Genomic DNA, 113962 nt, shown 5'->3' with positions numbered 1-113962 from the left:
TGACAGGACATTTCATGAAAATCGGCATCATCGGCGCTGGAAATAGCGCACGCCTCCCGGCCCGTCAGCTTCCGCATGATGAAGATCCGGGTCGCAACGACATAATTCTCGACTACGCCACAACCAGACATTGGCGCCTTGCCGGAAAGCGGACGTGAGCCACGGAGTCAACCGGACTATCCTCGGGCTGAAAAACGTCTGCTGCTTTATGAAGAGCTTCAAGGTCGCACCTCGCTGGCCGACGCAGAAACATCGAATAGCCTGGTCGCCTATTATCTCAGCATGGGTCATCGCGCCTTGCGGGGTGACGGCTGTCCAATCGTGGCGCTTGGCTCTGATGCGGCACGCCAGAACGGCGACGTGAAGGCGGCGTTCCAAGCTGGAATCGAGAAATACCTCGAGTTGCTTGGCGGCTGGATTGACGACGCCGGCAATGCGCAGTCCAGCGGCAAGGCCATGGCCATCCTCTCGACGATGATCGGCGCGATGGTCCTTTCGCGCGCCGTCAATGACGAGCAGATGTCGCGACGGTTCCTGGAGGCGGCCGCCGAGAGCCGTGCGCTACTCAACCGAACCTGTGCAGCAGCCTGGACGGCGCCAATGACGTTGTCGTCAGCCGAAGCGCGCAGCCCGAAATAGTCAGAGCCAGCGGCGAACCTCGGCCTTGTAGCGGCGGTAGTCGTCGCCGAACTTCGCTTCGAGATAGCGCTCCTCGCGGGCAATCACCTGCGTCCGGATCGCGATCAGCACCAACGGGAGCAAAGCGAAGGCGATCGGCCCGTCGAAGCCGATCGCGAGGCCCGCATAGATGAGCGCCATGCCGAGATACATGGGATTGCGGGTCCACCGATAAGGACCGGTCGTTGCGATGAGGGTCGTTGGCTGCGACGGCCGAACGTTGGTGCCCAGCCGCCGGAACAGCCCCGCCGCCGCAAGCATCACCCCCGCGCCGGCAATGAACAGCAGCGCGCCTGCTGCGGCCAGCAACCGCCAGTCGATGCCGAAAGAGCGCAGGGTGACGAACCGCTCAGCCGCCAGCCCCAACAGCAGCGCTCCCAGATAGATCAAGGGCGGTGGGAAGCGCACACCCGCGCTGTCCGGTTCGACGGCCATGTTCATCCTCGATGCTGCGCTCTCAAAACAGCATCGACTGCTGCGCGGAGATCCCTGCGGTCGCGCCAATGCCCGGTCACTTGTACGGACATTAAAGCGGCCAAACTAAGCCTCTTATTCTCATGGAAATGTTTCTATCAATATGATATTATAGGGTTCTTTCATATAGGAAACCGGCCGCCAAAGCGGCCAAAGAAGCGGTAGCATGGCAATTAGAGATGGTGAAGAACGGATTGGGCTCTTTGAGCCCTTGATGATTGGTGATGGAAGCCCGATCCGGCGCGAGCTGAACGATCTTGCGCTCACGCTTGCGGAGCGTTCGGCCGGTTTTCGCAGCAGCTTGCCGGCCTCCATCGCGAGCGCATTGTCCGATCTCGTGCGCTCGATGAATTGCTACTACAGCAACCTGATCGAGGGTCATAACACCCATCCCGTCGATATCGAGCGCGCGCTTGCGGGCGACTACAGCGACAATCCCAACAAGCGCGATCTCCAGCTTGAAGCCAAAGCCCACATCACCGTCCAGCAGTGGATCGACAAGGGCGGTATCGCGGGCAGTCCGACCGAACCGGCCATTATCCGCGAGATCCACCGGCGCTTTTGCGAACTGCTGCCAAAAGAGCTTCTTCAGGTCGAGGAGCCTGCTACGCACGAGATGGTGCCGGTAATTCCGGGCGAGCTGCGCAAGCGGGACGTTCAGGTCGGCAGCCATCTCGCGATAAGCCCGGGCGCCGTTCCGCGCTTTCTCGAACGCATGCACGAGGCCTACGGGCGGCTCGGAAAGACCGAGAGCATTCTCGCAGCCGCCTGCGCGCACCATCGGTTGCTCTGGGTGCACCCCTTCATCGACGGCAACGGCCGCGTCGCGCGATTGATGTCTTATGCCATGCTTTTAAAGGCGCTCGATACGCGTGGCCTGTGGTCGATCGCGCGCGGACTGGCGAGGAAGGAAAATGCCTACAAGGCCCATCTTGCCGCATGCGACCTGACGCGCCGCAACGACCTCGATGGCCGCGGCAATCTCAGCGAGGAAGAGCTCGCCAAATTTACGCGCTTCTTCCTCGAATGCTGCATCGACCAGGTCGACTTCATGGAAGGGCTGATGAAGCCCGACCGACTGCGCGACCGGATCATGATCTGGACGGAAGAGCAGATGCGCGCCGACCTCCTTCCCCCAAAATCGGACACCGTGCTGAAGGCGCTGCTTTATCAGGGCTCCCTTGAGCGCGGGGAAGTCGCTGCGATGCTGGGAGCGAGCGATCGCACGGCACGGCGCGTTACCTCTGCCCTGCTCGATGCCGGCGTGATCAGTTCGGAGACGACACGTAGCCCGTTGTTTCTGGCATTCCCTGCCAAATACGCTGATCGCTGGATGCCGGGGCTGTTTCCGCCGGAAGATTGAGGAAGCGGGTCGTCGGCACGGTGAGTTAGGTCTCTAAGGAGAATTTGCGCGAGCGCCGCGGACGCCGCGCATACAAATCGTGCTCGGGTGACAATAAATGTTCAGCGCGGTGGTGGGGCTGCTCCTGTAGAGAGATCAGCTCGGTTTCCAGCCGCCGCTCATGCTCCTTTATCTGCCGGTGCAAGGCACGGCGCTCGGCTAGCTGCCTTTCGACAAGAGCCTGGCGCTCGGCGGCATCTCTGACCAGCGAAGCCGCTAACTCTTCCTCGTTCTGCCGGCGGATCGCCGCATGCTTACCCGTAATGCGATCCCACAGGCTTCGCAGAAGACCTTTGCTGAAGCGCTCGTAATGCACCCTCGCTTCTTCCTCGCGCGGCAAGTTGACGAGCGAGCGGAATGCTCGCCGCAGCGTCGGCTTCCACCTGCTCTTCGCTGGAGGCGATGGCCGCACCTGTCAGGCCGGCCTTATGTACAATCTGCTGACTGCTGCTGACTGCTCATGCACGGCGCCCCATCGGTATGACGCGCCTGCCGATGACCAGTTCCCCGTCAGCGAAGACGACGGGCAGATGGCCGTAGAACGAGAACGTCGGGAGAGTGACGGGCTTCACGGCGAAGGAGCGCGACGGCTTGCCCCGGCCGCGGCTGCGGTTGATGCGGATCGGGCTCATGCGCTGCCCCCGACACAGCCTGATCTCCTCATAGCGCTCGATCGACGCCCGCAGCGCGGCAACGGCGGCCTCTCCCCGCACGCCCTTAATCCCGCGCACATCGCCCGTCCTGCCGGGCACGCCGTCGAGGAAATTGTTGCGCTTGTCCGGTCCATGAGGCTACCTCGCTCAGGTTGTACGGCAGCGTGCGATGCGGAACGGCTTCGCGGCGATGGGGGGAGGATGGGCAAGCTGGGGCGGCGGATTGCGTGCATCGCTTTCGCTCTCGATGCGGGTCTCATGGCCTGCCTGTCAGTGTCCGGATCGGCGCAGGCCGCGGGCACCGATGCGACCTGGCTTTATAACCCTCCGGGCGCCAATACCAACGAAGGTCAGAACTGGTCCACTGGAACCGTCCCGACCGGAACGGGCTATTTCGGTACGAGCGCTCGCACCGAATACTATATGTCCTCGACCCATGGCGGCTTCACCTTCAACGCGGATGCGCCAGCCTATCGTTTCAGCGGAAGCATTACCTTCGACGGAGCTGGGATCGTCAACAATTCCAGCAATACGCAGACATTTGAAGTTTTCAGATTCAATGCGATGCAGTTCCTCAATTCCGCGAGCGCCGGAAACGCCTCCATCGTGAGCGATGGGAGTATTATATTTTCCGGCACCAGCACCGCCGCCGATTCGAACATCACCTCGCGGTATTTCAGATTTCAGGATGACAGCACGGCAGGCAACGCAACCGTCCGACCTTATGCGTTAGGCATATTCGAGGGACGTTCGACGGCCGGCGATGCAACGATCATCGTTGGCTTCAGCACTGCCGTATCCTTTTCGGAATACAGCACGGGAGGCAATGCCCGGTTCGTCGTGTCCGGCGAGCTCGTCATACTCAGTTTAACGACGGCAGGCATGACTGCAGGCTCGATCGAGGGGGCCGGCACGGTCGAGCTCGGCTCCAAGCAGCTGACTGTCGGCAGCAACAATCTTTCGACGACGTTCAGCGGTGCGATCATCGACAGTGAGGGGAGTTTTTATAGAGGCGGCTCGCTCGTGAAGGTCGGGAGCGGGACGCTGACCCTGACGGGGGCAAACAGCTACACCGGGGGGACGACCGTCTCCGGCGGCACGCTGGCCGGGACCACGACGAGCCTGCAGGGCGCGATCCAGGTCGATGCAGCCCTGGTGTTCGACCAGAGCAATACGGGCACTTACGCCGGTGTCCTGTCTGGCGCCGGCTCCGTCACCAAGCGCGGCAGCGGCGTCGTCACCTTCACGGGGTCGAGCAGCTTCACCGGCCAGACCTCGGTCGAAGCGGGCACGCTGTCCGTCAACGGGTCGCTGGCGGGCTCGACCGTGGTCGTCAATGGCGGCACGCTGGGCGGCGCCGGAACGGTCGGCGGCATTGCCGCCGTTTCCGGAACGGTCGCTCCGGGCAATTCGATCGGCACGCTGACGGTCGCCGGAAATGTCTCCCTCGGCTCGGCCTCGACCTATCGGGTCGAGGTCGATGCCTCGGGCCAGAGCGACAGGATCGTCGCGTCCGGGATGGCAACGCTGTCTGGCGGTACGGTTCAGGTCGTCGCCGCCAATGGCGACTACAACCAGGTCACGCGCTACACTATCCTGACGGCGCAGGGCGGTGTCAGCGGCCAGTTCTCGGCTGTGACCTCCGATCTCGCCTTCCTCACGCCCTCGCTGAGCTACGGCGCGACCGATGTGACCCTCACGATGGCCCGAAACGACCGGCGTTTCGGCGGCACGGGATATACGGTGGCGACGACGGCCAACCAGAGCGCAGTCGGTGTCGTGGCCGAGACGCTGGGCAATGGCAATCGCGTCTACGAGGCGTTGATCGGCTCGACCGTCGCGGAAGCGCGCACCGGCCTGAGCCTGCTGGCGGGCGAGGCACATGCGGCCAACGCATTGAACATGGTGGCCGACGGCAATGCGATGCGCGACGCGTTGCTGTCGCATACGCGGCTGCCCCCTGGTGCTGCCGGCCCGGGCGTCGCATCCTGGAGCGCCGACGGGCCGGGCGGGGTCTTGGCGGACAATGCTACACGCTCCAATCTGGCGGCGCCGCGCTTCTCGGCCTGGGGAACAGCGATCGGCTATCAGGGCCGGTCAGACGGCACCGCTAACGCGGGCGCGATGAGGCGCAATGGCGGCGGCTTCCTCGTCGGCGGCGAGGTCGCGTTCGATGAGACCTGGCGTCTAGGCGCGGCGGCGGGCTATACGCGCTCGCATTTCGACATCGCCACGCGCGCGACCTCCGGCTCTTCCGACAATGTTCATGCCGCGCTTTACGGTGCAGCCAGATTCGGTGGCCTCAACCTGACGCTCGGCGCCGCCGTCAGCTGGAGCGCCGGCGACATCGATCGCCGCGTCGCATTCCGGAACTTCGGCGAAAGCCTGACGTCCAGCCCGGGCGGCATGCTGGCCCAGGCCTTTCTGGATGTCGGCTATCGCTTCGATGTCGGGCGGTTCGGGCTCGAGCCTTTCGCGCAGGTCGTGCTACTCAATCTGCAGAGTGACAGGGTGACGGAGACCGGCGGCTCCGCCGCCTTGGCGGTGGCGTCCGGCTCGCAATGGTTCGGTCTGTCCACGCTCGGCCTGCGGACGGAGATCAGGCTCGGCGACGGGCCCCTGTTCGCGCGTGGCTCGCTGGGCTGGCGCCATTCCTTCGGCGAGGTCACTCCCACGGCGCTGGCCGCCTTCAGCAGTGGCTCGTTCAGCTTCCGCGTCGCAAGCGCCCAGGCTGATCGCGACGCCGCCATCGTCGAGGCCGGACTGGATTGGCGCGGCCTGTCCAACGTCAATCTCGGTGTGAGCTATGGCGGCGTCTACGGCGCGAACGCCCGCGACCATACGCTCAGGGGCAAGGTCGAGATCAGGTTCTGACCGAGGGTGGGAGCGCGTAACCGGTTGCGCGCAACTTCACCTCGCTCCCGGCCCTGAGACGGACCACTCACCGCCGGTCACGCCTTCGAGCCGGCGCCGCAGCGCCTCGACCTCAGCCTCGCCTCACACCTGCGCCAGATCTTCCGCCAACTCCGGGCCGCGGCCGACGACGGTCTTTTCACACTCGGGCCGGAAGGGCAGCAAGACCCCTCGACCAAATGAGGCTGGACAAGGTGACGAAGCGGCTCGCCCGCCTCACTGCGAGGCTTCGTGCCGTTCAGGACGACACCGAGTGAGCCTAGATCGGCAAAGGTGCGCGATGATTCCCGACGTAGCATCGTCGTGCGGCTAATCGGGCGAGGATAGCCCAACTTTTACCTCAACAGGAGTCAGTCATTGTGTGGCACGGCGAATCAGAACAAAGAAAGAACGTGACAGGACATAAACTGAACCTGTGTACAGAAGGCATGTTTTGGTACCCCTGTCAGCTCAGTGTGGTGGCCCTCAGCTCCACCAGGCCTAACGACTGATCGTTGATCTCCCAACATCATGCCGCTGAAGCAGCTTGAGCGATGGCCTCGCCTTGGCTGCCGGCGCTTGCACTGCCTAGTATCGGGCGCCCCGCCTCGAACCGCCCGGCAGCGCGACGATGACCCGCTATCCCATGTTCAACCCGCAGCTGCTGCAGAGCTTCGTCGCGGTCTGCGAGAGCATGAGCTTCACCCGCGCCGCCGAGCGGGTCTCGCTGTCGCAATCGACCGTCAGCCAGCAGGTCCGGCGGCTGGAGGAGATGCTGGGCAAGCCTCTGTTCGAGCGCAACCCGCATCAGGTCCAGCTCACCGAGGAGGGCAGCCGGCTGCTGAGCTATGCAAGGCGCATCCTCGCTCTGCACGAAGAGGCCCATGACGCGCTGACCGGCTTCTGGCGCGACGGCGTGCTCAGGCTCGGCATGCCCGAGGACTTCACCGTTCCGACCGCAGGCTTGCTGGCGCAGTTCAGCCTGGCGGAGCCGCATCTGCGGCTCGACGTCACCAGCGGCCTCAGCGCCGACCTCTACAGCGCCTATGAGCGTGAGGAGCTGGACCTGATCCTGGTCAAGCAGCGCCGCCGCCAGCCACCGCGCGCCGCGCGGCCCGAGCCATTACTCTGGCTCGACAGCCTGGCCCACCCCGCCATCGAGCGTGCGCCGGTGCCGCTGGCGGTCTTCCCGCTCAACGGGCTCTACCGCGAGGAACTGTGCGAGGCGCTGGACGGTCTCGGCATACGCTGGCGCGTCAGCTACGCCAGCACGAGCCTGGCTGCGCTCATCGCCGCCTCCGCCGCCGGTCTCGGCCTGACCTTGCTTCCGGCGAGTTGCCGACAGCAGGGCCACCGTGTGCTTGGGACGGCAGAAGGCCTGCCGGACGTGACCGGCTTCGAACTGGCGCTCTACTACCGCGACAACGCTCCGGACGCGACCATAGCTCTCGCCGGACAACTCTGCGCCTTCTGCGGGCTGGAGCCATAGGCAGGTTTTTTAAGGCCCGCTTCCGGCTATCGGCTTGGACATATTGATCATTACCGAATCGAATGATCATCATGGGCAAACATCGCTGCCACCGCGGACGGCCCTCTCGTAGAGGGGGAGCACCAACATCCAGTCCGGGGAAACGACATGGGCAGCGTGCAGCACCAGAGCCGCAGGGGTTTTCTCATGCAGACGGGTCAGCTCACCACGGCCGCCACGGTCATCGGCCTCGCCGGTGGCAGCGCCGAGGCGGCTCCGAGCAAGACCGAGAAAGACGCCGGCAAGACCGGTGTCACGACACTGACGGCCCCCCACTACTATCTCGGCGGCGTCCGGCTCGAAGACGGCTTCGACTATGACGGCGACATCGTGGTCGGAACCCGCACCGGGCTCTACACGCTGGAGATCAAGGACGGAAAGATCGCCGCCCTGCATCCGGCCGGCGCCACCCTCTCCGCCACCCTGCCGCGCTACGACGCCGGGGGACAGCTGGCGCTGCCGGCGATGCGCGACATGCACATCCATCTCGACAAGACCTTCTATGGCGGCCCCTGGCAGGCGCCGCGCCCGCGTCAGGGCAAGACGATCTTGGACATGATCGCGCTGGAAGAGAAGCTGATCCCGACGCTGCTGCCGACCTCGCAGGAGCGCGCCGAAGGCCTGATCGCTCTCTTGCAGTCGAAGGGCACGACGACCGCCCGCAGCCATTGCAACATCGATCCGGTCAGCGGGCTGAAGAGCCTGGAGCACCTGCTGCTCGCGCTCGAGAAGCATCGCGACGACTTCTCCTGCGAAATCGTCGCCTTCCCGCAGCACGGCCTGCTGCACTCCAAGGTCGATGGGCTGATGCGCGAAGCCATGAAGATGGGCGTGCAGTATGTCGGCGGGCTCGACCCGACGAATGTCGACAAGGCGATGGAGAAATCGCTCGATGCTATGTTCCAGATCGCGCTCGACACCGGCCGGGGCGTCGACATCCATCTGCATGAGACCGGCCCGTCGGGGGCTGCCGCGGTCGCCTACATGATCGACACGGTCGAGAAGAACCCGGCGCTGCGCGGCAAGGTGACGATCAGCCACGGCTTTGCCCTGGCGACGATGGCGCCCGGCCTGCAGGCGGAGACGATCCAGCGCCTTTCGGCCCAGAAGATGACGATCGCCTCGACCGTGCCGCTCGGCGCCCTGACGATGCCGCTGCCGCAATTGCAGGACAAGGGCGTCTTCGTGATGACCGGCACCGACAGCGTGATCGACCATTGGTCGCCCTTCGGCAGCGGCGACATGCTGGAGCGGTCCTATTTCTACGCACAGGTCTATCGGAACTCGGACGAGTTCCGCCTGTCGCGCTCGCTCGCCATCGCCACCGGCGGCGTCCTGCCGCTCGACGACGAGGGCAAGCGCGCCTGGCCAAAGGTCGGCGACACCGCCGGCTTCACGCTGGTCGGCGCCAGCTGCTCCGCCGAGGCGGTCGCACGCGTTCCGGCGCGCAGCGCCACCTTCCACAAGGGGCGGATGGTCTACGGCAGCGTCGGCAAGGCCTGACGCTCATCAAGTCCAGACGATATTGCCGGCGCGCCCGAGGCCCGGGCGCGCCGCGCCTATTCCTGCTCAGCCCTTGAGCTTGGTGTTGCACTGGCTCCAGTAGCCGCCGCCCTTCTCGATCCACTTCAGCTCGCCATTGGCGTTGGCAGCCTTGTTGGCGTTGTACTGGTCAACGCAGGTCTTGAGGCGCGCCTTGCCGGCGGTTTCATCCGAATATTTCGGCGACACGACCCGCGGGAAAACCGCAGCCTTGGCCTTGCCCGCCGGCTTTGCCGGGGCCGCCGCCGCCGGCTTGCCTGCCGTGGTCGCAGCCGGCGTCGCCGCCGGAGCCGGAGCGTCGGTCACCGCCGCAGCCGCATCGTTCTCCGAGGCGTCGTCATCGGCGCAGTTGGCCTTGCGGAAATCGTTCCACTTCTGGCCCTTCAGCGTGTTCGCCTTCTTGGCGTCCTGATACTTGGTGCTGCACTCCTTCATGGTCAGGGCCGAGGCCGGCGCGCCGGCGAGACCCATGGTCATCAGAGCAAGGGCGGTGGAGAACAGAAGCGTCTTCATGTGCAGTCTCCCTGGATCACGATGATTTTGGATGGTATCGATCCAAAATCACAAAACGTGATCGATTCTAGAGGCTTAGAGCAGGATTCATGCGAAAAACCGGTTCCCGCTTTTCGCATCCTGCTCCAGGCGATGAGTCGAGCTCGCCGCGGCGAGCTTAACCAACGATGGAAATCTCTGCCATCGCCCTGCGGCAACTTCTGGGCTAGTTGCTCGTTCCATCCCAGCAACAACTCAAGGACGTCCCGATGAAGTTCGCAATCACCCTCGCTATCCTCGCTCTCGGCCTCACTGCCTGCACGACGCTGGAACAGCGCGTCAGCGGCGCTGCGGTCGGCGCCGGGACGGGAGCGGTCATAGCTGGACCGGTCGGGGCCGTGGTCGGCGGCGCAGCTGGCGCCGTCAGCGCCCCCAGTGTCGTCCGCACCACGCGTCGCGCCACGCGCTAATACCGCACGGCGGCGGAACCCTGCCGGCATTCCCTCGTTTCGACCATGAAGCCTTCGAGTCATGGAGTCGAATGATGGACAACGACAAGCGCCTGCCGCCGGACGTGCCCTCCAGCGAGGATGAGATCGACCGTGCGACCGGCAGCGTCGCGGCCCGAGCCGCCGACCTCGCCAACCGCACGGCCGAGACTGTCAAGGACGGCTACGGCCGGGCCCGCGAGAAATTGGCCGAAATCGATCCCCGCGACACGCTGCGCGATGCCGGCCGCTATGCCCAGGAAACCGGCGAGGCGGCGGTCGAGACGGTCAACCGCCATCCGCTCGCGGCCTTTGCCGTCGGCGCGGTCAGCGTCGGCCTGCTCGCCTGGGCGATGACGCCGCGCCGGTCGAGCTGGCAGCCCGACACATCAGGCTGGACGCGGGTGCTGCGGGATTATGGCGATCAGGCGCTGCGCGCCGGGCGCGATCTCGTCGGCAATGGCCGCGAACAGCTCGATCGCAGCCGCGATTATGCCAATCGTGGGCAGGACTATCTCGACATGGGCCGCGACTATGCCCGCGAGGGCGGGCAGATGCTGATGAAGCGCGGCGAACGCGAGCCCCTCGCCGCGGTGGTTGGCGTCGGCCTGGCACTCTATGTGATCGGCTCGCTTCTGAGCAGCGGCGGCCAGGAGCAGCCCGCTACCCGCCGCCGGGCCAAGCGGTAACCGATCGGCTAGGCGGCTCAGCCCCGGCGCGAGGCCTTCTCCGCCTGACGAGCCGCCTGCTTCTCGGCATCGCCTGCCCGCACCACACTCCGGATCGTAAGCGGCGGCTTGCCCGACCTCTCGGCGATCACGCGGTCCTGCTCCTGAATTGCCTCCAGCGCGGGATCGTCGCCATCGATCCCGCCAAGCAATTCGGTAGGAACGCGGCGATTGGAGCTGCGTGAGCCATCCTCGTAGAACACGTCGAACAGCACGTAGGCGGCGTCGAGCGGCTTTGATTTCTTGCGGGCCATGGTCGATCCTTGTCGGTTGGGCGATCCGTCCGGCAGCGGCGCCCAAGGCGGGCCGAAAGGATCGCGGGGCCGCAGAGCGGCGACTGAAAGCGGTGAGCGCGACGTAGACCCGTCGCGCCGCCAAGGCAAGCCGGAACGGCGCCTTGCCGGTTGCCGGCCTATGTCAGGCTCAGAGTCTCGACGATTTCGGAATCGAGTACGAGGTCGTCCCCGGCTCCCATGAGCCAGAGCGCATCCGCGCTGAAGCGTCGGATCGGCCTGTCCCACCAGCGCTCGACCAAGGCGGCAAGCGCTGCCGCTTCGGCAACGTCGAGGTCGTCCTTCAGGTTCCAGATGCCGACGACATAGAGATCGCTGGTCGGCCGCCCGAGCGCCCGCTGGAGGAGGTGGAGCGCGTTCTGCCCGTCGCGGCGTTCCGGGTAGAGTCGCAGATAGAGCCGGCCGCGATTGACATTGCCCGAGAACAGGCCGCGCAACTCCATGGCGACCGGCCGGATGCGTGACAGCGCCTCTCGCGCCGCAGGATCGATTAGCGGCGGCGCGCCGATCGACAGCGAGCCGCACACCGTTGCATGCAGCTTCGCCTGCCGCCTGGCGACGATGTCCCAGGCGATCTTGCTCGCGAATGGCGCCTCGCGCAGCTCTTGTTCGAGCTCCCGATACGCCGGGGCGTCCGTCAGTCCCAGCGTCGGCACCACCAGCGAATAGATCGGCGGGTGCCGACCGTTCTCGTAATGCGTGCCGTCCTTGCGCGCGATCGCCTTGGGATGCCCTGGATTGATCAGCGGCAGATGCGCCAGGCGATAGCCGTCGTCGAGCGTCATCCCCGCGCCGGTGGCGAAGGCGGTGCGGCTGCGGAGATAGGCGAGGCTCTCGTCCCCGATGAGGTCGATCCCGGCTGCCTCGCTCACGCCTTCAGCATCCACTCATGCGCGGGGTCGTTGTGGAACTTCCAGACCCGCTTCGGCCCGGCCATGACGTTGAGGTAATAGAGCTCGTAGCCATGCGGCGCGCCGACCGGGTGATAGCCCTTCGGCACGAGAACGACGTCGCCATCCGAAAAAGCCATGGTCTCGTCGAGCGAGCGGTCGTCGGTATAGACGCGCTGGAAGCCGAAACCCTGCGGCGGGTCGAGTCGGTGGTAATAGGTCTCTTCCAGCAGCGATTCCGCCGGCAGACTATCCTGGTCGTGCTTGTGCGGCGGATAGCTCGACCAGCAGCCCGAGGGCGTGATCACCTCGACGACGAGGAGGCCGTCTGCGGCCTCCGTCTCGGGCAGGATGTTGCGGACATGGCGGGTATTGCTGCCCTCCCCGCGCGTCAGCGAGCCGACATCGGCCGGGCCGATGACGCGGGCCGGCCGCGCGCCCGGCTTGCCCGGTGCCGAGCAGATCGCGACTTCGCACGACCCTTGCGCCGTGACGTTCCAGTTGGAGCCAGCCGGCACATAGAGCGACCAGGGGTCGGGCTCGAAGGGCGAGGAGCGCCCGCCGATCACGCCGAACTCCTGACCGCCGGCGCTGGCCGAAACCTTGCCCGAGAGCAGGACGAGGCAATGCTCCCTGTCACCGGTCTCGCGCGACAGGCTCTGCCCGTCGGCCAGCTTGTGCACGGCGAAGCCGACATGCTCCCAGCCTGCCGTTTCAGGCGTGACCTCGTGGATGCGCCCCTCGGCATCGGGCGCCTGCGGCTTGACCAGCAGCTTCGACATGATCGTCCCCGGGCTCAGACGAGCCCGGCCTCCTTCAGGCTCTGCTTGAGATGGGCGACACCCTTCTTGGCATAGGTCAGCGGATGCGCCTTCTCGGGATCCTGCTCGGCCTCGACCACGACCCAGCCGGAATAGCCGGGCAGCGCCTTGAACACGGCGGGGTAGTCGACCATGCCGTCGCCTGGCACGGTGTAGACGCCGAGCTCCTTGCCCTTGCCGAGGATCGCGTCGAGGAAGCTCCAATCCTCGCGGCGCGCCTGCTCCATCACGCCCTTGCGTACATCCTTGGCATGAAAGTGGCTGATGCGGGTGCGATAGCGCTCGGCGAGCTTGACCGGATCGGCCCCGCCCCAGGTGGCATGGCCAGTGTCGAGCAGGAGATGCGCCGCCTCGCCCGTCGCCGCCATGAAGGCGTCGATATCGGCCTCGCTCTCGACGATCGTGCCCATATGGTGGTGGTAGACCAGCCTGACGCCCTCGGCGAGCGTGCGCTCGGCGACCTCGGTGATCCGTCGGCCGAACTCCGCCCAATCGCCAGCGGCCATCACCGGACGCTGCGACAAAGGCTTTGAACGATCGCCATGGATCGCGTTCGAGGTCTCGGCGAAGACCAGAACGGTCGAGCCCATCGCTTTCAGCAGGTCGAGATGGGCACGCAGATGCTTCATCTCCTCCTCGGCATCGCGCTTCAGCAACTCGGCCGAATACCAGCCGGAGATGCAGGCCATGCCGAACGGATCGAGCGCCGCCTTCAGCGCTTTCGGCTCGCGCGGGAACTTGTGACCGAGCTCCATGCCGACGAAGCCGGCTTCGCGGGCCTCGGCCAGGCAGGTTTCGAGCGGCGTCGCGCCGCCGATATCCTGGAGATCGTCATTCGACCAGCCGATGGGGTTGGCGCCGATACGGATAGGCATGTCGTCCTCTTTAAGTCAGTTGTCGCGCGCGGCGAGCGCGCCGTCATAGCGCTTGCGCGCCGCCTTGACCTCATCGCGCACCGAAACCTCGGGCACCGCGACCTCCCACCAATGCCCGCCAGCGTCGGTCGAGATCAACGGGTCGGTGTCGATGACGATGACGCTGGTGCGGTCGTGGCCGCGCGCCTCGGCGAGCGCCGTCTCAAGCTCCGCCAGACCGGCAACCTTGCGCGAGATCGCACCCATCGAGCCGGCATGCGCGGCGAAGTCGATCTCCGGCAGAACCTCGTGGCGGGTATCGCGCAGGAGGTTGTTGAAGGAGGCACCGCCGGTCGCGTTCTGCAGGCGGTTGATGCAGCCGAAGCCGCGGTTGTCGAGCACGACGATGGTGAGCTTGATGCCGAGCATCACCGAGGTCGCGATCTCCGAGTTCATCATCAGATAGGAGCCGTCACCGACCATGACGAAGACCTCGCGGGCCGGATCGGCGAGCTTCGCACCGAGGCCGCCGGCAATCTCGTAGCCCATGCAGGAATAGCCGTATTCCATATGGTAGCCGCCGGGTGCGCCCGCCTGCCAGAGCTTGTGCAACTCGCCCGGCAAGCCGCCGGCGGCGCAGAGCACGACATCGCTCGCCCGGCTCTGGCGCTGCACTGCGCCGACAACCTGCGCATCGCTCGGCAGGGCCTGATTGCTCGCCGCGGTATAGTGCGCGGCGGTGGTGAGCCAGGCATCGCGCGATGCCTGCGCCTGAGCCGTCCAGCCGGCCGGCGCTTTCCAGCCCGCCAGTGCGGCTGCCAGTTCGGCGAGGCCCGCCTTGGCATCGGCCACCAGCGGCTGCCCGCCATGCTTGCCGGCATCGAAGGCTTGGGTGTTCAATCCGATGATCCTGCAGCCGGGATCGGCGAAGAGCGCGCGCGAGCCGGTGGTGAAATCCTGCAGGCGCGTGCCGATCGCGAGCACGACATCGGCTGTTTTCGCTGCGTCATTCGCAGCGCCGGTGCCGGTGACGCCGATCGCGCCGAGATTGAGCGGGTGGTCATGCGGCAGGGTGCTCTTGCCTCCTTGCGTCTCGGCACTCGGGACGCCGTGCGCCAGGCAAAAGCGCGCGAGCTCGCCCTCGGCCTCGCTGTAGAGCGTGCCGCCGCCAGCGACGACCAATGGCCGCTTCGCGCTTTTCAGCAGCGCGACCGCCTGCACCAGCTCGTGCTCGTCCGGACGCGTCCGGCGCGGCGTCCAGATCCGCTCCGCGAAGAAGCTCTCAGGATAATCGAAGCCTTCCGTCTGCACGTCCTGGCACAGCGCCAGCGTCACCGGCCCGCATTCCGACGGATCGGTCAGCACCTGCATCGCCCGCTCGAAGGCGGGGATGATCTGCTCCGGCCGGGTGATTCTGTCGAAATAGCGCGAGACGGGCCTGAAGCAGTCATTGGCGGAGACGGTGCCGTCGCAGAAATCTTCGATCTGCTGCAGCACAGGATCGGGACGGCGGCCAGCAAAGACATCGCCCGGCAGCAGGAGCAGTGGCAGGCGATTGACATGCGCGACCGCTGCCGCGGTCACCATATTGGTGGCACCCGGCCCGATCGAGCTCGTCACCGCCATCATCCGGCGCCGGCGCGAGGCCTTGGCGAAGGCAATCGCGGAGTGCGCCATCGCCTGCTCGTTATGGGCGCGCAGCGTCGGCAGGATATCGCGCGCGCCATGCAGCGCCTCGCCGAGGCCTGCGACATTGCCATGGCCGAAGATCGCCCAGACACCGGCGAAAAGCGGCAGTGTCCGGCCGCCGACGACCGTCTTCTGCGCGGCCATCGCTGCCACCAGCGCCTGCGCCATGGTGAGCCGTACCGTGCTCATGATCGCAATCTCCTCAGCGCGCTTGCCAGGCGTCGACCAGCCGGCCGAAGCGCCCGGCCATCATCGCGGTCGCGGCCTCGTCGTCGAGCGCGCCCGCAAGCCAGCCGCGCGCCGCCTCGCCGAAGATGGAGCGCCCGACAGCAAAACCCTTCACCGTCTTCGCGGTCTGCGCCAGCCTGAAGGCCTGCTCCAGTTCCGGCAATGGCGCATCAAGGCCGAGCAACACGACACCGCGGCAATAGGGATCGTTCTCGGCGATCGCGGCATCGACGCCAGCCCAGGCTGCCGCGCTCGGCTGTCCCTCCAGCTTCCACCAGTCCGGCTTGATGCCGATTTCGTAGAGCCGGCGCATGACACTCGCCATGGTGTCGTCGCCGACCACCCCATTTTTCGAGCAGATGATTTCGACCAGCAATTCGCGGCCGACCTGTCGGCAAGCGAGCGCGACGCGCTTCAGTGTCGCTTCCTGCTCGGCCTTCAGCGCCGCATCGTCGTCGGGATGATAGAAGGCCAGCACCTTGACGACATGGTCGACCGGCCATTCGTTCAGCACCGCCCCGAGCGAACCATCCGCATCGGTTTCGAGCCTGAGCGGCCGCGAACCCGGCACTTCCAGCGGCCGTGCCACCCAGAAGCCGTGATCCCCAGCTCGGAACAGCGCCTCGCGGCCATGGCGCCCGTCGAGCAGCATGCCGAAGCCCTCAGCCCCCTTGGCGATCCGCGCCGCGGCATCGACGGCGAGCCGCTTGAAGAGCTGGATGCGCTCGCGCGGCACGCCGGCCTCATCCGCCATCGCCTCGACCTGGGAGCGGTGGTCGATGGCGAGCGCCATCAGCGTCGGCGCCTGTGGCCGGCGCGTCGTCGCCCAATGGACATGGTTGATCGCCACGTCATGGCGCAGCGCCCGGTGCGGCGAGCCATGCTTCAGGAAGAATTGCAGCTCTGCGAAGGTCGGGCTCTCCGGCGAACAGAGCAGGCGCGAGACGGCGAAGGCGCCACAGGCATTGGCCCATGTGCAGCAGGTCTCGATCGGCTGGTCGCTGAGATAACCGCGCAGGAAGCCGGACATGAAGGCATCACCCGCCCCCAGGACATTATAGACCTCGACCGGGAAGCCCGGCCCCTTGATACCGTCCTCGATCGAGGCGGGGATGGCCCCCGGGAACACCACGCAACCCATCGGCCCGCGCTTGCAGACGATCGTCGCCTTGCTCAGCGCGCGGATATGGCGGATCGCGGCGAGCGTGTCCTCCGAGCCGCCGGCGGCGTGCAATTCCTCCTCGGTGCCGACGATCAGGTCGCACTCCGGCAGGATCGCCTGGAGATGCTGGGTGACGCTGTCCGAGCGGATATAGCGCTCCTCGCCCGCGCCGTGCCCGGCCAGCCCCCAGAGATTGGGCCGGTAGTCGACGTCGAACACGACCTTGCGGCCATGCTTGCGAGCGAGCGCGATCGCTTTGCGCTGCGCCTTGGCGGCGTTGGGAATGGCGAAATGCGTGCCGGTGACGACGACTGCCTTGGCCGAGGCGATGAAGGCCTCGTCGATCTCGCTTTCGTCGAGCGCCGCATCGGCGCAATCGGTGCGGTAGAAGATCAGCGGGAAGGTCTTCTCGTCGCGCACGCCGAGGATCACGAGCGAGGTCAGGCGCTTGGGATCGACGACGACGCCTTTGGTCTCGACGCCCTCGCGCTGCAGCTGCTCCAGGATGAAGCGGCCCATCTGCTCGTCGCCGACGCGAGTGATCACCGCCGATTTCAGGCCGAGCCGGGCCGTGCCGATCGCGATATTGGTCGGGCAGCCGCCGACCGCCTTGGAGAACGAGGCCATGTCCTCAAGCCGGCCGCCGATCTGCTGGCCGTAAAGATCGACCGAGGAGCGGCCGATCGAGATCAGGTCGAGCACGGGTTCAGGCATCGGGACGGGCTTTCTCGGCGGTGCCGACGGCGAGCGTCATGGCGAGTGCGAAGGTGGCCGACATCGAGCGGAAGGCGCCGTAATCGGCCTCCTCGACCTCGAGCCACAGGGAACAATGCTGGGCGAGCGGGCTGAGCGCACTGTCGGTGATCGCGATCACCGGGATGCCCTTGGCGTGGGCCTGCGCCGCCATCGCGACCGTCGCCGGCGTATAGGGTGCGCAGCTGACGGCGACGACGACGTCGCCCTGGCGCGCGATCGCCGCCTGCTCGGGCCCGAGCGCAGCGATATTGTCGACCAGCACAGCACGGATGCCGAGCTTGCCGAAGGCGTAGGCGAGATAGGACACCACCGCGAACATCCGGCGCGCGCCGATGAGGATGATCGTCTCCGCCCCGGCGAGCAGGTCGGTCGCCCTGTCGACGTCATGATGTTTCACGGTCGATTGCAGCCGCGTCAGCGAGCTGCGGCTGGCCTCGACGAAACCGTCGAGCAGCACCTGCGCCATATTCGGCCCCGCCGCGCCCTCGTCGCGCAAGGCCGCCACTCGGTCGCGATAGTCCGGGAATTGCTGGCGCAGCCGCGAGCGGAAAAGCTGCTGCAATTCGCTGAAGCCGGAATAGTCGAGCGCCTGGGCGAAGCGCACCAATGTCGAGGCCTGCACGCCGGCTTGCTGCGCCACCTGCGCGGCGGTGCTGAGCGCCATATCGTCGGGATTGGCGAGTGCGTAATCGGCGACCTGCCGCAGCCGTTTCGGCAGGCTCGGCCCGCGCTCGCGCAGCAGGGCGACGAAGCCGTCGAAATCGTCCTTTGGCGTTTCCTGTTGCAGTGGCGATGTCATCGGGAACAGGGGCTCTCGCGGCCTTGACTTGCGCCGCCAGAGAATGGAATGTTTGTTCCATTAGTCAAGCGCAATAAAAATAATGTGCCATTGTGACAGTGGCGCTCCCAGGGAGAGACCGAGTTGTCTGAGCCAACCGACTTTCGCCGCGACCTCGACGGCAAGGTCGCCGTCGTCACCGGCGGCAGCCAGGGCCTGGGCGAGGCGATCGCCCGGGAATTCGCCACGCGCGGCGCCTCAGGCCTCGTGCTCACCGGCCGCAATCGCGAGCGTGGCGAAGCGGTCGCCAACAGCCTGAAGGCCTCCGGCTGCAACGCCCTCTTCCACGCCGCTGACCTTGCCGATCTCGACGCGGTCCGCGGAATCGTCCCGGCCGCGGAGAAAGCTTTCGGCCGGCTCGACATCCTCGTCAATGCGGCCGGCGACACCGACCGCGGCACGATCTTCGACACCAGCCCCGAGCTCTACGCCCGGATCATGGCGGTCAACCTGACCGCTCCCTTCTTCCTGATCCAGGACGCCGCGACCCTGATGCGCAAGCAGGGCATCCAGGGCGCGATCGTCAACATCCAGTCGATGTCGGCCCATGGCGGCCAGCCTTTCCTGTCCGCCTACAGCGTCTCGAAGGGCGCGCTGGCGACGCTGACCAAGAACGCCGCCTATGGGCTCCTGTCGGATCGCATCCGCGTCAACGGCCTCAATATCGGCTGGATGGCGACGCCCGGCGAGGACGCGATCATGCGACTGCGCCATGATGCGCAGGATGGCTGGCTTGAGAAGGCGCAGGCCGGCCGTCCCTTCGGCCGCCTGATCGATCCACGCGAGGTCGCCAAGGCCGTCGCCTATCTGGCGTCATCCGAATCGGGGTTGATGACCGGCGCCAATGTCGACTTCGACCAGACCATTCTCGGCGCGCACGACTGAGGCGCCGGAGCACTCTCGAACTGCAGGACCACGGACGTGATGAGATTTGGATTGCTGGGCGCCGGCCGGATCGGGCGCATTCACGGGCTCAACGTCGCGGCGCGCTCCGATGCGCAGCTGGTCGTGCTCTCCGACGCGTCCGCCGAGGCTGCCGCCTCCCTCGCCCAGGCCTCCGGCGCCAAGGTCGCGACGACCGACGCGATCCTCGCCGACGGCGGCATCGACGCCGTGGTGATCTGCACGCCGACCGACACCCATGCCGACCTGATCGAGGCCGCCGTCTCAGCCGGCAAGGCCGTGTTCTGCGAGAAGCCGGTCGATCTCGACGCCGGCCGCATCCGCCGCTGCCTCGAGGTGGTCTCGAAGTCCGGCAAGCCGCTGATGATCGGCTTCAACCGCCGCTTCGATCCGAACTTCGCCGCTCTCGAAGGCCGCCTGCGCGCCGGGGAAGCCGGCGCGATCGAGATCGTCAGCGTGATCTCGCGTGACCCCGGTCCGCCGCCGGTCGAATACGTCAAGCGCTCGGGCGGGCTCTTCCGGGACATGATGATCCATGATTTCGACATGGCCCGCTTCCTCCTCGCCGAGGAGCCGGTCGAGGTCTTCGCGCTTGGTTCGGCCCTGGTCGACCCGGCGATCGGCCAGGCCGGCGATGTCGACACCGCCGCCGTGCTGATGCGCACCGCGAGCGGGCGCATTGCCCAGATCTCGAATTCGCGCCGTGCCACCTATGGCTACGACCAGCGCATCGAGGTGCACGGCTCCAAGGGCATGCTGCGCGCCGGCAACATCCACGAGACCACAGTGGAGATCGCGACCGGCGCCGGCTTCCGCGCCGATCCCGTGCAGAACTTCTTCCTGGAGCGCTACGCCGCCGCCTATCGCGCCGAGCTCGATGCCTTCATCAGCGCCTGCCGCGACAAGCGCGCGCCCTCGCCCTCCGGGCTCGACGGCTTGAAGGCGCAGATCCTGGCCGATGCCGCGACCGAATCCCGTCGCACCGGCAAGCCGGTTGCCGTCTCGCTCGAGGCGCTGTGATGACGCCTGCTGAACTCGACCTGCGCCAATATGCGGTCCTCGGCCTCGTCGATGAGGCAAGCCGGCTGGCGCTCGGCTATTTCAGCCGCAAGGACAGCCTCGGCGTCAGCATGAAGGGCGCGCAGGACTGGCTCACCGTCGCCGACGGCGCGGTCGAGGTCTTCCTGCGCGAGCGCCTCGCCGTGCTGTTTCCGGATGATGCCGTGATCGGCGAGGAGGGTGGCGGCGAAGCAGCCGATGCGGTCTGGATCATCGATCCGATCGACGGCACCTCGAACTTTGCCCGCGGCGACCGCACCTGGTGCATCTCGATCGGCCTCTTGCTCAACGGCATTCCCGAGATCGGCATCATCTCGGCACCAGCCCTCGGTGAGGTCTATCTCGGCCGCCGCGGCCGCGGCGCGACCATGAATGGCGAGCCGATCAAGGTATCCGGCACGGCCGACATCCACCGTGCCTATCTCGAATTCGGCTGGTCGACCCGCATTCCCAATGAGGATTATCTCGCCACGGTCGGGCGCGGCTTCGCCGCCGGCGCCTCGGTCAAGCGCTCGGGCTCGGGCGCGCTCGGCCTCTGCCATGTCGCGATCGGCCGCACCGAAGCCTATGCCGAACTGCACATCAACGCCTGGGACGTCGCCGCCGGACTGGTGATCGCGACCGAGGCCGGCGCCGACATCAACGACTTCTTCAAAGGCGATGCGATCAAGGCCGGCAACCCGGTGCTATGCTGCACCCCGGAGCTGACGGCCGAGCTGGAACGCATCACCGGGATAGTAAGCCGGCACAGGGATCGTTGATCTTTTCGAACGAACGGTCACTATCGACCCAACAAGAACAAGTCAGAACCAAAAATCGGGAGGAAGATATGCAGAAACACCATTGGCTTCGCGCCGGGCTGTTGGCGGCCGCTGCGAGCGCGGCCTTCGCCGCTGCTCCGGCCCAGGCCCAGGGCTCGCTCGTCATGTATTGCGGCGTGCAGGAGGAGTGGTGCCGCGCCATGAGCGGCGCCTTCGAGAAGGAGAGCGGCATCAAGGTCGCGATGACCCGCAAGTCCGCCGGCGAAATCTACGCCCAGCTCAAGGCGGAATCGTCCAATCCGCGCGGCGACATCTGGTGGGGCGGCACCGGCGACCCACATCTGCAGGCAGCCGAAGAAGGCCTGACGCAGGACTATGAATCGCCCGCCAACAAGGACCTGCACGAATGGGCGCTGGCGCAGTGGGAAGCCGCCAAGAAGCGTTCGGTCGGCATTTATGCCGGCGCGCTCGGCTTCGGCTACAACACCCAGCAGATCAAGGCCAAGGGCCTCGCCGAGCCCAAATGCTGGGCCGACCTGCTCGATCCCAAGCTGAAGGACGACGTCCAGGTCGCCGACCCCAACTCCTCGGGCACCGCCTACAACCTGCTCGCCACGGTCGTGCAGCTGATGGGCGAGGACAAGGGCTTCGACTATCTCAGGGCGCTACACAAGAACATCAGCCAGTACACCAAGTCGGGCGCCGCCCCGGCCAAGGCGGCGAGCCTCGGCGAGACCGCCGTCGGCATCGTCTTCATCCATGACGCCGTCGTCTTCGCCGTGCAGGGCGACCCGATCAAGGCCGTCGCCCCCTGCGAGGGCACCGGCTACGAGATCGGCTCGATGTCGATCGTCAAGGGCGCGCGCAATCTCGACAACGCCAAGAAGTTCTACGACTGGGCGCTGACCCCGGCGGCACAGGCGCTCGCCGCGCCGGCCAAGTCCTATCAGGTGCCGTCGAACAAGAACGCGCCGGTTCCGGCCCAGGCGCCGAAGATGTCGGACATGAAGCTGATCAAGTACGACTTCGTCAAATACGGCTCCTCGGCCGAGCGCGTCCGGCTGCTGACGAAGTGGGACAAGGAGATCAAGGCGCTGCCGAAGTGAGCCGTCCAAGTAAGCGCATCCTGACCGCTGACATCTGAGACGAGAGGCGAGAGACGATGCGTCCCGCGACGAGGCTTGCGCTGCTGGCCGGTTGGCTCGGCTATGCACTCATCCCCTGGTATCTGCCCGAGGGGATGAGCCTTTCCGGCTATCCGTTCGGCAAGGCCGGCACGGCGCTGGCGCTCGTGCTCTCGGGGGCGGCGCCATGGCTCCTGCCGGTCGGCATCGCCCTTCTCCTCGCCAGCCTGCTTAGCCTCCGGCAGGAGAATGCCGGCACCGGCAAGCTCCTGGCCTGGATCGGCGTTGCCGGCCTCGCAGTCTTCTTCGCCCAGGGCTTTGCCGTCACGCTCAAGGACCAGGGCATGCCGGCGCTGGCTGCCCTGCTCGGCGGCAGCGGCGCCGTCCAGCCCGGCATGGGCTTCGGCGCGCTCGTCACCCTCGTCTCATTGCTCCTGCTGCTCTGCCACGGCCTCGCCTATCGCGGCCTGTGCCGTGGCGACCTCTTCACCACGTCCTCGATCGGCATCGTCATCATGCTGATCGTCACCTTCATCTTCCTGCCGGTCGCAGTGATCCTGCGCAGCGCTCTGGTCGATTCCAGCGGCGCCCTCGTCCTCGGCGAGTTCATCGAGCGCCTGTTCTCTTCGACGATCTGGGGGCTGGGCTGCCTCAGCGCCAACACCAATTGCGGCGTCGCCTGGAACACGCTGGTTCTGGCGGTGCTGACCGGCCTGATCACCACTCTGCTCGGCCTCGCCTGCGCGCTGCTGATCCTGCGCACCGGCATGCCCGGCAAGCGGGCCATGCGCCTGCTCACCGTGCTGCCGATCATCACGCCGCCCTTCGTCATCGGCCTCGCGCTGATCTTGCTCTTCGGCCGTTCCGGCCTGTTCTCGACGCTGATGTTCGACTGGTTCGGCATTCCGCGCTCGCGCTGGATCTACGGCCTGCCCGGCGTGCTGCTCGCCCAGGTCCTCGCCTTCGCACCGATCGCCTTCCTGGTGCTGATCGGCGTCGTGCAGGGCATCGCGCCGAGCCTGGAGGAAGCCTCGCAGACGCTCGGCGCCAAGCGCTGGACGACCTTCCGCACAGTGACCTGGCCTCTGTTGCGGCCCGGCCTCGCCAATGCCTTCCTGCTCGGCTTCGTCGAGAGCATGGCCGATTTCGGCAATCCGCTGGTGCTCGGCGGCAATTTCGAGGTGCTCTCGACCAAGATCTTCTTCGCCGTGGTCGGCGCCGCGCATAACCAGGGCCAGGCAGCGGTGCTCGCCATCGTCCTGCTCGGCTTCACGCTCGCCGCCTTCTGGGCGCAGCAATACTGGCTCGGCGGCAAGTCCTACACCACCGTCACCGGCAAGGGCGATTCCGGCCTGCCGACGCCGCTGCCGCGCCGGATCACCTGGATTTCGGCTCTTGTGATCGTGCCCTGGGTGGCGCTGACTGCTGTCATCTACGTCGTCATTCTGATGGGCGGCTTCGTGAAGACGATGGGGCGCGACCACACCCCGACGCTGCAGCACTACATCACCGGCTTCTCGATCGATTTCAGCCGCGGGCTCTATTTCGACGGCTCGGCCTGGCCGTCCTTCTTCACCACGCTGAAGCTCGCGGCGATCTCGGCGCCGCTGACCGCGATCATCGGCCTGCTCACCGCCTATCTCCTGACGCGCCAGCGCTTCGCCGGCCGCGGCATGCTGGAATTTGCGACCATGCTGAGCTTCGCCATCCCCGGCACGGTGCTCGGCGTCGCCTATATCCTCGCCTTCAACGTGCCGCCGGTCGAGATCACCGGCACCGGGTTGATCCTGATCATCGCCTTCGTCTTCCGCAACATGCCGGTCGGGGTGCGCTCCGGCATCGCTGGGCTGTCGCAGATCGACAAGAGCCTGGACGAGGCTTCGGCGACGCTGTCGGCCCGCAGCTTCACCACGCTCTGGCGGGTGGTGCTGCCGCTGCTGCGCCCGGCCCTCGTCGCCGCGCTGATCTACAGCTTCGTGCGCAGCATGACGACGGTCAGCGCCGTGATCTTCCTGGTCTCGGCCGAGTACAATCTCGCCACCGCCTATATCGTCGGCCGCGTCGAGGCCGGCGAGTTCGGCCTCGCCATCGCCTATTCCTCGGTGCTGATCGTGGTGATGGCGATCGGTATCAGCCTGATCCAGCTCGGCGTCGGCGAGCGCAAGCTCGGCCGGCGCAGCACCACGCCCGCCCTCGCCTCCTCCGCCGCCGAGCCGATCAAGTAAGGATACGTTGCAGCCATGCCCAAGGCCGGCCCCGCCTCAGTCGAGTTCCGCAATGTCAGCATGCGCTATGGCGCGGTGACGGCGGTCGACAATGTCAGCTTCTCGATCGAGGCGGGCAAGCTCGTCACGCTGCTCGGCCCCTCCGGCTGCGGCAAGACCACGACGCTGCGCATGATCGCCGGGCTGGAGATCGCCAGCGAGGGCCAGATCCTGATTGGCGACAAGGACGTCACCCGGCTCTCCGCCGCCGATCGCGACGTCAGCATGGTCTTCCAGTCCTATGCGCTCTTCCCGCATATGAACGTGCTGGAGAATGCCGCCTACGGCCCGACCGTGAAGGGCCTGTCCAAGGCCAAGGCGCAGGAAATGGCGCTGGAGAAACTGGCGCTGGTCGGCCTCAAGGGTTTCGAGAAGCGTTTTCCCTCGGAGCTCTCAGGCGGCCAGCAGCAGCGCGTCGCCGTCGCCCGCGCCCTCGTGCTGGAACCGCAGGTCTTGCTCTTCGACGAGCCGCTCTCCAATCTCGACGCCAAGCTGCGCCGCCGCGTACGCGAGGAGATCCGCGAGCTGCAGCAGGCGCTCAACCTCACCGTCGCCTATGTCACGCACGATCAGGAGGAGGCGCTCGCCGTCTCCGACCGCATCATCGTGATGTCGAATGCCCGCATCGCCCAGCAGGGCACGCCGCGCCAGCTCTACGAGGAACCCGCCGACGCCTTCGTCGCCGACTTCATCGGCGATGCCAACATGGTCGACGTCACCGTGAAATCAGTTGCCGACGGGCGTGCAGAAGTGGCGATCGGGCCGGCCAGCGTCTCATTGCCGGCGCGCGGCCTGCAACCGGGACCCGCCAAGGCAGCGATCAGGCCGCAGAGCCTCCTGGTCTCGCGCCATGAAAGCCAGGGCGCGCTGCCGGGCAATGTCCGCAAATGCGCTTATCTCGGCAACCATCTCGACCTGATGATCGAGACCGCCGTGGGCGAGCTCTTCGTCATCAGTCACGATGTCGACGACATGCTGCTGCCAGGCACGCCGGTCTGGCTCTCCTTCGCCAGCTCGGGCGTGATCCTGGTGCCCTGAGCGCCCGCCGGTCGGCCTTCAGCCGCCGATGTTGAAGGAATAGCTCGCGCCGATGCCGACCGAGAACTGGTTACGCTGCCCCAGCTTGTCGACCAGCGGCGAGTTGCCCGCGTCCCCGACCAGCCGGTCGTAGCGGGCGAACAGCGTGGTCGAGAAGCTCGGCGACCACGCATATTCCAGCGACGAGGCCAGGCCGACCGATTTGGCGCCGGCGCCGGGCTTGTAGGCGGAAATCGTGCCGTTGAGCGCAGCCTCTCCCGGCAGGACGCCGAAGTTCCGGCGCATATAGGAGGCGCTGCCGAGCGAGGCGCGCGGGCCGACGGCGAAGGTGAAGGCGCCGAAGCGCTCGACCCAATCGGCCGAGAAATCGGCGACCACGCCATGATGGCCGTTGAAGCCCTGGCGGACCTCGACGCGGGTGCGCAGCCGCTCGGGAATGACCCAGTATTCGGCGAAGACGCCGGCCTCGATCGCCCAGGGCACGTCGCGCATGCCCAGAAGCCGGATGCTCGAACCCGAATAGCGGCCGGAGCGATAGGCGCCGACAACGCCGACATCGAAGCGATCGGTGTCGTAGATGGCGTAGTCCAGGCTGTCGTCGGGCGCACTGAACCCGGCCGGCTCGCCGACGCGGCGCCAGGACAGCGACGGCATGAAGGACGGTCCGGCGGAGTTTGCCCCGTCATATTTCGGGCCGACCTGGAAGGAGCCGCCCAGCGTGATGATCCAGCCCTTGGCCGGCGTCGGATCGGTCAGGACCCGCTTGGTGTCGTCATCGTCGTCATCGTCATTGGCGCGCACTGCCCCGTTCGAGAGGACGAGCAGCGCGGCGATCCCAGCCAGGACGGCGACAGGCCGGCGCCGGCCGCGGGCTGGGCGTTCGTGACGTACGAGAGAAAGCATGGAGGTAGGCATCCCGTGAGTCGTCAGTCCGCAATCGCGCGGCCCAGCCTAATACCGAGTTTCTTAATGCGGTGCCAAAGGCTTCTTTCCGCTATGCCTAGCAATTTCGCAGCCCTGACCTGCACGCCGTCGCTGCGCCTCAGCGCCTCGAGGATGAAATCGCGCTCGATCCGCTCGAGCTCGGCGTCGAGATCGCGCGGCAAGCTGTCGCGATCGCCCCGGCGCGTGGCGTTGAACAGATCCTGCGGCAGGTCGGCAGCATCGATCGTCGGCGCCTTGGCGACGATCACCGCCCTTTCGATGCAGTTGTGCAGCTCGCGGATGTTTCCCGGCCAGTCATAGGTGGTCATCGCGGCCAGGGCGGCCGGCGAGAATCCGCTCGCTCGCTTGCCCATCGCTTCAGCGAGCTCGGCCAGGAAATGCGTGGCCAGCAGCGGGACGTCGTCGGCGCGGTCACGCAGCGGCGGCAGCACGATCGGGAAGACGTTGAGCCTGTAGAACAAGTCCTCGCGGAAGCTGCCCTTGTCGACGGCCTGGCGCATGTCCTTGTGCGTCGCCGCGACCAGCCTGACGTCGACCGTCTGGGTCCGGGTCGCGCCGACCGGCTCGAAGCTGCGCTCCTGGATCACCCGCAGCAGCTTGGCCTGGATCGGCAGCGGCATGTCGCCGATCTCGTCGAGGAAGAGCGTGCCGCCATCGGCCGCGGCGAAGCGCCCGGTGCGGTTGGCGAGCGCCCCGGTGAAGGCCCCCTTCACATGGCCAAAGAGCTCGCTTTCCAGCAGGGCCTCGGGAATCGCCGCGCAGTTGACCGCGATGAAGGGCTTGTCGCGTCGCGGGCTGTTGAAGTGGATCGCCTTGGCGACCAGCTCCTTGCCGGTGCCGCTCTCGCCGTTGAGCAGCACGGTCGCCTTCGTCTCGCAGACCTCGGTGACCTGCTCGATCACGCGACGGAACGAGGCGCTGTTGCCGACCAGCGTGTCGAAGCTGTAGCGGCCTTCGAGCTCGCTGCGCAGCCTTTCATTGTCGCGCACCACATCGGCGAGGCGCAGCGCCCGCCTGATCGTGGCCGAGACGTCGTCGATTTCGAAAGGCTTGGCGATGTAGTCGAACGCGCCCTCCTTGACGAGATCGACCGCGTCGCGCACCGCCGCGAAGGCGGTGATGATGATGACCGGCACCTCCGGCCAGCGGCTGCGGACCTCGCGCAGCAGCGCGCGCCCGTCCATCACCGGCAGTCTGAGATCGGTCAGCACCAGGTCGAAGCGCGCCTGTTCGAGCTCGCCAAGTGCAGCGCGCGCACTGTGGACGGCCGTCGCGCGGAAGCCGAGATCCTCCAGCGCTGCCGCCAGCACGTCGGCGAGCCGCACCTCGTCGTCGACGACCAGGATGGAATGGCTCATGCCGGCGCTCCCGGTTTCGCCCGCGGCAACGCGATGGTGAAGGCCGCGCCGCGCCCCGGCTCGCAGACGCAGGTGGCGCTGCCGCCGTGGGCTTCCGCCACGGTCTGCACCTTGGCGAGCCCAAGCCCGGTGCCCTTCGCCTTGGTGGTGAAGAACGGGTTGAAGATCTCCGGACGGATCGCGTCCGGCACGCCTGCGCCTTCGTCGCTGATCGTCAGCGAGACGCTCTCGCCGGTAGCGCGCACGCTGGCCTGGATCGTCCCCCCATCCGGCATCGCGTCGATCGCGTTGAGGACGAGGTTGAGGCAGGCTTGGTAAAGCTGGTCGGGGTCGCCGAGGACGGTCGCACCGCCACTGGAATCATCGACCGAGAGCTCGATCTTCTGGCGGGAGAACTCGGGCGCCGCGATGGCCGCGACACGATCGATCACCGCGCGCAAGGGGAGCTCGACCTTCGCCGGCGGCTTGGGCTGGGCGAAATCGAGGAAGTCGCGGACCAGCGTCTCGATGCGGCGTACCTCATCGATGACATAGCCGAGCATCTTCTCTTCGGCATTGCCGAGCTTGGCGCGGTTGCGGACGACCTCCGTCGAGGTTTTGATGATCCCGAGCGGGTTGCGCACCTCATGGGCGATCACCATCGCCGCCTGCCCGAGCGCCGAGAGCCGGTCCTTTCGCCTGAGCTCGGCCTCGAGCTCCTGCAGCTTGCCGAGCTGCTCGGCCATGCCGTTGAAGCCGGTGGCGAGCTCGACGATCTCGCGCCCACCGCCCGCCGAGACGCGCTGGCCGAAATCCCCGGCCGCGATCGCACGCACGCCATGGGTCAAAGCGCGCAAGGGGCGCACCAGCAGATCCGAAGTCAGGATACCGACGACGATCGAGATCGCGCTGCCGAGCAGGAAGATGCCGAGGAACAGGCTCTCACGGCCAAGCTGCTCGAAGAATCCCGCCTCGCTGCGCATGCCGATGAAGCTGATCGCCGCGAGCTGGCCGTCGATGCCGCGCAACCCCGCATAGACGGCGCGATAGGCGCCGCCATCGGCATCGGAGTCGAAGATCCCGTCCTCCCCGGCCTCCAATCTTGCCCGTATGGCCGCAGGCACGACGGCCGCGCGGTCGGAATGCGTCTGCATCACCAGTTCGGGCTTGCCGTCGAACAGGGCAAAGAAGCGGATCTCCAGCGCCGTCACCACCTTGATGCCGCCGAAGGAGCTTTCATCGAGCCAGGTCCCGACCAGGAGATTGGCCGGCTGGCCGCCGATCTGCAAGGCCTGGACGGCGCCCGCCATGATCCAGCGCTTGCCGTCGGTCTCGATGCGGAACAGGCCGAGGCTGGTCTCGGTCGGCAGTGGGGTGAGGCTGCTGAAATCGCGTGTCTTGAACAGCACCTCGCCACCCGGGCGATAGATCGCGATCAGGTCGTAGCCGACCGAGTTCAGCACCGCAAACTCGCGCTCGACGGTCTTCTGCATCTTCTGGTCGCTGCTCGACTGCTCGAGCCGATGCCCGATCACGCCGGCGACGCGCTGCGCCTCCTGCGTCGCCTCGGCGATCTCGAGCGCGAAGAAGCGCGAGGTATCGCCGAGCCATTGCTCGACATTGTCCTCGAAGGCATCCGAGATCAGCCTGGCGGCGATGAAGGTGGAGGCCAGCATCGCCGGCACGCTGACCAGCATGAAGCCGATCACCAGCCTGAACCTGAGCGATGCCATCCGCGTCGACATGCCGGATCTCGTTTCCCTCACCTCCGGCCGCCGGCCACCGTCATGGCTGCCGCGACCAGGTGTCGTCGTCGCAGATCAGACCACCGAGCACGCAGCCGCGCATGACGAGGCTTCGGGCGGAAGCCAGTTCGAGCGTCGTGCGATAGGTCTTGCCGTCGGCGGGATTGTAGCCCTCGCCTTCAAGCCCGCCTTTCGCGGCCGGCTTGAAGCCGGAGAGCACCTGGATGCCCATCAGCGAGCGCTTCCGCAGTCCCTCATTGGGATTGTAGATGTCGAAGCGTTCCTCTTTCAGCCAGACGATCTTGCCGCATAATGCCGGGCCGCAGCGGCTGATGGCGATCTCGGACTCGCCGTCCGAATCGCGCCAGCGCCCGACGATGTCGGTCATCGGATCGGCAAGGGCCGGCTGCGCCGCCATCAGGGTAGCGGCCATCAGCGAGGCCAGGCCAAGTCCAAGGCCAACTCCACGTCTCATTCGTCACCCCCGAGCAGGAACACGCCTGCAATGATCAGCGCGATTCCGCCTGCGCGAACCAGATCGATGTGTTCGTCGAAGGTGAACCAGGCGAACAGCGGAACTGTGACATAGACCAGTCCCGTCATCGGGAAGGCACGGCTGAGCGGCATGTCGCGCAGGATTACCATCCAGACGACAAAGACGCCGATATAGCCGAGTATCGCGACCCAAACGCCCGGCAGCGACACCGCCTTCGCCATCATGGCGAGGCCGAACTCCATGTCGCCGATCCCGTCAGCGCCCCATTTGAAGGCGAGCTGCGTGGCGGTGTCGAGCACGATGAAGGCGAGCCAGATCGCCAGCTGGCGACCCCATGCATTGCTAGCCGGTGGCGAGATGCTGCTCATGCGGCCTTCTTTCGGGCGATTGCGGCAAGATCGGGGTCGAAGCGCTCGAAGCCGAGCCAGGGACTCAACGACCGCAGCGCCCATTGCAGCGGCGCGAGCCGGTGCCGGACCTGCAAGGTCGACGGCACCAGCCGGCTGCCAAAGCGCAGCTTCGAGGCATAGGCCGTCTGGCCACTCTGGAGCTTGTGGATGCCGCGCTCCAGGCAGAAGCGGACATTTACCATCCAGCTCACGGCATAGAGATTATGCTCGCGGGCCAGCGGGTAGCGCATGCCCAGGAACTTGTCGATCACCCGGTCGGACTCGACCAGCAGCAGGTTGAAGGCGGCAAGCTCCTCGCCGATCCAGTAGAGCACGAACACTGCCCGCTCGCCGAGCGCGCGCGAGACCGCGCCGAAATAGCCGGGCGGCAGCACTTCGAGATCGCCATAATCGAGCCCGCTCTGGGCCCGCGTCGCCTCGTAGAGCGCGTCGATCGTCGGCTCCAGCCCGGTGATGTCGGTATGGAAGGCGATGCGCACCTCCCCCGCCTTGGCGAGCTTGCGCCTGATGTCCTTGCGCGTCGCCGCCGAGAGCGCGGCGAGATAGCCGGACTCGTCCTTGAAAGGCAGGTCGAGCAGCGCGACCGGCAGGCTGCCGAGCCGGGCGAAGCCGGCCTGCTTCAGGACGCCGCCGAAGCCCTCTTCCTCGGCCGGCGCCAGGTCCTTCCAGACCACGAGATGGACCCTCTCCTCGGCGGCCTGCCGCTCCAGCGCGGCTGAGAGCACCCGGAAGGCGGCGCCACGCCCGGCGGCATCGAGCTTCGGCGAGAAGCCGAGATGGCAGCGCTCGGCATAGGGCGAGCCGACGCAGAGCACCTTCAGGGTGACAAGCCCCGGCACATGGCGGAACAGGGCGTCGCCGAAGCTCCTGAGCTTGCCCTGCAGCGGCGTGTCGAGCCGGTAGTTCAACCGGAAAAACGGTGCCACCACGACGACCTCGCCGTCAGATTCCGCACAGGCGGCCGCCATGCGCAAGCCGACGCCGGTCTGCGCGGCGACCGCGTCGCAGGCGGTGTAATAGGCATGGCATTCGGCCTCGCCGGGCAGGCAGCCGTCCCAGGCGGCAGCGGAGATATCCGCGATGCCGGCCAGGATACGGCCTTCGGGCGTGCTCATTCGGCTGCCACGACACGCAGCGGCGCCACCGGGCGGTGGGCCTTGGCAAGCCGCGAAGCCAGCGCCAGCGAGCGCTCGATCACGATGTCATGCTGCTGGTCGATCGTGACGAGGTGATAGCTGTCGTCGAGGATCACCGCATCGACCAGCCCGCCGAGCTTGCGCTGGATCTCGAAGGCGTTCCTGAGGTCGGCGATATCGTCTTCGCGCGGATGGACCAGCAGGGCCGGACATTTGACCTGTGGGAGCTCGCGGCGAGTGATCGCGATCAGGTCCCACATCTGCTTCAGCGCGCCGGAAGGGGTGCCGAGCAGGCCGGCGGTCGAGCTGTCGCCGCTCGTCAGCGACGAGACCACAAGAGCGCGGGAGCGGGTGTCCTTCAACCCATAGGGTTCGCGCTCGACGAAGCTGTAGCGCCGCCCGAACGGCGTGTTGATGAACCATTTCAGCAGGAAGGCATAACGCGGGATCGACCAGCCATCGTACCAGAAGGTCGGCGCGTAGAGCGCGAGCCCATCGACCTCTTTCGGGCGCTGGGCGGCAACATGCATCGCCAGCACCGCGCCCATGGAGAGCCCGCCGACGATCACCGTGTCGCAGATCTCGCGCATGCGCTCGAGCTCGTCGAACACACTCTGCGTCCAGTCACGCCAACCGGTGGCGAGGATCTCCGCCTCCCCGGCGCAATGCCCGGCGAGCTGCGGGCAGTGCACGGTATGGCCGGCCCGGTGCAGCGCACGGGCGACGAAGCGCAGCTCGACCGGCGTGCCGCCGAGGCCGTGGATGAGCAGGAAGCCGGTGCGGTCCCCGGCGAGGCGGACGCTGAAATCGCGTTTGGTCATCGGAACATGTCCGTCAGGCTGTTCTGGCGACGATGATGACGCCGCAAGTGATGAGGAAGGAGCCGAGCCATTGCCGCCGGCCGACGCGCTCGCCGAGGAAGACGGCGCTGGCCAGGGAAATGGCGAGGAAGTTGGCGCTGGCGATCGGAAAGGCGATCGAGAGCGGCACTTCCGCCAGGATACGCAGCCAGATGAAGAACTCGGCGACATAGGTCGCGAGCCCGGCGGTGATCCAGCCGCAGCGTGCCACCGCCGCCGCCGTGGCCCGGAAATCGGCGCCCTGCGGCAGCCGGTCGGCGCCGATCTTGAAGAAGATCTGGCCGGCGACGTCGCAGATGATCGACGCCACGAACCAGAGGATGATCGTCGTATTCATGACAGCACCCGCTGGAAGCAGTCGATCAGGCTCGCATTGATGCGGGCATTGACGGAGAGTTGCTCGGGCGTCGGCCTGAAGCGCGGCGGATGGTCGAAATAGGCGAGCGTCGCGCGGAAGGGGTCGCTGAAGCGCGGCTCCGACCAGTCGCCGCAGACATCGGTACCGACGATCCGGCGCTCGCTTGCCAGCCGCTCGACCGCCGCGAGGAGATGGCGCAGCGGCAATTCGCCCTGGTCCCAATTGGTGCAGGCTTCACCCGGCCCGAGCACGTCCTTGTCGATCGTCAGCCAGACGGCAGACGTCGGGATCGCCGCGACCAGCTCGTCGAGGAAATCCGACCAATCCTCTCCGGCGAGGTTGCGCCAATGCAGATGTCCGCTCTCCTGGCGAAAGCTCGCGGTCTTGCCATAGCGTCCCCACACCCGCGAGGGCTCATGCCGCCAGGGATAGAGCGCGATCCGCCCCTCGGCCACGGCCCGGAGATTGGCGAACTGCCATTCCGGGCGCACGAGATCGTCGCTGCACGGGCCGATCGTCACGACCTTGCGAACCTGCGGCAGCTCCAGCGCCCGGTTGACCCAGGCGCCGCAGTTCACCGTGGCGGGGAAGCTGACCCAGTCGGGATGGTTGTCGAAATGCACGACCGTGACCGGTTCCTCGACGCGGCTCAGCAGGACCGAGGTGACGTGATGGAAATCGCCGGAGCCGTAGAAGAAGACGGGCACGCCCTTCCCTTCGCCGTCGCGTTGGCCAAGGCGCCCCAGCAGCTCGGCCTTGGCCCGGCGGCTCGCGACGATGCGCATGGCGCCGGCGAGGTCGGCAGCCTCGATGCACGCGGCCGTGCCGGCGTCGATGCGCCGGCGCAGCGGCTCCTGCGCCGCCACGCTACCGTCGAGGTCGATCACGCGCAGGCGCAAGGCCCGTCTCCACTGCTCAGGCGTTGGCGACGCGGGCGAAGAGCTGGTCGAGCAGCTCGATCGCGAGGTCGATCTCGGCATAGCTCATGGTCAATGCCGGCGCGAGGGTGATGACGTTCTTGTAGTAGCCGCCGATGTCGAGCACGAGGCCGTAGCGTTTGCCGCCGACCTCGAGGTCGGCCTTCATGCCCTCGTCGCACATCAGGTCGACCAGCCGCTTCGACGGGGTGAAGCTATCATGCGGCTCGCAGATCTCGATCCGCAGCGCCATGCCGAGCCCGTCGACCTCGCCGACGATCTTGTGGCGACGCTTCAGCCCCTGCAGGCCTTCGAGGAAATACGCGCCCTTGGCCATGACCATGGTCTCGTAGTCCTCTTCCTCCATCATCTTCATCGCTTCCAGCGCGACGGCGGTGCCGAGCGGGTTGGCGTTGAAGGTCGAATGGGTCGAGCCCGGCGGGAACACGACCGGGTTGATCAGCTCTTCCTTGGCCCAGATGCCCGAGAGTGGGTTCAGCCCGTTGGTGACGGCCTTGCCGAAGACGATCACGTCCGGCTGCACGCCGAAATGCTCGATCGACCAGAGCTTGCCGGTCCGGTAGAAGCCCATCTGAATCTCGTCGACTACCAGCAGGATGCCGTGCTGGTCGAGCACCTTCTTGAGCTCGATGAAGAAGTTCGGCGGCGGGATGACGTAGCCGCCTGTGCCCTGCAGCGGCTCGACATAGAAGGCCGCATATTCAGCCTCGCGGACCTTGGGATCCCAGACGCCGTTGTATTCGCTCTCGAACAGGCGGGCGAACTGCTGCACGCAGTGATGCCCGTACTCTTCCTTGCTCATCCCCTTGGGACCGCGGAAATGGTAAGGGAACGGGATGAAATGCGCGCGCTCGCCGAAATGGCCGAAGCGGCGGCGATAGCGATAGGACGAGGTGATCGCCGAGGCGCCGAGCGTACGGCCGTGATAGCCGCCCTCGAAGGCGAACATCAGGCTCTTGCCGTGCTTGGCGTTGCGCACGAGCTTCAGTGAATCCTCGACTGCCTGGGCGCCGCCGACATTGAAGTGGACGCGCCCCTTGGTGCCGAACTTGCGCTGTGCGTCCTGCGCGATCATCGCAGCGAGCTCGATCTTCTCGCGGTGCAGATACTGGCTCGCCACCTGCGGCAGCGTGTCGATCTGGCGCTTCAGCGCGTTGTTCAGGCGCGGATTGGCGTAGCCGAAATTGACGGCCGAGTACCACATCTGCAGGTCGAGGAAGCGGTTGCCCGCCGCGTCGAGCATGAACGAGCCCTCGCAGCCCGAGAAGATCTTCGGAAACTGCGTGTAGTGGACGGTGTCGCCATGCGAGCAGTATTCGGCCTCGAGCGCGAGCAGGCGGGCCTCTTCCTCAGCCAGCGTCGCCGCCGGCGCGGAGGAAACATCGACCGGCTCGGAGCGGTCGAGCAGGGTGAAGCCGTCATCCATTGATCATGTCCTTGCGTGCAGGGGCCGCCGATTCCGTCGTGGTTTCCGACAGCAGGGTTTCGAGGAGGCCAACGGCCTCAGAGAAGGTGTTGAATGGGCGATGGCCGATGCCGTTCTCGCGGCAATGCGCGATCAGGCTCTTCTTGGCGAAGACGAGGTCGGCCTGGCCGGCGACGCAGAAATCCGAGCGACCATCGCCGACGAGCAGGGTCAGCGGCCGGCTGAGGCTGCTGGCGACGCGGCACTTGCAGGTGCCGCTCGTACAGCCGCCGGATGGGTCGGCATGCGGCGAGGTCAGTCGCCAGCGATCGCCCGGCAAGGGCTCGATATGGTTGGCGACGACGGTGAGGCCGCTCAGGCCGGCGCGGCCCAAAAGCGCATGGATCGTGCGGTCGAGCCCGTCGGAGACGACGGTAACCGGGATGCCGGCGCGCTGGCACAATCGCACGAAGGCCGCGAAGCCCCAGTCGATCGCCAGCGAGGAGACGAAAGTGTCGAACACGTCGGGCGAGGCGTGCAGCAGGGCGACCTGACGCTCCATGCACTCGCGCGAGCCGATCTCTCCAGCGACCCAATCCGCCTCGATCTCTTCCCAGCCCGGTTCCGCGAAACGCTGGAGGACGCGGTCGGTCGTATCCTCGCGTGAGATCGTTCCGTCGAAATCGACGATTGCCTGCCAGTTCATGCCTGCTGCGCTCCAGCCAGTCCGCGCGCCGCTCAGCAACCATCGTGCCACGCACCAAGTCTTTGAAATATCGAGATGAAGAGGCTGTGGCCCCAAGCTGCAGATCCCGTCTTTTGGAGGCGGCTCCATTTTTTGGAGCCTCGCATCCAGTCTATAAGCGGAGAGCTTGCCCGAGGATTGCGCGGCATGCGGCGGGCAGAGCAGATCGCAAGACCACAGCGTCTCGCGAAGGCCGCCCAACACCTAGCGTACCCGCAGAACCGATCTCGCCTTCCCACGCGAACGATTCGAACCGCCAGAGACCCACCGACGACACAAACCGTCTTGACTCACCGTCAAGCCGGCGTATTGTTCCTTTTATTGCAACCTAAGTTCCATTTTATGGAACTATCTCGGAAGCGACCCGGATGTCCATCCTGACGGCAGCCGCAGACGTGCTTCGTTGCTTCTCCAGCACGCGTCACGACGTGACCGTGACCGACCTCGTGACCCTGCTCGGCATGCCCAAGAGCAACGCCTCGCGCCTGCTCAGGGCGATGCGCGACGAAGGCCTTCTGGAAACGGTCGGTGACAGCAAGCGCTATCGCCCGGCGCTGCTGCTCGCGCAGGTCGGCCAGCTCTACCGTTTCGCTGCTTCGCTGATCGACCGCGCCGACGCCGTGGTCGGGCGCGTCTCCGACCGGATCGGCCACACCGGCTATATCAGCGTGCGCCGCGGAAACGAGATCATCGGTGTCACCGCCCATCCCGGCCGACATGCGCTGCGGGTCGTCACGTCGATCGGCGACCGCATCCCCGCCTTCGCCTCCAGCACCGGCCGCGCTCTTCTGGCCCGGCTCTCCGACGCCGAGGTCCGCGCGCTCTATCCTGAGGGGTTCACCGCCCCGTCCGAAACCGCGCCCCGCGACATGGACGAGCTTTTGGCGCGGCTGACCGAGACCCGCCGCAACGGCTTCGCCGAGTCCCATGACGAGGCGGTGCGCGGCGTGCGCGCCATCTCGGTCGGCCTCGGCGATCCCGCCAGCGGCGACGAGGTCGCGCTCTGCATCTCCTTCCCGGCCGCGACGGTCGAGCCGGGTGAGCGCCTTTCCATCATCCGTTCCCTGGCCGAAGGCGCCGCCGAGATCGCGGCGCTGACCAAGGACAAGCACTTCTTCCCCTTGAACCTCTCAACCGCGGAGACTGCTCCATGAGCAATCGCTGGCGCATCGGCTTCGACATCGGCGGCACTTTCACCGACTTCATCCTCTATGATGGTGAGGAGCGTTCGGTCCTCTTGCACAAGCGCCTGACCACGCCGCACGACCCATCCGAAGCCGCGCTGATCGGCCTTGGCGAACTCGTCGACATGGCCGGGATCACGCTCGCCGACGTCGGCGACATCGTCCACGGCACGACCCTGGTCACCAACGCCGTGATCGAGCGCAAGGGCTCCAGGCTCGGCCTGATCACCACCAGGGGCTTCCGTGACATCCTCGAAATGGGGACCGAGCAGCGCTACGACATCTACGACCTGTTCCTGACCTTCCCCGACCCGCTGGTCTCGCGCGAACACCGCCTCGAAGTGCCCGAGCGCATGGACCGCGACGGCAAGGTCGTGACCGCGCTCGACGCCGAGGCCGTGCGCAAGGCCGCCCGCGAGCTCGCCGCCGCCGGTTGTGAGGCGATCGCGATCTGCTTCCTCAACAGCTACCGCAATCCCGCCCATGAGCAGGAAGCCGGCCGCATCGTCCGCGAGACCTGCCCGGAGTTGACCGTCTCGCTGTCGAGCGAGGTCGTCGCCGAGATCTGGGAGTATCAGCGCTTCGTCACCACCGCGGCCAACGCCTATGTCCAACCGCTGATGCGGCGCTACCTCGAACGGCTGGAGCGTGAGCTCGCCGCCCGCTCCTTCACCGGCGCGCTCCGGCTGATGCATTCGGCCGGCGGCCTGGTCTCACCCGAGACGGCCCGGACCTTCCCGATCCGCCTGCTCGAAAGCGGCCCGGCCGGCGGCGGCCTCGCCACCGCTCTGTTCGGCGAACTCGCCGGCCACAAGGACGTGATCTCCTTCGACATGGGCGGTACCACCGCCAAGGCCTGCATGATCGAGGACGGCCGCGCCGAGATCGCGCCGATGCTTGAGGCTGGCCGCGTCAACCGCTTCGCCAAGGGCTCGGGCCTGCCGATCAAGGCGCCGGTGATCGACATGATCGAGATCGGTGCCGGCGGCGGCTCGATCGCGGCGATCGACGAGGTCGGCCTGCTCAAGGTCGGCCCGCATTCGGCCGGCTCCGATCCCGGCCCGGCCTGCTACGGCATGGGCGGCGTGAAGCCGACCGTGACCGATGCCAATCTCGTCCTCGGCTACTATGACCCGGGCTTCTTCCTCGGCGGGCGCATGGCGCTAGACTTAGAAGCGGCGCGCAAGGCGGTCTCGACCGTGGCCGAGCCGCTCGGCCTCTCCATCGAGGAAGCGGCCTGGGGTATCCACAAGGTCGTGGTCGAGAGCATGGGCGCCGCCGCCCGCGTCCATCTCGTCGAGAAGGGCAAGGACCCCCGCCATTACGCCATGGTCGGCTTCGGCGGCGCCGGCCCGGCGCATGCTGTCGACGTCGCCCGCGTGCTCGGCGTCAAACAGGTCATCATCCCGCCGGCCTCAGGCGCCGCTTCGGCGCTCGGCTTCCTCGCCGCGCCGCTTTCCTTCGATCAGGTGCGCTCGCTGCCGGTCGAGTTCTCCGAAGGCTTCGACGCCGCCGCGGTCAACCGCGTGCTGACGGAGCTGGAAAAAGAGGGCCGCAAGCATCTGATCGAGGCCGGCGTGAAGCCCGGCGACGTCACGGTCGAGCGCTCGGCCGATATGCGCCTCGTCGGCCAGATGCACGACATTTCCGTGCCGTTGCCGTCAGGCGCGATCGACGCGTCGAGCTTGGAGTCGATCCGCGCCGCCTTCAGCAAGACTTATTCGGCCCGCTACACCTCGGTCTACGAGGGCGCCCGTCTGGAGGCGATCAATTTCCGCGTCCGCTGCGCCGGCCCGGTGCCGACGCTCTCGCTCTCCGGCGCGGCCGGCGGCGGCGACGCCATGGCCAAGATCAAGGGCAGCCGCCGCGCCTGGTTCGAGGGCGGCTGGAGCGAGGCGGAGGTCTATGACCGCTACGCCTTGCGCTCCGGCGACACGATCAGCGGCCCGGCGATCATCGAGGAGCGCGAGGCGACTACGATCGTGCCGCCCGGCGACAGCGTCACGATCGATGATGTCCTGAACCTGATCATCCATGTCGGCCAGGCCAATGCGGTCGAGACCACGATCACCGCCGACATGCCGCTCGCCGAGGCTGCGCGCCGCATCGAGGCCGATCCGATCTCGCTCGAGATCATGTGGAGCCGGATGATCAACGTCGTCGAGGAGATGTGGCTGACCGTCTGCCGCACCGCCTTCTCGCTGGTGATCTCGGAGGCCCAGGACTTCGCTTGCGAGCTGCTCGATCCCGAAGGCGAGACGCTAGCGCACTCGCCCCGCGCCATGCCGGTGTTCAACCTGACGCTGCCGCGCGCAGTCAAGGCGCTGCTGGAGCGCTACCCCGCCGAGACACTGAAGCCCGGCGACGTGCTGATCACCAATGATCCCTGGCTCTGCGCCGGCCATCTCTTCGACATCGCGATCGTCACCCCGGTCTTCCTGGGGAACCGCGTCGTCGGCCTGATGGGCACGGTCGGCCACGTCTCCGACATCGGCGGCACCAAGGATTCGTTGCGGGCTCGCGAGATCTACGAGGAAGGCTTCCAGATCCCGCCGATGAAGCTCTACGAAGCCGGCAGGATCAACGAGACGCTGGTCCGCCTGCTCGCCGAGAACGTGCGCAACTCCGAACAGGTGCTCGGCGACCTCCACTCCTTCGTCGCGGCCAACGCCATCGGCGCCGAACGGCTGCAATCCTTCCTGAATGACTACGGCATGCAGGATTTGCGGGCACTGGCCCATGTCGTGCAGAGCCGCTCCGAGAAGGCGATGCGCGAGGCGATCCGGGCGCTGCCGGACGGCACCTATCACGGCACCGTCTCGAACAACCCGCTCGGCACGCCGATGACCTATCCGCTGGCGCTGACGGTCAAGGACGACACCATCCATCTCGACTTCGCCGGCGCGCCGCCGCAGCTGCCGCAGGGCGGGCTGAACTGCACGCTCAACTACACGATGGCGCACGCCACCTACCCGCTGAAATGCATGCTGACGCCATCGGTGCGCGGCAACGCCGGCTGCTACCGCGCCTTCTCGATCGATGCGCCTAAGGGCTCGATCCTGAACTGCGACAAGCCGCTGGCGGTCAATTTGCGCACCCGCACCGGCTGGTATCTGGCGCCGAACATCTTCCGCGCGCTGTCACAGGCGGCACCGAAGCAGGTGCAGGCCTTCACCGGCCTGCCGGTGGCGGCCAGCGTCTACGGCCGCGACCAGGCCGGCGACACCTATTCCGACATGCTCTTCGTCGGCGGCGGCCAGGGCGGCTCGGCCCATGGCGACGGCAAGTCCGGCCTGCTCTACCCAACCTCGGCGGCCAACACCTCGATCGAGACCTTCGAATCGCGCGTGCCGGTGCTGGTGGTCGAGAAGACCTACCTCACCGACTCCGGCGGCGCTGGCCGCCAGCGCGGCGGTCTCGGCCAGCGCGTCCGCCTGCGCAAGCTCTCCGATGACGGCCTGCCGACCTTGGTCTCGCTCTATCCGGAAGGGGTCAACAACCCGATCCAGGGGCTGTTCGAGGGCAAGGCCGGCGGCGGCGCCTCGGGCCGGGTCATCGACGAGCAGGGCCATGTGCTGAAGGACGTCGGCACGGGCGAGCTCGTTCAGGTCAAGCAGCCGCACGAGATCGTCGAACTCGTGCTTGCCGGCGGCGCTGGCTACGGCCCGGCTTCGGAGCGCTCCCGCGAGGCCATCGCCCGCGACATCGCCCTTGGCCTCGTTTCGCCGGAAGCGGCCAGGCGCGATTACGGCATGCATGCCGCCCATGCTTCCCAGGATGTCGGCGAGGCCAAGACCGGCATCCTTGTTGCCTGACGGATCAAACGGACAAGCCCATAGGGCGAATGAGGGGACTGAGGCATGACGACGCAAAATGACGGAGTGCCTCAGCGGCACCCCAGCCTGTTCGAGCCGGCGACGCTGGCGCTGATCGCGATCCTCTGCGTCTTCGGCGCGATCATCGGGATGCAGCTGCTGGTCTCGCTGGGGATCACCGCAAACACCTCGCTGATCGGCGCGCTCGCCGCCATGGCTCTGGCGCGCGTGCCGCTCGCGATGTTCGCGCGCTACCGCTCGATCCACGTCCAGAACCTGGCCCAGAGCGCGATCTCCTCGGCCACCTTCGGCGCGGCGAACAGCCTGCTGCTGCCGGTCGGCATCCCCTGGCTGCTCGGTCGGCCGGACCTGGTGCTGCCGATGCTGGCCGGCGCCTTCTTCGCCATGCTGCTCGACGCCTACCTGCTCTACCGGATGTTCGATTCCCGCGTCTTCCCGGCGACGGGCGCCTGGCCGCCGGGCGTCGCCGCCGCCGAGGCGATCAAGGCCGGCGACGAGGGCGGCCGCAAAGCCGTGCTGATGGGCGTCGGCTTCGTCACCGCCATCCTCATTGGCTTCGTCAAGGTGCCGCTGGCCTGGATCGGCTTCGCCGGCTCGGCCGCGATGTCGAGCATCCCGATGTCCGCCTTCGGCGTCGCCTTCATCGGCAATATCTGGGCACTGACCATGTTCGGCATCGGCCTGCTGCTGCGCGGCTATTCCAGCCAGATCTTCGGCGGCCCGCTCTTCGAGACCGTCATCCCCAAGGGCGACCTGATGGCCGCCTACATCCCGCACGGCTTCATGATCGGTGCCGGCCTCGTCGCACTGCTCCAGGTCGGCCTGCTGCTCTTCCGCCGCGACGAAGCCCAGAAGCAGGCCGAGGCCGCCTCGGGTACTTCCGATGCCGAGGTGAAGCGCGCACTCGGGCTCGGCACGATCGGCTACCTCGTCATTGCCATCTTCATCGCGCTGGTCGGCGGGCTGATGACCGACATGTCGATCGGCATGCTGATGCTGTTCGTGCTCTACGCCGCCTTCGCCGCCTATGTGCATGAACTGATCGTCGGCCTCGCCGCGATGCATTCCGGCTGGTTCCCGGCCTTCGCGGTGGCACTGATCACCCTGATCATCGGCATGCTGATTGGCTTCCCAATGCCGGCGCTGGCGCTGCTGGTCGGCTTCTCGGCCGCGACCGGACCAGCCTTCGCCGACATGGGCTATGACCTCAAGGCCGGTTACCTGCTGCGCGGCAACGGCGTCGACCCCGCTTTCGAGCGCGAGGGCCGCCGCCAGCAGCTCTTTGCCGCGATGTTCGCCTTCGTCATTGCCGGCGCGGTCGTGCTGGTCTCCTACCAGTCCTTCTTCGACCGGAACCTCGTCGCCCCCGTCGACAAGGTCTATGCCGCGACGATCAAGGCCGGCGTCGCGCCCGGCGTCGCCTGGCAGCTCTTCCTCTGGGCGATCCCCGGCGCGATCCTGCAATTCGTCGGCGGGCCGAAGCGCCAGATCGGTGTGCTCTTTGCCACCGGCCTCCTGATCAACTTCCCGATGGCGGGCTGGGCGGTTCTGGCCGGCATCCTCTGCCGTCTCATCTGGGAGAAGCTGCGCGGCGCCGATGGCGAAGGCGACATGGAGGTCTTCGCCGCAGGCGTCATCGCCGGCGACGCGATCTTCTCCTTCTTCGACTCCGTCTCGAAGAACTTCAACAAACCTTGAGGCAACACCGCGTCTTTCCGGGGCATCGCGCAGCGATGAGCCCGGAACCCAGAACCAATGAGCTTCATCGATCGAGGCTCTGATCAGACGGCGCCTTGCCGGGTATGACATCGGTTCTGGATTCCGGGCTCGTTGCTTCGCAACGCCCCGGAAAGACGGCGCGGCAACAGGGAGGAAGCAGCCATGGCCAAGCTCGGCACCCTCACCATCGGCCAGGCGCCGCGCTCCGACATCACACCGATCCTCGACGCGGTGCTGGGCGCCGAACTGCCGCGGCTGCACACCGGCGTGCTCGACGGACTGTCGCACGAGGAGATCGCCCGGGACTTCGCACCCGAGGTCGGCGGCGCGCTCCTGATTACCAAGCTGCTCGATGGGACCTCCGTCGTCATCGACCGCCAGCGCACCGAGCGCGCAGCGCAAACCAAGCTCGCCGCGCTCGAAGCTGCCGGCTGCAGCACAATCCTGATGCTCTGCACCGGCCATTTCGCAAGCCTGCGGACCGAGCGGGCCCGCCTGATCGAGCCGGACCGCATTCTGCCGCCGACGGTTGCGGCCCTGGTTCAGGACGCCCAGCTCGGCATCATCGTGCCGCTCACTGAGCAGATCGCCTCGGAGGCCGGGAAATGGGCGCCGCTCGCCCGTCCGCCGATCTATGCCGCCGCCTCGCCCTATGGTGGCGACGGCCCATCAGTCGCCGAAGCCGCAGAGCACCTCGCCGAGCACGGCGCGCAGATCCTGCTGATGGACTGCATGGGCTTCGTCGAGCGCCATCGCCAGGAGGCGGCCGCAGTTGGCCTCCCCGTCATCCTGTCGAATGCGCTGATCGCCAAGATCGTCTCGGAAGTGGTTTGAGCGCGCAGCTTCAGCGCTCTCAAAGCCGCGCTATTTGCCCGACGGCGGCGTGCCGTGAGTGTGAAAACTCTCAATCGTCTTCAGCCCCCAGGCCTGGCCCTTCTTCCGCTCTTCTTCCGTCCAGGTCACCGTCTTCCAATCGGGATCGAGGATCAGGCGCGCGCCGGCATTGGCGATCTCGACGCGGTTGCCGGCGGGTTCGTAGACATAGAGGAAGAAGGTCTGCTGCACCGCGTGCTTGTGCGGCCCGGTCTCGATGAAGACGCCGTTCTCCAGGAAGAGATCGGCCGCCTCCAGGATGTGCTCGCGCTGGTCGACGGCATAGGTGACGTGATGGAAGCGCCCGCGCGCCGGCGTGTGGTCGCGGGTGTAGGCGATGTCGTAGCTCTTGTTGTTGACGGTGAACCAGCAGCCGCCGACCTCGCCGGAATCGAGCACGATCTGCTCGGTCACGCGGCTGCCCAGCGCCTTGGGCATGAACTCCCGGATCGTCGCGACGTCCTGCGCCAGCAGGTTGAGATGGTCGAGCCGGCGCACGGCGCAGCCACGGCCATGGTTGCGCTGCGCCTGGTTCTTCAGGGCAGGCCGCTCCTTCTCGGGAGCGGCATACTTGTTGGTCTCGAAATAGATCTCGAAGACATGGTCATCCGGATCGCGGAAGCGATAGGCCCGGCCATGGCCGAGATCGCCCTCGACCCAGCCGATCCCGCAGCCCATCGCCTCGATCGCCGCGACACGTCGCAGCAACCCCGCCTCGCTGCTGGCGCGATAGCCGATATGGCCGACGCCCGTGGTCTTCGCCGCGGTGAGCTTCAGCGTGTGGAACTCGTAGTCGTCCCAGGCGCGCAAGTAGACGCTGTCGCCCTCGCGCCCGCTTTCCGTCAGCCCGAAGATGTCGACGAAGAAGTCGAGGCTCTCCTGCGGCTTGTCGGTGAAGAGCTCGACATGGCCGAGATGGGCGATGTCGAAGCAGGGCTCCCCGCTCATCCCCAGACCTCCTTCGCGACCTCGAGGATGCGCGAGAGCTTGGCCCATTGCTCGTCCTCGGCCAGAACGTTGCCTTCCTCGGTCGAGGCGAAGCCGCATTGCGGCGACAGGCAGAGCTGCTCGAGCGGCGCGTATTTGGACGCTTCCTCGATCCGGCGCTTGAGATTGCCCTTGCTCTCGATCTCGCCGAATTTCGAGGTGACCAGCCCGAGCACAACCTGCTTGTCGCCCTTGGGCAGGAAGCGCAGCGGCTCGAAGCCCCCGGAGCGGTCATCGTCCCACTCCATGAAATAGCCGTCGACATTGATCTCGTTGAAGACCATTTCGGCGACCGGCTCGTAGCCGCCCGAGGCGATGAAGGTCGATTTGAAATTGCCGCGGCAGGTATGGGTGGTGATCTGCATGTCGGCGGGCTTCGCCTTCAGCGCCGCATTGAGCACGTCGCGATAGATGAAGACCAGCTGTTCCGGGTCATCGCCGCGCTCGGCCAGCATCTTGCGCTGCTCGGGATCGCAGAAATAGGACAAGCTGGTGTCGTCGAGCTGCAGATAGCGGCAGCCGGCATCGTAGAAGGCCTTGATCGCCTTGGCGTAGACCTTGCCGAGGTCCTCGTAATAGTCCTCGATCCGCAGATAGGCGCTCGGATCGATCGCTTTGCGGCCGCCGCGATAATGCAGCATGGACGGGCTCGGGATCGTCATCTTCGGCACGCGATTGGTGACCGAGGCCAGGAACTTGAAATGGGCGAGATGCGGGTGGTCGTCCGGGAAGTCGAGCTTGCTGGTGACGCGAACCGCATGGCCCTTGGTGCTGACACCCTTGAACTGGATGCCTGAATCGGTCTCGAAGCTGGTGACGCCGGAAAGGCCATCGAGGAAGTCGAAATGCCAGAAGGCGCGGCGGAACTCGCCATCGGTCACCGCCTGCAGGCCGACCTCCTCCTGCTTGCGGACGAGCTTTTTGATCTCCTCGTCCTCGATCGCGGTCAGCTCGGCCTGACCGATCTCACCGACCGCGAGCTTGGCGCGGGCGTCCTTCACCGGCGCACTGCGCAGCAGGCTGCCGACCATGTCGCCCCGGAACGGCGGCTTCTGTCTCTGGCTCATGGCGTTTCCTTTCCTCGGTTCTGTCGTTGGCTCAGGCGGCTGCGAGGCCGAGATGGCGCTCCAGCCGTGACGGGTCGGCGAGGAGTTCGGCACTCCCCGCTGAGAGGACGACGCGGCCGCGCTCGAGCACGATCGCCTCGTCGGTGAGTTCGAGGATCTTGCGGGCGTGCTGCTCGATCACGATCGCCGAGAGCCCCTCCTCGCGGACGAGGCGTTTCAGGGCGCGCAGCAACTCCTCGACGATGATCGGCGCGAGGCCTTCCGTCGGCTCGTCGAGCAAAAGAAGCTTGGGGTTGAGCATCAGCGCCCGGCCGATCGCCAGCATCTGCTGCTCGCCGCCGGAGAGCTGGTTGCCGAGATTGGCCTTGCGCTCGGCGAGGCGCGGAAACATCGCAAAGACACGCTGGGTCGTCCACGGGCCCGGCCTCGCCACGGCGGTCAGGTTCTCCAGCACGATCAGAGACTTGAAGATATTGCGCTCCTGCGGCACCCAGCCGATGCCGGCATGGGCGCGCTGCTCGGGCGAGGCTGTGGTGATGTCGCGCCCGGCGAGCACGATCCTGCCGCCGCGGCGGCGGGTGACGCCGATGATGCTGTTGACCAGCGTGGTCTTGCCGACGCCGTTGCGGCCGAGCAGCGCCAGCGAACGGCCCTCGGCGAGCGATAGATCGATGTCGAACAGCACCTGGGCTTCGCCATAGCCGGCGCTGAGGCGTTCGACTTTGAGGAGCTCAGCCATGGCCGTGCTCCCCGAGATAGGCGGCGCGGACGGCCGGATCATTGGCGATCTCGGCCGGTGTGCCGTCGGCGAGCAGGCGGCCATTGACCAGCACCGTGATCCGCGTCGCGAAGCGGAAGACGAGGTCCATGTCGTGCTCGATCAGCAGCACCGAGACATCGTCCGGCAGTCCGGCGACCGTCGCCATCAGCTCGCGGCGCTCGGCCTCGGGCACTCCCGCCGCCGGCTCGTCAAGCAGCAGCACGCTCGGCCTCGCGGCGAAGGCGGCGGCGATCTCGATCTGCCGCTGCTTGCCATAGGGCAAGGTCGCAATGCGCTCGTCCATGATGTCGTCGAGCTTGAAGCGGGCAAGGATTTCGGCGGTCTCGGCGATGAGCTCCTTGTCCCTGTCGAGCGCGCGCAAGGGCTGACGGCCACGGCCGAGGCGTTCGGAGGTCACAAGCGCGATCATCTCGACCGGCGTCATCGTTGCGAAGAGTTGGTTGATCTGGAAAGTGCGCGCCAGCCCGCGTCCGACGCGGGCCTCGCGCGGCAGCGTGGTGATGTCCTCGCCCATCAGCTCGACCCGGCCGGAGCTTGGCCGCAACACTCCGGTCAACTGGTTGACGAAGGTGGTCTTGCCGGCGCCGTTCGGGCCGATCAACGCGTGGCGCGCGCCCTTCGCCAGCGTGAAATCGACATGATCGGTCGCGGTGATGCCGCCGAAGCTCTTGCAGAGGTCGAAGGTCTGGAGCGCCACGCTCATATCGGCGACCTCCGGCGAAGAAGACCGATCCGGCTTGCGACAGCCTTGATCCCGCCATGGATCAGTTCGCGCCCGCCAAGCACGAACAGGACGAGGAACAGCCCGATCCAGAACATCCAGTATTGCGGTGTGAAGCTGGCGATCACGTCCTGCAGCAGCTTGAAGGCGACGGCGCCGATCAGCCCGCCATAGAGATAACCGGCGCCGCCGATGATCAGCACCAGCATCAGATCGGCCGAGCGATGAAAGGCAAGCACGTCGAGCGAGACGAACTGCGTGGTCTGGGCGAGCAGCGCCCCCGCCGCCCCGGCATAGACCGCCGCCAATGTGTAGACCGCGACCAGCCGCCAGTGCAGCGGCACGCCGGACGCCGAGGCACGGAGCGGGTTGTCACGGATCGCCCGCAGCGACAGGCCGAAGGGCGAGCACACAATGCGCCGCGCCAGCACGAACAGCACGAAGAGCACGGCGAGCGAATAGAGATAGGCGACCTTGCCGAAGATATCGAACTCGAACAGGCCAAGCACCGGCCCCATCATGATGCCCTGCAGGCCGTCGGCGCCGCCGGTGATGCCGCCAAGCGAGTTCGCCAGCTCCCCCAGGATCAGCGCGACGCCGAGTGTCACCATCAGCCGCGTCAGGTCGCTGCCGCGCAGGATCAGCGGGCTGGTGAGCAGGCCGAGCAGTCCAGCCGCTCCCATCCCGACGGCGAGGCCCGCCAGCGGATCGGCGCTGGCATGCTTGGCGAACAGCCCGGCCGCATAGGCGCCGAAGCCGAAGAAGGCGGCATGCCCGAGCGAGACGATACCGGCATAGCCGAGGATCAGGTCGAGCGAGACGGCAAAGAGCCCCAGGATCGCGATCTCGTTGAGGATCAGCAGCTGGCGCGGCAGCAGGAAGAAGGCCGCCACGGCGAGGACCCAGAACACGATCTCGGCCGGATGCCAGCGTCGCGCGCCATAAAGCGAGCGCCGGACGCGCGCCTCGATGCTGCCGGCACTCATGCCCGGCCCCTGGCGAACAGGCCGTGCGGCCTTGTGATCAGCAGGACGACCATCAGCGCGTAGATGATGAAGGCGCCGAGCTGCGGCACCAGGTACTTGCCGGCGACATCGGCGACCCCGAGCAGCATCGCCGCGAAGAATGGGCCGGAGATGGTCGAGGTGCCGCCGACCGTCACGACGATCAGGAAGTAGATCATGAACTTCAGCGGGAAGGTCGGATCGAGCCCCATCAGCTCGATGCCGAGCGCCCCGCCAAGCCCCGCGAGCCCGGAGCCGAAGGCGAAGGTTAGCGCGAACAACCGGTTCACAGGTATGCCGAGGCCGCGCGCCACCCTGGCATCGTCGACCGCGGCGCGCAGCCGGCTGCCGAAGCGCGTGCGGGTGAAACCCCATTGCATCGCGAAGGCCAGGGCGCCGCAGAGCACGATGATGAAGAGCCGGTAGCGGCCGACACCGATGCCGGCGACATCGAAGCGCCCGCTCAGCCAGGCCGGCAGCTGCACGAATTGCTGGCTCGAGCCCATCAGGTAGTCGGCGCCGGCAACCGACATGAACACCAGCCCGATCGAGAACATCACCTGGTCGAGATGGCTTTTGGCGTACATCGGCCGGTAGACCAGCCGCTCCAGCACCAGCCCTGCGAGCGCGGCGGCAAGGAAGGCCGCCGGCAGCGCCCACAGGAACGGCAGGCCGAGCCGCTGCATCGCCAGCACGGTGACATAGCCGCCGAACATGGCGAAGGCGCCGTGAGCGAGGTTGATGAAGTTCATCAACCCCATAGTCACGGACAGCCCGCAGGCCAGCACGAACAGGATCATGCCGTAGGCGACGCCGTCGAACAGGATGGTGAGCACGTCGGGTCCGCCCTGGCCGGCTTACTTCTTGGCCTTGGTCGGATCCTTGACGTTGGGGATCGTCTCGAACTCCTGATTGTAGAGCTCGCCGTTCACGCGCTCGACCTTGCGGATGTAGACGTTCTGGATGATGTCGCGGGTCTCGGGATCGATCGAGATCGGCCCGCGCGGGCTCGTCCAGCTCATCCCCTTCATCGCGTCGACCAGCGCCTGCCCGCCCTCGCCCTTGGTCTTCTTCAGACCCTCATAGAGCGCATGCATGCCGTCATAGCCGCCGATGGCCATGAAGTTGGGACGCAGGCCAGGATTTGCCTTCTTGAAGCCCTCGACGAAGGCCTTGTTCTCCGGGCTGTCATGCGAGGCCGAATAGTGCTGGGCGGTGATGACGCCGAGCGCGACATCGCCCATGCCGTTGAGGATGTCGTCATCGGTCAGGTCGCCGGTGCCGATCAGCTTGATGCCGCTCTTGTCGAGGCCGCGCTCGACGAACTGCTTCATGAACTGGGCACCGACGCCGGATGGCACGAAGACCAGCAGCGCTTCGGGCTTGGCGTCGGCGACGCGCTGCAGGAAGGGCGAGAAGTCAGGGTTCTGCAGGGGCACACGGATGTTCTCGACCTGGCCGCCGCCGGCCTTGAACGCCTCCGAGAACGAGCTCTCGACATCATGGCCCGGGCCGAAGTCGGAGACGATGGTGATGACGCGCTTGGTGCCCTGCTTGGCGATCCAGGCTCCGAACGGCGCGGCGATCTGCGGCACGACCTGGCTGGTGCGCACGATAAAGGGCGAGCGCTCGGTGATGATCGCGGTCGCCGCCGCCATCACCACCATCGGTGTCTTCGCCTGCGTCGCCAGAGGCGCGGTGGCGAGCGCCAGCGGCGTCAGGCCGAAGCCGGCGATCGCTGTGACCTTGTCGTTGACGATCAGCTCCTGCGCTATCCGGCGGGTGACGTCGGCGGTGCCGGTGTCGTCCTTGACGATGAGCTCGACCTTCCTGCCGGCGACGGTCGCGCCCTTCTCCTGGATGTAGAGATTGGCCGCCGCGACGATCTGCCGTCCGGTCGAGGCGAAGGGACCGGTCATCGGCAGGATCAGGCCGATCTTGACCGCATCCTGCGCCAGAGCCGCGCCGCTGACCGAGGCGGTCAGAGCCAGGCCGAGCATTCCTTTGAGAACCGTCCTGCGAATGGTCATGTCGTTCCTCCCGAGTGTTTGGCCGAACCCCTTGCCGGGGCTTTCGTTGGATTATTCGTCTTCGTCGTCGCGATAGATAAGGCCCGCTTTGGCGAGGCCGTCGCGCATAGCGTACATGTCCAGACCGAGTTCGCCAGCAGCCAGGCGTCTACGCTTTTCGTCTTCATTGGCCTCGCGCTTGCGGCCGGCGGCAGCGACCGCTTCGGCATTGCGCCTGGGCACGACAACGACCCCGTCATCATCGGCGACGATCACGTCGCCGGGATGGATCAGCGCCCCGGCGCAGACCACCGGAACGTTGACGCTGCCGAGCGTCGCCTTGACCGTGCCCTTGGCCGAGATCGCCCGCGACCAGACCGGGAAGCCCATCTCGGTCAGCGTCCGAACATCGCGGACGCCGGCATCGATGACGAGGCCGATGCCGCCGCGCGCCTTCAGCGAGGTCGCGAGCAGGTCGCCGAACATGCCGTCGGTGTTGTCGGCGGTGCAGGCGACGACGAGCACGTCGCCCGGCTGCACCTGCTCGATCGCGACATGAATCATCCAGTTGTCGCCGGGCTGGGCCAGCACCGTCACTGCCCCGCCGGCGATCTGCGCGCCGGCATAGATCGGTCGCAGATAGGGCTTCAGCAGGCCGCTGCGGCCCATAGCCTCATGCGTGGTCGAGACGCCGAGCTCTGCGAGATCGGCCATCGCCGCGGCCGGGGCGCGCTTCCTGGTGCGGAAGACGACGGGGTTCATGCCAGTGTCTCCAGCGCTTCCGGGAAGAGGCGCTGATAGGCCTCGCCATAGGTCATCGCCTTGCCAGAGTTGCGGCCGCCCTGCATGCCGCGATTGAGCGCGACGCGGGTGTAGTATTCCCAGAGGTGCTTCTGCGCCGCGAGGATCTCGAACGCCTTGCGCTTCTGTTCCCAGACCTCGTCGATGTTGAGGATCACGTTCGGCTTGAAATTACACTGCTCGGGCTGGTGCGGCTCGAATAGGAAGACCGGCGGCGCGGCATAGGCGCGATCCGGATCGGGCTTGTGCCCGGCCGCCTGCGCGATGATGCGGGCCTCCTGGGCGAAGCGCGTCGCCTCGGGATGGTCGACGTTGTAGGGATCTTCGAGCGCATGGGTCAGCACGAAGCTCGGGTTGAGTTCGCGGAAGATGTCGATGGCGCGCTCCAGCATCGGCTCGGTGGTGCGCAGCGGATAATCGCCGGCATCCATGAACTCGATCTCGGCGCCGAGCGCGGCGGCGGCGGCTTCCGCCTCTTCGCGGCGCTGGACCTTGACCTCCGCCATCTGCACGCCCGCCTTCTTCCAGGCGAACTGGCTTTCGCCGCGCTCGCCATAGGACAGGCAGAGGATCTTGACGCGCATGCCGCGCTTGGCGTGCAGGGCGATCGCCCCACCAGCGCGCCAGACGAAATCGCCGGGGTGGGCGGTGATCACCAGTCCTGTCTTCTGGGCGCTCATCGCATGCGCTCCTCTCTCACAATCTGCCGGCCGGCACGAAGGCCTGCCCTGCCATCAGGATGCGGGCGGTGCGCAGCAGCCCGGCTCGCTCGACCACCGGCTGCGCCGTGGTTCCACCCACCGTCAGTGTCACCGTGAACTCGCCGGTCGGGTGCTCGACCGAGAGAGAACGCTCGTGCCCCTCAGGCATCGCCACGACAGATGCCGCGGGCGAGCCCAGCAGGACAGCGGCGGTCGCGACCGTCACCGCGGCGAAGACGCCGATCGAGGCGTGGCACTCATGCGGGATGAAGCTGCGGGTTGAGATCGCCCCCCCGGCCTGCGGCGGCGCGACCAGCGCGATCTTCGGCACGACCTTCCTGGTGACGTTGCCGAGATTCATCAGTGGTCCGGCGGCGAAGCGTATCGCTTCGATCCGGGCCTTGAGCTCCGCGTCCTCGTTGAGCTGGTCGCGTGGCTCGTAACCGGTCCGTCCGACATCAGCGGCCCGCAGCACGATCACCGGCATGCCGTTGTCGATCAACGTGCAGGGCACGCCCTCGATCACGTCGACCACGTTCCCGGTCGGCAATAGCGCCCCGCAGACCGAGCCCTCGGCATCGAGGAAACCGATATCGATCGGCGCCGAGGTCCCCGGCACGCCGTCGATGCGTGCGGAACCCTCGGCGCTCGCCTGCCCGTCCGGCGTATCCATGGTGAGATCGGCGATGGTGCCGGTATTGATCGTGCGGACCCGCACCGTGGTGCGCGCGCCGCTTGCCTGCACCAAGCCGCGGGCCAGGGCGAACGGGCCGATCCCGGCGAGGATATTGCCGCAGTTCGGGGTGGTATCGACCGAAGCCGTCTCGACACCGACCTGCGCGAACAGGAAGTCGATATCGCAGCCGGGTTCGCTGGAGGCCGAGACGATCGCGACCTTGCTGGTCAAGGGGTGGGCGCCGCCGAGACCGTCGACCTGGCGCTTGTCGGGCGAGCCCATCACCGCGAGCAGGAAGGCATCGCGCGCCGCGATGTCGGCCGGCAGGTCGTCGCGCAGGAAATAGGCGCCCTTCGAGGTGCCGCCGCGGATCAGCATGCAGGGGATGGCAAGCTGGCCCATCGCTTCACTCCGCCGCCTTGATGCCGGCACGGGTAATGACCTCGCGCCAGAGCACGAGTTCCGAGCCGATCAATTTGCCGAAACCCTCCGGCGTCTCCGGTCGGGCGATGGCGCCATCTTTGGCCAGCGCCCCGGCGAAATCGGGCTGGCCGAGCAGCGCGTTGATCTCGCGATTGAGCCGCTCCACGATTTGTGGCGGCGTACGCGCCGGCGCCACCATCCCGTACCATTGCACCGCCTCGAAATCCGGCAGGCCGCTCTCGGAGAGCGTCGGCAGGTCCGGTGCGAAGCCGACGCGCTCGCGTGCGGCGACGCCGAGGGTCCGGAGCTGCCCACCTTCCGCTAAGGGCAGCACCGCCGGCCCGCCCGTCAGCGTGAACTGGATGTTGCCTGCGACGAGGTCGTTCACCGAAGGTGCGGTGCCGCGATAGGGCACATGCGTCGCCTCGATACCGGCGCGATGGCAGAAATAAGCCGTGGCGATGTGGGCGGCGCTGCCTTGCCCGCCCGACGAATAGTTCAGCTTGCCAGGGTTCGCCTTGGCGTAGGCGATGAACTCGCCGAGGGTCTTGGCCGGCAGCTTCGGATTGATCGCCAGGATGTTCGGCAGCATGGCGACGAGCGCGACCGGCTGGAAATCCTTGATCGGGTCATAGGGCACGTTCGGGTAGAGCGATGGCGCGAAGGCCAACGTCCCGATATGGCCCATCATCAGCGTGTGCCCGTCGGGATCAGACTTGGCGACCTGTCCGGAGGCCGTCATGCCGCCGGCGCCCGGCCGGTTCTCGATCACGAAGCCCTTACCGGGAATGCTGCGCTCGAGCTTGCTGGCGATCAATCGCGCCAGCACGTCGGTGCTACCGCCGGGCGTGAACGGCACGACGATCCGGATCAGCTGACTCGGCCACTCCGGCTGAGCCCGCGCTGGCGCCAGCCCGGCGAAACCGGCGAGCCCGAGGCCGGCGAGGACGGAGCGACGATCCTGCATCACCGGGCCCCCTCCTTGCGGCGAGCCCCGCGCAGCTGCGCGTCGGCGATCGCGGCGGAGAGCCCCGGGTGAAAACCCGCCGCGGCCAGCATCTCGGCCGCCTCGCGCATCTCGGCCGAACGGCGCACGCCATGCGTCGCGACGCGCTCGCGCATGTCGGCGGCGAGCGCATCGAAGTCGATCGACGGAAAGGTCGCGTTGAGGCTGGCGAAGACCGGGTCCTTGACGTCCCAGGCCTCGCAGGCAGCGGCGCAGTCGACCATCAGCGCCTCCAGTCCCTTGATCACGATCGAGCGGCAGAGCTTCATCGCCGAGGCCCGGCCATAGACCTCCGAGACCGGCGTCAGGTTCATGCCGAGTCCGTTGAGCTCCTCGGATGCGGCCTGCGCCTTGGGGCCGCCGGAGAGGATCGCGACCTTGAGGCCAGGCTTCAGCACCGGAGCCATCACCGCGGCTTCGAGATAGTCGGCACCGCTTGCAGTGACAGCCTGCGCTGCCCGCTGCTTGGTCGAAGGCGCAGCGGAATTGACGTCGACGAAGACCTGCCCCGGCTTCAACCAGGCGGCCGCCTCGCTCGCGACAGCCTCGGCACGGTCGGCAGTGACTGCCGAGAACACGAAGGTCGCGCCCGTGCAGGCTTCCCGTGCGGACACAGCGCGGACGACTCCGAGCTCCCGCGCCGCCGTCTCCAGACGGCTGCCGGCCTCGCTGCCGAAGAGCAGGTCATAGGCGCGGATGGCGACGTGGTCATTGGCCAGCAGCCCACGCGAAAAGGCCTGGCCGACCTCGCCGAAACCGATGAAGGCGATCGCTGCCGTGTTGGCGCCTGCCATGGCCGGCCTCTCCTCGCACGTTTCGTCCCGCCGCGAGGTTCGGCCAAAGCCATTCTGCCATCAAATGATAAGAATGCAGCGATTGATTACTTTTCTTCATCTCGCCGCGGCACGACGCTGCGCTTCAGCGCCTGGCTCAATAGCGCGATCAGATCCCGCGTCACCGGCCGCAGCGGCACCGATTTGCGCGTGATGATGCCGAGCGTCCGGGTGACGGCCGGCGAGCGTAGTGGGATCGCCACCAGATCGCCGGCATCGACGACATCGAGCGAAAGCTGCGGCACCACCGCGTAGCCGATGCGCGAACGCACCAGGCTGACCGCGGTGACGACGCGCTGGACCTCGTAGCGCCAGGTCAGGCTCTCGCGCCGGGCCCCGAGCGCATCGTCGATCAGGATGCGGTTGCCGGTCTCGGCGCTGATCCGCACCAGCGGCTCGTCCTGCAATTGCGCCCAGGTCAGCGAGCTCGCCTGCGCCAGGGGCATCGAACGATGGCTGACCAGCACGAAAGGCTCCTTGACCACCGGCTTCAGCTCAAGGTCCCAGCGATTGGCGGCGACGATGGTGACGCCGAACTCGGCCTCGCCCGACTGGACCTTGTCGGCGATCTCGGACGCCGAGTTGTCGTGAATGCGGACGCCGACGCCGGGATGGCGCTCCGCGAAGGCGGCGATCACGGCCGGCATGCAATGCGCCGCCACCGTCGGCAGGCAGCCGAGCGAGACCTGCTCGTCACCCTGGCGCAGATCGACCCTGACCTCGTTGATGGCGAAGCCCAGGTCCTCGAAGATGCGCCGCGCCCGCGGCAGCAGTGTCGTGCCGGCCGCGGTCAGCGAGACCTGCCGCGTCGTGCGCAAGAAGAGCGGTGTCCCCAGCGATTCCTCGAGCTTGCGGATGCGGTGGCTGAGGGCCGTCTGCGACAGGTTGAGATGCGAGGCTGCGGCGCGGAAACTGCCGCGCTCGGCGATGCTGACGAAGGCCTGAAGCCCGAGAACGTCCACCCTCATCGGATCGCCCTCTCCTTTCCCGCGATGAGATCGGCGAGCCGGACCAGATCGGCCAGTGTCGCGGCGCCCATCTTCCGCATCACCTCGCCGCGATGCACCTTCACGGTCACCTCGCTCAGGCCGAGATCGGCCGCGATCTGCTTGTTGAGGCGCCCTTGCACGACGAAGGCGAGCACCTCCCTCTCCCGCACCGTCAGCGTCGCAAAGCGCTCTTTCAGCTCCGCGAGCGCCGCGTCGTCCCGGCGCCTCGCCTCGTCCTTTTCGATCGCCGTTCGTACTGCGTCGAGCAGGTCCTGCTCGCGGAACGGCTTCAGCAGGAACTCGACCGCGCCGGCCTTGATCGCCCGCACCGCCATCGGCACATCACCATGGCCGGTGAGGAAGACGATCGGGATCGGATCGTTCAACCCGGCGAGCTCGGCCTGGAAATCCATGCCGCTCGGACCGGGCATCCTGACGTCGAGGACGAGGCAGGACGGCGTGTCCGGGCGCCGCAGCAAGGCGAATTCACGCACCGACGCGAAAGTCGAAACTGCGTAACCGACCGAGCGGAGCAGGCTGTCGAGCCCCTCGCGAACCGAGACATCGTCGTCGACGACGAAGATGGTGGCTGGTTTATCCATGGCGCTCATCCGATACCGGGCCGGCCACCGGCAAGGTGAAGCCGAAGACCATGCCGCGCGGAAGATTGATGGCGGCATAGATCGCTCCGCCATGCGCCTCGACGATCGAGCGGCTGATCGCCAGGCCCATGCCCATCCCACCCGGCTTGGTCGAGTGGAAGGCCTCGAAGACCTGCTCGATCGCAGCCGGCGACAGGCTGGTGCCGGTGTCACGGACGCTCACCGTGATCGTGCGGCCATCGCTCGCCGTGCTGACGAGCAAATCGCGCGGTCCTGAATCCAGCCCGCCCATCGCCTCCGCTGCATTGATCACAAGGTTGAGCACGACCTGCTGGAGCTGGACCTTGTCGCCGAGCGGTTGCGGCAGGTCATCGGCAAGATCGGTCTGGAGCACCACGCGGCTCCTGCGCAGCTCGCCGCGGGTCAGGGCCAGAACCTCCTCGATCAGCGCGACCAGATCGAGCCGGTCGCGCGAGGGCGGAGCCTTGGCCACGAGGTTGCGTACGCGCCCGATCACCTCGCCCGCCCGGTCGGCATCGGCGACGACGCGCTGCAGTGCTCGCTTGGCCTCGCCGCTATCGGGCGGTGTCGCCGCGAGCCAGCGCAAGGCGGCATGGCCGCTGGCGACGATCCCGGCCAGCGGCTGGCTGACCTCATGCGCGATAGAGGCAGTCAATTCGCCCATGGTGGTGACGCGCGCCATATGGGCCAGCTCGGCCTGGGTTTGCCGGACGCGCGCCTCCGCCTCTCCGATCCGCAAGGCCAGATAGGTGGTCGCACCGATGGCGATCAGGCTCAGAGCTCCGTTCGCCAGGCCAGTCTCTTGGATTCCGCGCGGCGTCAGCAGATAGCTCAGCACCGTCAGCACAGCGCTGCCGGCGCCAAACGAGACGACCACGACCGGCCGATCGAACCTGACCGAGATCAGGATAACCGCGACATAGAGGACGGCGACCGCGATCTCCAGGCTGGTGAAGGTATCGGCTATGAAGATCGAGGCCATCGCCACGATCAGGCCGAGCCAGAGCCATGGCCTTTCGATGCGCATGCGCTCGCGATCGCGCATCATGCTCCGTCCTTCGCCGCCCGCCCGTCCGACCAACATATCGGACAAGACAGGCCGATGGCCGGTCTGTCCAGCCCGGGCATCAGCTCGGATTGTCCAGCGTGAACAGGTCGGCATCCTCGTCATAGGCGAAGTATTCGCCATAGCGGGCCCAGTTCGTCACCGCTTTCAGCGTCGTCGCGGCATAGTTCTCCGACATATGGTCCTCGAGCTCGTCGCGGAAACGCGGCGCCGGCGCCCTGTGGCTCGAGCGCTCGTCGAGCACCCGCCGGATATGGGCGGCGAGCGGCACATAGGCCGCGAGCTGCTGGGCGAAGAGGCGCTTGCGCCCGTCGACATCGGCGTCGGCAAAGCGCAGCCCGGCGGCGGTCAGCCTGATGTCACCGCCTTCGAGATCGGCGAAGCGCAGCAGCTGCAGCGTCTCGGCCACCGGGAAGAGATCGTCGATCTCCAGATGCAGCTCGGCCGCGAGCGGCGGCAGGTCCGCCTCTCCCCGATAGGGCGCGCCCGCGATCGTCTCGATCAGCCCGGCCATCAGATTGGTCGAGACCCGCGGCAGCGCCATGGCGATGCCGGTTCCGGGGAAGAAGCCGTCACGGGCCGGCGCGCCGGCCTTCGCGGTCATGCGGGCATAGATGTCCTCGACCAAGGTGCGGAAGGCGGGATCGAGACGGTTGCGCGGCTGCGGCAGCTCGACCTTCAGCTCGGCGATGACCCGCCCGGGATTGGAGCCGAAGATCAGGATGCGGTCGCACATCAGCACGGCTTCCTCGATGTTATGCGTCACCATCAGGACCGCCTCGATCGGCATCCGCCCCTCGCACCAGAGGTCGAGCAGGTCGGTGCGGAGCGTCTCGGCGGTGAGCACGTCGAGCGCCGAGAACGGCTCGTCCATCAGCAGAACCTTGGGGCGCACCACGAGCGCGCGCGCCAAGCCGACGCGCTGGCGCATGCCGCCGGAGAGCTCCTTCGGATAGGCGCTCTCGAAACCGTCGAGGCCGATCAGGTCGATGGCGGCGAGCGCGCGCTTGCGTCGCTCGGCCGGCGCGACGCCCTGCGCCTCCAGACCGAGCTCGACATTCTCCAGCACGCTCAGCCAGGGGAACAGCGCAAAGCTCTGGAACACCACGGCGACGCCCGAGCTCGGCCCGGTCACGGCCCGACCCTCGAAGGTGACGGTGCCGCCGCTCGGCTGGATCAGCCCGGCGATCGCCCGCAGCAGCGTCGACTTGCCCGAGCCGGAGCGGCCGAGCAGGCCGACGATCTCGCCGGGCCGGAGCTCGACATCGACCTTGTCGAGCACGACCAGCGAGCCGGCCGCGCCCTTGTCATAGCTCTGGCAGATCTCTTTGGCGCTGACGAGCGGGGTGGCCTTCCCGGCCTTGAAATCGCGGGTCGCGATGATCTCGTTCATGGCGGCATCCTCTTGCCAAAAGGGTCAGTCGAGGCGCATCCGGCGTTCCGCCATCACATAGAGCGGGCGCCAGAGCAGGCGGTTGAAGAGCGTGACGAAGAGCGACATGACGGCGATGCCGAGCACGACGCGCGGGAAGTCGCCGGCCTCGGTCGCGTTGGCGATGTAGGCGCCGAGGCCATAGGCCTCGAGCTTGGTGTCGCCCCAGCTCGCGACTTCGGCGACGATGCTGGCGTTCCAGGAGCCGCCGGACGCGGTCAGAGCGCCGGTGACGTAATAGGGGAAGATCCCCGGCAGCATGACGCGCCGCCACCACGTCCACGAGCGCAGCTGGTAAACGCTAGCCGCCTCGCGCAGATCGGTCGGGAAGGCGCTCGCCCCGGCGATGACGTTGAACAGGATGTACCATTGCGTGCCGAGCACCATCAGCGGCGAGAGCCAGATGTCGGGGCTGGCACCGGTCGCGACGATGGCGATGACGGCGAAGGGGAACAGCACGTTCGCCGGGAAGGCCGCGAGGAACTGCGCCACTGGCTGGACGCGCTCGGCGACGGCCGGGCGCAGGCCGATCCAGACGCCGACTGGGATCCAGATCAGGCTGGCGACGGCGATCAGCAGGGTGACGCGCAGCAAGGTGACGAGGCCGCGCGCCAGCGGGTCCCAGGCATCGGACCAGGACAGGCTCTGAGCGAGATAGGCGATGGCGGTCCACATCGCCCAGGCGCCGACGGCGAAGACCAGCGCGAGCCAGGCCCGGTCGAGCACCTTGCCGGTACCCGCACTGACCTCGCGGCGCACCGGCGGCGCACTGCGGAACCGCACCAGCAGCAGCCGGCCGCCCAGCCAGGCGAGCGGAGCCGTCAGGCGCTTGAGCAGGCGGGTGCGCCGGGCGAGGCCATGCACCCAGGAGCGCGGCTTCTGCTGGCCGGCGGTCTGCTCGAAGCGGAACTTGTCGGCCCAGGCGACGATCGGCCGGAACAGCAATTGGTCGTAGAGGCCAATCACGATCGCCATCGCCAGCACCGCCCAGGCCACGGCGGCGAAATCCTGCTGCTTGATCGCGAGCGCCAGCCAGGAACCGAGGCCCGGCAATTGCACGGTGGTGTCGCCGACCGTGATCGCCTCGGAGGCGACGACGAAGAACCAGCCGCCCGACATCGACATCATCGTGTTCCAGACCAGCCCCGGCATGGCGAAGGGCGCCTCCAGCCGCCAGAAGCGCTGCCAGGACGACAGGCCGAAGCTGCGGCTGACCTCGTCGAGATCACGCGGGACCGTGCGCAGCGACTGGTAGAAGGAGAAGGCCATGTTCCAGGCCTGGCTGGTGAAGATCGCGAAGATCGAGGCGCATTCGGCGCCGAGCTGGCTGCCCGGGAACAGCCCCATGAAGAAGGTGACGGTGAAGGTCAAAAAGCCGAGCACCGGCACCGATTGCAGGATATCGAGCGCCGGGATGATCACCATCTCGGCGCGCCGGCTCTTGGCCGCCAGCGTTGCGATGGTGAAGGTGAAGGCAAGCGAGGCGATGATCGCCGCGAACATTCGCATGGTCGTGCGCAGCGCATAGTCCGGCAGCAGCGCCGGATCGAGTACGACCGGCTCGCTGGCGAGGCCGGAAAGCGGCGCGCGCATCGCCGCTGCGCCATGCAGCGCCAGCACAGCTAATGCAGCGAGCAGCGCGAACGCCGCCAGATCATAGAGATTGGGCAGGACACGATTGCGCGTCAGCACGGCGAGCGCACTGGACCTCGTATCGCGGTTCGACAGAAACGCCATGGGAACCTCGGCGGGATGGAGGTGGCTGCGGCCGGTGGCCGGCCTTGCGGGCTGAGCGACTTGGTCAGGCGGCGCGCCTGCACCCTGAGCGGCAACTGCCATCCTCGTCGCGCTGCTCCCCGCCCTCGCTGCGCCAGCGGCATTCCAGGCGCCCGTCAGCTGCATTGATGCGCCATTCCGCGACCAAGGCCTGCCGCCTCGGCATGGCCGCGAGCAGGGGTGCGTTGCTGTTCCGACGCAGGCTCGACCAGGCCGACACCTGCGCCAGCGAGATTGCAGAATGCCGAAATGCGACGACGTTGTTCATGGCCCACCTCTCCGATCCCGGTGGGGCCGTCCGACGCGCGAACGGGCGCACACGACGACGCGCGCCGCAGCGATTGCTGCACACGATCGGTCGTCATGGCCCCGTCCCTGCGACGGAAAGCCGGCTGCTGCGAAAGCGCTTCGCGGTCAGCGCCGCGAAGACCTGGCCTCTCTGCGCCTGAGGACAACCGCGATCAATCGGACGATGGGATCGCGGCCGATACCTTGGTATAGCGCCGCATCGGGCGAGCGCAGATCAGTCGGCGCGGCCACGCGCCTCGACCGGCCATTGCGCCACAAGATCGGCGCCGCGCACGACGTGCAGCACGTCGTGCAGGTTGATCGTCGGGTCGCAGTGCGGGACCGTGCATTCGACGACCGTGCCGATCGGCAGCGCGCCCTGCCCTTCCGATGGCAGGATGCGGCCGAACTCGTCGCCGCACCATTCGATCCGGCCAACCAGTTCGCCATTCAGGAAGGCGCGCGGCGGCGGCCCGTCGAGCGCAAAGCTCTTGCTGCCGCCATCGGTGATGGCGAAGCCGAGCGAGCTGTGCCCGATCACGGTGACGGCGATGCGCAGCGCCGGCTTGAACTCCGGCCCACCGCGGCCATGCATGTCGACGCTGTCATAGGCTTCGTCCATGAAGACATAGGAGCCGGCCTGGATCTCGGTCAGCAACCGGTCCTCGCCGTCCAGGAGATGGCTGCCGGTGCCGCCGCCCGAGACGATCTCCGGCGCGAAGCCCGCGTCGCGCAGCGCCTCGATCATGGCGGCGAGCAGCCGTCCCATCTCCTGGTTGGCGGCGCGGCGCGCGGCGAAGTCGTCGATATGCTGGACGCGGCCCTGATAGGCCTGGACGCCGCGATAGAGCAGCCCGTCCAGCCCTGAGACGAGCCGCGCCAGCTCGACCGCCTCGGCCGGCGTAGCGACGCCGCTGCGCTTCAGCCCGACATCGAGATCGACCAGCACATCTAAGGCCGCGCCGTGCCGCTGCGCCGCCTCGGCGTAGGCGGTGGCGAGATCGGCGCGGTCGACCACGACGCCGATACGCCCGCCCGCCGCCGCCGCGCGCGCCAGTGCGTCGATCTTCGCCGGGCTGGCGATCGGGGCGCTGAGCAGGAGGTCGCGCACGCCGCCCTCGAACAGCGCCAGCAATTCGCCCGGTTTGGCGCAGCAATTGCCGAGCGCTCCCGCAGCCATCTGCCGGCGGGTGATCTCGGCGCATTTATGCGATTTCGCATGCGGCCTGAGGTGCAACCCGGCCTGCCGGCAGGTCTGCGCCATCAGCGCGATATTGTGCTCGAACAGGTCGAGATCGAGCACGGCAGCCGGCGTCTCCAGCCGCGCCCGGCTGCCAGGAACGCCGACGAGCTGTTCGTTGAGGGCAGCCGCGCCAAACAGGGCGTCGCTCATGTCCTTGCCTCCGCAAGCGCAGCGCGACGACGTGCGGTGGCGTCGCGATCAATGCTCACGCCATCGGCAGCGAAGACCACGCCGTAGTCGCGAGCCGCGCCCGCCGCCGTGACCTTGCCTTCGCGCAGATCGTCCTCGATCCGGATCGGATCGCGCCGCAGCGCATCGCCATAGCCGCCGCCGCCGGCCCCGATCAGGCGGAAGACGTCGCCGGCGCGGGCGGTGAAGCTCTCCATCGGCATGGTCGGCAGGCCCTGCTCAGTCCCGTCGGCGCGGATCAGGATATGAGCCGAAGGCGCGCCGGGGCTGCCGCCCTCGAAGCCGAAGGGCGGGTGGTCGCGCCGGTCGCCGCGCAGCACGAAGCGGACCGGCGACAGGAAGCGGAATTCGCGGATGAGCGAGAGCCCGCCGCGGAACTCGCCCGGCCCGCCGGTATCGGGCACGAGGCCATAGCGCAGCACCTCGACCGGCATGTCGGCCTCGATCATCTCGACCGGCTGGTTGGAGAGATTGGCGGCAGGGTTGGAGATGCCCTCGATCCCGTCCTTGCCGGCGCGGGCGCCCCAGGTACCGACCACCATCTCGTTGAGCACAAACGGGCGCCCCTCATGCGTGCCGCCGGCGGCCAGCAGATAGGGCCCGCCCTCGGAGCCACCCATGGCCCGTTCCGGTACGATCTGCGCCAACGCCTGCATGATCGCGTCGAAGACGCGGTAGCCGACGACGCCGCGCGCACCGCAGGCTGCCGGATAGCGCGGATTGACCAGGCAGCCCTCGGGCGCCCTGACCGTGATCGGCCGCAGGTACCCCTCGCAATTGGGTATATCCTGCTGCGACAGGCAGCGGATCGCGCAGAAGGCGGCCGATTCCGGCAGCGAGATCGGGCAGTTGATCGAGGCCGCGACCTGGTCGGCCGTCCCGGTGAAATCGATGTCGATCGTGTCATCAGCGACGGTGACGGTCGCGACGATCGGCAGCGGCTCAGGATTCTCGCCGACGCCGTCGATATAATCGGTGGCGCGATAGACGCCGTTCGGCAAGGCGCGGATGACGTCGCGCATCATCGCCTCGGCATGGTCGTGCAGTGCATCGATATAGGCGCCGAGCATTTCGGCGCCATAGCGGCCGATCAGCGTCTTCAGCCCCTCCTCGGCGACGTTGCAGGCGGCAATCTGGGCGCGGATATCGCCGAGCACCTCGACCGGCGAGCGTGTGTTCGCCTCGATGATGCGGAAGACGGAATCGACCGGCTCGCCGGCCTCGTAGAGCTTCAGCAGCGGGATGCGCAGGCCTTCCTGCTGGATCTCGGTGGCGTAGATCGCGACCGAGCCGGGCACGATGCCGCCGAGATCGGTGTGGTGCGCCACGGTGGCCGCAAAGCCTGAAAGCCGGCCGGCGACGAAGATTGGCTTGAGGATATAGATATCCGGCAGATGCTGGCCGCCGGAGCCATAGGGGTCGTTAGCGATCAGCACGTCGCCGGGTTTCAGCGTGTCGCCATAACGCTCGCGGACGAAGCCCATGATGCGCGGGAAGGAGCAGAGCTGGATCGGCAGGGTCAGCCCCTGCGCGATCACCCTGCCCTTCGCATCGCAGAGGGCGGTCGAGTAATCCATGATGTCGCGCACCACCGGCGAATAGGCCGAGCGCATCACGATCAGCGCCATCTCGTCGGCAGTCGAGGCCAGCGCGTTGCGGATCACTTCGAGGGTGATCGGGTCGATCTCGTGCATGCTCATGCGGCCTCCAGGGCGATGTCGATATTGCCGGCCTCGTCGAGCCGCGCGCTCTGGCCGGGGCCGACGACGCAGGTGCAGTCATATTCCTCGATGACGAAGGGTCCTCGCCGCGCTGTAGCATCCAGATCGGCCCGGCCGATCACGGCGATCGAGGCCGCGGACCCGTTGGCGTTGAAGGAGACAGTCCGATCGGCCCGGCGCATCGGCGCCTCCGCAGCGAATTGCTGGCGCGGGGCGATCAGCGGCAGCCGCGCCGTCAGGCGGGCATTGACGAGGTGGACCGCGTCCTTCTGCGAGCGATGGCCATAGGTACGCTCGTGCTCGCGATGGAACAGCTCGTTGAGCTCGGCAATGTCGAAGCGCCTCGCCGGCACCGTCAACTCATAGGCCTGGCCGACATAGCGCAGGTCGGCCGCATAGCGGAATTCGGCCTGTGCGAGATCATAGCCTTCGAGCGAAAGGATGCGGCTGGCATCCATGCCAAGCTCGGCGAAGAGCTGCTCCAGCCCGGCATCGTCGAGCTCGCCCGCCCGCCGCCGCGATGGCCGCACGAACTCCTGCTCGACATCGGAGCGTAGCAGGCCGAGCGCGCTGAAGACGCCGGCTGCGCGCGGGACGATGACGCGGCGGATACCGAGCGCGCTCGCGACCTCGGCCGCGACCACCGGCCCGTTGCCGCCGAAGGCGACCAGAGTCGCCTGGCGCGGATCGCGGCCGCGATAGGTCGAGACCGCCTTGACCGCCCGCGTCATGGTGGTGACCGCGAGCGTCAGCACGCCGCGCGCCGTCTGCTGGAGGTCGAGGCCGAGCGGGCGCGCGACTTGGTCGTTCAGCGCGGCGCGGCCGGCATCGGCCTTGAGCGGGAAACTGCCGCCGGCCAGCGCGATGTCGTTGATGTAGCCGAGCGTCAGGAAGGCGTCGGTCAGCGTCGCCTGCTTGCCGCCAAGCCCATAGCAGACCGGGCCAGGCCAGGCTCCGGCGCTCTGCGGCCCGACCGAGACCTGGTTCATCTTGTCGATCGCGACGATGCTGCCGCCGCCGGCGCCGATCTCAGAGACGTCGATGAACGGCATCTTGATCGGATAGCCGCCGCCCTTGACCAGCTTGCTCGACAGATTGATGCCGGCGCCGACCTCGTATTCGGTGGTGCGGGCCGGCTCGCCATGCTCGATCAGCGCCGCCTTGGCGGTGGTGCCGCCCATGTCGAAGGAGATGATGCTGGGCTCGTCGCTTCCCGAGACCAGCCGCGCGCAGGCGATGACGCCGGCTGCCGGGCCGGATTCGACCAGCGACGCTGCGCGCTTGACCGCCGAGCCCAGCCGCATGATGCCGCCGCCCGAATGCATCATCTCGACCTGGCAGGTGACCCCGATCGAGGCGAGCCGCGCCGTCAGCGCGCTGGCGTAGTTGCGCACGACCGGGCCGATATAGGCGTTCACCACCACGGTCGAGATGCGCTCGTATTCGCGGATCTCCGGCAGGATTTCCGAGCCGCGGCAGATATAGACGCCGTCGCCCAGCTCGGTGCGCAGGATGTCTTCAGCCTCGATCTCGTGCTGGGGATTGGCATAGGCATGCAGGAAGCTGATCGCGACCGCCTCGACGCCCTCCTCGCGAAAGCGCCGCGCAGCCGCGACGACATCCTCTTTCGAGAGCGGGATCCGCACCGAGCCATCCGCTGCGAGCCGCTCGCGCGCCTCAAGCCGCAAATGCCTGGCCGCCAGCGGCTTCGGCTTGTCGTATTGCAGGTCGTAGAGCACCGGGATGCGCAGCCGGCGCATTTCGAGCACGTCGCGGAAGCCGGCTGTGGTCAGGAGGCCGGTGCGGGCGCCCTTGTATTCGAGGATGGCGTTGGTCGCGACCGTCGTCGCATGGACGATGCCGGTGATGCGGTCGGGCGTGGTCTGGTAGTCCTCGACCAGCGCCTTCAGCGCCTGGGCGATGCCGCGGCTGTAATCGTCCGGGGTCGACGGCACCTTGCGGGTCTCGATCAAGCCATCATCGCGCGCGACGACGACATCGGTGAAGGTGCCGCCGATGTCGATGCCGATCCGGTAGCTATGCTGCGCCATGGATGTCTTCCCGGGTTTCTGGAGCGGCCGCGTCGGCACGGACGGGCAGCGGCGTGCGCCGACCGGCGAGGCCCTTCGGCACGGCCGCGATGAGGGCTTGGGTGTAGGGGTGCTGCGGCCGGCCGAGCACATCGAGGCAAGGGCCCTGCTCGACGATCGCGCCCTTGCGCATCACGACGATGCGGCTGCACAGCGTGCGCACCAGAGCCAGATCATGGCTGATGAAGAGCAGCGTCAGCCCGAGTTCGCGGGTCAATCGCGACAGGAGATTGATCACCTGCGCTTGCAGGGAGACGTCGAGCGCCGAGACCGGCTCGTCGGCGATCAGCACCTCCGGCTTCATCGCCAGGGCGCGCGCCAGGCCGATGCGCTGGCGCTGGCCACCGGAGAGCTCATGCGGCAGGCGCGGCCCGATCTCGGGGCCGAGCCCGACCAGCGTCAGCAGTTCGGCGATCTCGCTCTCGCATTGCGCCTTCGGTACGCCGCGCAGCGCCAGCGTCTCACTGATGCAGCGCGCCACGCTCTTGCGCGGGTTCAGCGCACTGCTCGAATCCTGAAAGACCATCTGCACGCGCCGCCTCCACGGCCCGGCATGGTCCCTCATCAGCTCCGCCATCAACTGGCCATCGAGCAGGACGTCGCCTGAGCTCGGCTTCGCCAGCCCGACCGCGAGCCCCGCCAATGTCGATTTGCCCGAACCGCTCTCGCCGACGATGCCGACGACATCGCCGCGCATCACGTCGAGGCTAACATCATCGAGAGCAATGAGCCTTTCGTCGCGCCCGAGCAGACGGTCGAGCAGCCCGCCTTGCGCGAAGGATTTGGAGACACTGCGCAGCGAGAGGATCGGGCCGGTCATCGCGGCCTCCAGCAAGCGGTACGATGCCCGGCTTCATCGATGAGCGGCGGCATCTGGTGGCTGCAGCTCTCGGCCGCGTCGGGACAGCGCGGCGAAAACGGGCAGCCTACCGGCAGGCGGCCAAGCCGCGGCGGCGCGCCTTCGATTGCGGTCAGCGGGCCGACCGGGCCGGAGAGGCTCGGCACGCAGGCCTTTAGCAGGCTGGTATAGGGATGACGCGGAGCGCGCTCGATCGCCTCGACCGGCCCGTCCTCGACGACCTTGCCGTCATACATCACCACGACGCGGTCGACGATCTCGGCGACGAGCTGGAGATTGTGCGAGATGAAGACGACGGCGAGGCCGAGCTCGCGGCGCAGCTCGGCGATCAGGTCGACGATCTGCGCCTGCACCGTGACGTCGAGCGCCGTGGTCGGCTCGTCGGCGATCAGCAGGCGCGGGCGGCAGGCGATCGCCATGGCGATCAGGGCGCGCTGGCGCATCCCGCCGGAGAATTCGTGCGGGTAGGAGGCGAGGCGCCGGCCGGCATCGCGGATGCCGACGCGCTCGAGCGCTTCCGCCGCGATGCGCTTGGCTTCCGCGGCCGAAACACCGCGATGAGCCCGCACCACGTCGGTGATCTGGCGGCCGATGGTCAGCGCCGGGTTGAGCGAGCTCTGCGGATCCTGGAAGACCATGGCAATGTCGCGACCGCGCAGCGCCCGCATGCGCCTTTCATCGGCGGCGAGCAGGTCTTGGCCGTCGAAGATCACGCGCCCGCCGGTGGCGCGCGCCGGCGCGCCGAGCAGGCGCATCACCGCGAGCATGCTGAGGCTCTTGCCCGAGCCGGACTCTCCGACGATGCCGACGGCCTCGCCCGGCGCGACTGAGAAGTCGACGCCGCGCACCGCCTCGACCATGCCGCCATCGGCCGAGCGGAAGCCGACGCGCAGGCCCTCGACGCTGAGCAAGGCCTGGCTCATGCGACCAGTGTCCTGGCTTCGCTGCGCGGGTCGAACAATTCGCGCACCGCATCGCCCAGCAGGTTGAAGCCGATCACGGTCAGCGAGATCGCGAGGCCCGGGAAGACCGGCAGCCACCATTCGCCGGAATAGATCGCGCTGCGGGCGTCGGAGAGCATGGTGCCCCAGCTCGGCTGCGGCGGCTGCACGCCGAGGCCGACGAAGCTGATCGAGGCCTCGATGACGATGCCGATCGCGACCAGCAGCGTGCCCTGCACGATGATCGGCGACAAGCAGTTGGGCAGCACATCGCTGATCACGATGTCCCAATGCGAAGCGCCTTGCAGGAAGCGGGCGCGGACATAGTCGGTGCCGGCGATGCGCCTGGCCACCGCGTAGGTGACGCGGGCAAAGACCGGCGAGAACAGGCAGCCGACGAGGACAACGATCTTGACCTCGTTCGGCAGGAGCAGAGGACCGACCGGCAGCGGCCCGACGCCGAGAATACCGACGATCGCGATCGCCCAAACCAGAAGCGGGATCGAGGCGACGCCGTCGACGATGCGCATCACGATCTGCTCGCCGAGCCCGCCCTTATAGGCGGCGAAGACCCCGGCGGAGACACCGATCAGCGCGCCGATCAGCACCGCACCGATACCGACCGAGAGCGAGGCGCGCGCGCCGAACAGGATGCGGCTCAGCACGTCACGGCCGCCCTGGTCGGTGCCAAGCCAGTGCCGAGCGTCAGGCGCGGCGAGCCTGTCCTCGATATTGAGCGCGAGCGGATCATAGGGCGCGATCAGCGGCGCGAAGATCGCGGCGAGCACGATCAGCCCGACGATGCCGGCCCCGAGCCAGCCGCTCCAGTCGAGGCCATCAAGGGTTTTCCGCAGGCCGCTCATGCCGTCGCCCTCTGGCGCGGATCGAGCACGCGGTTGATCAGATCGGCGCCGAGATTGGCGAAGACAAAGATCGCGGTGAACAGGAAGACGATGCCCTGCAGCAGCAGGAAGTCGCGCTGCGAGATCGCGTTGAGGAGCGCGCGCGACAGGCCGGGGATGTTGAAGACCTGCTCGATGATCAGCGCCCAGCCGAACATGTAGCCGAAGGAGAGCGCCGCAAGATTGACCACTGGAGGCAGCGCGTTAACCAGCGCATAGAACACGACCTGGCGGGACGAGAGCCCCATGGCGCGGGCGGTGCGGACATAATCGCCGCGCAAAGTCTCCTGCAGGCTCGCCTGCGTCATCCGCGCGAGGACGGCGATGTAGTAGACCGCGAGCGAGAGCGAGGGCATCAGGATGCTCTGCAAATGCAGCGACAGCCCGGCCGCGAGCGGAAAATAGCCGCCGGGCGGCAACAGGCGCAGATCGACCGCGAGGAAGCGGATCAGCACGATGCCGAGCCAGAAGGCCGGGATCGACAGCCCGAGCACCGAGGCCAAGCGGCTGACCCGGTCGAAGGCTCCGCCCGGCTTGAGCGCCGCGAGCACGCCGATACCGATCCCGAAGACGAGCGCGATCAGGAAGGCGAAGACGACGATCGCCAGCGTCACCGGCAGGGCGCTCACAATGTCGGTCGCGACGTCGCGACCGGTGACGAAGGACTTGCCGAAATCCCCGCGCAAGATGTCGCCGAGCCAGGCGACGTATTGCGAGAGGAACGGCCGGTCGAGGCCATGCGCCTGCTCGAACTGCATGATCTGCTCAGCGGTCGCGTCAGCCCCGAGCACGATCCGGGCCGGGGAGCCCGGACCGGAGCGCGTCAGCGCGAACAGCGCGAGGCCGACGAAGAGCAGCGTGCCGATCGAGGAGATGATGCGGCCTGCGACGAGGCGGAGCATGAGCCTGCGGTCCTAGAGACGGGTACGGTCCAATGTGACTCTCTTGTCATCCCGGACAGAGCGAAGCGCAGATCCGGGATCCATTCCTGGGCCTTTCCGAAAGAGGTTCCGGAATGGATCCCGGGTCGAGCTACGCTCGCCCGGGACGACCGCCCAACGGGACATCAAACCTTGACCTCGCCCGGCGCGATGGTCAGGCCCTGGTTGACCTTCACATCCTGCAGCGCCTGCCGCCAGAGATTGGAGGCGTGGACATAGCCGAGCACGCCGAGCGGCGCGTCGCGGGCGGCAAGTGCCTGCAGCTTGCCGTAGAGCTCCTTGAGCTTGGCTTCTTCCGTCTCCGCGAAGGCCGCCGCCAGCGTCTGGTTGAACTCGGGATTGTTGTAGCCGGAGCTCTTGGACAGCACCTGCTCCGGCGTCAGGCAGACCTGCATGATGTAGCTCGGCTCGCCCGGCGACATGAAGACCTGCAGCGCCGCCTGATGCTCGCCGCGGATCGCCTGCTGGATCAGGACCGAGAACTCATAGACCTTGAGATTTACCTTGATGCCGATCTTGGCGAGCTGCGCCTGCACGAAGATCGCCGCATCCTTGGTGTCGAGCAGATAGGGCTCGGCCTGGATGCTGAGGTCGAACTCGGCGCCGCTGGCGTATTTCGACTTGGCGAGCAGGGCTTTCGCCTTGTCGAGATCGAAGCCGAGCTCCTTGTCCGCCTCGGCGTTGAACCACCAGCCGCGCGAAGGCGCCGGCACGGACGAGGGCTCGAGCAGCCCGTAATAGACCTTCTCGCCGATCGTCTTGCGATCGATCGCGGCGGAGACCGCCTTGCGGAAGTTCACATCGTCGAAGGGGGCTTTCAGGTTGTTGGTGTACATCAGCAGCGCCCCGCCCAGCGTCGGGCGCGAGGCGCCGGTGATACCCGGCATGGTCTTCAGCCGGTTGAACTCGCGCGGCGGCGGCGCGCTGATCAGGTCGACCTGGCCGGTCAGCAGATAGGCGACGCGGGTCGCGTCCTCCGGGATCATCTTGACGACGAGCCGGTCCCAATGCGGCAGACCCTTGCGCCAGTAATTCGGGTTCTTCCTGAAGCTGATATAGTCGTTCGGCTTCCACTCCTCGAAGACACCGAAGCCGGTGCCGACGCCGGCAGGCTTCGACTTGAAATAGTCGTCGCCATGCTCCTTGCGCGAGCCGGCCGGGTAGATGCCCATGTATTTGGTCAGGAAATAGAGCCAGGGGCCGTAAGGCTCCGACAGCTCGAACTGCACCTTGAGCGGATCCAGCACCGTGACCTTGGTGATGCGGGTGAAGAGCGAGCGGCGCGCCGCCTTGTTGGCGGGATCGAGCAGGTAATCGAAGGAGTATTTCACATCCTCCGCCGTCATCTTCTTGCCGTTGTGAAAGGTGACGTCGTCGCGCAAGTCGAATGTGTAGGTCTTCTTGTCGGCCGAAATCACCGGCAGGGCCTTGGCGAGCTGCGGCTTCAGCACGCCGTCGACATCGTACTCGACCAGGTTCTCGAACACGGTCTGGCCGAGCACCATGGCGTCGTGATTGAGCTGGTTTATCGGATCGATGGTAATCGGATTGCTCGGCAGGACGATGGTCAGCGTCTTGCCATTGTTCGGTTGGGCCTGGAGCAGGCTCGCGGGCAAGAGGCCGCCCAGGGCGCCGCCTGCTGCAGCTGCGAGAAACGCACGGCGATTTGTCGGCACGGTCAGCATCGGAGTCCCCCTGTTTTATGGCAATGCCTTGGCGGCGCCGGAGACCGGCGCCGCGCCGAACACGAGAAAGCTAGAGCGCCGGGGCGGCGAATAAAAATAAGAAGTGCTTGCCGCTCGATTGCCTCAGGCTATCATCTTGGCGATGCGCTATACCTTCGGTCAGGCGGAAGCGTTCTACTGGGTGGCCCGGCTCGGCGGCTTCCGCGCCGCCGCCATGCATCTCAACCTGTCGCAACCGACAGTCAGCCTGCGCATCAAGGAACTCGAGCGCATCCTCGGCGGCGAGCTCTTCGACCGCTCGCTCTACCGCCCCGTGCCGACGACGCTGGGCCATGCGATCTATGCCGATGTCGAGCGCATGCTGGCCCATGCCGAGCAGGTGCAGCGCCACAGCAAGGACGGCTTGCGCGGCAAGAGCCTGCTGCGCATCGGCGCCGCCGATTCCTTCGCCGCCGCCATCCTGCCGGACCTGCTCGCCCAGCTGGCGCGCCGCCATGCCGAATTGCAGGTCGACGTCACCGTCGACTTCAGCACCAAGCTCGAGCAGCTCCTGCTCGACCGCTCGATCGATATCGCCTTCCTCTCGCAGCCACGCGCCCATGAAGGGATCACCATCGTCCCGCTCTGGCTGATCGATCTCGTCTGGGTGGTGGGCGAAGGCCTGCCCTTTGCTGGCAATGTCGCGACGCCGGAGAACCTTGTCGACCTGCCGATCTTCACCAACAGCTCGCCGTCCGGCCTGTTCACCACGATTCAGATGTGGTTCGGCGCGCATGGACTGAAGCCACGCCGCCTCAACACCTGCAATCCGCTGACCGTGATCGCCCGCCTCGCCAGCGCCGGCACCGGCGCGGCGATGATCCCGCGCGAGATGATCCACCTCTCCGGCGAGAAGCTGGCGCTGCGCGTGCTCGAAGCCGATCCGCCGATCCCCTCGCACAATCTTTGCGCGATGTGGTGGAACAACGAATCCGCCGACGAGTGCGGCTATCTCGCCAATCTCGCACGCGAGATCGCGACCAGCTGACGCAAGGCTATGCCCCTTATCCAGGCGGAATGCCGGATTTGCGGCCAAAACTGGGCATAGCCGCCGGGCCGAGCATGCATTAGGCTCCCCTCCGGGCCATCTCATAATAGGCCAGCTAAAACAGGGGAATATGATGGACGAGCGTACGCTGAGCAGCTTGATCGAGAACGTGAAGGATGGCGCGATCTCCCGCCGCTCCTTCATTCGTAGACTGGCTGCCGTCGGCATCACGGCGCCGATCGCCTCGCAGATCCTGGCCTGGAACAACGTCGCCATGGCGCAGGCGTCTCTGGCCTACAAGCCGACCAAGGCTGGCGGCGGCGGGCCGCTCAAGATCCTGCTCTGGCAGGCACCGACGCTGCTCAACCCGCATTTCGCCAGCGGCACCAAGGACCAGATCGCCGGCCGCATCTTCTTCGAGCCGCTTGCCGGCTGGGACAAGGACGGCAACCTGACGCCGCAGCTCGCCGCCGAAGTCCCGACCCGGGCCAATGGCGGGCTCTCCGAAGATGGCAAGGTGGTGACCTGGAAGCTGAAGCAGGGCGTCAAATGGCATGACGGCAAGCCCTTCACTGCCGACGACGTCGTCTTCACCTGGGAATACGCCGCCGATCCGGCGACCGCCGCCTACACCACCGGCTCCTACACCAACATCAAGGTCGAGAAGGTCGACGACCACACCGTCAAGGTGATCTTCAAGGAAGCGACGCCGTTCTGGGCCGATCCCTTCGTCGGCGTCGTCGGCCAGATTCTGCCCAAGCACCATTTCGGCGAGTACAAGGGCGCGAAATCGCGCGAGGCTCCGGCCAATCTGAAGCCGGTCGGCACCGGCCCCTACAAGTTCGCCGAGTTCAAGCCGGGCGACATCCTCACCGGCACGCGCAACGAGGACTATCACGTCAAGAACCAGCCGCATTTCGACACGATCGAGGTCAAGGGCGGCGGCGATGCGGTCTCGGCGGCCCGTGCCGTGCTGCAGACCGGCGAGTTCGATTATGCCTGGAACCTGCAGGTCGAGGACGAGGTCCTCAAGAAGATGGAGACCGGCGGCCGCGGCAAGGTCAGCGCCGTGCCGTCGGGCGACATCGAATTCATCATCCTCAACACCACCGACCCCTGGACCGAGGTCGACGGCGAGCGTTCCAGCATCAAGACCAAGCATCCGACCCTGTCGGATCCCAAGGTGCGCCAGGCGTTCAACCTTCTGATCGACCGCGACTCGATCCAGAAGTTCATCTATGGCCGCGGCGGCACCGCGACGGCGAGCTTCGTCAACGAGCCCAAGCAGTTCAGGTCGCAGAAGCTGAAATACGAGTTCAACGTCGACAAGGCCAACAAGATCCTCGACGACGCCGGCTACAAGCGCGGAGCAGACGGCATCCGCGAGAAGGACGGCAAGAAGCTCAAATACGTCTACCAGACCTCGATCAATGCCCCGCGCCAGAAGACGCAGGCGATCATCAAGCAGGCCTGCCAGAAGGCCGGCATCGACCTCGAGCTGAAGTCGGTGACGGCGTCTGTGTTCTTCTCTTCCGACGTGGCGAACCCCGACACCTACACCAAGCTCTACGTCGACATCGAAATGTACACGACGACCCAGCCACAGCCCGATCCGGAACGCTTCCTCAACCAGTTCACCTCCTGGGAGATCGCCAACAAGGAGAACAAGTGGCTGGGCCGGAACGTCTCGCGCTATTCGGATCCTGCGGCCGACGAGGCCTACAAGGCTGCCCAGAAGGAGCTCGACCCGGCCAAGCGCGCTGCGTTGCTGATCAAGGTCGACGAGATCTTCTGTGAAGCGAATGTGATCCTGCCGCTGCTCTCGCGCACCCGCGTCGCCGCCTCGGTGACCAACCTGATGCACGATCACAGCGGCTGGGACGTCGACACCTGGAACGTGGCTGCCTGGTATCGCAGCTGAGGCTGGCTAAACCGCTCGCGGACGACCGTTATCGTCCGCGAGCGGCCCCTGCCGCTTCCGCGCGAGCTGGTTCGGCCCGATGGTGTCTCAGCGCCATCGGCCCGCGCAGTTCGCTTTAGCGACACCCCGCTTCACGGGAATCCTTGATGGCGACTTATCTTCTGCGGCGATTGCTGATCGCCATACCGAGCCTGCTCGGCATCAGCCTGATCCTGTTCACGGTCCTGGCGCTGGCGCCGGGCGATCCGTTCTCGGAGATGGCGACCAACCCCAACGTCCCGCCCGAGGTACGCGAAGCCCTGCGCGCCAGCTTCGGCCTCAACGACCCGATCATGGTGCGCTACCTGCGCTGGCTCTCCGCCATGGCACAGGGCGACTGGGGCTTCTCTTTCGCCAGCCGCATCAATGTCGACACCCTGATCATGCAGCGCGTGCCGACCACGCTCTTCGTCGTCGGCACCTCGCAGATCCTGGCGCTGTGCATCGCGCTGCCGGTCGGCATCTACGCGGCGACGCGGCCCTATTCGGTCTTCGACCAGATCGCCAATACGCTCGCCTTCGTCGGCTTCTCGCTGCCGACCTTCTTCACCGGCCTGCTGCTGATCCTGCTGTTCTCGATCAAGCTCGACTGGTTCCCCTTCGTCTACCGCTCCGACATCGCCGCGAGCGGCTGGCGCTGGTATTGGGAGATGTTCCGTCAGGCGATCATGCCGATCACGGTGCTCGGCCTATTCCAGGCGGCGTCGTATACGCGCTATGTCCGCTCGGCCGTGCTCGACGTGATCCGGCTCGACTACGTCACGACGGCACGCGCCAAGGGTCTCAGCGAGAAGCGGGTCACGCTCCGGCACATCACCCGCAACGCGCTGATCCCGGTGGTGACGCTCGTCGCCCTACAGATGCCGGCGGTGTTCGGCGGCGCCATCGTCACCGAGCAGATCTTCCGGATCCCCGGCATCGGCTCGCTTCTGATCGACGCGATCCTCGCCAACGACACCCCCGTGATCATGGCCGTGACCTTCGTCTTCGCCTGCCTGGTCGTCCTCTTCAACCTCATCGCGGATCTGCTCTATGGCTGGCTCGACCCTCGCATCTCCTTCGGCTGATCCGGCCGTGGGCAACGCCGGGGCGGCCGTATCGGTCTCGCCCGGACGTGAAACCTGGCGGCGCTTCCGCCGCCACAAGCTCGCCATGGCGAGCGCGCTCATCCTCGCCTTGCTGATCCTCGGCGTAGTCGTCGGCCCCTGGTTCTGGCCCGTTCCGATCAACGACATCGACTTCTCGGCGCAGCTCCAGGGCCCGTCGCTGGCGCATCCCTTCGGCACCGACGATCTCGGCCAGGATATCCTGGCGCGGATGATGTATGGCGGGCGCATCTCTCTCGCCGTCGGCCTCGCTGCCATGGTGGTCGCGACCACCGTCGGCGTCCTAATCGGCGCCACGGCCGGCATGTCGCGCAAGATCGCCGACCCCGTGCTGATGTGGGTGACGGACCTATTCCTGTCGCTGCCGCAGCTGCCGCTGCTGCTACTCGTGATCTATCTGTTCCGCGAGCAGCTCAAGGCATTGTTCGGCGTCGAGGGCGGCGTCTTCATCCTGATCGTCGTCGTCATCGGCGGCCTGCGCTGGATGCCGGTCGCCCGGTTGGTCCGCGCGCAGTTCCTCTCGCTGCGCGAAAAGGAGTTCGTCGAAGCCGCCAAGGCCCAGGGCGCCACCAAATTCCGCCAGATGACGCGGCACATCCTGCCCAACGCGGTCGGCCCGGTCATCGTCGCCTCGACGATCGAGGTCTCCTCGGCGATCATCGCGGAATCGACGCTCTCCTTCCTCGGCCTCGGCTTCCCGCCTGATATCCCGACCTGGGGGCGCCTGCTCTTCGACGCCAAGGACCATCTCGACACCGCCCCGCACTGGGCGCTTTTCCCGGGCGCGGCGATCTTCCTGACCGTGCTGTCGATCAACTTCATCGGCGACGGCCTGCGCGACGCGCTGGACCCGCGCCGGGTGATCTGAGCGCATGATGCATTGGCGCCATCAGGCCGGCAGCCCGACTTGGTGGCGCCGACGCATCTCCTTCCGCCAATCGCCGGCATAACCAGCGATGGATAGTCGCCCGCCCTTTGACCGCGCGGTGAACAGCCGTCAACATCCGCAGGCTCGACCGCTTGCGGCGTATCCGTCCCTGTAGAATCGTCCGCTCGGCCGAATCGCGCAAGAACCGGAGCGCCGACAGGGGAAGCAGAGCTGATGGATGCGACCTTCCGCGACCGGCTCGTCATCGTCGAGGACGACCCCGTCACCCGCACGGTCATCGCCGGCTATTTCACCGATCAGGGCTTCCAGGTCGAGGAAGCCGAGACCATCGCCCAGGCCAGGCAGGCGGTGCGACGCTTCAGGCCGGACCTGATCTTCATCGATGTCGTCCTGCCCGACGGCGACGGCCTGGAGCTCGCCCGGGAACTTCAATCGGCCTCCGATGCCGGCATCATCTTCGTGACGCGGCGCGACGCCGATGTCGATCGCATCGTCGGGCTCGAGCTCGCCGGCGATCACTATGTCAGCAAGCCGGTCGATCTGCGCGACTTGCTTGCCAGGGCTCGTTCGCTGCTACGCCGCCGCCGGACCGAGCGCGACACGGCGCGCCGCAACACCGTGGCGATCTTCGGACCGTTCACGATCGACCTGCTGCGCCGCGAGCTCGCGATGAACAACGGCGAGCCCATGCGCCTGACCCGCGGCGAGTTCGACCTCTTGGCCGCGCTCATCGAGAGCAATGGCCATCCTCTCAGCCGCGACTATCTGATCGAGGTCATCAGCAACCGCTTCACCGATGTCGACGCACGCAGCGTCGATGCTCTGGTCGCACGCCTGCGCAAGAAGTTGGGGGACACCGACAAGTCGGGGATCATCGCGACCGTCAGCGGCAAGGGCTACAAGATCGGCGTCCCCGTCGAGCGCATCTAGCTTACTTCGAACGAAGCCGGTGACGGCGCTAGCTTTCCAGCGCCCCGATCATCTCCACCCGCGTCGCATGCCGGCCCCCCTCGAACCCGGTGTTCAGGAACGCATCGACGATGTCGAGCGCCAGCCCTTCACCGACGACGCGCGCGCCGATCGACAGCATGTTGGCGTCGTTGTGCTGACGGATCATGCGGGCTGAGAACGTGTCGGAGCAGACGCCGCAACGGATGCCCTTCACCTTGTTCGCCGCCATCATGATGCCCTGCCCGGTGCCGCACAGGATGATGCCGAGCCGACAGTCGCCGGAGGCGACGAGCCGTGCCGCCGCTTCGCCATGCTTGGGATAATGCGTGCCCTCCGGCGTCGTCGGCCCGACGTCGACCACGACCCAGCCCTGCGCCGCGACATGAGCGGCGATGGCCTGGCGGAGCGGAATGGCGGCATGGTCGCTGGAGAGGACGACGCGGTTGCTGGCTGTCATGACGTTGTCGTCCATTTTTCCGAGGCCATCCGGCGGCCCGGGCGGGTTGGAACAGGCGCGTCTTGTCCCGTCAATGTGTCAGAGCTTCGCGGTCCGGCCTGATCGAAGGACACTCCGGAGGCTGCCCGGTCTCAAACCGCACCGGCCGCCGCCGGTGCCTCCTCCTCCAGCCCGGCCAAAGCATCCAGGGCGTCGCTGCGGGCCAGCCCGAGCGCCTCGACCGCAGCGATGAGCGCTTCCCGGTCGGCTTTCGCCGCATCGCGTTCGAGCGCGCTCGCGAGGGCAAGGACCTGCCCGAGTCCGACCGCCCCGGCCGAGCTCCCCAATTGATGCGCCAGCCGCCGCAGCTCGCTCCGGTCTGACACCGGCAGGGCGGCCTGCATCTGTGTCAGGATCGCCCCGGACACGGTCGCGAACAGCACCACGAGTTGCCGCGTGCGCTCATGGCCGATCAGGCGGCGCTGCGTCCCGAAGAAGCCCGCATCGACAGGCTGCTCGGCCGAAAGCGCCACGACCTGGCTCCGGCCACCGCGGCTGCTACCGCGCCCGATTACCTGCAGCAGGGCGGCGGAGGTGATCGGCTTCGACAGGATCGTGGTCAATCCCGCTGCACGCATGCGCCGCATCGTCTCCGGCGAGACATCGGCCGTCAGCGCGACGATGCGCGGCTGCGCGATGCCGGTGATTTCACGGATCGCCAGGGTGGTCTCGATGCCGTCGATCCCGGTCATGTGCATGTCGAGCAGCACGAGATCGAAGGACCGCCGACGCAGCGTCTTCAGCGCGGCCTCGCCGGAAGCCGCGGCCTGCACCTTGTGGCCGGCCTTGCCCACCATGAGCCGCGCGACCTCCCGCGTCACAGGGTCGTCGTCGACCACGAGAATCGTCTGCAACTGCCCCGTCGCCAACTCGCCTGGCCGGGCGGCAGCCTTGGCCGCCGTCACCGGCAGCCTGACCGAGAAGGTGCTGCCCTGTCCTCTGGCGCTGACGACGGAGATCGAGCCGCCCATCAGCTCGGCCAGCTTGCTGCAGATCGCCAGGCCGAGCCCGACGCCACCATTGCGCCGCCCGGTTTCCGGATCGACCTGCACGAAATCCTGGAAGATCTGCCGTTGCATGGCCGGATCGATCCCGATGCCGGTATCGCGAACGGTCAAAGTCAGTTCGAGGCCTTTCCCCGCCGAGGCGCGCTGGAATTCGGCCCCGAGCTCCACCTTTCCCGCTTCAGTGAAGCTGATCGCATTGCGCAGCAGGTTGACCAGGATCCGGTGGATCTTGCCGGCATCGCCGTGCAGGCGCAGCCCTTCGGGCGGCGAACGCAGCGTCAGGACAAGGCCCTTCTGCTCGGCCAACGGCCGCATCAGCGCCACCGCAGCGCCAAGGAGGGGCCCGAGGTCGAAGTCCCGCCGATCGAGCCCTTCGGTCCCGGCCTCCAGCCGCGACAGGTCGAGCGTCGCATTGGCGAGGTCGACCAGCGCCTCGCCCGAGGTCGCGGCCATGGCGACGAGGCGGCGGTCGCGCTGGCTCATGCGGCGGCGGTCGATCAGCTCGAGGACGCCGAGCACGCCGGCGAGCGGCGTGCGGATATCGTGACCGACCACCGCCAGGAACCGGGATTTGGCCCGCGTCGCCTCCTCCGCCGTCTTCTGCCCGGCGGAGGCGAGCTGCAGCGCCTGCTCGAGCGCCGCGGTGCGCTCGGCAACCTTGTCCTCCAGCACGGCCCGGCTTTCCGCCAGGCGCCCGGCCATCACGTTGAACTGCTCGCCCAGCTCCTGCAGCTCGTCGCCCGTGCGGATCGCGATCCGCGCGTCGAGCTCGCCGCGACCGATCCGCGCCGCCCCCTCGCCAAGCACCTTGATCGGCGCCACCAGCCTCCGGCTGAGCATGATGCCGGCCAGCACCGCGACCAGCAGGGCCACGAGCAGCACCGCGAGTGAACGCAGGATCGATGCATGGATCGGCGCGAAGGCTTCGCTCTCCGGCAGGTCGATCACCACGTTCCAGTCGAGGTCCGGAACCGGAGCCATCACCGACAGGACGCGCCGGCCTTCGATATCCGTCACCGAAAGCCCGGCTCTGGCCGCTCCGGCTGCCTCATGCGCGTTCACAAGCGCGGCGAGATTGGTATTGCGCAGCACGAAGCGCAGGTCGGGATGAGCGATCAGGCGCCCGGAGCGGGTGACGATATAGGCGCGGCCGGCCTCGCCGACCTTGAGGCGGGAGACCAGCTCCCGGATGAAAACGAGATTGACGGTCGCCCGCGCGACCCAGTGGGGAGGCGACGCCGCCCGCTTGAGCAGCACCATATGCGGTTCCGAGCCACGCCGGAATTCGACCTCGCTGTAGAAACTGCCCTGTGCCAGGGCCGCCTGGAAGCCAGGATCAGCCGACCAGTCGGTGCCGCCATCCGCCCGATCGCGCGCGTAGCGCGACAGGAGGAGCTGCTCGCGCCCCGCCGGGTCGATCTGCCGCAATTCGAGGACGGCGGGAACCTGCCGCATCAAGCGCAGGCCGTCGAGCCGGCGCTCCTCCGGCGAATTGCTGCTGGCGCCGCTTTGAGAGGCCCAGTCGAGATGCCCCATGATGTCGGCGACGAAAGCGCCGATCCTCTGGGCCGCCGCCCTGGCCTGCTCCTGCTGGACGCGGACCAGCAGGGCCCTCTGGTCGGAGAAGGCGAAGAAGGCCGCGATCGCCGCGTTGAGCCCGAGCGCAAGACAGATGGCGAGGCCGACGAAGAGCGCATATTTGCGGGAGAGTTCGCCGCGCCGGCGCGGCGCGCCCTCCTGCCCTGCCGAGCGATCCTGCGTCACGACAGGATCCGTTGCGCACGGATCCGCAGCGAGGCCGGCAGGCTCAGCCCCAGGGCCGCAGCGGCCTTCTCGTTGATGACCAATTCGAAGCTGCGCGAGAATTGCACCGGCAGTTCGGCGACGTCGGCCCCGCGCAGGATGAGGTCGATATAGGAGGTCAGCATCTCGGCCGTCTCCTCCCGCGCCCCGGCATAGGACATCAACCCGCCCTGCAAGGTGAAGGTGTCGAACGGGTAGACGGCGGGCAGGGCCAGGCGCGCCGCAGTGGCAGTGCAGAGCGCCGCGTTTCGGTAGGTGAAGCTGTCCGGCAGGAAGACCAGGCCGCCTCCCGCCCCCTTGCCTGCGAATCCCGTGATCCCGCTGTCGATCGCGGAAGGTTCGGTCACGTGGATCGTCTCGAAGGCCGGCCCGCCGCCAGTCGCCGCCGCCTGCAGGCGCGCGAGATAAGTCGCGCCGGCCGCCGGCGTCGAGTGAGGATTGAAGACCACGCCGATGCGCCGCGTCGCCGGCGCGATCTCGGTCAGGAGCTCGACCCACTTCTCCGACATGGCGGGGTCGTTGTTGCTGAAGCCCGTGGCGTTTCCGTCGGGGCGTTCGAGCGAGCGCACGAAGCCGCTCCCGACGGGATCGGAGGCCGTCCCGAACAGCACCGGGATCCGCCGGGTCTTCGCCAGCACGGCAGCGGTCTCGGCGCTGGAACCGACGACGATGATGTCCGGGTTCTCGGCGACCACCTCGGCGGCGCCTAGGGCAAGGTCCGCCTCGCTGGTTCCCCAGACTCTCCAGCTGACCCGCAGATTCTTGCCCTCGACCCAGCCCCGCTCCGCCAGCAGCCGATAGATCTCGGCCACGCGCGCCCTCACGATGGGATGGTCGAGCGGCAACCCGATCAACATCGCAATCCGTTTGGCCGGCTCTGCCGCGCGAGCCGACCGCCCCGATATCGCAAGGCCGCATGATGCCAGGGCAACCAGGAGGGAGCGGCGATGCATGCGGCGAACCAGATGAAGGAAGGAGCCGGCCGCTCCCTGGTGGATAATTTGCATGCTCCGCCCGTTCGCGTCGAGAGGAGATGGCAGCGGAGGAATGGGAGCGGCCTTTCCCGACATTTTCAGCGCGTGCGGCATCGGAAAAAGCCCCTTGCGAGCACTCCCGAGCCGGCGAATCTGCCGCACTTTCACTCCGGGATCGCAGCTGCTAGACGGGGGCCGATCGCGCGTGCACGGCGCAAACAGGTTACACGAATTATGCTTCTTCGCGTTGGCACCCGCCGCAGCCCCCTTGCCATGACGCAAACCAACTTTGTAATTGGTTCAATTCAGGCATTGCATCCGCACATCGAATTCGAGATCTGCCCGATTTCGACGGTCGCCGATCGCGACAGGGTCTCCGAGTTCCACCAGTTCGGCATGATCGGCGTCTTCACGACCGAGCATGAGGAGCAACTGCTCCGCAAGGACGTCGATTTCGTCGTCCACTCCCTTAAGGATCTGCCGACCCTCCTTCGCGACGGACTCGTCCTGGCGTCAGTGCCCAAGCGCGAGGATCCGCGCGATGTCCTGTGTGGCTCGGCGCTCGAAGACCTGCCGGAAGGTGCGCGGGTCGGAACCGGCTCGCTGCGCCGCCGCGCGCAGATCCTGAGCCTGCGGCCCGACGTCACCGTCGTCCCGATCCGCGGCAATATCGGCCCGCGGCTCGCCAAGATCGAGGGCGACGATGCGCTCGACGCCGTCATCCTGGCTCATGCCGGGCTGGAGCGGCTTGGTCTCGGGAGCAAGTCGTCGGCATTCCTCGACCCCGTCGCGTTTCCCTATGCCGTCGGCCAGGGCGCGTTGGGCATCGAGGCGCGCGGCGAAGATACCGAGCTGGTCGAGATCCTGCGCTCGATCGAGTGCCGCAAGACCAGGGCCGAGGTCGATGCCGAGCGCGAGATGATGCATGCGCTCGGAGCCGGCTGCAGCCTGCCCGTCGGCGCCGTCTGCAACTGGCAGGACGAGCGGCTGAGCCTGCAGGCCCAGATCACCTCGCTCGACGGCCATGAGCGGGTCGTCGCGACGCAGGACGAGCCGGGAGAGCAGGCGAAGGAGCTGGGTCTCGCCGTCGCCGAGACATTGAAGATTCGCGGCGGCGAGAAGATCCTGCAGTCGAGCTACCGGGAATACTGCAGCCACTTCAAGATGCTGCAATCCTGAGGCTGAGCATCGGACCGGGAACTGGGTTCCGCTTTTCGGTCCAGTGCTGTGACAAATGGCTGGATCGCCACGTTCCGTCCGAGAGACGCGTGGCGAACTGGCTGCGTCGCCTCACGCGGCCGACGATTGCGCCATCGTCTCCATCGCGGCCGCGATCGCCGCCTCGGTCGCCTCGATATCGGCCAGGCTGTGGGCAGATGACAGGTAGCAGAGACCGCGCGGCAGGGTCATCACCCCCTGTCTGAGCAAGGCGCCGGTGAAGACCAGCGTCTTGTCCTTGTCGACCTTCGCCGTATCGCGCAGCGTCTCGACCGGCCCGTTGGCGGCGAAGATCTGCAACGCCGCCCCGACCTGGCGCGCCCGGACCGGAACGCCGCGACGCGTGGCCTGATCGTTCAGGAACCCGCATAGCCGCGCCGCGAATCCGTCCATGCGCGGATAGATCTCCCCGCGCTCCGCCTGCAGCACCTTGAGACAAGCGATCGCAGCCGCCACCGAAAGCGGGTTGCCGTTGAAGGTGCCGCGATGCATCAGCCGGCCGCTCGACAGGATCTCCATCGCCGCACGGCTGCCCGAGACCGCGCTGATCGGCAGGCCGGCGCCGAGCGCCTTGCCGAGCACGCTGATATCGGGCGTCACGCCATAGCGTTCCTGCGCGCCGCCGAGAGCGAGGCGGAAACCGGTGATCACCTCGTCGAAGATCAGCAGCGCGCCGCAGCGCTGCGTTGCCTTCCGCAGCCGCTCCAGGAAGCCGGCTGGCGGCTCGAAGCAGCCGCCATTGATCGCGGCCGGCTCGACGATGACCGCGGCGAAGCTGGAATCGAGCACCGCCTCGACCTGCTCGGCATCGCCCCAATCCAGCAGCGTCACGCTCTGGGCCGCCTGCGGATCCTGGCCGAGCGCCGAGGCGCCGTCCTGCCCGATCGCATTGCCGACATGGATGCCGTCGGCCCAGCCATGATAATTGGCCCGGAACTTGATGATCTTGACGCGCCCGGTCGCAGCGCGCGCGACGCGCAAGGCGAGCTGGATCGCCTCGGTGCCGGTGCTGACGAAGCTCGTCTGCTCGGCCGAAGGCACGCAGGCCGCGATCAGCTCGGCCAGCTCCGCTTCGCCCCGGTGCACGCTCGCGGTCCGCAGGCCGCGACCGAGCTCGCCTTGGACGGCAGCGATCACCGAAGGCGGCGTGTGGCCGAGGATCAACGGGCCGTAGCCGAGGGCGTAATCGATGAAGCGATTGCCATCGACGTCGACGACATGGGCGCCCTCGCCGCGCTCGACCGTGATCGCCACCGGATTCTGCGTCGCGCGCGGGGTCGAGGAGACACCATAGGCGAGATGGGACAGTGCGTTCTTGCGATGCGCATAGGAGCCGGCAAAGCGCTGGCGGTCTGCGGCGTCGAGGCTGTCACTCATCACTGTCTCACATAGGCGTCGGTGGCATCAAAACAGCAAAATAGGTATCAATGATATAAACATAATACAACATACTTCCGCGAGCAGCGGGCCTGATTGGTATTCCAGACCATACATGCTAGCGATTCCCCCACGACGAATCCGGGAAGGCAATCCATGGCGAGACCGCAGACGGGTACGGCGGCTGAGCGGCCTTCGTCGGAACGGGATGTCATCCCGCTCTATCACCGCGTCTACGTCATGCTGCTCCAAAAGATCATGGACGGCTCCTATCCGCAGGGCTCCCCGATCCCGAGCGAGGACGACCTCGCCGAGACCTTCAGCGTATCGCGGGTCACCATCCGCAAGGCGATGGAGAGGCTGGAGCGCGAGGGGCGTGTCCTGCGCCAGCGCGGTCGCGGCACCTTTCCGCTGACGCCGGCCAACGAGGCGGGCGAGCCCGCAAGCCAGCTGCTCAACAACCAGATTTCCCTCGCCCGCAAGACGAAGATCGCCTTGCTGGCCTATGATTTCGTCCGGCCCTCGCCCTTGCTCGCCCAGACCTTCGAGATCGCCGATGGCACGGAGCTCTTGCGGATCGAGCGCGTCCGGGGCGACGAGCGCTCACCGATCTCGCACACCCTCTGCTATCTCCCTGCGGACCTCGCCCCGCTGGTGCCGCGCACCGCGATCTCGTCGCTGCCGGTCTCCGCCACGCTCGCCGCAGCGGGCGTCAAGCTCGCCCGCTTCGAGGAGAAGATCACGGCGGTGCTCGCCGATTCCGACATTGCGCCGCATCTCGACGTCGCGATTGGCACGCCGCTGGTGGCGATGACCCGCCATGTCCGCGACGAGGACGGTCGCCTGATCGAATTGCTGCAGGCGCTCTACCGGCCCGACCGCTACGAATACCGCGTGCAGTACTCGATCGACGGCCAGAACCTCGGCACGCCCTGGAAGGCGATGATCACCGACAGCGGCGCGTCCTGAGAGCGCCGCTGTCGGGCTGGCGCTTCAGCGCCGGATGAACGGGTTCGGGATATCCGTCGCCGTCGAGATCCAGACGCTCTTGGTCTCCATGTACTCCCTGATGCCGGCGATGCCGCCCTCGCGGCCGACACCGCTCATCTTGAAGCCGCCGAAGGGCGAGGTCGTGCTGGTCGAGCGGTAGTTGTTGACCCAGACCGTTCCGGCGCGGACCCGGTTCGCCATGGTCAGCGCCCGGCGCATCGACTGCGTCCAGATGCCGGCAGCCAGGCCGAACTGCGTGTCGTTGGCGATGCGGACCGCTTCGTCCTCGTCCTTGAAGCGGATCACCGACAGGACCGGGCCGAACACCTCTTCTTGGGCGATGCGCATGCTGTTCTTCACGTCGACGAAGATGGTCGGCTTGAAGAAGAGCCCCTTCGGATAGCCCGGCACCGAGGCCGGCTCGCCGCCGGCGACGAGGCGCGCGCCCTCGGACTTGGCGATCTCGACATAGGACTTGATCTTCTCGAGCTGCGGCTTGGTCGAGATCGGCGCGACCTGCGTCGCCGGATCGGAGGGGTGGCCGAACCTGACATCGGCGATGAAAGCCTTGAGCTGCTCGACGAAGGCGTCGTGGATCGTGTCCTGCACCAAGAGGCGCGAGCCGGCGACACAGGTCTGACCTGAGGCCGCGAAGATGCCGGCGACCGCGCCCTTCACCGCCTGGTCGAGTTCGGCATCGTCGAAGACGATGTTCGGCGACTTGCCGCCGAGCTCCAGCGTCACCCGCTTCATGTGCCGGGCGGCCTTCTCGTTGATCATCCGCCCGGCTTCTGGCCCGCCGGTGAAGGCGATGCGCTCGACCAGCGGGTGGCTGATCAGCGCGTCGCCGACCTCGGCGCCGAAGCCGGTGATGACGTTGACGACACCCTTGGGGAAACCGGCCGCCTCGACCAGCTTGACGAATTCGAGCAGCGAGGCCGAGGTGAACTCCGATGGCTTCAGCACGACGGTGCAGCCGGCCGCCAGCGCCGGCGCCAGCTTCAGGCTGGTCAGGGGCAGCGGCGAGTTCCAGGGCATGATGCAGGCGACGACGCCGATCGGTTCCGGCTTGGTGTAGTTGAACACGCCGGGCTTGTCGGTCGGGATCACCGTACCTTCGATCTTATCGGCCAGCCCCCCGTAATAGTAGTAGTAGTTCGCCATGTAGCGCATCTGCATCGTGAGCTCGGCGAAGAGCTTGCCGTTGTCGCGCATCTCGACCCGCGCCAGCCAGTCGGCGTTCTCGGTGATGAGGTCGCCGAGCTTGCGCATCAGCGCGCCGCGGCCCGAAGCCGACAGAGCCGGCCACGCCCCTTCCGAGAAGGCGCGATGCGCCGCCGTGACCGCCTGCTCGACGTCGGCGGCATCGCCGCGCGCCACCCAGGCCCAGTCCTCGCCCGTCACCGGATCCGAAGTCTCCAGCCAGGCATTGCTCGCCGGATCGACGAAGGCGCCGTCGATATAGTGCTGATAGCGATAGCGCTGGTCCGAATCCTGCTGGGTCGGGCGGATCGCGGGCGAGATCGGATCGAGCGAGAGCGTGGCTGCGGTCATCGGAGGTCCCTGGAGAGCACGGCGTCGGGTAGCCGTTGACAGATATGTATCATCATCATATCAAAAATACCAATACGCTTGTCACGTGGGTGGCAGGCGGCTTGACGTGGCAGCCGGGCTGCCGTCGATGGCCGTCGAAACCCGGGCTTGATATCCATAAGAACGAGGGGATGAGCATGAAGACGACGAGATTTGCCTGCGCGGGGCTGTTCGCGCTCGGACTGGCCGCGGCAGCGGCTCCCGCTTTGGCGCGCGACCTGATGGTGGTCGGCTTCGGCGGCGGCTTCCAGGACAATGCCCGCAAGCACCTGTTCCAGGGCTATGCCGCCGAGAAGGGCATCAAGGTTGCCGACGACGTCTACAATGGCGAGATGGCCAAGATCTATTCGATGGTGAAGTCGAACGACGTCACCTACGACGTGATCATGGTCGAGGCGCCCGAGCTCGCCCGCGGCTGCGAGGATGGCGTCTTCGAGAAGCTCGACTGGAGCGTCATCGACCAGAAGAAGTTCATCCCCGGCGGCACCACCGCCTGCGGCGCCGGCGCCGTCGGCTGGGGCGTCAGCCTGTTCTACGACCAGGCCCGTAACCCCACCGGCCCGGCGAACTATGCCGAGCTCTGGGACGTTCAGAAGTTCCCCGGCAAGCGCTCGCTGCGCTCCGGCGCCAAGATGACGCTGGAGATCGCCCTGCTCGCCGACGGCGTGCCGGCCGCCGATGTCTACAAGGTGCTGGCCACGCCGGACGGGCAGAAGCGCGCCTTCGCCAAGCTCGACCAGATCAAGCCGCATGTCGTCTGGTGGAAGTCGGGCACGCAGCCGCTGCAGCTCGTCGGCTCGGGCGAGGCCGCCTATGCCGTCGGCTATGTCGGGCGCACGATCCGCGCCAATGAAGGCGGCGCCAAGTACCCGGTGCAGTGGAACACGCTGCTGTTCTCGTTCGACTACTGGACGGTGGTGCGCAACTCGCCGAACAAGGCCGAGGGCATGAAGCTGATCAGCTACATGACCGACGAGAAGCCGCTGACCAACCTGGCGCAGGACTGGGCGGTGTCGCCGGCCAACACCGCCGTCGCCAACAATCCCGAGGTCATCAAGAAGAACCCCGGCATGGTCGCCAACCACGCCAAGGAAGGTCTCTTCATCAACACCGAGTTCTGGGTCGAGCACGGTGAGGATCTCGAGGCCCGCTTCAACGCCTGGCTGGCCAAGTAAGCCGTCGAGCGGGCACGGGGGCTCAGCATGTCACGACGGAACCTGCTGGCGGCAGCGCTGATCGCGCCCCTCCTGCTCCTGGTCACGCTGAGCTTCCTCGTCCCGCTCGGGGCGACGCTCTATCGGGCGGTCGACGATTCCGAATTCTCGACCGCCCTGCCCCGCACCGCGACAATCCTGCGCGCCTGGGACGGCAAAGACCTGCCGCCCGACGAGGCCTTCGCCACCTTCGTCGAGGAGTTGCGTAACGCGCAGCAGAACCAGGAGGCCGGGGCCGTCCTCAGCCGCCTGAACTTCGAGGAGACCGGCCTGCGCAGCCTCTTGCTGCAAGCTGCCCGTGCCTCGGCTCGCCTCGCTCCGCCGGTGAAAGACAGCCTGATCGCGCTCAATCCGCGCTGGGGCGAGCCCGAGCTCTGGCGTTTGTTCAAGCGCTCCACGGGACCCTGGACCTCGCTCTATCTGCTGCGCTCGCTCGATATGCGCCCGACCGACAAGGGCATCGTCCATGCCTGCGCCGAGGACGCGGTCTTCCTGCCGCTGTTCTGGCGCACCTTCGAGATCAGCCTCATCGTCACGGTGATCTGCGCGCTGCTGGCCTATCCCGTCGCCTATACCCTCTCGATCCTGCCGCAGGGCTGGGCCAATGCCGGGATGATGCTGGTGCTGATCCCGTTCTGGACCTCGATCCTGGTGCGGACCACCGCCTGGTTCATCATCCTGCAGCGCGAGGGGCCGATCAACGCGCTGCTGCTCGCCTTCGACATCGTCAACCAGCCGCTGACGATGATCTTCACCCGATTCGCCGTCTATCTCGCCATGGTCCATGTGCTGCTGCCCTTCGCCATCCTGCCGCTCTACGGCGTGATGAAGGGGATCAAGCCGGACTATATGCGCGCCGCCGCCTCGCTCGGCGCGCCGGGCTGGCGCCGCTTCCTGCGCATCTACCTGCCGCTGACCATGCCCGGCGTCGCCGCGGGATCGCTGATGGTGTTCATGCTCTCGGTCGGCTTCTACATCACGCCCGCTCTGGTCGGCGGCTCCGGCGACCAGATGGTCAGCTACTTCATCGCCTTCTTCACCAACACCTCGGTAAACTGGGGCATGGCCGCCGCGCTGGCGACGCTGCTGATGGCGATGACCGCGCTGCTCGTCATCGTCGCGCGGCTCATCGTGCCCGGCTTCCGCTCCGGCAATGTGAAGGTCTGAGCGATGGCAGGCACCACTCCATCCTCTCCCGCGCGCAAGCTCTCGGCCGGACGCCTCGCACTGGCGCTCGCCACAGCCCTGATCCTGCTCTTCCTGGTGGCGCCGATCGTCGTCGTCTTCCCGCTCTCGCTGTCTTCCGGCGAACTGCTGGTGCTGCCGACGCCGGGCTACTCGCTGCGCTGGTACGAGGACTTCTTCAGCTCCAGCCGCTGGCTCAGCGCCACCTGGAACAGCTTCGTCGTCGGCATCGCCACCATGATCCTGGCGACGCTGCTCGGCACGCTCGCCGCCTTCGGCATCTTCCTCGGCCGTTTCCGCGGCAAGGCGCTGCTGCTCGCCATCCTGTCGCTGCCGATGGTGACGCCGGTGATCGTGACCGCGATCGCCATGTATTTCTCATTGTCGCTCGTCGGCCTCGGTTCGACCCTAACCGGCCTGATCCTCGCCCATACCGTGCTGTCGGTGCCCTTCGTGCTGCTGACGGTGCTGGCCTCGCTGCAGACCTTCGACCAGAACCTGCTGCGCGCCGCCGCCAGCCTCGGCGCCAACCCGGCGATCGCCTTCCGCCGCGTCGTGCTGCCGCTGATCGCGCCCGGCGTGGCGACAGGCGCGCTCTTCGCCTTCGCCACCTCCTTCGACGAACTGATCGTGGCACTGTTCATCGCCAGCCCCGGCCAGTTCACCTTGCCGCGCCAGATGTATGCCGGCCTGCGCGAATTCCTGAGCCCGACCATCGCCGCCGCCGCCGTGCTGCTGATCCTCTTCTCGGTGCTGCTGCTGGCCCTGAACGAATTCATCCGGAAGCGCGCGCAGGCTCGCGGGGCCTCCCCCTCCGGCCCGACCGCATGAGTGCCAGCATGAGCGATCCCATCATCGTCTTCGACAAGGTCACCAAGAGCTATGACGGCACGACGCAGGTCGTGAAGTCGCTCGACTTCGCGGTCGAGCGCGGCGAGTTCGTCACCCTGCTCGGCCCCTCCGGCTCGGGCAAGACCACGACGCTGATGATGCTGGCCGGCTTCGAGGATCCCTCCGGCGGCACCATCACCTTCGACGGCCGCCCGCTGAACAATGTCCCGGCCCATCGGCGCGGCATCGGCGTGGTCTTCCAGAACTATGCGCTGTTCCCGCATATGAGCGTTGCCGCCAACCTCGCCTTCCCGATGGAGATGCAGAGCGTCGGCCGGGCCGAGCGCGAGGAGCGCGTCCGCGGCGCGCTCGACATGGTCAAGCTCGGCCATCTCGCCGACCGGCGCCCGACGCAGCTCTCCGGCGGCCAGCAGCAGCGCGTCGCTCTCGCCCGCGCTTTGGTCTTCCGGCCCAAGCTCGTGCTGATGGACGAGCCGCTCGGCGCGCTCGACAAGCAATTGCGCGAGCACATGCAGCTCGAGATCAAACACATCCACGAGCAGCTCGGCGTCACCGTGGTCTATGTCACCCACGACCAGGGCGAGGCGCTGACCATGTCGAACCGCGTCGCCGTCTTCCATCACGGCCGCATCCAGCAGCTGGCGCCGCCGAACGAGATCTACGAGAAGCCGGCCAACGCCTTCGTCGCCTCCTTCATTGGTGAAAACAATCGGCTCGACGGCACCATTGCAGAGCGCGACGGCGCCCAGTGCCGCTTGCGCCTCTCCGATGGCAGCGAGGTCCGCGCCATGGCCGGCACCGACCTGCCGGTCGGCGCACAAGCCGTGCTGGCGCTGCGGCCTGAAAAGGTCCTGATCGGCCCGGCCGCCACCGGCGAGAACCGCTTCGACGCTGTGATCGAGGAGCTCATCTATTACGGCGACCACACCCGCCTGCGCCTGCGCCTCGGCGGCTCCGACAGCTTCACCGCCCGCCTGACCTTCCGCGACGGCCTGCCCGCTCTGCAGCGCGGCGAGCGCATCCCGGTCGGCTGGGCAACGGCGAACTGCCTCGCGCTCGGCCCCGAAGAGACCTGACGGTCGTCTCAGGTCGCTCTTGCCAAAACATATTAAGTAGCATACTTAATACAAATAAATGCACGGCCGCATGACGCCGCTGCGGAGGATGCCCATGACCGCCAGCCTGACAACGCAAGTGATCGTAGCCGGCGCCGGGCCGGTCGGGCTCGTCGCGGCCCTGATCCTTGCCAGAGCGGGCGTCGATGTCGTCGTGCTCGAAAAGCGCGCCGCCCTCACCGCCGCCTCCAAGGCCTCGACCTTCCACCCGGCGACGCTGGAGATCCTCGACGATCTCGGCGTGCTCAAGCCGATGCTGGCCGAGGGCGAGATCGTCAAGCGCATCCAGTACCGCACGCCGGAAGGTCCCTTCGCCGAGTTCGTCCTGGCCGATCTTTCCGAGCGCACCCCTTTCCCCTTCCGGCTGCATCTCGAGCAGGCCCGTCTGACGCCGCTGCTGCTGGCGCAGATCGAGGCACTCCCCAATGCCCGCGTGCTGTTCGGCGCCGGCTTCGAGGCGCTGTCTCAGGATGAGAACAGCGTCACCGTCACCGCCGACCGCGACGGTGAGAAGCTGACCATCGCCGCCGACTACCTGCTCGGCACCGACGGCGCCCGCAGCACCGTGCGCGAGGCGCTCGGCATCGCCTTCGACGGCATGGTCTATCCGCACAAGGTCCTGCGCGTGATGACCTCGGACGACCTCGACACCGTGCTGCCGGGGATTGCGCCGATCACTTATCTGCACAACGGTCCGAAATCCCTGAGCTTCCTCAAGATGCCGGATTGCTGGCGCATCATCATCCGCGTGCCGGGCGATGTGCCCGACGAGACCGCGCTGCAGGACGGCTGGTTCGCCGACCGCATCCGCGAGGTCATGCCGAGCTGGATCACGCCGCCGACCGTGCTCGGCCGCGACGTCTATGGCGCCAGCCGCCGCGTTGCCTCGCACTATCATGTCGGCCGCGCCTTCCTCGCCGGCGACGGCGCCCATGTCACCAACACCCGCGGCGGCATGAACATGAACTGCGGCATCCACGATGCGAAGGCGCTTGCCGAGGCGATGATCCGCGCTTTGCGCGAGCACCGGCCGGAGCTCGTCGTCGCGGCCGCGACCGAACGCAAGCGCATTGCCGAGGAGATGCTGATCCCGCGCACCGACCGCAACGTCGCCGGCGGCGAGGACTGGCTGCAGAAGGTGCGCGATCTCGCCGCCTCGCGCAGCAGCGCCATCGACTATCTCGCCGCTGCCGCGATGCTCGACATGCTCGAGCGCCCTGCCCGCGCTGCCTGAGGGACATCATGGATCTTTCTCAACTCGCCACGCAGCCGGCGCTCGGTGTGCTCGTCCCGCCGGCCAACCCGACCGTCGAGCCGGAGATGAACCGGCTGGTCTCCTCGGGCGCCCGGCTCTACGCCACGCGACTGCCGGTGATGCCGGACACGACGCTGGAGCAGCGCAACCGCGCCTATATCGCCTCCTACCAACCGGCCCTGAAGACCTTCGGTAGCCTGAAGCTCGACGCCGCGACAGTCGCGCTGACCGGGCCGAGCTACCGGCTTGGCGCCAGCGCCGACGATGCATTGGCGGCATGTCTCTCCAATGCGTCGGGCTTTCCCGTCGAGACGGCGAGCGGCGCGATCCGCCATGCGCTGAAGGCGATCGACGCGAAACGCATCTGCCTGTTCTCGCCCTATCCGGCCTGGCTCACCGAGGAGGCCGCCGGCTACTGGACCGGCGCCGGCTTCACCGTCGCGCAGGTGGTCAAGGTCTCCGAGACCTTCCGCGCCTATGAGCTGACGACGGAAGAGGTCGAGGAAGCCCTGCGCCAGGTCGAGACCGCCGGCATCGACGCCATCGTCATGAGCGGCACCGGCATGATCACCCTGCCGGCCATGCTGGCGCGCCCCGAAGGCTCGGCCCCGCCGCTGCTCTCGTCCAATCTCTGCTGCGCCTGGTGGATGATGAAGCAGGCCGGTGTGAAGCCCGGCGAGCTGTTCACGCGAGCCTGCCCGCAGCTCGCAACCGCTTGAATCGGCGACACGGCCGGGCTTGGTATGACTTGGGGCAACCCGGCCGTACGCTCTTGCGCCGCCGCGTATATAGTATCTAAGATAGGATATTATAACCTTAAACGGCCAGCGGCCACGCGCGGGAGAGCTCCATGGTCTCGATCTCGGCAACCCTACGCAGGACCGGACTCGCCCTTCTCTTCGCCTGCACCGCAGGAGCGGCGCAGGCGCGAGATCTGACCATTGCCGGCTTCGGCGGCGGCTTCCAGGACAATGCCCGCAAGCATCTCTTCGAAGGCTTTGCCAAGGCCAGGGGCATCCCGGTCAAGGACGACGTCTACAATGGCGAGATGGCCAAGCTCTATGCGATGGTCCGCAACAAGGACGTCACCTATGACGTCGCCATGGTCAACGCGCCCGAACTGCTGCGCGGCTGCGACGACGGCATCTTCGAGAAGCTCGACTGGAGCATCATCGACAAGGCGAAATTCATCCCTGGCGGCACCGTCGCCTGCGGCGCCGGCGCGGTCGGTTGGGGAGCGGCGCTGTTCTACGACCAGACACGCTACCCGAACGGCCCGAAGAGCTATGCCGAGTTCTTCGACGTGCAGAAATTCCCCGGCAAGCGCTCGCTGCGCTCGACCGCCAAGATGACGCTGGAGATCGCCCTGCTCGCCGACGGCGTGACGAAGGATCAGGTCTACAAGGTGCTGGCGACGCCGGAAGGGCAGAAGCGCGCCTTCGCCAAGCTCGACCAGATCAAGCCCCATCTCGTCTGGTGGAAGGCCGGCACGCAGCCGCTGCAATTCGTCGGTTCCGGCGAGGTCGCCTATGCGCTGGGCTTCATCAACCGCACGGCCGCAGCCAATGTCCCGACGGAGAAATACCCGATCCTCTGGGACACCATGCTCTATTCCTATGATTTCTGGGCGGTGGTGCGCGGCACGCCGCACCGGGACGAGGCGATGCGGATAGTCCAGTTCATCACCGATGCCACCCCGCTCACCAACCTCTCCCGGGACTGGCCGATCTCACCTTCGAACGTCTCGGTCGCGCGCGATCCCGAGGTGATCAAGCGCAATCCCGGCATGATCTCGAACCATCTCGACCAAGGGCTCTTCGTCGACACCGAGTTCTGGGTCGTCCATGACGAGGACCTCGAGGCCAGGTTCAATGCCTGGATGGCGCGCTAGCGCTCCGCAGCGGAGCACCCGCCATGACCGACCTCTCTCTGGGCCTGCTCCAGGCCGCCGACTGCCTCGATGCCTATCGCAGTGGAGCGCTCTCGCCCGTCGAGGTTACCCGCTCCTGCCTCGCACGGATCGAGCGCTTCAACCCCGCCCTGAACGCCTTCCTCATCGTCGATCATGACGGCGCCCTCGCCCAGGCCAGGGCGTCGGAGGAGCGCTGGCGTGCCGGCAATCCGCGCGGATTGCTCGACGGGGTTCCGGTCACGGTCAAGGATCTGTGCCTGACGACCGGCCTCCCGGCCCGCAACGGCTCGCTGACGACGCCCGGCAGACCGGGCGCTGAGGATGCGCCCTGCGTCGCGCGCCTCGCCGAGCAGGGCGCCGTGCTGCTCGGCAAGACGACCATGTGCGAGTTCGGCTGGAAGGGCATCACCGACAGCCCGCTCGGCGGCATCAGTCGCAATCCCTGGAATCCGGAGCGGACCTGCGGCGGCAGCTCAGGCGGCGCGGCCATCGCCGCTGCGACCGGCATGGGCGCGCTCCATATCGGCTCGGACGGCGCCGGCTCGATCCGCATCCCTGCCGCCTTCTGCGGCGTCTACGGCTTCAAGGCGACCTTCGGCCGCGTTCCGACCTATCCGAACGGCCGTGTCGGCGTCGGCCATTACGGCCCTTTGACCCGCAGCGTCGCGGATGCGGCACTGACGCTGACCGTGGTGACCGGTCCCGACCCGCGCGACGGCACCGCCCTGCCCTATGACGGAACCGACTACCGCCTGGAGCTGGATGCCGGCGTGAAGGGCTGGCGCATCGCCTATTGCCCCACCTTGTGCGGGGCGATGCCCGATCCCGCGGTCGAGGTCATGGCTCGCCGGGCCGTCGCCATCTTCACCGAGCTCGGCGCAGAGGTCGAGGAGATCGCCTCGCCCTTGCCCGACCACCGTCAAGGCTTCGAGCAGCTCTGGCAGGCCAGCATGGCGCAGATCCTGCGCAAGATCCCGGCCGAGCGGCATCACCTGCTCGATCCCGGTTTCGTCGCGACGGCCCGCGCCGGGCTGGAGCTCTCCGCCAGCGCCTATCTCGATGCCGTGGCGGCGCGCCAGGCCATGACCGCCACGATGAACGCCTTCCATCAGCGCTATGACCTGCTGGTGACACCGCAGATGCCGCTGACCGCCTTCGAGGCCGGCGCGGATGTGCCGGCGGGGCGCGGCATGTCGTCATGGCTCGACTGGAGCCCCTACAGCTACCCCTTCAACTGGACGCAGCAACCGGCCGCGAGCATCCCCTGCGGTCTTGCGCCAGACGGCCTGCCGGTCGCGCTGCAACTCGTCGGTGCCCGTTATGCCGAAGCGAAGGTGCTGAGGGCGAGCCGGGCTTTCGAGACTGCCCGCCCCTTTGCCCGACCGTCGCTCTGGTGAACGGCCGGGGCAATTCGTACGGACCATGCCGATCCTTCAGCGGGAGCCACTGCCGCCAGGCCGATGGGCGACGCATTTGATCTCGACCAGCAGGCCGGGATGGGCAAGCTCGGAGACGCCGATCCGCGTCCAGGCATAGCCCTCGCGTGGGACGAGGCGGTTCTTGACCTCGCGGAACACGTCCATATGGCGCGCCATCCCGACATGATAGGTGGTGACGTCGACCATGTCGGCGAAGCCACAGCCGGCCGCCTCCAGTACGATCCGGACATTCTCCCAGGCGGCAGCGAACTGTTCGGCCGGATCGTCGATCACCTGGAGATCGGCGGTGCGGCCGACCTGGCCGACGACATAGACGATCTCGCCGACGCGCACGGCCGGCGCATAGCCGGCCCGCTCGACGATGGCACGCATCGATTCCGGGACGATGATCTCGCGATCGGCCATGGCTGCGGGTCCTCTTCCAGCGATCGACTTACATTTTTGGTCATCCCGGGCGACCGAAGGGAGATCCGGGGCGATCTAAAATTCCGTCATTGCGAGCGAAGCGAAGCAATCCAGCTCGTAGAGCACTTCCGCCCTTGGATTGCTTCGTCGCTATCGCTCCTCGCAATGACGGCCGCGCTTCAGCCCGAAACGCCGGTCGGCAGGTCGTCGCGGACGGAAAGGCCGCCGAGATAGTCCTTCACCTCGGCAGACGGGATCACGTCGGCATATTTGCAGTTGAGGTCGAACAGGTTGATCGCGTGGCTCGCCTGGAAGCGGTCGAACGCGGTCTCCTCCGGGATAACCACCTTGAAATTATAGGAGTAGGCGTCGACCGCGGTCGCCCGCAGGCAGCCCGAGGTGGTGCAGCCGGTCAGGATCAGCGTGTCGACGTCGAAGAAATTGAGATGGCTCATGAAGATGGTGCCGAAGAAGCAGGACGGCTTGCGCTTGCCGATGCGGATGTCCTGCGGGCGCGGCGCCAGCGGCGCGACTGTCTGGGTCGCATGCGTGCCTTCGGTCGAGGTCTTCTCGGCACCACGATGGTTCTTGCCGACCTGCACGCCGGAATCGATCATGTCCGGCCGGCGGGCGCTCTCGGTGTAGAAGACCGGGATGTTCTTTTCGCGCGCCATCTCCAGCAGCGGCACGATGTGCTCGACCGCCGCCCAGGCCTCGGGCCCGCAATGCGTGCGGTACTGCTTGAGGCCCTCCAGGATGTCCTCGGGCTTGTCGCCGCAGAAATTGTACTGGACGTCGATGATGAACAGGGCCGGACGCTTGCCGAAGCCGCCGCGCTTGCCATAGCCGGCCTGCGCATAGACCTGCTTGTCGCGCTCGGTCAGGAAATCGTCCCAGATTCGCTTGGTCATCGTCTTCAGCTTTCAGTCTCAGGAGCGGTGCAAGTAGCGGCCGGCCGGCGTCGCGCGGGCAGCGGCATCGACGGCGCCATCGCTGGCGATGACGCGGCCGCGCAGGATGGTGCGCACGGGCGCGCCCTTGAAGCGCATGCCCTCATAGGGCGAGTAGTCGGAGTGCGATTCCTGCGTCGCCGGATCGATCAGGACTTCCCTGTCCGGGTCGACGACGACGAGGTCGGCATCCATGCCGACGGCGATGCCGCCCTTGTTTGGAATCGAGTAGAGCTTGGCGACATTGGCGCTGGTGGCGGCAGCGATCTGCTCGATCGGCAGACCGCGCTTGTGCACGCCCTCATGGATCAGGACCGGCAGCAGCGTGCCGATGCCGGGAAAGCCGGCGCTGGCTTTCCAGATGTCCGGTCCCTTGGTCTCGCGCTTGCGCGGCACATGGTCCGAGCCGATGGTCGAGATCGTGCCGTCGCGCACGCCCTCCCACAGCGCCTCGACATCGATCTCAGACCGCAGCGGCGGATTGACCTTTCCAAGGAAGCCGATCGGCGACTGGCTGGTCAGCGCAAGATAATGGCTGCAGGTCTCGACATGGATCGGCGCGCGGCCGGGCCGCTTCGCCCGGCGCACGATCTCCAGGCTCTCGGCACTCGACATGTGCACGATATTGACCGGGCACTGGGCCTTCTCGCCGAAATAGATCACGCGGAAGACGTTCTCGGCCTCGAGGAAGCCTGGGCTCTGCTCGTCCCAAACCGGCAGGTCGTTGCGGCCGGCTTCCTTCAGCGGCTCGCGGAAGACCGGGATGACCTCGACATTTTCGCAATGCACGCCGACGACGCCGCCCTTGATCCGCGCGCCCTGCAGCAGCGCCCGGTAAAGCAGGCCGTCATCGATCTCGGTGAAACCCTTGGCCGCGCCCGAGGCACCCTTGTACATCAGGTAGACCTTGATCGAGGTCACGCCGAAGCGCTCGGCGCAGTCCGGCAGCGTCTCGATATGCAGCTTGCTGGTGACGCCGAAATGGAAGCCGAAATCGATCAGCGACTGGCTCTCGCCGCGCTCCTTCCACGGCCCGGTCGACTGGCGCAGGTCGTTGGAGCGATGAAAGGTCATCATCCCGGTGACGCCGCCAATGGCGGCCGAGCGCGATTCAGTCTCGAAATCGGTCTCGTTCGAGCCGAAGCCGATATGGGTATGCGGGTCGATCAGCCCCGGCATCACCCATTTGCCGCGGCAGTCGATCACCTCTTTGGCATTCGCCTGCTCGCCCGGCGCCAGCAGCGCCGCGATGCGCCCATCCTTGACCGCGACCGAGCCCGTGCGGACCCCGACGCCCGGGAAGACGATCTCGCCTCCCGCCAGCAAGAGATCGAAACTCATGGATGCTCCGTGACCAGGACCGGCGCGACGCGCCGGGTGAAGAAGGCGAGGACCTCGGCCATGATGCCGCCGGCCCGCAGGCAGGCGCGCTCGCTCATGGTCGAGACATCGGCCGTGACCGTGAAATGGATCGGCCCGGAAGCGCCGCTGGCGGTGACCGTGGCCGAGGCGGTGCCGTCGATCGCGGCGACAAGCCCGTCGATATCGAAGCTCTCGCTGCCGTCGAGGCCGAGCTGGCGCCAACCCTGCCCTTCCGCGAAGCGCAGCGGCACTACGCCCATGCCGATCAGGTTGGAGCGGTGGATGCGCTCATAGCTCTCGGCGATGACGGCGCGCACGCCAAGCAGGGCCGAGCCCTTGGCCGCCCAGTCGCGGCTGGAGCCCATGCCGTAATCCTTAGCCCCGAGCACGATCAGCGGCACGCCGCGCTCTGCATAGGCTGTGGCCGCCTCATGCACTGAGACCACCTCGCCTTCCGGCTGAAGCTGCGTCCAGCCACCCTCGCGGCCGGGCACCATCTGGTTCTTGATGCGCAGGTTGGCGAAGGTGGCGCGCGCCATCACCTCGTGATTGCAGCGCCGGCCGACATAGGTGTTGAACGCTTTCGGCTCGATGCCGAGCCCGATCAGATAGCGCCCAGCCGGACTGTCGACCGGTATCTCGCCGCTCGGCGAGATGTGATCGGTGGTCAGCGAATCCCCGTAGGCGCCGAGCACGCGCGCACCATGCAGAGCCTCCGGCACACCTTCACGCGCCCGCTCGCGGGCGAGCTCCAGGAAGGGCGGCTCGACCAGATAGCTCGATTGCGGGTTCCAGCCGAAGCGCAACCCGCTCGGCGCCGCGAGCTCGTCCCAGAGCAGGCTCGACGGCATGTCGCCATAGACCTCGCGGAACAGGCGTGCATCGCCGGCACGGGCGGCAAGCGTGGCGATCTCGGCCTCGTCCGGCCAAAGATCGGCGAGCCGGATCGGCTTCTCCGCATCCGCTCCGTTGAGCGGCTCGCTTTCAAGATCGATGTCGATGCGTCCGGCGAGCGCGAAGGCGACGACCAGCGGCGGCGACATGATGTAGTTGGCCCGCACCTGTCGGTGGATGCGGCCCTCGAAATTGCGGTTGCCCGAGAGCGCGGCGGCGGCGACCAGCCCGCCAGCATCGATCGCCTGCGCCATCACCGGCAGCAGCGGGCCGGACTTGCCGCCGCAGGTGGTGCAGCCATAGCCGACCACGCCGAAGCCGAGCCGCTCCAGCGGCGCCAGCAGGCCGAGTTCGTCGAGATAGCGCGTCACCACGCGCGAGCCCGGCGCCAGCGAGGTCTTGACCCAGTCCGGGACCGCGAGCCCGGCAGCCACCGCATTGCGCGCCAGCAACCCGGCCGCGATCATCACTGCCGGATTGGAGGTGTTGGTGCAGGCGGTAATCGCCGCGATCGCCAGCGCGCCGTGCCGGAGCTCGGCTGAACCTGCTGGCGTCGAGACCGGAACGGCCGTGGCGGGATCGGCGGCGAAACCACCCTCGGCCAGCGGTTGCGGCAGCCGGCTCGTGAAATCCGTCGCGACGGCGGATAGATCGAGCCGGTCCTGCGGGCGGCGCGGCCCGGCGACGCTGCGGCCGACCCTGGCAAGGTCGATCTCGACGACGCGGGAATAGTCCGGGTCGGGCAGGCCGGGATCGCGGAACATGGCATTGGCCCGTGCATAGGCCTCGACGAAGGCGGCCTGCGCCGGCGAGCGCGTGCGGGCGAGATAGGCGATGGTCTGCGCGTCGATCGGAAAGAAGCCGGCGGTCGCGCCGTATTCGGGCGCCATATTGGCGAGCGTCGCCCTGGATGGCACCGACAGCGTCGCGGCGCCCGGCCCGAAATATTCGATCACCGTCGCGACGACGCGCTCGCGCCGCAGCCGCTCGGTGACGGTGAGAACGAGGTCGGTCGTGGTCGCGCCGGCGGGCAGCGCCCCGACGAGCCTGACGCCGACGAATTCCGGCACCGGGAAGACATAGGGCTGGCCGAGCATCGCCGCCTGCGCTTCAATGCCGCCGACACCCCAGCCGAGCACGCCGATGCCGTTGATCATCGGCGTGTGGGAATCGCCGCCGATGACGAAGTCCGGACAGGCGATCTCGCCGAGCGATGTCGCGACCCGCGTGACGACGGGGGCGATGTGCTCCAGATTGACCTGATGGATGATGCCGGTGCCGGGCGGATAGACACGGACGGAGCGGAAGGCCTGCTGCGCCCATTTCAGGAAGCTGTAGCGCTCGCCATTGCGCTCGAACTCGCGCGCCATGTTGCGCGCCATCGCGTCGGGCGTGGCCGAGACATCGACCTGCAGGGAGTGGTCGACGATGACGTCGACGGGAATGCGCGGCTCGACGCTGGCCGGATCGCAGCCGGCCTCGGCAACGGCGTCTCGCAGAGAAGCCAGATCAAGCAACACCGGCAGGCCGCTGGAATCCGGCAGGATGACGCGACCGACAGTAAGCGGCACACCGACGCCCTGGCTCTCGCGCCAATGCAGCATCGCCGCGGCGGCATCCGCACCGATATTGGGATCGCAGAGACGGCCGCGCTCAAGATTTTCGACGAAAACCCGGCAGGCATAGGGCAGCGTGGCGAGGGTGACACTGGAACGCTCAGCCGCTCGGGCGACCGAGACATAAGTTCCCGTCGCAGCATCGCTCGCCAAGGGATTATCGGACGTCATGACGTCGGCCATTTCGCCGTTCGTATCGTTCTCACCCGGCAAAAATGAAAGCCGAGCCAATAAATGTCAACACTTTTGGAAAAGTATTTTTCTACAGACATTTTAAGCCTCGATCAGCCAACCGCCAAGTCAAAGCTGCGGTATATACGGCGTCATTCGCGCGAGACCCTCCTCACCGGCTTCCAGCGAGCATTCTTCAAAACTGTTGACACATTTTTGAGCCGCTCCTAACGTTCACGCATGGACCTGCAGGAACCGGCAACCGGCGAACGGCGCCCCGAGACGCTCGGCGAAGGGATCTTCGGCCGCATTCTCGAGCTGATCTACAGCACCGAACTCGCCCCCGGCATGGTCGTCAACGAATCCGTGCTGGCCACGCGCTTCGGCGTCAGCCGCGGGCCCGTCCGCGAAGCGATCCGCCGTCTCCAGGGCATCCAGCTCGTCTCCCGCGAGCCGTTCCTGCGAGCCCGCGTCGTCTCGCTGTCCGCCCAGGCGATCCTCGAACTGTTCCAGATGCGCGAGGCGCTCGAAGGCTATGCCTGCCGCCTTGCCGCCCAGCGGATGAGCGAGGCCGAAATCGATGCGTTGATTGCCGATCTCGAAGCCGCCCATGCCGGGCGCCAGCCGGAAGGCGCGCGCTTCGACTTCCACGAGCGGGTCGTCCGCGCCAGCGGCAACAGCCGTATCATCGACAGCCTTTGCGGCGATCTCTACCACCTGCTGCGCATCTACCGGCGCATCTCCGGCGCCGTGCCGGAGCGCAAGGAGCTCGCCTTCACCGAGCACTGGCAGATCCTGCGCGCCATCAAGATGCGCGACGGCGCCCTCGCCGAATCCCTGATGCGCTCGCATGTCGAGCGCGCCGGCCGCCATGTGCTGGCCCAGGTTCCCGAAACCCCATCCATTGCTGCCGCCGATGCGGAGAAACGAGCATCATGATCGCCAGACGCGAGATTTCGGCTCCGGCCGCCTTCCGGGCCTTGCTCAATTCCGGCGAGTTCCTGGTTTCGCCGGGCGTCTATGACGGCTACAGCGCCCGCCTGGTCGAGGCCGCCGGCTTCAAGAGCGCCTGCACCAGCGGCGCCGCCATCGCCAACTCGATCCTCGGCGTCGAGGATCTCGGCATGATGGGGCTGAACGAGAACGTCAATCACTGCCGCCAGCTCGCCCGCTCGATCTCGATCCCGCTGACCTGCGACGCCGACAACGGCTACGGCAACCCGATGAACGTGCACTACACCGTGCAGATGTTCGAGGAGGCGGGCGCCGCCGGCGTCAATCTGGAGGATCAGGTCAGCCCGAAGCGCTGTGGCCACATGCCGGGCAAGGAAGTTGTCTCCAGGGAGGAGATGGTCAAGAAGATCGAGGCCGCCTGCCTCGCCCGCCGCGATGACGACTTCGTCATCATCGCCCGCACTGATGCCCTCGCCGTCGAAGGAATCGACGCAACGCTGGAGCGCATCCGCGCCTATGTCGCGGCCGGCGCCGACGCGATCTTCCCCGATGCCGTCAAGACCGAGGACCAGATCGCCCGCGTCGTCGAGGCGGCTGGCGGCAAGCCGGTCTCGATCAATATGGGCTTCGGCATCCGCCCGCGCCCGACCACGCCGCTGATCCCGCTGCCGCGCCTCAAGGAGCTCGGCGTGCGCCGTGTCAGCCTGCCGCGCATGCTCCCGGCCGCCGCGATCAAGGCGATGCAGGAGGCGCTCTCGGTGATGCGCGGCGTGATGGAGACCGGCATCCCGGCCGATCGCTCCGACCTCCTGGTCGGCATCGAGGAAATCTGGAACCTGATGGGCTTCCCGGCCATGCAGGCGCTGGAGAAGCAGCTCCTCACCACCGATCACTACGAGACCAAGTACAAGACAACGGCGAAGGCTTCCTGAGGCAGAGCGGACCATGGCGTCCGCCGAGCCCGACCTCGAGGTCGACGTCCTGGTGATCGGTGCCGGCGGCTGCGGCCTTGTTGCAGCGCTCGCCGCGCATGAGGCGGGTGCCGAGGTCGCGGTCGTCGAGAAGCTGCCGCGCCTTGCCGGCAACACCATGCTGTCGAGCGGCTCGATCCCGGCTGCCGGCACCCGCTTCCAGGCTGCGGCCGGCATTGCCGACGATCCCTCTCGCTTCGCTGCCGATCTGCGCCGCACTGCCGGTCCGCACGAGGCCGAGGCGCTGGTCGATCGCCTCGCAGAAATCTCGGCGCCGATGGTCGAATGGCTCGCCGATGCGCTCGGCCTGCCGATCGAACTGATCGGCGCCTACCGGCATGTCGGGCACAGCGTCAACCGGCTCCATGCCGTGCCCTCGCGTCGCGGCGCCGACCTGATGCAGGGGCTCTGGCAGGCGGCGGAGACGCGCGGCATTCCGGTGGCGCTGGCGACCCCTGCGACCGCACTTCTCGTCGAGGATCGTGCCGTCCGCGGCGCGCGGATCCAGACACAAGGCAGCGAGGAGAGCCTGATCGCCGCCAAGGCCGTGATCCTCGCCTGCAACGGCTTCGGCCATGACCGGGAACTCATTGCCCGCCACGCCCCCGACATCGCCGGAGCCGAATATTTCGGCGCGCTCGGCAGCGATGGCGAGGCCGTACGCTGGGGCGAGGCACTTGGTGCCCGCTTCGCCAATATGAGCGCCTACCAGGCCCATTCCGCCATCGCCCAGCCGCATGGCGAACTCGTCACCTGGACGGTCGTCGAGAAGGGCGGCGTCATCGTCGACGAGACCGGTCGGCGCTTCGCCGACGAAACCCTGGGTTACTCCGCCTTCGCCGCGCCGGCCCTGGCGCGCGGTGGCCGCCTGTTCGCGATCTATGACAGCCGCATCCGCGAAACCACCGCCGCCGGCCAGCCGGATTTCGACGTGCTCGTCGCCCATGGCGGCGCGCCAGATTTCGCCGATGCCGGCGCGCTCGCCACCGCCTGCCGGCTTCCGGCGGATGCGCTCACCGAAACGCTGGCGCTGGCTGCCGGCGCTGCCAATGGCGATCGGCTTGATGCTCTAGGCCGCAAGGCCTGGGGCATGGGGCCGCTGCAGGCTCCGCTCGTGGCGACACGGATCGCCCCGGCGCTGTTCCACACCCAGGGCGGCCTGCTCGTCGACGAGGAGGCACGGGTACTGCGCAAGGATGGCGGCGTCGTGCCGGGCCTCTATGCCGGTGGCGGCGCCGCAGCCGGCATCAGCGGGCGGACGGGCGGCGCCGGCTATGCCTCCGGCAATGGCCTGCTCGCGGCGCTCGGGCTCGGCTTCATCGCCGGGTGGGCGGCGGCCAGCCACGCACAATCGACCTAAGGGCGGGCGCGCCGATGGATCTCAGGGCGCTGCGCTATTTCCGGACGGTCGCAGAATGCGGCAGCTTCAGCCGCGCCTCGGAAATGCTGCGGATCTCCCAGCCCGCCGTGAGCCGCACCATCCGCGAGCTCGAGGCCGAGCTCGGCAAGGAACTGCTCGAACGCGGCCGCGACGGCGCCCGGCTGACCGAGGCCGGCCGCATCCTGTTCGAGCACTCCGCCCAGCTCCTGCGCCAGGTCGAGCAGGCCGCCAGCGACGTCCGCCGCGGCGCGGCCGCGCTGACCGGCCGCCTCACCATCGGCATGCCGCCGGGCGTCGGCCATCTGCTGGCGCCACCTTTGCTCGCCCGCTTCAGCGCCGCGCATGAGCAGGTCGAGATCAAGATCGTCGGCGGCTTCTCGAGCCAGCTGCACGACCTGCTCGCCCGCCGCCAGCTCGACCTCGCCTTCGCCCATGATCCCCTCCCTCAGCGCGGCCTCAAGGTCACGCCCCTGCTCCGAGAGGAGGTCTTCGTCGTCGGGCTGCCCGGCAGTCTCGGCGATGGCACCGGCGGCTTGCCCTCGGCCGAGATCGTCAAGCTGCCGCTGATCCTGCCGAGCCGGCCGAACGCCTCGCGTCGGCTGCTCGACGCCTGGGCCGCGCGTGAGGGCCTGTGGGTCGATGCCCGCTACGAGGTCGACGACCACGTCATCACCAGCGGGCTGGTCAGGCGCGGCCTCGGCGTCAGCCTGATGACCCGCGCCACCCTCGCTGCCGGCATGCTCGCCGGGGAGATCGACATCCGCCCGATCGCGCCGCGCGCCTATTGGCCGCTGGCGCTGGTCGAGCTCGATTTGCCTTCGCCCTCTGGCATCGCCACGGAATTTGCCCGCATCGCCCGAGAGATTGTGCGCGAGATGACCGAGCGGGGAGGCTGGCCGGGCGCGATCGGCCCGGAATGAGCGAGCTGAACCACCCGCGTCATTCCGGGGCAGCCCGCAGGGCTGAGCCCGGAACCCAGAACCGATGCCGCTTCTCGAAGAGGCGCGCCGGATCGGCTCAGGTCACGATGAGGCGCATCGGTTCTGGGTTCCGGGCCCTTCGCTGCGCGAAGTCCCGGAATGACCGGAGAGAATCACGCCACCGCTCATCGCCGAAGGCCGTTGGTATTGGAGCAACGGTCCACCCGCCTCACCCCGGCGCGACCAGCGAAGCCCCGCCGCAGACATAGAGCGTCTGGCCGGTGATCGCTCCAGCCTCCGGCGCCAGCAGGCACTGCACGAGATAGGCGACCTCGTCCGGCGCGATCAGCCGGCCGATCGGCAGCGAGACGGCAGGCGCCTCACCGCGGCCGGGATCGCGCAGCATCGGCGTGTCGGTCGCCGCCGGCGCCACGACATTGACGGTGATGCCGCGCGGCGCCAGTTCGAGCGCCAGGCTTCGGGCAAGGCCATGCAGGGCCGCCTTGGTCGCGGCATAGGCGCCGCGCCCGGGCCGGCCGAGCGCGCCGCGGCTCGACAGCAGCACGATGCGGCCGCGGGTGTCGGGCAAGGCCGGCGCGAGCTCGCGCAGGATGGTGATCGCCGCACCGACATGCAGCCGCCAGAGCACCTCGACATCCTCGTCGCGGATCTCCGCGATGCGCCCCGTCCGCATCACGCCCGCGCAGTGCACGAACGCGTCCGGCCGCTCCGCCAGAATCTCCGGCAAGGCGCCCACCAAAGCCGATGCATCGAGCAGGTCGAGCGGGATCGTGCGCAGGCCGGCAGCCTCCATCTCGGTCGGCGCCGGCTGGCGATCGATCCCGGTCACGCGCCAGCCTGCCGCCAGCAGACGCTGCGTCAGGGCGAGCCCTATCCCGGACGAACTGCCGGTGATCAAGGCATGACGGGACGTTGCCGCCTCAGCCATCAGCCGGCTCCAGTTCCCGCTGCATCGACCCGGCATCGATCACGAGCCGCTCGCGCAGCAGCGGAACGACGGTCTCGGCGAAACTGGCGAGCCCCTCCGCCATCGGGTGGAAGCGCAGCATCAGGCAATCGATGCCGATGCGCTGATAGGTTTCGATCCGCTGCGCCAAGAGCTCCGGCGTACCGACGAGGCCGGCGCCGAGCCCGCGCGCAGCCACGGCGGCGATACGGCTGCGCTTGCCGTAGTCCAGCATCTCCTCGGCCTGGGCGTAGGCATCGTCCAGCGTATCGGCGCAGATCACATGCGCGCTGAGCTCGATCCCAAGTTCGCGCTGATGGCCGGCAGCGAGCGCCTTCATCTCGGCGATCTCCTGCGTCATCACCGCGAGATTATCGTCGTAGAGCCGGTAATCGGGCACGTAATCGGCGAACCAGACATCGCAGCTCTCGGCCACCAGCGCCTTGCCCTCGGGCGAACGGCTCGCAGCATAGATCGGCGGTGGCGAACGGCGCGCCTTCAAGGGCAGGCTCGCCTTGTCCACCGTGTAATAGCGGCCGCTGAAGGAGAACGCGCCTTCAGTCCACAGGCCGCGCAGCACCCGCACGAATTCGCCCAGCCGCGCCGCGCGATCGGCACTGCTTTCCAGCCAGCCGCCATTGCCGAACAGGTTGAGCTCGTCGGGCCACCAGCCATTGACCAGGTTGATGGCGAAGCGCCCGCCGCTGATCCGATCGAGCGAGGCGCCCATCTTGGCCACGGCCTGCGGCGTGACGATGCCTGGATGGGCGGCGACCATCAACTCCATCCGCCGCGTGCGCTGCGACAGCGCCGACGCCATCACCCAGGCTTCGAGATCCGGCCCGAGCCAGCGCTCGGCGATCAGCGAGATCGAGAACCCGACCTCCTCGGCCTGCTGCAGGATGCGCGCCGCGAATTCAAAAGAAGTATCGGCCGCTCCACCGGCGCCGGCCGTGCCGAGCTCGGCGATCGCACGCTCCATCTCGGATTCGGCGCGGATGGTGTGGGGCAGTGGAGCCCAAATTCCCAATCTCATGGCATAGCCCCGGTCGACGTGAAGGTCGCGGCGCGCTGCACCGACGCCAGACCGGCGAGCGCCGACGCTTGCGATTGGGCGAAGGCAAGCACCTGCTCGCCGACGCGGCCAAGATCGGCGGCGACCGCAGGGTCGCTGCAAGCTCCGCCTGCGAACAGGCCGGGCACGGTGCGGATCGTTGCGCCGTAAGGCGTCGGCCAGCCGCGCAAAGCGTGCGCGATCGTCCGCAGCGTCGCCAGCGTCTGGCCTGCGGCCTGCCAGCCGGCGGCGCAGGCGATCAGCCCGATCGGAACGCCGTCGAGATAGGGCCGCGCCTCCCCCGAAAGCTCCTCGGCATAGTCGAGCGCGTTCTTGATCAGGCCGGAGATGGTGCCGTGATAGGCCGGGCTCGCGATGATGAGCCCGTCGCAATGCATCAGCGCCGAAACCAGCGCTGCAGCACCCGCATCGCGGCTTGCGACGCCCGGCTGATAGAGCGGCAGCAGCAGGTCGCACCCGGCGAAGATGCGAATCTCGGCTTCGTCCCCGATCGCCTCGCAGGCCTGGCGCAGAGCGAGTTCGGTCGAGGATTGCTCACGGGGCGTGCCGCCGATGCCGACGATCAGCGGCTTGACGGCGGGTGTTCCGGCGGGAGGGGACGTGGCCAGCATGGTCTCCGCTCGAACAGGACTGATCGGCATCACGAAACCGGGTCAGCAAGCTCGCGTCCAAGGCCGTTTCGGTATCGCGCCATAAGCGGATTGCATGCAGCCTCCATCAAATACTGTTGACACTAATTGCTATCAGCCCGTTCGACCTCCAACGCGCAGCATCCGTGGATCGCACCGGCTTCAGCGAAGAATGGTCACGCGACAACGTCGGGTTGCGACTTCTCTTGCCCACAGCGACTTGACCGGCCGCCTTTTGGGACACATGCCGAAATATGCGCCAGCCCGCGCGGCAAGAAGTGTTGACATTTTCTTGCATACAGCAAAGGCTCAGGCATCGCGCCTGGCCTGGGCACCTTGCCCGCCACGTGCCGATCAGGCCGGAACGAGGGAAGAAGAACGATGAGCGGGATGGACGATGCGGGGATCGGGAGGCGCGCCCTCCTCGGCGGGCTGGCCGCGACGGCCGGGCTCGGCCTGGCCAGCAGAGCAGCTTGGGCCTTTCCGACGCAGCCGATCACCTTCGTCGTGCCTTATGCCCCCGGCTCGACCGACCAGTTCGCCCGCGCCTTCGGCACCGAGATGGAGAAGATCCTCGGCAAGAACGTGCTGGTCGAGACCCGTCCCGGCGCCGGCGGCACGATCGGCGCGAACTACGTTGCCAAATCGGCCAAGCCCGACGGCCACACCTTGCTGTTCTCGACCTCGGCGCCGCTCTCGGTCGCGCCGCATCAGAACCAGCTTCCCTATGCGGTCTCCGACCTGCGGCCGGTCGCCCGCGTCGGCCTCGGCCCCAACGTGATGGGAGCGCGCATCGGCGCGCCCTTCAACGATGTGAAGAGCCTCGTCGCCTATGCCAAGGCCAATCCGGAGAGGGTCACCTTCGGCAGCGCCGGCACCGGCGGCGGCACGCATCTCTCGGGCGAAGCCTTCGCGCTGGCGGCCGACATCAAGCTGACCCATGTGCCCTTCCCCGGCGCGACGCCCGCGGTGGCGGCGACCGTCGGCGGCACCATCGACCTCGCGCTCGGCTTCGCCCAGTCGATCGTGCCGCAGGCCAAGGGCGGCCGGATGGTCGCGATCGCCCAGTTCGGCAAGACGCGCGCCAAGATCCTGCCGGACGTGCCGACCTTCGCCGAATCCGGCGTCGACCTCGCATTGTCGCCGCTGGTCGGCATCTGGGCGCCGAAGGCCACGCCTGACGCGGTGGTGCAGCAGCTCGCCGCAGCGATCGAGAAGGCCGCCACCGGCCCGGCCGTCATCGCCTTCGCGCAGAGCACGATGACCGAGGTCGAGTTCGCCGGCCCCGACATCTTCGGCCGCGAGATCGCCGAGGAAAGCGCGATGATGAAGCCGCTGCTCGTCAAGCTTGGCCTGGCCAAGTGACCGGAAAAGCGAGCAGCCTGGGCGAAGCCCTGCGGCCGCGCCTCGGCGCGGTCGCAGGCATCCTCTGCGGCCTGATCGGGACCTTCGCCTCGCTGCAGCTACCACTCGGCACGAGCCGGCTGCTCGGCCCCGGCGCGGTGCCGCTGCTGCTCTCGTTGGCGATGACCGGGCTGAGCCTCGCACTGTTGATCAAGCCGGGCGCGGACGAGGCCGACGCGGATGAGGACGATGGCGGCCTGCACGGCGCGACAATGGTCGCGCTCGTCGCGCTGATGATCGGCGCCTTCGCGCTGCTGTTGACAAGGCTCGGCTTCATCGTCGCCGGCACCGCGCTGATGTACGGCCTCTATGCCATCGGCGAGGAGAAACTGGTCTCGGCCAAAGCCCTCGTCCGGGCCGTACTGACCGCCCTCGCCGCCTATCTGCTCTTCGTCGTCGCGCTCTCGGTCAACATGCCGGCCGGCTCGCTCTGGGGTTACTGATGGAAGGCTTGCTCGGAGGGTTCATCGTCGCCCTGAAGCCGATGAACCTGGTCTTCTGCTTCGGCGGCGCGCTGATCGGCACGCTGATCGGCGTCTTGCCCGGGCTCGGGCCGACGGCGGCGATCGCGATGCTGCTGCCGCTGACCATCGGGCTCGACCCGGTCTCGGCGATCATCATGATCGCCGGCATCTATTACGGTGCCAGCTATGGCGGCTCGACCACGGCGATCCTCGTCAAGATCCCCGGCGAGGCGCAGAGCGTTGTCACCTGCCTCGACGGCTACAAGATGGCGCAGCAGGGCCGCGCCGGCAGCGCCATCGCCATCGCCGCGATCGGCTCGTTCGTCGCCGGCACGGTCGGCGCGCTCGCCATCGGCCTGATCAGCATGCCGCTGGTCGAGTTCGCCATCCGCTTCGGACCAGCCGAAAACCTGTCGCTGCTGCTGCTCGGCTTCATCGTCATCCTGGTCCTGGCCAAGGGCAACGTCGTCAAGTCGCTGATCATGATCGCCGCCGGCCTGCTGCTCAGCATGGTCGGGCAGGATGTCATCACCGGCCAGCCGCGCTTCACCCTCGGGATACCCGAGCTCACCGACGGCTTCGGCGTCGTCGTGGTCGCCATGGGCATCTTCGGCCTCGGCGAGGTCTTCGAGAACGTCGAGAAGTTCCGCACCCGCTCGATGCAGGCCGTGCCCGTCGGCAGCTTGATGCCGACCAAGGAGGACTGGAAGCGCTCGGCCATGCCGATCGCTCGCGGCTCGGTGCTCGGCTTCCTGATCGGCCTGCTGCCGGGCGGCGGGGCGACGCTCGCCTCCTTCATCTCCTATGGCGTCGAGAAGAAGTTCACGAAGCATCCGGAGGAGTTCGGCAACGGCGCGGTCGAGGGTGTCGCCGGACCGGAAGCCGCCAACAATGCCGGCGCGGCCGGCTCCTTCATCCCGCTGCTCGCACTCGGCCTGCCCGGCAATCCCGTCACGGCCCTGCTGCTCGGGGCGCTGATCGTCCACAACGTCACGCCCGGCCCGCTGATGATCCAGGAGCGGCCGGAGATCTTCTGGGGCGTGATCGCCTCGATGTATGTCGGCAACGTCATGCTGGTGCTGCTCAACCTGCCACTGATCGGCATCTGGGTGCAGCTCTTGAAGGTGCCCTACCGCGCACTCTACGCCGCGCTGATCCTGTTCATGATCATCGGCGCCTATTCGCTCAACAACAATCCGGTCGAGGTGCTGCTCCTGCTGCTCTTCGGCGTGCTCGGCTATGGCCTGCGCAAATTGCGCTTCGACACGGCGCCGCTGATCCTCGCCTTCGTGCTGGGCGGGCCGATCGAGTTCAACCTGCGCCAGACCATGATGCTGGCGCGCGATCCGCTCGACTATCTGATGGGCCGGCCGATCGCCCTGACCATCCTGGCATTCGGCCTGCTGCTGATCGTGCTGCCGATGTTCTCGAAGGTCCGCCAGAAGCTGATGGTGGCGAGGGCGGTCAATGAGCTCTGAGGCGGTCCTCTCCCCCGCCCTCGCAGCCGAGCGCCATCACGGACCGCAGGCCCTCGCTTTGCGCTATCTCGCGGCGATGGAGCGGCGCGATCTCGACGCCGCCCGCGGCTTGGTGACGGCTGATGCCGAGTTCATCTTCCCCGGCGGCGCGAGGCGGAGCGATCTAGCCGCGATCGTTGTCGGCTCGTCCGGCCGCTATCGTAGCATCGCCAAGCATGTCGAGCGCTGTGACCTCTGCGAGCGCGAGGACGGCACCGCCATCGTCTACGTCCTCGGCAGCCTCTATGGCGAGTGGCCTGACGGCAGCGCCTTCTCCGGCATCCGCTTCGTCGACCGCTTCGAGATTTCCAGCGGATCGATCCGGCGCCAGGAAGTCTGGAACGACAGCGGCGAGGCCCGATCGGCCATGCAGATCGCGAACCGCGGCTGAAGCCGTCTCGTCCACTCGCCGGCCGGCTGCCGCAAGCGCGTCGTTGAGCAGGCGGGGATGACGCCATCCGTGGGCCGAGGCTGCCGGCTGTCAGGTTGAACCGGAGCAACTGCGGCAGAATTGCAACAGATCATTTTATCTAGAGATGTGAACGGCTGTTCATTGCCTCCTGCCCTCACCCGCCTAAGCCTGTGCTGCGGTTGGGTTGGGCATTCTCATGATATCGGTCACCACTCCTGCGCTCGGCGGGACATCTCGTACGCGGCTCGCCTCGCGCCTGCTTGCGGGCACGGCGCTCGTGCTGCTCCTGTCCGCCGGGCAGGCGCTCGCTAATGGTGGGCGCGGCGGCGACCGAAGCAGCGCGCAACCCGGCTCCGGCGGCGCGGGCGGCATCGACAACCCGACGGGTGCCGGTGGTGCGGGCGCCAGGGGGCAAATAGCGCCAGGAGGCAACGCGGGCGGTGGCGGCGGGGGCGCCGGCGCTATTACCGGCGGAACTGGCGGGCTCGCTGGCGATGGCAACCCCAGCGAGGGCCGAGGCGGCGATGGCGGCGTGCATGGCGCCGTCGACGCGGCCCTGCCGGTCGGTGCCAATACCGGCAGCAATGGCGGCGACGGTACCTCCGGCTATTTCTACTCGGGCGGCGGCGGTGGCGCGGGCGGCTTTGGTGCCGTGGTCACGGGCGCGGGTGCGACGGGAGCGATCGCCGGCACGCTCACCGGCGGCAATGGCGGCCATGGCGGTGGTAGCTTTTATGGTTTCGGCGGCGGTGGCGGCTCCGGCGGTACCGGCCTGCTCTTCACCGATGGAAGCGCGGCGCAGACCCTGACCATCGACGGAACGATCCAGGGCGGCAAGGGCGGAAACGGCGGCTCGTATGTGTCGGACGGCACTGGCGCCGCGGGTGCCGCCGGCGTCGGCGGCGCCGGCCTGGTCTTCACCAGTGGCGGCGCGACGACGACGCTGACCGTCAACGGCACGATCCGTGGTGGCGATGGCGGGCGCGGCGGCTCGAATTTGCCGACTGCTTTTGGTCGTACCCCTAATCCAGGCGAAGAGGCGAACGGCGTCGGCGCTGCCGGCGGCGAGGCCATCGTTGGTGCCGACCTGATCATCACCAATAACGGCACGATCGAGGGCGGCCTCTCGGGCGACGGCACGACGCGCGCGGCGGCGATCCATTTCACCGGCGGCAGCAACAGGCTGACCATCGGCTCCGCCTCGGCGACCATCAATGGCGGCATCGTCATCGACACCGGCACGCTGACCTTCGACCAGACGATCGCTGCGACGATCAGCAGCGTGATCAGCGGCGCCGGCAGCGTGGTCAAGGCCGGCGACGGCACGCTAACGCTGACCGGCGAAAACACCTATACCGGCGGGACGACGATCTCGGCCGGGTCGATCAGCATCAGCGCCGAGGGCAATCTCGGCGCGACCTCTGGCACGCTGACGCTGGACGGCGGCATGCTGCAGGTGACCGGCACGACGCTGACCGGGCTGACGCGCAATATCGTCCTCGGCAGCAATGGCGGCGGCTTCGATATTGCCGACGCCGGCAATACCTTCACGGTGACGCAATCCTTCTCCGGCTTGGGTGGTTTCACCAAGGCCGGTGCGGGCACCCTCGTCCTGTCCGGCGCCAACACCTATACCGGCACGACGATCGTCTCGAACGGTATCCTGCAGGCCGGGCAGGCTGGCGCCTTCTCGGCGGGCTCCACGGTCACGATCATCTCGGGCGCAACGCTCGACCTCGCCAGCTTCGACCAGACGATCGGCTCGCTCGCTGGGGCCGGCGCGGTCACGCTCGGCACCGCCACGCTGACCGCGGGCGGCAACAATGCCTCGACGACGTTCTCCGGCACGATCTCGGGCACGGGTGGGCTGACCAAGACCGGCACCGGCATGCTCACTCTCTCCGGCACGAGCACCTATTCGGGCGCGACCACGGTCGCGGCCGGGACGCTCTACATCAGTGGCTCCGGCGCGATGTCGGCGGCCTCGGACTATACAATCGAGATCGGTGGCCTGCTCAACGTCAACGACACGCTCGGGACGGTCACAGCCGGCTCGATCGCCGGGGCCGGCCAGCTGCGGATCGAGAACGGCTCGACCTTGGAGACCGGCGCGACCAACGCCTCGACCACGTTCAGCGGCATGATCTACGACGCCGGCAGCATCAGGAAGGTCGGCACGGGGACGCTGACGCTGACGCAGGAGAACACT

General features: G+C 67.1%; 102 protein-coding genes (1 of these 102 cut by a window edge). 42 read left to right on the top strand and 60 right to left on the bottom strand.

Annotation, left to right across the window (positions count from 1 at the left end; all coding sequences use genetic code 11):
* Positions 1–3, top strand: partial view of an oxidoreductase gene (locus AC1DS0_RS20685; RefSeq protein WP_476816168.1) — the 3' portion only. Its footprint begins 813 nt before the window's first position; the window shows 3 of its 816 coding nt (coding positions 814–816); the start codon falls outside the window, past its left edge; it ends in the stop codon at positions 1–3.
* Between the two features lie 135 nt (positions 4–138).
* On the top strand, positions 139–639 hold the full coding sequence (locus tag AC1DS0_RS20680; RefSeq protein ID WP_476816167.1) for a hypothetical protein: 501 nt from the start codon (positions 139–141) through the stop codon (positions 637–639).
* Here AC1DS0_RS20680 and AC1DS0_RS20675 read toward each other — a convergent pair whose 3' ends face one another.
* Positions 640–1113 carry a methyltransferase family protein gene (locus AC1DS0_RS20675; RefSeq protein ID WP_476816166.1) on the bottom strand — a complete coding sequence of 158 codons (474 nt, stop codon included), beginning with the start codon at positions 1111–1113 and terminating at the stop codon, positions 640–642. It abuts the gene before it with no gap.
* 253 nt (positions 1114–1366) lie between these two features.
* On the opposite strand from AC1DS0_RS20675, the gene AC1DS0_RS20670 reads away from it, so the two are divergent.
* A complete protein-coding gene (locus tag AC1DS0_RS20670) occupies positions 1367–2515 on the top strand; it encodes a Fic family protein (protein WP_476816165.1) in 1149 nt (382 codons plus the stop codon).
* Positions 2516–2540: 25 nt separating this feature from the next.
* Here AC1DS0_RS20670 and AC1DS0_RS20665 read toward each other — a convergent pair whose 3' ends face one another.
* Entirely contained in the window at positions 2541–2870 is a 330-nt protein-coding gene (locus AC1DS0_RS20665; protein WP_476816164.1) for a hypothetical protein, read from the bottom strand.
* Positions 2871–3012: 142 nt separating this feature from the next.
* Positions 3013–3285: a hypothetical protein gene (locus AC1DS0_RS20660; protein ID WP_476816163.1), complete on the bottom strand. Its 273-nt coding sequence runs from the start codon at positions 3283–3285 to the stop codon at positions 3013–3015.
* A 123-nt stretch (positions 3286–3408) separates the two neighbouring features.
* Between AC1DS0_RS20660 and AC1DS0_RS20655 the strand changes: the two genes are divergently transcribed.
* From AC1DS0_RS20655 to AC1DS0_RS20645, 3 genes are all read left to right on the top strand, one after another.
* A complete protein-coding gene (locus AC1DS0_RS20655; RefSeq protein WP_476816162.1) occupies positions 3409–6081 on the top strand; it encodes an autotransporter outer membrane beta-barrel domain-containing protein in 2673 nt (890 codons plus the stop codon).
* A gap of 649 nt (positions 6082–6730) precedes the next feature.
* A complete protein-coding gene (locus AC1DS0_RS20650) occupies positions 6731–7588 on the top strand; it encodes a LysR family transcriptional regulator (RefSeq protein WP_476816161.1) in 858 nt (285 codons plus the stop codon).
* A gap of 186 nt (positions 7589–7774) precedes the next feature.
* Positions 7775–9130 (top strand): amidohydrolase family protein, encoded by a 1356-nt coding sequence (locus AC1DS0_RS20645; RefSeq protein WP_476816160.1) that lies wholly within the window; start codon positions 7775–7777, stop codon positions 9128–9130.
* A 66-nt stretch (positions 9131–9196) separates the two neighbouring features.
* Here the strand turns inward: AC1DS0_RS20645 and AC1DS0_RS20640 are convergent, their stop codons facing one another.
* Complete coding sequence (locus AC1DS0_RS20640; RefSeq protein ID WP_476816159.1) at positions 9197–9682, bottom strand: hypothetical protein; 486 nt, start codon at positions 9680–9682, stop codon at positions 9197–9199.
* 248 nt (positions 9683–9930) lie between these two features.
* Between AC1DS0_RS20640 and AC1DS0_RS20635 the strand changes: the two genes are divergently transcribed.
* Both AC1DS0_RS20635 and AC1DS0_RS20630 read left to right on the top strand, forming a co-directional pair.
* A complete protein-coding gene (locus tag AC1DS0_RS20635; RefSeq protein ID WP_152011859.1) occupies positions 9931–10131 on the top strand; it encodes a hypothetical protein in 201 nt (66 codons plus the stop codon).
* 74 nt (positions 10132–10205) lie between these two features.
* A complete protein-coding gene (locus tag AC1DS0_RS20630; protein WP_476816158.1) occupies positions 10206–10838 on the top strand; it encodes a hypothetical protein in 633 nt (210 codons plus the stop codon).
* Positions 10839–10855: 17 nt separating this feature from the next.
* Here the strand turns inward: AC1DS0_RS20630 and AC1DS0_RS20625 are convergent, their stop codons facing one another.
* From AC1DS0_RS20625 to AC1DS0_RS20595, 7 genes are all read right to left on the bottom strand, one after another.
* Positions 10856–11131: a hypothetical protein gene (locus tag AC1DS0_RS20625; protein ID WP_476816157.1), complete on the bottom strand. Its 276-nt coding sequence runs from the start codon at positions 11129–11131 to the stop codon at positions 10856–10858.
* 158 nt (positions 11132–11289) lie between these two features.
* Complete coding sequence (locus tag AC1DS0_RS20620) at positions 11290–12042, bottom strand: hypothetical protein (protein ID WP_476816156.1); 753 nt, start codon at positions 12040–12042, stop codon at positions 11290–11292.
* The gene (gene iolB / locus AC1DS0_RS20615; protein ID WP_476816155.1) at positions 12039–12842 is read right to left on the bottom strand and encodes a 5-deoxy-glucuronate isomerase; all 804 of its coding nucleotides are present in this window, start codon (positions 12840–12842) and stop codon (positions 12039–12041) included. The genes AC1DS0_RS20620 and iolB overlap by 4 nt, the downstream gene beginning before the upstream one ends.
* A gap of 14 nt (positions 12843–12856) precedes the next feature.
* Positions 12857–13756, bottom strand: a complete 900-nt coding sequence (gene iolE / locus AC1DS0_RS20610; RefSeq protein ID WP_476816154.1) for a myo-inosose-2 dehydratase — start codon at positions 13754–13756, stop codon at positions 12857–12859.
* A 15-nt stretch (positions 13757–13771) separates the two neighbouring features.
* Positions 13772–15613 (bottom strand): 3D-(3,5/4)-trihydroxycyclohexane-1,2-dione acylhydrolase (decyclizing), encoded by a 1842-nt coding sequence (iolD, locus tag AC1DS0_RS20605; protein WP_476816153.1) that lies wholly within the window; start codon positions 15611–15613, stop codon positions 13772–13774.
* A 13-nt stretch (positions 15614–15626) separates the two neighbouring features.
* On the bottom strand, positions 15627–17528 hold the full coding sequence (locus AC1DS0_RS20600) for a bifunctional 5-dehydro-2-deoxygluconokinase/5-dehydro-2-deoxyphosphogluconate aldolase (protein ID WP_476816152.1): 1902 nt from the start codon (positions 17526–17528) through the stop codon (positions 15627–15629).
* On the bottom strand, positions 17521–18369 hold the full coding sequence (locus AC1DS0_RS20595; protein ID WP_476816151.1) for a MurR/RpiR family transcriptional regulator: 849 nt from the start codon (positions 18367–18369) through the stop codon (positions 17521–17523). Before AC1DS0_RS20595 ends, AC1DS0_RS20600 begins: the two co-directional genes overlap by 8 nt.
* A gap of 123 nt (positions 18370–18492) precedes the next feature.
* Between AC1DS0_RS20595 and AC1DS0_RS20590 the strand changes: the two genes are divergently transcribed.
* The 6 genes from AC1DS0_RS20590 (at position 18493) to AC1DS0_RS20565 (ending at position 25557) form a co-directional block, all read left to right on the top strand.
* Entirely contained in the window at positions 18493–19293 is an 801-nt protein-coding gene (locus AC1DS0_RS20590; RefSeq protein WP_476816150.1) for an SDR family oxidoreductase, read from the top strand.
* A 36-nt stretch (positions 19294–19329) separates the two neighbouring features.
* Entirely contained in the window at positions 19330–20331 is a 1002-nt protein-coding gene (iolG, locus tag AC1DS0_RS20585; RefSeq protein ID WP_476816149.1) for an inositol 2-dehydrogenase, read from the top strand.
* Entirely contained in the window at positions 20331–21131 is an 801-nt protein-coding gene (locus AC1DS0_RS20580) for an inositol monophosphatase family protein (RefSeq protein ID WP_476816148.1), read from the top strand. The genes iolG and AC1DS0_RS20580 overlap by 1 nt, the downstream gene beginning before the upstream one ends.
* 68 nt (positions 21132–21199) lie before the next feature.
* Complete coding sequence (locus AC1DS0_RS20575) at positions 21200–22237, top strand: ABC transporter substrate-binding protein (protein WP_476816147.1); 1038 nt, start codon at positions 21200–21202, stop codon at positions 22235–22237.
* Between the two features lie 56 nt (positions 22238–22293).
* Positions 22294–24480 (top strand): ABC transporter permease, encoded by a 2187-nt coding sequence (locus tag AC1DS0_RS20570; protein WP_476816146.1) that lies wholly within the window; start codon positions 22294–22296, stop codon positions 24478–24480.
* A gap of 15 nt (positions 24481–24495) precedes the next feature.
* On the top strand, positions 24496–25557 hold the full coding sequence (locus AC1DS0_RS20565; protein ID WP_476816145.1) for an ABC transporter ATP-binding protein: 1062 nt from the start codon (positions 24496–24498) through the stop codon (positions 25555–25557).
* 18 nt (positions 25558–25575) lie between these two features.
* On the opposite strand, the gene AC1DS0_RS20560 is transcribed toward AC1DS0_RS20565, so the two are convergent.
* From AC1DS0_RS20560 to AC1DS0_RS20510, 11 genes are read right to left on the bottom strand one after another with little or no spacing between them, the layout of a single operon-like run.
* On the bottom strand, positions 25576–26460 hold the full coding sequence (locus tag AC1DS0_RS20560) for a MipA/OmpV family protein (RefSeq protein WP_476816144.1): 885 nt from the start codon (positions 26458–26460) through the stop codon (positions 25576–25578).
* Positions 26461–26483: 23 nt separating this feature from the next.
* Positions 26484–27860, bottom strand: a complete 1377-nt coding sequence (locus AC1DS0_RS20555; protein ID WP_476816143.1) for a sigma-54-dependent transcriptional regulator — start codon at positions 27858–27860, stop codon at positions 26484–26486.
* A complete protein-coding gene (locus tag AC1DS0_RS20550; RefSeq protein WP_476816142.1) occupies positions 27857–29584 on the bottom strand; it encodes a sensor histidine kinase in 1728 nt (575 codons plus the stop codon). The genes AC1DS0_RS20555 and AC1DS0_RS20550 overlap by 4 nt, the downstream gene beginning before the upstream one ends.
* A gap of 40 nt (positions 29585–29624) precedes the next feature.
* Positions 29625–30059, bottom strand: a complete 435-nt coding sequence (locus AC1DS0_RS20545) for a DUF2147 domain-containing protein (protein ID WP_476816141.1) — start codon at positions 30057–30059, stop codon at positions 29625–29627.
* Positions 30056–30448, bottom strand: coding sequence for a DMT family transporter (locus AC1DS0_RS20540; protein WP_476816140.1), 393 nt, complete (start codon positions 30446–30448; stop codon positions 30056–30058). The genes AC1DS0_RS20545 and AC1DS0_RS20540 overlap by 4 nt, the downstream gene beginning before the upstream one ends.
* Positions 30445–31605 (bottom strand): GNAT family N-acetyltransferase, encoded by a 1161-nt coding sequence (locus AC1DS0_RS20535; protein ID WP_476816139.1) that lies wholly within the window; start codon positions 31603–31605, stop codon positions 30445–30447. Before AC1DS0_RS20535 ends, AC1DS0_RS20540 begins: the two co-directional genes overlap by 4 nt.
* Complete coding sequence (locus AC1DS0_RS20530) at positions 31602–32447, bottom strand: alpha/beta hydrolase (protein WP_476816138.1); 846 nt, start codon at positions 32445–32447, stop codon at positions 31602–31604. The genes AC1DS0_RS20535 and AC1DS0_RS20530 overlap by 4 nt, the downstream gene beginning before the upstream one ends.
* 13 nt (positions 32448–32460) lie before the next feature.
* Complete coding sequence (locus AC1DS0_RS20525) at positions 32461–32823, bottom strand: EamA family transporter (RefSeq protein ID WP_159650120.1); 363 nt, start codon at positions 32821–32823, stop codon at positions 32461–32463.
* Entirely contained in the window at positions 32820–33743 is a 924-nt protein-coding gene (locus tag AC1DS0_RS20520; protein WP_476816137.1) for an arginase family protein, read from the bottom strand. The genes AC1DS0_RS20525 and AC1DS0_RS20520 overlap by 4 nt, the downstream gene beginning before the upstream one ends.
* A gap of 16 nt (positions 33744–33759) precedes the next feature.
* The gene (locus AC1DS0_RS20515; RefSeq protein ID WP_476816136.1) at positions 33760–35208 is read right to left on the bottom strand and encodes an aspartate aminotransferase family protein; all 1449 of its coding nucleotides are present in this window, start codon (positions 35206–35208) and stop codon (positions 33760–33762) included.
* On the bottom strand, positions 35201–35893 hold the full coding sequence (locus AC1DS0_RS20510; RefSeq protein WP_476816135.1) for an MtnX-like HAD-IB family phosphatase: 693 nt from the start codon (positions 35891–35893) through the stop codon (positions 35201–35203). Before AC1DS0_RS20510 ends, AC1DS0_RS20515 begins: the two co-directional genes overlap by 8 nt.
* Positions 35894–36300: 407 nt before the next feature.
* Here AC1DS0_RS20510 and AC1DS0_RS20505 point away from each other — a divergent pair, with 407 nt between their 5' ends.
* The 4 genes from AC1DS0_RS20505 (at position 36301) to AC1DS0_RS20490 (ending at position 43505) form a co-directional block, all read left to right on the top strand.
* Positions 36301–37086: an IclR family transcriptional regulator gene (locus tag AC1DS0_RS20505; RefSeq protein WP_476816134.1), complete on the top strand. Its 786-nt coding sequence runs from the start codon at positions 36301–36303 to the stop codon at positions 37084–37086.
* Positions 37083–40931, top strand: a complete 3849-nt coding sequence (locus AC1DS0_RS20500) for a hydantoinase B/oxoprolinase family protein (protein ID WP_476816133.1) — start codon at positions 37083–37085, stop codon at positions 40929–40931. Before AC1DS0_RS20505 ends, AC1DS0_RS20500 begins: the two co-directional genes overlap by 4 nt.
* A 45-nt stretch (positions 40932–40976) precedes the next feature.
* On the top strand, positions 40977–42650 hold the full coding sequence (locus tag AC1DS0_RS20495) for an OPT/YSL family transporter (RefSeq protein WP_476816132.1): 1674 nt from the start codon (positions 40977–40979) through the stop codon (positions 42648–42650).
* A 183-nt stretch (positions 42651–42833) separates the two neighbouring features.
* Positions 42834–43505 carry an AroM family protein gene (locus AC1DS0_RS20490; protein ID WP_476816131.1) on the top strand — a complete coding sequence of 224 codons (672 nt, stop codon included), beginning with the start codon at positions 42834–42836 and terminating at the stop codon, positions 43503–43505.
* 30 nt (positions 43506–43535) lie between these two features.
* Here the strand turns inward: AC1DS0_RS20490 and AC1DS0_RS20485 are convergent, their stop codons facing one another.
* The 26 genes from AC1DS0_RS20485 to AC1DS0_RS20360 all read right to left on the bottom strand — a co-directional run bounded on the left by AC1DS0_RS20485 (position 43536) and on the right by AC1DS0_RS20360 (position 71298).
* The gene (locus AC1DS0_RS20485) at positions 43536–44492 is read right to left on the bottom strand and encodes a catechol 2,3-dioxygenase (RefSeq protein WP_476816130.1); all 957 of its coding nucleotides are present in this window, start codon (positions 44490–44492) and stop codon (positions 43536–43538) included.
* Positions 44489–45598 (bottom strand): 5-methyltetrahydropteroyltriglutamate--homocysteine S-methyltransferase, encoded by a 1110-nt coding sequence (locus AC1DS0_RS20480; RefSeq protein ID WP_476816129.1) that lies wholly within the window; start codon positions 45596–45598, stop codon positions 44489–44491. Before AC1DS0_RS20480 ends, AC1DS0_RS20485 begins: the two co-directional genes overlap by 4 nt.
* A gap of 31 nt (positions 45599–45629) precedes the next feature.
* The gene (locus AC1DS0_RS20475; protein WP_476816128.1) at positions 45630–46337 is read right to left on the bottom strand and encodes an ABC transporter ATP-binding protein; all 708 of its coding nucleotides are present in this window, start codon (positions 46335–46337) and stop codon (positions 45630–45632) included.
* Positions 46330–47082 carry an ABC transporter ATP-binding protein gene (locus AC1DS0_RS20470; RefSeq protein WP_476816127.1) on the bottom strand — a complete coding sequence of 251 codons (753 nt, stop codon included), beginning with the start codon at positions 47080–47082 and terminating at the stop codon, positions 46330–46332. The genes AC1DS0_RS20475 and AC1DS0_RS20470 overlap by 8 nt, the downstream gene beginning before the upstream one ends.
* Positions 47079–48086 (bottom strand): branched-chain amino acid ABC transporter permease, encoded by a 1008-nt coding sequence (locus AC1DS0_RS20465; RefSeq protein WP_476816126.1) that lies wholly within the window; start codon positions 48084–48086, stop codon positions 47079–47081. Before AC1DS0_RS20465 ends, AC1DS0_RS20470 begins: the two co-directional genes overlap by 4 nt.
* On the bottom strand, positions 48083–48940 hold the full coding sequence (locus tag AC1DS0_RS20460) for a branched-chain amino acid ABC transporter permease (RefSeq protein WP_476816125.1): 858 nt from the start codon (positions 48938–48940) through the stop codon (positions 48083–48085). The genes AC1DS0_RS20465 and AC1DS0_RS20460 overlap by 4 nt, the downstream gene beginning before the upstream one ends.
* Positions 48941–48961: 21 nt before the next feature.
* Positions 48962–50134, bottom strand: coding sequence for an ABC transporter substrate-binding protein (locus tag AC1DS0_RS20455; protein WP_476816124.1), 1173 nt, complete (start codon positions 50132–50134; stop codon positions 48962–48964).
* A 51-nt stretch (positions 50135–50185) separates the two neighbouring features.
* Positions 50186–50875: a 4-carboxy-4-hydroxy-2-oxoadipate aldolase/oxaloacetate decarboxylase gene (locus AC1DS0_RS20450; protein WP_476816123.1), complete on the bottom strand. Its 690-nt coding sequence runs from the start codon at positions 50873–50875 to the stop codon at positions 50186–50188.
* Positions 50872–51594, bottom strand: a complete 723-nt coding sequence (locus AC1DS0_RS20445) for a PIG-L deacetylase family protein (protein ID WP_476816122.1) — start codon at positions 51592–51594, stop codon at positions 50872–50874. The genes AC1DS0_RS20450 and AC1DS0_RS20445 overlap by 4 nt, the downstream gene beginning before the upstream one ends.
* 16 nt (positions 51595–51610) lie before the next feature.
* Positions 51611–52693 carry a 4-oxalomesaconate tautomerase gene (locus AC1DS0_RS20440; RefSeq protein ID WP_476816121.1) on the bottom strand — a complete coding sequence of 361 codons (1083 nt, stop codon included), beginning with the start codon at positions 52691–52693 and terminating at the stop codon, positions 51611–51613.
* A gap of 4 nt (positions 52694–52697) precedes the next feature.
* Positions 52698–53681 carry a Bug family tripartite tricarboxylate transporter substrate binding protein gene (locus tag AC1DS0_RS20435; RefSeq protein ID WP_476816309.1) on the bottom strand — a complete coding sequence of 328 codons (984 nt, stop codon included), beginning with the start codon at positions 53679–53681 and terminating at the stop codon, positions 52698–52700.
* Positions 53681–54514, bottom strand: coding sequence for a DUF1932 domain-containing protein (locus AC1DS0_RS20430; RefSeq protein WP_476816120.1), 834 nt, complete (start codon positions 54512–54514; stop codon positions 53681–53683). The genes AC1DS0_RS20435 and AC1DS0_RS20430 overlap by 1 nt, the downstream gene beginning before the upstream one ends.
* A gap of 86 nt (positions 54515–54600) precedes the next feature.
* Positions 54601–55521, bottom strand: coding sequence for a LysR family transcriptional regulator (locus tag AC1DS0_RS20425; RefSeq protein ID WP_476816119.1), 921 nt, complete (start codon positions 55519–55521; stop codon positions 54601–54603).
* Positions 55518–56144, bottom strand: coding sequence for a response regulator transcription factor (locus AC1DS0_RS20420; RefSeq protein ID WP_476816118.1), 627 nt, complete (start codon positions 56142–56144; stop codon positions 55518–55520). The genes AC1DS0_RS20425 and AC1DS0_RS20420 overlap by 4 nt, the downstream gene beginning before the upstream one ends.
* Positions 56137–57213: a sensor histidine kinase gene (locus AC1DS0_RS20415; RefSeq protein WP_476816117.1), complete on the bottom strand. Its 1077-nt coding sequence runs from the start codon at positions 57211–57213 to the stop codon at positions 56137–56139. Before AC1DS0_RS20415 ends, AC1DS0_RS20420 begins: the two co-directional genes overlap by 8 nt.
* 79 nt (positions 57214–57292) lie before the next feature.
* On the bottom strand, positions 57293–58624 hold the full coding sequence (locus AC1DS0_RS20410) for an ABC transporter ATP-binding protein (RefSeq protein ID WP_476816116.1): 1332 nt from the start codon (positions 58622–58624) through the stop codon (positions 57293–57295).
* Between the two features lie 24 nt (positions 58625–58648).
* Positions 58649–60400 (bottom strand): ABC transporter permease, encoded by a 1752-nt coding sequence (locus AC1DS0_RS20405; RefSeq protein ID WP_476816115.1) that lies wholly within the window; start codon positions 60398–60400, stop codon positions 58649–58651.
* 64 nt (positions 60401–60464) lie between these two features.
* Positions 60465–60707, bottom strand: a complete 243-nt coding sequence (locus AC1DS0_RS20400) for a hypothetical protein (RefSeq protein WP_476816114.1) — start codon at positions 60705–60707, stop codon at positions 60465–60467.
* A 255-nt stretch (positions 60708–60962) separates the two neighbouring features.
* A complete protein-coding gene (locus AC1DS0_RS20395; protein WP_476816113.1) occupies positions 60963–62120 on the bottom strand; it encodes a DSD1 family PLP-dependent enzyme in 1158 nt (385 codons plus the stop codon).
* Positions 62117–63859, bottom strand: coding sequence for a hydantoinase B/oxoprolinase family protein (locus tag AC1DS0_RS20390; protein ID WP_476816112.1), 1743 nt, complete (start codon positions 63857–63859; stop codon positions 62117–62119). The genes AC1DS0_RS20395 and AC1DS0_RS20390 overlap by 4 nt, the downstream gene beginning before the upstream one ends.
* On the bottom strand, positions 63856–65931 hold the full coding sequence (locus AC1DS0_RS20385; protein ID WP_476816111.1) for a hydantoinase/oxoprolinase family protein: 2076 nt from the start codon (positions 65929–65931) through the stop codon (positions 63856–63858). The genes AC1DS0_RS20390 and AC1DS0_RS20385 overlap by 4 nt, the downstream gene beginning before the upstream one ends.
* Positions 65918–66790 (bottom strand): ATP-binding cassette domain-containing protein, encoded by an 873-nt coding sequence (locus AC1DS0_RS20380; RefSeq protein ID WP_476816110.1) that lies wholly within the window; start codon positions 66788–66790, stop codon positions 65918–65920. The genes AC1DS0_RS20385 and AC1DS0_RS20380 overlap by 14 nt, the downstream gene beginning before the upstream one ends.
* Positions 66787–67752, bottom strand: coding sequence for an ABC transporter ATP-binding protein (locus AC1DS0_RS20375; protein ID WP_476816109.1), 966 nt, complete (start codon positions 67750–67752; stop codon positions 66787–66789). Before AC1DS0_RS20375 ends, AC1DS0_RS20380 begins: the two co-directional genes overlap by 4 nt.
* On the bottom strand, positions 67749–68633 hold the full coding sequence (locus AC1DS0_RS20370; protein WP_476816108.1) for an ABC transporter permease: 885 nt from the start codon (positions 68631–68633) through the stop codon (positions 67749–67751). Before AC1DS0_RS20370 ends, AC1DS0_RS20375 begins: the two co-directional genes overlap by 4 nt.
* Positions 68630–69574 carry an ABC transporter permease gene (locus AC1DS0_RS20365; RefSeq protein WP_476816107.1) on the bottom strand — a complete coding sequence of 315 codons (945 nt, stop codon included), beginning with the start codon at positions 69572–69574 and terminating at the stop codon, positions 68630–68632. Before AC1DS0_RS20365 ends, AC1DS0_RS20370 begins: the two co-directional genes overlap by 4 nt.
* 164 nt (positions 69575–69738) lie before the next feature.
* Positions 69739–71298, bottom strand: a complete 1560-nt coding sequence (locus AC1DS0_RS20360; RefSeq protein ID WP_476816106.1) for an ABC transporter substrate-binding protein — start codon at positions 71296–71298, stop codon at positions 69739–69741.
* A 142-nt stretch (positions 71299–71440) separates the two neighbouring features.
* Here AC1DS0_RS20360 and AC1DS0_RS20355 point away from each other — a divergent pair, with 142 nt between their 5' ends.
* The 5 genes from AC1DS0_RS20355 (at position 71441) to AC1DS0_RS20335 (ending at position 77210) form a co-directional block, all read left to right on the top strand.
* Positions 71441–72325, top strand: a complete 885-nt coding sequence (locus tag AC1DS0_RS20355; protein WP_476816308.1) for a LysR family transcriptional regulator — start codon at positions 71441–71443, stop codon at positions 72323–72325.
* A 133-nt stretch (positions 72326–72458) separates the two neighbouring features.
* Complete coding sequence (locus tag AC1DS0_RS20350) at positions 72459–74246, top strand: peptide ABC transporter substrate-binding protein (protein WP_476816105.1); 1788 nt, start codon at positions 72459–72461, stop codon at positions 74244–74246.
* Between the two features lie 146 nt (positions 74247–74392).
* The gene (locus tag AC1DS0_RS20345; protein ID WP_152011803.1) at positions 74393–75352 is read left to right on the top strand and encodes an ABC transporter permease; all 960 of its coding nucleotides are present in this window, start codon (positions 74393–74395) and stop codon (positions 75350–75352) included.
* Positions 75318–76259: an ABC transporter permease gene (locus AC1DS0_RS20340; protein ID WP_476816104.1), complete on the top strand. Its 942-nt coding sequence runs from the start codon at positions 75318–75320 to the stop codon at positions 76257–76259. The genes AC1DS0_RS20345 and AC1DS0_RS20340 overlap by 35 nt, the downstream gene beginning before the upstream one ends.
* 234 nt (positions 76260–76493) lie before the next feature.
* Positions 76494–77210: a response regulator gene (locus tag AC1DS0_RS20335; RefSeq protein ID WP_476816103.1), complete on the top strand. Its 717-nt coding sequence runs from the start codon at positions 76494–76496 to the stop codon at positions 77208–77210.
* A gap of 28 nt (positions 77211–77238) precedes the next feature.
* On the opposite strand, the gene rpiB is transcribed toward AC1DS0_RS20335, so the two are convergent.
* The 3 genes from rpiB to AC1DS0_RS20320 form a co-directional block, all read right to left on the bottom strand.
* A complete protein-coding gene (gene rpiB / locus AC1DS0_RS20330; RefSeq protein ID WP_476816102.1) occupies positions 77239–77688 on the bottom strand; it encodes a ribose 5-phosphate isomerase B in 450 nt (149 codons plus the stop codon).
* A gap of 131 nt (positions 77689–77819) precedes the next feature.
* The gene (locus tag AC1DS0_RS20325) at positions 77820–80498 is read right to left on the bottom strand and encodes an ATP-binding protein (RefSeq protein WP_476816101.1); all 2679 of its coding nucleotides are present in this window, start codon (positions 80496–80498) and stop codon (positions 77820–77822) included.
* The gene (locus AC1DS0_RS20320; RefSeq protein WP_476816100.1) at positions 80495–81625 is read right to left on the bottom strand and encodes an ABC transporter substrate-binding protein; all 1131 of its coding nucleotides are present in this window, start codon (positions 81623–81625) and stop codon (positions 80495–80497) included. The genes AC1DS0_RS20325 and AC1DS0_RS20320 overlap by 4 nt, the downstream gene beginning before the upstream one ends.
* Before the next feature lie 120 nt (positions 81626–81745).
* On the opposite strand from AC1DS0_RS20320, the gene hemC reads away from it, so the two are divergent.
* Entirely contained in the window at positions 81746–82690 is a 945-nt protein-coding gene (gene hemC / locus AC1DS0_RS20315) for a hydroxymethylbilane synthase (protein ID WP_476816099.1), read from the top strand.
* A gap of 111 nt (positions 82691–82801) precedes the next feature.
* On the opposite strand, the gene AC1DS0_RS20310 is transcribed toward hemC, so the two are convergent.
* The gene (locus tag AC1DS0_RS20310) at positions 82802–84106 is read right to left on the bottom strand and encodes an aspartate aminotransferase family protein (RefSeq protein WP_476816098.1); all 1305 of its coding nucleotides are present in this window, start codon (positions 84104–84106) and stop codon (positions 82802–82804) included.
* Between the two features lie 156 nt (positions 84107–84262).
* On the opposite strand from AC1DS0_RS20310, the gene AC1DS0_RS20305 reads away from it, so the two are divergent.
* Entirely contained in the window at positions 84263–85075 is an 813-nt protein-coding gene (locus AC1DS0_RS20305; protein ID WP_476816097.1) for a GntR family transcriptional regulator, read from the top strand.
* A gap of 24 nt (positions 85076–85099) precedes the next feature.
* Here AC1DS0_RS20305 and AC1DS0_RS20300 read toward each other — a convergent pair whose 3' ends face one another.
* On the bottom strand, positions 85100–86650 hold the full coding sequence (locus AC1DS0_RS20300) for an aldehyde dehydrogenase (RefSeq protein WP_476816096.1): 1551 nt from the start codon (positions 86648–86650) through the stop codon (positions 85100–85102).
* 176 nt (positions 86651–86826) lie between these two features.
* Between AC1DS0_RS20300 and AC1DS0_RS20295 the strand changes: the two genes are divergently transcribed.
* From AC1DS0_RS20295 to AC1DS0_RS20260, 8 genes are all read left to right on the top strand, one after another.
* Positions 86827–87864, top strand: coding sequence for an ABC transporter substrate-binding protein (locus AC1DS0_RS20295; protein WP_476816095.1), 1038 nt, complete (start codon positions 86827–86829; stop codon positions 87862–87864).
* A gap of 27 nt (positions 87865–87891) precedes the next feature.
* Entirely contained in the window at positions 87892–89070 is a 1179-nt protein-coding gene (locus tag AC1DS0_RS20290) for an ABC transporter permease (protein ID WP_476816094.1), read from the top strand.
* Positions 89071–89073: 3 nt separating this feature from the next.
* Positions 89074–89919: an ABC transporter permease gene (locus AC1DS0_RS20285; RefSeq protein ID WP_476816093.1), complete on the top strand. Its 846-nt coding sequence runs from the start codon at positions 89074–89076 to the stop codon at positions 89917–89919.
* Between the two features lie 8 nt (positions 89920–89927).
* Complete coding sequence (locus tag AC1DS0_RS20280) at positions 89928–91016, top strand: ABC transporter ATP-binding protein (protein WP_476816092.1); 1089 nt, start codon at positions 89928–89930, stop codon at positions 91014–91016.
* A gap of 94 nt (positions 91017–91110) precedes the next feature.
* Positions 91111–92289 carry an FAD-dependent monooxygenase gene (locus AC1DS0_RS20275; protein WP_476816091.1) on the top strand — a complete coding sequence of 393 codons (1179 nt, stop codon included), beginning with the start codon at positions 91111–91113 and terminating at the stop codon, positions 92287–92289.
* Positions 92290–92297: 8 nt separating this feature from the next.
* The gene (locus tag AC1DS0_RS20270; RefSeq protein WP_476816090.1) at positions 92298–93029 is read left to right on the top strand and encodes a maleate cis-trans isomerase family protein; all 732 of its coding nucleotides are present in this window, start codon (positions 92298–92300) and stop codon (positions 93027–93029) included.
* A 131-nt stretch (positions 93030–93160) separates the two neighbouring features.
* On the top strand, positions 93161–94201 hold the full coding sequence (locus tag AC1DS0_RS20265; protein WP_476816089.1) for an extracellular solute-binding protein: 1041 nt from the start codon (positions 93161–93163) through the stop codon (positions 94199–94201).
* Between the two features lie 23 nt (positions 94202–94224).
* Complete coding sequence (locus AC1DS0_RS20260) at positions 94225–95619, top strand: amidase (RefSeq protein ID WP_476816088.1); 1395 nt, start codon at positions 94225–94227, stop codon at positions 95617–95619.
* A gap of 36 nt (positions 95620–95655) precedes the next feature.
* On the opposite strand, the gene AC1DS0_RS20255 is transcribed toward AC1DS0_RS20260, so the two are convergent.
* The 4 genes from AC1DS0_RS20255 to acnA form a co-directional block, all read right to left on the bottom strand.
* Positions 95656–96066: a RidA family protein gene (locus AC1DS0_RS20255; protein WP_476816087.1), complete on the bottom strand. Its 411-nt coding sequence runs from the start codon at positions 96064–96066 to the stop codon at positions 95656–95658.
* A 179-nt stretch (positions 96067–96245) separates the two neighbouring features.
* The gene (locus tag AC1DS0_RS20250; RefSeq protein ID WP_476816086.1) at positions 96246–96977 is read right to left on the bottom strand and encodes an isochorismatase family protein; all 732 of its coding nucleotides are present in this window, start codon (positions 96975–96977) and stop codon (positions 96246–96248) included.
* 18 nt (positions 96978–96995) lie between these two features.
* On the bottom strand, positions 96996–98357 hold the full coding sequence (locus tag AC1DS0_RS20245; RefSeq protein WP_476816085.1) for a dihydroorotase: 1362 nt from the start codon (positions 98355–98357) through the stop codon (positions 96996–96998).
* Positions 98354–101071: an aconitate hydratase AcnA gene (acnA, locus tag AC1DS0_RS20240; protein WP_476816084.1), complete on the bottom strand. Its 2718-nt coding sequence runs from the start codon at positions 101069–101071 to the stop codon at positions 98354–98356. The genes AC1DS0_RS20245 and acnA overlap by 4 nt, the downstream gene beginning before the upstream one ends.
* A 228-nt stretch (positions 101072–101299) precedes the next feature.
* Here acnA and AC1DS0_RS20235 point away from each other — a divergent pair, with 228 nt between their 5' ends.
* The 4 genes from AC1DS0_RS20235 to AC1DS0_RS20220 are packed head-to-tail and all read left to right on the top strand — an operon-like array spanning position 101300 to position 105285.
* Entirely contained in the window at positions 101300–101998 is a 699-nt protein-coding gene (locus AC1DS0_RS20235) for a GntR family transcriptional regulator (RefSeq protein WP_476816083.1), read from the top strand.
* Positions 101995–102945 (top strand): isocitrate lyase/PEP mutase family protein, encoded by a 951-nt coding sequence (locus tag AC1DS0_RS20230; protein WP_476816082.1) that lies wholly within the window; start codon positions 101995–101997, stop codon positions 102943–102945. The genes AC1DS0_RS20235 and AC1DS0_RS20230 overlap by 4 nt, the downstream gene beginning before the upstream one ends.
* 13 nt (positions 102946–102958) lie before the next feature.
* Complete coding sequence (locus AC1DS0_RS20225) at positions 102959–104344, top strand: FAD-dependent oxidoreductase (RefSeq protein WP_476816081.1); 1386 nt, start codon at positions 102959–102961, stop codon at positions 104342–104344.
* Between the two features lie 14 nt (positions 104345–104358).
* A complete protein-coding gene (locus AC1DS0_RS20220) occupies positions 104359–105285 on the top strand; it encodes a LysR family transcriptional regulator (protein WP_476816080.1) in 927 nt (308 codons plus the stop codon).
* Between the two features lie 229 nt (positions 105286–105514).
* On the opposite strand, the gene AC1DS0_RS20215 is transcribed toward AC1DS0_RS20220, so the two are convergent.
* The 3 genes from AC1DS0_RS20215 to AC1DS0_RS20205 are packed head-to-tail and all read right to left on the bottom strand — an operon-like array spanning position 105515 to position 107938.
* Positions 105515–106234, bottom strand: coding sequence for an SDR family NAD(P)-dependent oxidoreductase (locus tag AC1DS0_RS20215; protein ID WP_476816079.1), 720 nt, complete (start codon positions 106232–106234; stop codon positions 105515–105517).
* Complete coding sequence (locus AC1DS0_RS20210) at positions 106227–107288, bottom strand: LLM class flavin-dependent oxidoreductase (protein ID WP_476816078.1); 1062 nt, start codon at positions 107286–107288, stop codon at positions 106227–106229. Before AC1DS0_RS20210 ends, AC1DS0_RS20215 begins: the two co-directional genes overlap by 8 nt.
* Positions 107285–107938 (bottom strand): NADPH-dependent FMN reductase, encoded by a 654-nt coding sequence (locus AC1DS0_RS20205; RefSeq protein WP_476816077.1) that lies wholly within the window; start codon positions 107936–107938, stop codon positions 107285–107287. The genes AC1DS0_RS20210 and AC1DS0_RS20205 overlap by 4 nt, the downstream gene beginning before the upstream one ends.
* 399 nt (positions 107939–108337) lie before the next feature.
* On the opposite strand from AC1DS0_RS20205, the gene AC1DS0_RS20200 reads away from it, so the two are divergent.
* From AC1DS0_RS20200 to AC1DS0_RS20180, 5 genes are all read left to right on the top strand, one after another.
* A complete protein-coding gene (locus tag AC1DS0_RS20200) occupies positions 108338–109321 on the top strand; it encodes a Bug family tripartite tricarboxylate transporter substrate binding protein (protein ID WP_476816076.1) in 984 nt (327 codons plus the stop codon).
* Entirely contained in the window at positions 109318–109803 is a 486-nt protein-coding gene (locus AC1DS0_RS20195) for a tripartite tricarboxylate transporter TctB family protein (protein WP_476816075.1), read from the top strand. Before AC1DS0_RS20200 ends, AC1DS0_RS20195 begins: the two co-directional genes overlap by 4 nt.
* Positions 109803–111302 (top strand): tripartite tricarboxylate transporter permease, encoded by a 1500-nt coding sequence (locus AC1DS0_RS20190; protein ID WP_476816074.1) that lies wholly within the window; start codon positions 109803–109805, stop codon positions 111300–111302. Before AC1DS0_RS20195 ends, AC1DS0_RS20190 begins: the two co-directional genes overlap by 1 nt.
* A complete protein-coding gene (locus tag AC1DS0_RS20185; protein ID WP_476816073.1) occupies positions 111292–111732 on the top strand; it encodes a nuclear transport factor 2 family protein in 441 nt (146 codons plus the stop codon). Before AC1DS0_RS20190 ends, AC1DS0_RS20185 begins: the two co-directional genes overlap by 11 nt.
* A gap of 217 nt (positions 111733–111949) precedes the next feature.
* The coding region (locus AC1DS0_RS20180; protein WP_476816072.1) for a beta strand repeat-containing protein at positions 111950–113962 on the top strand (2013 nt) is incomplete at its 3' end.

Source organism: Allobosea sp. P4_H5 (assembly GCF_056400825.1).
This window is presented reverse-complemented; position numbering and strand designations above follow the sequence as displayed.

Coding starts and splice junctions, on each gene's coding strand:
- AC1DS0_RS20275 (WP_476816091.1), top strand. CDS start 91,111: ATGACCGCCAGCCTGACAACGCAAGTGATCGTAGCCGGCGCCGGGCCG.
- AC1DS0_RS20540 (WP_476816140.1), bottom strand. CDS start 30,448: ATGAGCAGCATCTCGCCACCGGCTAGCAATGCATGGGGTCGCCAGCTG.
- AC1DS0_RS20495 (WP_476816132.1), top strand. CDS start 40,977: ATGACGACGCAAAATGACGGAGTGCCTCAGCGGCACCCCAGCCTGTTC.
- AC1DS0_RS20375 (WP_476816109.1), bottom strand. CDS start 67,752: ATGAGCCAGGCCTTGCTCAGCGTCGAGGGCCTGCGCGTCGGCTTCCGC.
- AC1DS0_RS20235 (WP_476816083.1), top strand. CDS start 101,300: ATGGACCTGCAGGAACCGGCAACCGGCGAACGGCGCCCCGAGACGCTC.
- AC1DS0_RS20185 (WP_476816073.1), top strand. CDS start 111,292: ATGAGCTCTGAGGCGGTCCTCTCCCCCGCCCTCGCAGCCGAGCGCCAT.
- AC1DS0_RS20440 (WP_476816121.1), bottom strand. CDS start 52,693: ATGGGCCAGCTTGCCATCCCCTGCATGCTGATCCGCGGCGGCACCTCG.
- AC1DS0_RS20640 (WP_476816159.1), bottom strand. CDS start 9,682: ATGAAGACGCTTCTGTTCTCCACCGCCCTTGCTCTGATGACCATGGGT.
- AC1DS0_RS20575 (WP_476816147.1), top strand. CDS start 21,200: ATGCAGAAACACCATTGGCTTCGCGCCGGGCTGTTGGCGGCCGCTGCG.
- AC1DS0_RS20465 (WP_476816126.1), bottom strand. CDS start 48,086: ATGAGTGCCGGCAGCATCGAGGCGCGCGTCCGGCGCTCGCTTTATGGC.
- AC1DS0_RS20320 (WP_476816100.1), bottom strand. CDS start 81,625: ATGCCGCACGCGCTGAAAATGTCGGGAAAGGCCGCTCCCATTCCTCCG.
- AC1DS0_RS20485 (WP_476816130.1), bottom strand. CDS start 44,492: ATGAGCGGGGAGCCCTGCTTCGACATCGCCCATCTCGGCCATGTCGAG.
- AC1DS0_RS20300 (WP_476816096.1), bottom strand. CDS start 86,650: ATGACCGCAGCCACGCTCTCGCTCGATCCGATCTCGCCCGCGATCCGC.
- AC1DS0_RS20305 (WP_476816097.1), top strand. CDS start 84,263: ATGGCGAGACCGCAGACGGGTACGGCGGCTGAGCGGCCTTCGTCGGAA.
- AC1DS0_RS20370 (WP_476816108.1), bottom strand. CDS start 68,633: ATGAGCGGCCTGCGGAAAACCCTTGATGGCCTCGACTGGAGCGGCTGG.
- AC1DS0_RS20445 (WP_476816122.1), bottom strand. CDS start 51,594: ATGAGCGCCCAGAAGACAGGACTGGTGATCACCGCCCACCCCGGCGAT.
- AC1DS0_RS20525 (WP_159650120.1), bottom strand. CDS start 32,823: ATGAATACGACGATCATCCTCTGGTTCGTGGCGTCGATCATCTGCGAC.
- AC1DS0_RS20515 (WP_476816136.1), bottom strand. CDS start 35,208: ATGGATGACGGCTTCACCCTGCTCGACCGCTCCGAGCCGGTCGATGTT.
- AC1DS0_RS20225 (WP_476816081.1), top strand. CDS start 102,959: ATGGCGTCCGCCGAGCCCGACCTCGAGGTCGACGTCCTGGTGATCGGT.
- AC1DS0_RS20230 (WP_476816082.1), top strand. CDS start 101,995: ATGATCGCCAGACGCGAGATTTCGGCTCCGGCCGCCTTCCGGGCCTTG.
- AC1DS0_RS20425 (WP_476816119.1), bottom strand. CDS start 55,521: ATGAGGGTGGACGTTCTCGGGCTTCAGGCCTTCGTCAGCATCGCCGAG.
- AC1DS0_RS20215 (WP_476816079.1), bottom strand. CDS start 106,234: ATGGCTGAGGCGGCAACGTCCCGTCATGCCTTGATCACCGGCAGTTCG.
- AC1DS0_RS20600 (WP_476816152.1), bottom strand. CDS start 17,528: ATGCCTGAACCCGTGCTCGACCTGATCTCGATCGGCCGCTCCTCGGTC.
- AC1DS0_RS20340 (WP_476816104.1), top strand. CDS start 75,318: ATGGCTGGCTCGACCCTCGCATCTCCTTCGGCTGATCCGGCCGTGGGC.
- AC1DS0_RS20550 (WP_476816142.1), bottom strand. CDS start 29,584: ATGTCGACGCGGATGGCATCGCTCAGGTTCAGGCTGGTGATCGGCTTC.
- AC1DS0_RS20350 (WP_476816105.1), top strand. CDS start 72,459: ATGGACGAGCGTACGCTGAGCAGCTTGATCGAGAACGTGAAGGATGGC.
- rpiB (WP_476816102.1), bottom strand. CDS start 77,688: ATGACAGCCAGCAACCGCGTCGTCCTCTCCAGCGACCATGCCGCCATT.
- AC1DS0_RS20480 (WP_476816129.1), bottom strand. CDS start 45,598: ATGAGCCAGAGACAGAAGCCGCCGTTCCGGGGCGACATGGTCGGCAGC.
- AC1DS0_RS20310 (WP_476816098.1), bottom strand. CDS start 84,106: ATGAGTGACAGCCTCGACGCCGCAGACCGCCAGCGCTTTGCCGGCTCC.
- acnA (WP_476816084.1), bottom strand. CDS start 101,071: ATGGCCGACGTCATGACGTCCGATAATCCCTTGGCGAGCGATGCTGCG.
- AC1DS0_RS20625 (WP_476816157.1), bottom strand. CDS start 11,131: ATGGCCCGCAAGAAATCAAAGCCGCTCGACGCCGCCTACGTGCTGTTC.
- AC1DS0_RS20335 (WP_476816103.1), top strand. CDS start 76,494: ATGGATGCGACCTTCCGCGACCGGCTCGTCATCGTCGAGGACGACCCC.
- AC1DS0_RS20260 (WP_476816088.1), top strand. CDS start 94,225: ATGACCGACCTCTCTCTGGGCCTGCTCCAGGCCGCCGACTGCCTCGAT.
- AC1DS0_RS20570 (WP_476816146.1), top strand. CDS start 22,294: ATGCGTCCCGCGACGAGGCTTGCGCTGCTGGCCGGTTGGCTCGGCTAT.
- AC1DS0_RS20245 (WP_476816085.1), bottom strand. CDS start 98,357: ATGAGTTTCGATCTCTTGCTGGCGGGAGGCGAGATCGTCTTCCCGGGC.
- AC1DS0_RS20285 (WP_476816093.1), top strand. CDS start 89,074: ATGGCAGGCACCACTCCATCCTCTCCCGCGCGCAAGCTCTCGGCCGGA.
- AC1DS0_RS20400 (WP_476816114.1), bottom strand. CDS start 60,707: ATGAACAACGTCGTCGCATTTCGGCATTCTGCAATCTCGCTGGCGCAG.
- AC1DS0_RS20630 (WP_476816158.1), top strand. CDS start 10,206: ATGGACAACGACAAGCGCCTGCCGCCGGACGTGCCCTCCAGCGAGGAT.
- AC1DS0_RS20555 (WP_476816143.1), bottom strand. CDS start 27,860: ATGAGCCATTCCATCCTGGTCGTCGACGACGAGGTGCGGCTCGCCGAC.
- AC1DS0_RS20450 (WP_476816123.1), bottom strand. CDS start 50,875: ATGAACCCCGTCGTCTTCCGCACCAGGAAGCGCGCCCCGGCCGCGGCG.
- AC1DS0_RS20435 (WP_476816309.1), bottom strand. CDS start 53,681: ATGCAGGATCGTCGCTCCGTCCTCGCCGGCCTCGGGCTCGCCGGTTTC.
- AC1DS0_RS20355 (WP_476816308.1), top strand. CDS start 71,441: ATGCGCTATACCTTCGGTCAGGCGGAAGCGTTCTACTGGGTGGCCCGG.
- AC1DS0_RS20455 (WP_476816124.1), bottom strand. CDS start 50,134: ATGACCATTCGCAGGACGGTTCTCAAAGGAATGCTCGGCCTGGCTCTG.
- AC1DS0_RS20565 (WP_476816145.1), top strand. CDS start 24,496: ATGCCCAAGGCCGGCCCCGCCTCAGTCGAGTTCCGCAATGTCAGCATG.
- AC1DS0_RS20535 (WP_476816139.1), bottom strand. CDS start 31,605: ATGAGCACGCCCGAAGGCCGTATCCTGGCCGGCATCGCGGATATCTCC.
- AC1DS0_RS20345 (WP_152011803.1), top strand. CDS start 74,393: ATGGCGACTTATCTTCTGCGGCGATTGCTGATCGCCATACCGAGCCTG.
- iolE (WP_476816154.1), bottom strand. CDS start 13,756: ATGCCTATCCGTATCGGCGCCAACCCCATCGGCTGGTCGAATGACGAT.
- AC1DS0_RS20385 (WP_476816111.1), bottom strand. CDS start 65,931: ATGGCGCAGCATAGCTACCGGATCGGCATCGACATCGGCGGCACCTTC.
- AC1DS0_RS20470 (WP_476816127.1), bottom strand. CDS start 47,082: ATGAGCGTGGCGCTCCAGACCTTCGACCTCTGCAAGAGCTTCGGCGGC.
- AC1DS0_RS20475 (WP_476816128.1), bottom strand. CDS start 46,337: ATGGCTGAGCTCCTCAAAGTCGAACGCCTCAGCGCCGGCTATGGCGAA.
- AC1DS0_RS20500 (WP_476816133.1), top strand. CDS start 37,083: ATGAGCAATCGCTGGCGCATCGGCTTCGACATCGGCGGCACTTTCACC.
- AC1DS0_RS20265 (WP_476816089.1), top strand. CDS start 93,161: ATGGTCTCGATCTCGGCAACCCTACGCAGGACCGGACTCGCCCTTCTC.
- AC1DS0_RS20255 (WP_476816087.1), bottom strand. CDS start 96,066: ATGGCCGATCGCGAGATCATCGTCCCGGAATCGATGCGTGCCATCGTC.
- AC1DS0_RS20395 (WP_476816113.1), bottom strand. CDS start 62,120: ATGAGCGACGCCCTGTTTGGCGCGGCTGCCCTCAACGAACAGCTCGTC.
- AC1DS0_RS20510 (WP_476816135.1), bottom strand. CDS start 35,893: ATGAACTGGCAGGCAATCGTCGATTTCGACGGAACGATCTCACGCGAG.
- AC1DS0_RS20200 (WP_476816076.1), top strand. CDS start 108,338: ATGAGCGGGATGGACGATGCGGGGATCGGGAGGCGCGCCCTCCTCGGC.
- AC1DS0_RS20595 (WP_476816151.1), bottom strand. CDS start 18,369: ATGACATCGCCACTGCAACAGGAAACGCCAAAGGACGATTTCGACGGC.
- AC1DS0_RS20210 (WP_476816078.1), bottom strand. CDS start 107,288: ATGAGATTGGGAATTTGGGCTCCACTGCCCCACACCATCCGCGCCGAA.
- AC1DS0_RS20670 (WP_476816165.1), top strand. CDS start 1,367: ATGATTGGTGATGGAAGCCCGATCCGGCGCGAGCTGAACGATCTTGCG.
- AC1DS0_RS20220 (WP_476816080.1), top strand. CDS start 104,359: ATGGATCTCAGGGCGCTGCGCTATTTCCGGACGGTCGCAGAATGCGGC.
- AC1DS0_RS20580 (WP_476816148.1), top strand. CDS start 20,331: ATGACGCCTGCTGAACTCGACCTGCGCCAATATGCGGTCCTCGGCCTC.
- AC1DS0_RS20250 (WP_476816086.1), bottom strand. CDS start 96,977: ATGACCAAGCGAATCTGGGACGATTTCCTGACCGAGCGCGACAAGCAG.
- AC1DS0_RS20365 (WP_476816107.1), bottom strand. CDS start 69,574: ATGCTCCGCCTCGTCGCAGGCCGCATCATCTCCTCGATCGGCACGCTG.
- AC1DS0_RS20645 (WP_476816160.1), top strand. CDS start 7,775: ATGCAGACGGGTCAGCTCACCACGGCCGCCACGGTCATCGGCCTCGCC.
- hemC (WP_476816099.1), top strand. CDS start 81,746: ATGCTTCTTCGCGTTGGCACCCGCCGCAGCCCCCTTGCCATGACGCAA.
- AC1DS0_RS20635 (WP_152011859.1), top strand. CDS start 9,931: ATGAAGTTCGCAATCACCCTCGCTATCCTCGCTCTCGGCCTCACTGCC.
- AC1DS0_RS20420 (WP_476816118.1), bottom strand. CDS start 56,144: ATGGATAAACCAGCCACCATCTTCGTCGTCGACGACGATGTCTCGGTT.
- AC1DS0_RS20280 (WP_476816092.1), top strand. CDS start 89,928: ATGAGCGATCCCATCATCGTCTTCGACAAGGTCACCAAGAGCTATGAC.
- AC1DS0_RS20390 (WP_476816112.1), bottom strand. CDS start 63,859: ATGAGCATGCACGAGATCGACCCGATCACCCTCGAAGTGATCCGCAAC.
- AC1DS0_RS20415 (WP_476816117.1), bottom strand. CDS start 57,213: ATGATGCGCGATCGCGAGCGCATGCGCATCGAAAGGCCATGGCTCTGG.
- iolD (WP_476816153.1), bottom strand. CDS start 15,613: ATGAGCACGGTACGGCTCACCATGGCGCAGGCGCTGGTGGCAGCGATG.
- AC1DS0_RS20530 (WP_476816138.1), bottom strand. CDS start 32,447: ATGACCAAACGCGATTTCAGCGTCCGCCTCGCCGGGGACCGCACCGGC.
- AC1DS0_RS20405 (WP_476816115.1), bottom strand. CDS start 60,400: ATGGCGTTTCTGTCGAACCGCGATACGAGGTCCAGTGCGCTCGCCGTG.
- AC1DS0_RS20655 (WP_476816162.1), top strand. CDS start 3,409: ATGGGCAAGCTGGGGCGGCGGATTGCGTGCATCGCTTTCGCTCTCGAT.
- AC1DS0_RS20545 (WP_476816141.1), bottom strand. CDS start 30,059: ATGAGACGTGGAGTTGGCCTTGGACTTGGCCTGGCCTCGCTGATGGCC.
- AC1DS0_RS20360 (WP_476816106.1), bottom strand. CDS start 71,298: ATGCTGACCGTGCCGACAAATCGCCGTGCGTTTCTCGCAGCTGCAGCA.
- iolB (WP_476816155.1), bottom strand. CDS start 12,842: ATGTCGAAGCTGCTGGTCAAGCCGCAGGCGCCCGATGCCGAGGGGCGC.
- AC1DS0_RS20380 (WP_476816110.1), bottom strand. CDS start 66,790: ATGACCGGCCCGATCCTCTCGCTGCGCAGTGTCTCCAAATCCTTCGCG.
- AC1DS0_RS20430 (WP_476816120.1), bottom strand. CDS start 54,514: ATGGCAGGCGCCAACACGGCAGCGATCGCCTTCATCGGTTTCGGCGAG.
- AC1DS0_RS20490 (WP_476816131.1), top strand. CDS start 42,834: ATGGCCAAGCTCGGCACCCTCACCATCGGCCAGGCGCCGCGCTCCGAC.
- AC1DS0_RS20270 (WP_476816090.1), top strand. CDS start 92,298: ATGGATCTTTCTCAACTCGCCACGCAGCCGGCGCTCGGTGTGCTCGTC.
- AC1DS0_RS20650 (WP_476816161.1), top strand. CDS start 6,731: ATGACCCGCTATCCCATGTTCAACCCGCAGCTGCTGCAGAGCTTCGTC.
- AC1DS0_RS20190 (WP_476816074.1), top strand. CDS start 109,803: ATGGAAGGCTTGCTCGGAGGGTTCATCGTCGCCCTGAAGCCGATGAAC.
- AC1DS0_RS20560 (WP_476816144.1), bottom strand. CDS start 26,460: ATGCTTTCTCTCGTACGTCACGAACGCCCAGCCCGCGGCCGGCGCCGG.
- AC1DS0_RS20290 (WP_476816094.1), top strand. CDS start 87,892: ATGTCACGACGGAACCTGCTGGCGGCAGCGCTGATCGCGCCCCTCCTG.
- AC1DS0_RS20410 (WP_476816116.1), bottom strand. CDS start 58,624: ATGAACGAGATCATCGCGACCCGCGATTTCAAGGCCGGGAAGGCCACC.
- AC1DS0_RS20505 (WP_476816134.1), top strand. CDS start 36,301: ATGTCCATCCTGACGGCAGCCGCAGACGTGCTTCGTTGCTTCTCCAGC.
- AC1DS0_RS20205 (WP_476816077.1), bottom strand. CDS start 107,938: ATGCTGGCCACGTCCCCTCCCGCCGGAACACCCGCCGTCAAGCCGCTG.
- AC1DS0_RS20295 (WP_476816095.1), top strand. CDS start 86,827: ATGAAGACGACGAGATTTGCCTGCGCGGGGCTGTTCGCGCTCGGACTG.
- AC1DS0_RS20675 (WP_476816166.1), bottom strand. CDS start 1,113: ATGGCCGTCGAACCGGACAGCGCGGGTGTGCGCTTCCCACCGCCCTTG.